A 115,343-nucleotide genomic window follows, 5' to 3' on the forward strand; every position below is an offset into this window, starting at 1 on the left:
CTTGCCGCGGTAGGCGCGGTCGTCGCCGCCGTGCTTACACCCGCGACCGCGAACGCCGTATCGATGACCGTGGTGGCCCAGGGACTTGACAACCCGCGCGGCCTCGCGTTCGCGCAGGACGGTGCGCTGTACGTCACCGAGGCCGGCAGAGGAGGGGAAGGGCCCTGCTTCCCCGGCCCGGAAGGCGACGAAGTGTGCTTCGGCGATTCCGGCGCCATCACGAAAGTCGCTCACGACAAGCAGAGCCGGGCGATCAGCGGTCTGCCCTCGCTCGCCGCGCCGGACGGCTCCGGCGCGCTCGGCCCGAGCGACGTGACCCCGGACGGGCTCGGCGGGCTGTTCTTCACCGTCGGCCTGGGCGCCGACCCCGCCCTGCGCGACGAGCTGCCGCCACTCGGCCGGAACGCGTCCGCCTGGCTGCTGGACGGGCGCCGCGGCACCTGGGAGCAGGTGGCCGACATCGGCGCGTACGAGGCGGAGGTGAACCCGGACGGCGGCGAGCCGGACACCAACCCCAACTCGGTGGTCGGCTCGCCGATCTTCCAGGTCGTCGTCGACGCCGGCGGCAACTCCCTGCTGAAGACCACGCGCCACGGGATCTCGACGCTCGCGGTCTTCGACACCCGGGAGATCGACGGCCAGCCGTACCAGGCCGTGCCGACCTCGGTCGTGCGCGGCAAGGACAACGCCTACTACGTCGGTGAGCTCACCGGCTTCCCCTTCCCGCCGGGCAAGGCACGCGTGCACCGCGTCGTGCCGGGGCACGCGCCCACGGTGTTCGCCGAAGGGTTCACCAACATCATCGACGTCGGCTTCGACGCCAAGGACAGGCTCTACGTGCTGGAGATCTCGCACAACGGGCTGCTCTCGGGCGACCCGACCGGCGCGCTGATCCGGGTCGACCACGACGGCTCGCGCACGATCATCGCCTCGGAAGGGCTGATCATGCCCGGTGGCCTCGCGATCCGCGGCGACTCGGCCTACGTGTCCAACTGCGGCGTGTGCCCCGGAGGCGGCACGGTCGTCCGCATCCCGCTCCATTGACGGGTCCCGGTTGGCCGCGCGATCGGCGCGGCCAACCGCCGTCGCCTGTCATCCAATCGAGCGAACACCGGCGACATGCTCAGTTCGGGGATCGGTAGACGGCCAAGGCCGCCGGCCGGGCGCGGAACTCGAACGTGGACCCGGTGGGGCCGACCTCGCCGTCCGTCGCGATCGCCACCGCGCCGTCGAGCAGCCGCACGTCCAGCCACCGCGTTTCCAGGTGCCGGTACGTGCGACTGCGGTGCAGGGAGCCGAGCAGGGCGCCGACGAAGAACCGCGCCCGCGAGAACCGGGTGTCGGCGCGGATGTACCGGACGTCCATCAGCCCCGCGTCCAGGGCGGGCCGCATGGTCGGCGCGAAGCCCTTCGGCCGGTACGGGCCGTTGCCGACGAACAGCATCCACACCAGCTGCGGCTCGCCGTTCAGCTCCACCCGCAACGGGCGCGACGTGCGCAGCACCCGGGCCAGCGCGATCGCCGCCGCCGGCCACTTGCCCCACTTGTCCTGCAACTTCTCCCGCAGCCGCACCATGTCGGGGTAGCCGCCGAGGCTCGCCGTGTTGACGAACCAGCGCGGCGGCGCGCCGTCCACGGTCACGGCGGCCAGGTCCACCAGCACACCGTCACCGTCCGCGACGGCCCGCGCGGTCTCGTGCAGCCCGTGCACGCCGACGTCCCGGGCGAAGTGGTTCAACGTCCCGGCCGGGATCAGCGCCAACGGCAGCCTGTTCGCCGCGGCCAGCGCCGCGACCGCGGCCACCGAGCCGTCACCGCCCGCCACACCCAATGCGCGCGGAGCGTGATCGGCGATCACCGTGTCGAGATCCTCGATTCCCACGATCGTGGCTTTCGGCCATTCCTGCGTCAGAGCGTCCGTCGGGTCCACCCCGCCCAGGCCCGCGCTCGGGTTCACCACGACGACCAGACCCTCGCCGTCGACCAGCGCCTCCAACTCCTGGTGCTCGCGCGCCGACGCGGCCTCGGTCCGCCCCAGCGGCCACCAACGCCTGGTCAGCAGGGCCGCGCCGACCCCGATCGCGGTGCCGGCGGCCACGTCCGACGGCCAGTGCACGCCCGTGTGCACCCGCGAATAGGCCACCGCCGCCGCGACCGGCGCGACCGCCGCCGCCAACCCGGGCGACTCCATCGCCACCGCCGTGGTGAACGCCGCCGCCGACGCCGCGTGCCCGGACGGGAACGACGAGGACGTGGGCCGCCTGGTCAGCCTGCGCGGCACCAGCAGCAGGTCGGCGGCAGGCCTGCGGCGCGGGAACAACCGCTTCGCCACCAGGCTCGAACTGAAGCTCGCGCCCGCGATCGCGGCCACCCCGCGCAGCGCCGCACGCCTGGTCACGCCCTTGCGCACGGCCAGCACGCCGGCCACGGCGAGCCACAAGACGCTGTGGTTAGCGGCTCGTGACAATCTCTTCATTCCGTGATCGACACGCGAGGGGCGCAAGGCGCCGGAACGCCTCATCAGGGCCAGGTCCAGGCGGTTCACTCGTCGAAGCACACAAGAACGTTATCCGCGAAATCGGTGCGACGCCCGATTGGATCACTGAGGAAAGTGCCGAATGCGCCTACTGTTGAGGGATGCAGCGGCGGATCTTCGGCATTGAGACTGAGTTCGGGGTGACCTGCACCTTCCACGGGCAGCGCAGGCTGTCCCCGGATGAGGTCGCGCGTTATCTGTTCCGCCGGGTCGTCTCGTGGGGACGCTCGTCGAACGTCTTCCTGCGCAACGGCTCTCGGCTCTACCTGGACGTGGGCTCGCACCCGGAGTACGCGACCGCGGAATGCGACGACCTCGCCCAGCTCGTGACGCATGACAAGGCTGGTGAGCGGATCCTCGAGGACCTGCTCGTCGACGCCGAGCGCAGGCTCGCCGACGAGGGCATCGGGGGAGACATCTTCCTGTTCAAGAACAACACCGACTCCGCGGGCAACTCCTACGGTTGCCACGAGAACTACCTGGTCGCGCGGGCGGGGGAGTTCTCCCGCATCGCCGACGTCCTGCTGCCGTTCCTGGTGACCCGGCAGCTCATCTGCGGCGCGGGCAAGGTGCTCCAGACGCCGCGCGGGGCGGTCTACTGCCTGTCGCAGCGGGCCGAGCACATCTGGGAGGGCGTGTCCAGCGCGACCACCCGGTCCAGGCCGATCATCAACACCCGGGACGAGCCGCACGCCGACGCGGAGCGCTACCGCAGGCTGCACGTCATCGTGGGCGACTCGAACATGTCCGAGGTGACCACGCTGCTCAAGGTGGGCAGCGCGAACCTGGTGCTCGAGATGATCGAGCAGGGCGTCCAGTTCCGCGACTTCAGCCTGGACAACCCGATCCGCGCCATCCGCGAGATCAGCCACGACCTGACCGGCAGGCGCACCGTGCGGCTGGCGGGCGGCAAGGAGGCCTCGGCGCTGGACATCCAGCGCGAGTACTACGAGCGCGCGGTGGAGCACGTGGCCAAGCGGGCGCCGGACCCGATGGCCGAACGGGTGCTGGAGCTGTGGGGCCGCACGCTGGACGCGGTCGAGGCCGAGGACCTGTCCAAGATCGACCGGGAGATCGACTGGGCCATCAAGTACCGGCTGATGGAGCGCTACCAGGCCAAGCACGACATGGACCTGTCCAACCCGCGCATCGCCCAGCTCGACCTCGCCTACCACGACATCCGCCGCGGTCGGGGCATCTTCGACCTGCTCCAGCGCAAGGACCAGGTGGAACGGGTCACCGACGACGGTGAGATCGAGGCCGCCAAGGACACCCCGCCGCAGACCACGCGGGCCAAGCTGCGCGGTGACTTCATCGCCGCCGCGCAGGCCGCGGGCCGTGACTTCACCGTGGACTGGGTGCACCTGAAGCTGAACGACCAGGCACAGCGGACCGTGTTGTGCAAGGACCCGTTCCGAGCAGTGGACGAACGCGTTGAGCGGTTGATCTCGTCTCTCTAGCGGTATGCACGGGGAAGGATCTTCGTGAGAGTCACACCTCATGAAGATCCTTCTCCTGGCGACGGCCACCGCGGCGTCGCTGTTGGCCGCACCTCAAGCCCAGGCGCACGACGCGTCCTGGGAGCTGCGCCCCACCGGTGTCGACATGAAGCTGCGGGCCGTGTCCGCGGTGAATTCGCACGTCGCGTGGACCAGCGGCGGTCGCGAGGTGCTGCGCACCACCGACGGCGGCCGGTCGTGGCAGGCCGTCGCACCTCCGGACACGGCGGACCTGGACTTCCGGGACGTCGAGGCGTTCGACGCGTGGAACGCGTTCGTGATGGCCATCGGCCCGGCGGACACCTCCCGCATCTACCGCACCAGTGACGGCGGCAGGACCTGGGCGTTGAGCTTCAAGAACGACGACCCGGCCGCGTTCTACGACTGCATGGCGTTCTTCGACCGGTTCCGCGGGCTCGCCCTGAGCGACTCGGTGGACGGCAAGTTCCGGGTGAGCTCCACCATCGACGGCGGCCGGTCGTGGCAGCGGGTGCCGGAGGAGAACTTCCCGCCCGCGATCGCCGGTGAGTTCTCCTTCGCCGCGAGCGGCCAGTGCGTGAGCACCGCCGGGCCGCGTGACGCGTGGATCGCCACCGGCGGCGGCGCGACCGCCCGCGTCCTGCACTCCGGTGACGGCGGCAGGCACTGGACGGTGTCCGACACGCCGTTGCCGGGCTCGGCGACCACCGGTGCCATGTCGGTGGCGTTCCGGAATGCCCGGCAGGGCGTGGTCGTCGGTGGTGACTACAAGAACCCGGCGTCGCGGATCGCGGGCCTGGCGTGGAGCGGTGACGGCGGCGCGACGTGGGAGGGGCCCGCGCAGTCGCCGTTCGGCTACCGGCCCGGTGCGGCCTGGTGGGGCGACTCGGTGATCGTGGTGGGGCCGACCGGCAGTGACCTCAGCCGGGACGGCGGCCGGACCTGGCGGTCCCTCGACACCGGCAGCTTCGAGACCATCGACTGCGCCGCGGTGTGCTGGGCGGCGGGCGAGCATGGTCGCGCAGGGGTGCTGAGCAGGCGTTAAGAGCTGGGCAGAGCTGGGGCGACAACTGGGGACGACGACCCCGGGCCGGGTGGCTCGGGGTCTTCTTCGGCCCCATTGACAAAACAGATTTTTACGTACAAGATTATTTTTGCGATGAGAGACGTCCTGTACCTGGAGCAGATCGAGCAGGCCGAGGCGCTGCTCAAGCCGCAGCGCATCGAGGTGCTGCGGCAACTGGCCGAGCCGCGGTCGTGCACCGAGGTGGCGGCGGCGCTGGACCAGACCCCGCAGCGGGTCTACTACCACGTGAAACGCCTGGTCGAAGCCGGTCTGGTGACCCAGGTGAGCGAACGCCGGGTGCGCGGCATCAACGAGGGCGTGTACCAGGCCAGCGCGCGCTCGTACTGGCTGTCGCCGGGGCTGGTCGGCCGCCTCGGGCTGCGCCGGGCGCAGGACGAGTTGAGCCTGGGATACCTGCTGGACCTCGTGGAGCAGGTCCAGGCGGACATCGCGGGCCTCGATCGGACGCGGCCCGAACTGCCGTCGCTGGGCGTGTCCGGCGAGATCCGGGTGCGGCCCGACCAGCGGCAGCAGTTCTTCGACGACCTCAAGACGACTTTGCAGGACCTGTTCAGCCGCTACGGCGGCGCGGAAGGGGACGCCTTCCGCCTTGCCGTGGCGTGCTACCCGAAGGAGGAGACCGATGAGTGAGACCGTGGTCCTTCGCGTCCGCACCACCGCGCCCGCCGACCGCGTGCGGCAGGCGTTCACCGACGCGGACGAGCTGAGCACCTGGCTGGCCGAGCACGCCGCCGTCGAACCACCCGACCGGTTCGAGTTCTGGGGCAGGTACACGCCGGAGGGCGACGTGCCGCACCAGACGCTGCGGCACCTGGACGACCGGTCGCTGCGGTTCGACTGGCGGGTCGGCGGCGAGGGCACCACCGTCGAGATCGGCTGGGCCGCCGGGGAAGGCGACACCGAGGACGGCGGCGACACGATCGTCACGCTCTCGCAGAGCCACTTCCCGGGCTGGCAGGCGGCCGTGGCGGAGAGCAGCGTGCTCGGCTACCTGTACACCTACTGGGCGTTGTCGCTGGCGAACCTGGTCGACCACGTCGAAGGCCGTCCGCTCACCCAGAAGGTCGATTTCAGCACGACCGAGATGCGCGGCGAGGTGCTGATCGGCGCGCCCGTCGAGGCGGTGGCCCGGTCGCTGGTCGACGCGGAGGAGTACTCGCGGTGGTTCGGCGCGAAGATCGACATCGAGGCGTGGGAGGGCGGTCGGGTCGCCATGGGCGGCTTCGACATGAACCCGGAGCCCGCGAAGGTGGTCGACTTCGAGCCCGGCAGGCGGATGGGCATCGACTGGGGCGGCATGGTGTCGACCTGGGAACTCGCCGAGTCCGGCGGCGGCACGCGGCTGACGTTCGTGCAGAGCGGGTTCGACACCGGTCAGCCGCCGTACGGCGCGTGGGCGGGCTGGCTGTCGGGCGTGGCGGAGCTGCGCCGGTACCACGAGCTGGCCGACTGGCGGCCGATCTGGCTCCAGCCGGACGTGCCCGGACTGCCCGAGGGCATGCTCACCGAGGGCTGAGGCGGTTGATCGTCCGCCGTCCCGGGTAGGTGGGACGGGTGGCCGACTTCACGCTGAGCAGGATCGACACGGGCGACGCGGAACTGCGGGTGAGCCACGGCGGTTCCGGGCCGCCCGTGCTGCTGCTGCACGGCCACCCGCGCACCCACACCACGTGGCGGCACGTCGCGCCGCTGCTCGCCGCGGACCACACCGTCGTGTGCCCCGACCTGCGCGGCTACGGCGAGTCGTCCAAGCCGGAGACGACGCCCGACCACGCGCCGTACTCGAAACGGGCGATGGCGCGCGATCTCGTCGCCCTCATGCGCTCGTTGGGGCATGGGCGGTTCGCCGTGGTCGGGCACGACCGCGGCGGGTACGTCGCCACCCGGCTCGCGCTGGACCACCCGGACCTGGTCACGCACCTCGTCGCGCTGGACGTCGTGCCGATCGGGTCGGCGCTGGCCCGCTGCGGCGCGGAGTTCGCCCGGAGCTGGTGGCACTGGTTCTTCCTGGCCCAGCCCGAGGTGCCGGAACGGGTCATCTGCGCCGACCCCGACGCCTGGTACCGCACCGACCGCAGGCCGGTGGACGACGACACCCTGCGCGCCATGCACGACCCGGCGACCGTGCACGCCATGGTCGAGGACTACCGCGCCGGCCTCGGCGTCGACCGCGCGCACGACGACGCGGACCTCGCCGCCGGCCGGCGCGTCCGGTGCCCGGTGCTGGTCCTGTGGGCGGAGGGTGATGATCTGCCGACCCTCTACGGCGACGTGCTGGGCGTCTGGCGGGACTGGGCGGACGACCTGCGTGGCCACGGCATGAAGTCCGGGCACCACCTGGCGGAGGACGTGCCGCGGGAATTGGCGGCGGAGTTGCGCGGGTTCCTGCGGGCGGCCGGCTGAGCGGTCTGTGCGGGCTGTGCGGTGTGGGCGTCACGTGGCGGAGGGCGTTTCGTGGGAACCAGGCCGCCGAACTGCGGTTGTCCGTCTCGGCAATCGGCTGAACGGACCATTCATCCGCGTTGCGGGCGGGGATGGCGTCACCGGGCGTTCGTCCGGGGTTAGGGTTCCCGTGTGGCCATCGCACGTGCCGAACGGCTCGTCAACCTGGTGCTCTGCCTGCTCTCGACCCGGCAGTACCTGACCGCCGAGCGCATCCGCGCCATCGTCCCCGGCTATGCCGACGCCGCGACGGACGAGGCGTTCTTCCGCATGTTCGAACGCGACAAGACAGAGCTGCGCGATCTCGGCGTGCCGCTGGAGACAGGCCGCAGCGCGGGCTTCGACGCGATCGACGGGTACCGCATCGCCCGCCGGGACTACGAACTCGGCGACATCGACCTGGAGCCGGACGAGGCCGCCGCCGTCGCGCTGGCCGCCCGGCTGTGGGACTCGCCGCAGTTCACCGGTGCCGCGCACGGCGCCCTGATCAAGCTCCGCGCCGCGGGCGTGGACGTCGACCAGGACGTCCACGTGCCGGTCGAGCCGAAGGTCCGCACCAGCGAACCCGCGTTCCCGCCGCTGCTGGCGGCCGTCCAGGAGGGGCGCGTGGTCGAGTTCGACTACCGCCGCCCGGTGCCGGTCGAGGTGCGCACCCGCACCGTAGAGCCGTGGGGCGTCGTCGCCTGGCGCGGCCGGTGGTACCTCGTCGGCCACGACCGCGACCGGAACGCGCCGCGCTGCTTCCGGCTGTCCCGGATCGTCGGCGACGTCCGCGTCGTCGGCAAGCCCGGCGCGGTGCAGCGGCCGGACGAGATCGACCTGCTGTCGTTCGTGGCCCGCACCCAGCCCGTCACCGACCAGGGCGTGGCCACCGCCAAGCTGTGGGTGGCCAGGGGGCGTGCGCAGGGCGTGCGCAGGCGGGCGACGGTCGTCGGCACGCAGGAGTTCGACGGCGAGCCGGGCGACGTGCTGGAGATCGAGCTCCGGTTCCCCGACTCGGCGGCGGGGTGGATCGCCGGGTTCGGCCCGGACGTGGTGGTGTTGGAGCCCGAAGTGCTGGCCAAGACGGTGCGGGAGAAGCTGCTGGGCGCGCTGCGCGGTGCGGGGGTGCGCGCGTGAACGCCGCCACCGACCGGCTGCCCCGGCTGCTCGCCCTCGTGCCGTACCTGCTCGCCCGGCCGGGCATCCCGATCGACGAGGTCGCGGCCGATTTCGAGGTGACACCGAAGCAGGTTCGCAAGGACCTCGAACTGCTGTGGATGTGCGGACTGCCCGGCTACGGCCCCGGTGACCTGATCGACCTGTCGTTCGAGGGCGACACGGTCACCGTCACGTTCGACGCGGGCATGAGCAGGCCACTGCGGCTGACCGCGGCGGAGGCGACGTCGCTGCTGGTGGCGCTGCGGGCGCTGGCCGAGACGCCCGGCGTCGCCGACCAGGCCGCCGTGCAGCGGGCGGTGGCGAAGATCGAGGCCGCGGTGGGGCAGGCGCAGCCCGCCGGGGTGGCAGTCGGCCTGGCCGTGCGGGAGGCGCCGGAGACGGCACGCGTGCGTGACGCGGTGTCGGACGGCGTCCTGCGTGGGCGCGCGCTGCACCTGCGCTACTACACGCCGTCGCGGGACGAGATCACCGACCGCGTGGTCGACCCGATGCGGATGCTGCTCGTGGAAGGCCGAAGTTACCTGGAGGCGTGGTGCCGCGCGGCGGACGGCGTGCGGCTGTTCCGGCTCGACCGGATCGACGCCGTGCGGGTGCTGGGCGAGCCCGCCGCACCGCCGCCGCACGCCACACCCACCGACACATCGGAGGGGTTGTTCCAGCCGGACCCGTCGCAGCGGACGGCCGTGCTGGTGCTCGAACCGGACGGCCGCTGGGTGGCCGAGTACTACCCGACCGACGGGCTGGTGGAGTTGCCCGAAGGCCGGGCCAGGGTGCTCATGCGGTACGCCGACACCGCCTGGATGGTGCGGTTGCTGCTCGGATTGGGCGGCGAGGTGCACGTCGAGCAACCGCCCGAACTCGTGGCCGAGGTCGCCCGACAGGCGGAGGCGGCGTTGCGCCGGGCGGATCACCTCCCGGCAACCTGAGCCAAGTACCGTAATGCCGTGCCGTACTTGCCGATCCTGGTGCTGATCCTGCTCGGGGTGGTCGTGCTCGTCGTGACCGGAATCCGAGTCATCGGATCGTTGCGTCGATTCCGCGCCGCAAGCACTCTGGTGGGTGACAGGGTCGGCGACGGTGTCGGTCTGCTGCGGGCGCGGTTCGCCGCGCTCGAGGTGGCCTTCGCCGAACGGCGTCCGGACCAGGCCCGTCAGGGCGAACCCCGCGTACCATCGGTGGACCGGGGGAGACAGGAGGATCACCGTGGGTAACCTCGGAGCTACTGAGCTGATCATCATCGCCGTGGTGATCATCTTGCTGTTCGGGGCGAAGAAGCTGCCCGACATGGCGCGTTCGCTCGGCCGCTCGGCCAAGATCCTGAAGGCCGAGACCAAGGGCCTGCGCGACGAGGACGACCAGTCGCAGGCGAACCAGCAGGGCACCACCGCGCAGCAGGTCCAGGCGCCGCAGCAGCTGCCGCCGGCCCAGCCGCAGGTCGCCCAGCCGCAGGTCGTCCAGCAGCCGGTCGCGCAGCCTCAGCCGGCGCAGCCGCAGGTCGCCCCGCCCATCGAGCAGTCCGGGCAGAACCTCCAGAACAAGCAGAACAGCAACTGACGAGCCAACGCACCAACTAGAGCCGAAGGACGGTCCGCACGGTGGGGGCAAGTCCGGTCCGGTGGTGGTCCCAGCGCAGGGAGCGCCGCAAGGTCACGAGTCGTCGGAGCAACCCCGACGGCACCATGTCGTTGAAGGATCACCTCTACGACCTCCGGCACCGCCTCGGGCTGGCGCTGCTGTTCATCGCGTTCGGTGCGATCTTCGGCTTCTTCTGGTGGGGCTGGCACATCTTCGGGACGCCCAGTCTCGGCGACATCGTCATCTCGCCGTACTGCGGCATCCCGGTGGCCGACCGGTTCAGCCAGAACGGCGAGTGTCAGCTGTTGCAGACCAAGCCGTTCGAGGCCTTCATGATCCAGCTGAAGGTCGGCGCGGCGGCCGGCATGGTGATCACCGGCCCGCTGTGGCTGTACCAGGTCTGGCGCTTCATCGCGCCGGGCCTGTACGCCAAGGAACGCCGGTTCGCGGTCGTCTTCGTGGCCTGCGCGTCGGTGCTGTTCCTGCTCGGTGGGGCGCTCGCGTTCTACGTCGTGCCGCAGGGCCTGACGGTGCTGGTCGGCTTCGGCGCAGGCCAGTTCCTCACCGCGCTCTCCGGCGGTGACTACATCGACTTCGTGCTCACGCTGCTGCTGATCTTCGGCGTGAGCTTCGAGCTGCCGCTGATCGTGGTGATGCTCAACCAGGTCGGCATCCTCACCTACGACAAGCTCAGTCGTTGGCGGCGCGGCATCCTGTTCGGGTTGTTCATCTTCGCCGCGCTCGCGACACCGGGCACCGACCCGGTTTCGATGGTCGCGTTGGCGGTGGCGCTCACCCTGCTGTTCGAACTGGCCATCCAGATAGCCCGCATCCACGACCGGCGGGCCGCGCGCAAGCGCAAGGACGAGGGCTTGGATGCCCTGTCCGACGACGAGGCCGCGCCGTTCGAGTACACGCCTTCCTCGATCGACGACCCGGAGTCGAAGGACACGACCACGCCGGAGCCGGTGCCCGCACCGGAGCCGCCCGGACGTGTCCGCTACGACGACGCGACCTGAGCGACGGAATCCGAGCGACGCGACCTGACGCGTCGGCGGCCTTTGTAGGCTGCCCGACCATGGCGACGTCAACGCGGGCGGCCCTGCTGGTGTGTCCCGCCTCGGGCAAGGGCAGGGCGGCGCGCGTGGCGGGCACCGTCGCGGCACGGCTGCGCGACGTGGTCGACCGCCTCGACCTGCACGTGGCGTCCTCGGCGGAGGGCACGGCGGAGTCGGCGCGCCGGGCGGTGGCCGAGGGCGTGGACGTCCTGGTCGTCCTCGGCGGTGACGGCGGCGCGCACCTGGCCGTGCAGGCCTGCGCCCGGTCCGCGACCGCGCTGGCCGTGGTGCCCGCGGGCACCGGCAACGACCTGGCCAACGCGCTCGGCACGACCTCGGTGGACGACGTGGTGACCGCGTTGCGCGAAGGCACCCGCCGCACGTTCGACCTGGGACGTGTCGAGAACGGCCCCTGGTTCGCCACCGTGCTGTGCGCGGGGTTCGACTCGGCGGTCAACGAGCGGGCGAACGCGATGCGCCGGCCCGCCGGTCCTCGGCGCTACGACCTGGCGATCCTGGCCGAACTGGCGGCGCTGCGGCCCGAGCGGCTGGTGGTCGGGACCGAGGACGGCGTGGTGGAGATGGACGCGCTGCTGGTCGCGGTCGGCAACACGACCAGCTACGGCGGCGGCATCCCGGTGTGCCCGGACGCGTCGCCTGCCGACGGCCTGTTCGACCTGACCGTGGTGGCGGCCGCACCACGGCGCACCCTGCTGCGGATGCTCCCCACGCTGCGCACCGGGCGGCACGTGGACCACCCGGCGGTGCGCACGTTCCGGGCGCGGTCCGTGCGGCTGTCCGGGCCGTCCTGGGTCGCCTACGCGGACGGTGAGCGGCTGGGCGCGGTGCCGTTGACCGCCACGTGCGTGCCCGGCGCGCTGACCGCCGTCACGGGTGCCGTCGAGCCCGTCGGCGTTGCCCCCGAGCCGGTCAGCGGTGCCGGCTGAGCACGTCGCGCTTGCGCCACGAGGCGTGCGGCTCGGTCGTGCCCCGGTCGAACAGCCACCCGGCGACGGTCAGCACCCCGTTGGCCGCGTCCAACGGCGTGTCGTGCGCCGATTCGACGGTCTCGATCTCGTGCCTGCCGCAGTCCCGGATGGCGTCGCAGCGGACCGAGATCTCACCCTCCACCTGCCACGGAGGTGGAGGCGTGAGCACGTGGCGGTGCGGGTCGCGGGGCGGCGCCACGTGGACGTGGAAGGCCACCTCCTCGATCTCGGCGAGGCCGGAGAGACCCGCGTAGGGTGCGCCGGGCAGGTGGTCGAAGACCAGCCCGGTGCCCGGTCTGCCCAGGTGGTCGGCCAGCCGCTCGACCCGTGCCGCGGCCAGTCGCAGCACGTCGAGCACCGGGTCCACGTCGACCAGGTCGGGGAACACCCACCGGAGGTCGCCCTCCGCCAACGGAATCGCCTCCACGGTTGACGAGTGTGCCGCATGACCTGTACCGATGGTCTTTATAGCTTCAGTGTTGATTAAAGAAGACGTTCCGCGGTCCGTCGCGGATCTGAAGCGATTTTGTCGGTGGGTTATGACAGCCTGGACAGGTGTCAAGCACTTCGCGGTCTCCGGCCGACTCGTACGCGGATTTCCGGCGTCGTTCCTCCTGGCCCAAGCTGACCGACTTCCTCGGGGTCATCTCGTTCGAACTCGACCCGTTCCAGCAACGCGCGTGCGAGGCGCTGGAGGACGGGCACGGTGTGCTGGTGTGCGCGCCCACCGGCGCGGGCAAGACCGTCGTCGGCGAGTTCGCCGTGCACCTCGCCCTGTCCGAGGGCAGCAAGTGCTTCTACACGACGCCGATCAAGGCGCTGTCGAACCAGAAGTACGCCGACCTGGTCGCCCGCTACGGCCCCAAGAAGGTCGGCCTGCTCACCGGCGACACGTCGGTCAACGGCGACGCGCCGATCGTGGTGATGACCACCGAGGTGCTGCGCAACATGCTGTACGCGGGCTCCTCGACGCTGCGCAGCCTGGCCTACGTGGTGATGGACGAGATCCACTACCTGGCCGACCGGTTCCGCGGCCCGGTGTGGGAGGAAGTGATCCTGCACCTGCCCGAGTCGGTGCGGCTGGTCGGCCTGTCCGCCACGGTCAGCAACGCCGAGGAGTTCGGCGAGTGGCTGGTCGAGGTGCGCGGCGACACGACGGTCGTGGTGGACGAGCACCGGCCCGTCCCGCTGTGGCAGCACATGATGGCGGGCGGCCGGATGCTGGACCTGTTCGCGGGCGACACGCCCGACGGGCACACCCGGATCAACCCCCAACTGCTGCGCCACACCGACGACCTGTCCCGCTTCCACGTGCCGTGGAGCCGGAACCGCAACAACCGGGACCAACGCGGCCGGCCGCCGCGCGGGTCGGGGTTCAAGCCGCCGTCACGGGTCGACATCGTGCAGCGGCTGGACGGCGCGGGCCTGCTGCCCGCGATCGACTTCGTGTTCAGCCGGGCGGGCTGCGACGCGGCGGTGACGCAGTGCGTGCGGGCCGGGCTGCGGCTCAACTCGAACGACGAGGTCGAGCAGATCCGCGCGGTCATCGAGGAGAAGACCAAGGACCTGCCGCAGGGCGACCTGATGGTGCTGGGCTACTGGGAGTGGCGGGAGGCGCTGGAGCGCGGTATCGCCAGCCACCACGCCGGTCTGCTGCCCGCGTTCAAGGAGACCGTGGAGGAGCTGTTCGTCCGCGGTCTGGTGAAGGTCGTGTTCGCCACCGAGACGTTGGCGCTGGGCATCAACATGCCGGCGCGGACGGTCGTGCTGGAGAAGCTGGTCAAGTACAACGGCGAGGCGCACGTCGACCTGACCCCCGGTGAGTACACGCAGCTCACCGGCCGGGCCGGGCGGCGCGGTATCGACGTCGAGGGCCACGCGGTGGTGGTGTGGCAGCCGGGCGTCGACCCGAAGGCGGTGGGTGGCCTGGCGTCCACCCGCACGTACCCGCTGCGGTCGTCGTTCCGGCCGGGCTACAACATGGCCGTCAACCTGGTGAACCAGCTGGGCGCGGCGTCGGCGCGGGAGATCCTGGAGCAGTCGTTCGCGCAGTTCCAGGCGGACCGGTCGGTGGTGGGCCTGGCGCGGCGCATCGAGCGCAACCGGGAGGCCTTGGGTGGTTACTCCGAGGCGATGACGTGCCACCTGGGTGACTTCACCGAGTACGCGTCGCTGCGCCGCCGGGTCGCCGAGCGGGAGAAGGCGTTGTCGCGGCAGAACACCTCGGCGAAGCGGGCCGAGGCGGCGGCGTCGTTGGAGCGGCTGCGCAAGGGTGACGTGATCGCGGTGCCGTCCGGGCGTCGGTCCGGGCTGGCCGTGGTGATCGACCCCGGTCTGGAGCCGCTGGGCGAGGCGCGCCCGTTCGTGGTGACCGAGGACCGGTGGGCGGGTCGGCTGACGTCGGCGGACTTCCCGATGCCGGTCGAGGTGCTGGGCAAGATGCGGCTGCCGAAGCAGGTGGACACGCGGTCGCCGAAGTCGCGGCGCGACCTGGCGGCGTCGTTGCGGGCCACCGGGATCGTGGCGCCCGCGATGCGCAAGCGGCGGTCCACCGCGGACGACGACGCGGAGCTGGCGACGTTGCGGCGGGCGTTGCGGGCACATCCGTGCCACGGCTGCGAGAAGCGCGAGGACCACGCCCGGTGGGGCGAGCGGTACCACCGGCTGCTGGCCGAGACGGAGCAGTTGGAGCGCAAGGTCGCGGCGACCACGCACTCGTTGGCGCGGGAGTTCGACCGGATCCGCGGGCTGCTGCGGGAACGCGGTTACCTGCACGCGGAGGAGACCGGGCCGGGCGAGGAGGTCACCGAGCACGGCAAGCGGCTGACCAGGCTCTACAGCGAGTCTGACCTGTTGGCGGCGGAGTGCCTGCGGCACGGCGTGTGGCGCGATCTCGATCCGGCCGAGCTGGCCGCCGTGGTGTCGGCGTTGGTGTACGAGGCGCGTCGGGACGGTCCGCTGGAGGCGCGGTTGCCACCGGGGAAGGTGTCGGACGCGTTGACCGCGACCGCCCGGTTGTGGGCGGAGCTGGAGGACGACGAGCGCAGGCACCGGCTCGACCGGACCCGGCAGCCCGACCCCGGTTTCGCGTGGGCGGTGTACCGGTGGGCGCGCGGCGAGTCGTTGGAGAAGGTGTTGTCGGCGGCCGAGGAGAACGGCGCGGAGCTGGGCGCGGGCGATTTCGTCCGGTGGTGCCGGCAGGTGATCGACTTCCTGGACCAGATCCGGGACGTGGTCGGTGGCGGTGATCCGGTGGGTGCCGCCGCCCGGAAGGCGGTGGACGCGTTGCGCCGCGGGGTGGTGGCCATGGCCACCGTTTGACAAAGCTTTGCGGGGTGGGTGGGTACCGCTCGCACACCTGTGGTTTGATCGCGCCCGCAAGGCTTGAACGGCTTTGTGGCATTTGTGCAGACCGCTGTTCAGACCAACACTGTTCCAGACCGACCGTCGGAGGCCGAGCATGACCAGTCCGTACGGACCGTCCGGAGGGAACGACCCGCAGCCGCAGTGGGGCCAGCAACAACAGCCCTACGGTGGTGGGTACCCCGGCACGCCGTCGGGTGGTTTCCCCGCTCAGCAGCCCAACCCCTACGGGCAGCCGGATCCGTCACAGCAGCAGCAGTGGGGCCAGCAGCCCCAGCAGCAGCCGTACACGCAGCAGTACCCGGCCGGGTACGACCCGAACAACCCGCAGTCGAACCCGTACGGGCAGCCGCAGCAGGGTCAGTTCGGGCAGCCCGGCCAGCCTGGTCAGTTCGGTCAGCCGGGCCAGTACGGGCAGCAGCCCGGCCAGTACGGTCAGCCGGGTCAGTACGGCCAGCAGCAGCCGCCGCCGAAGAAGTCCGGCGCGGTCGTGTGGGTCGTCGTGGCGCTGGTCGTGCTGCTGTTCGGTGCGGTCAGCATCCTCGGGTTCGTCACGCCGGGCTGGTTCACGACGAAGGTCTTCGACCAGGCGTCCGTGCAGCAGGGTGTCGTTGGCATCCTGAAGGACGTCTACAAGCTCCCCGACGTGGAGAGCGCCACCTGCCCGGCCGACCAGGAGGTCAAGCCGAACACGACCTTCGAGTGCACCGCGAAGGTCGGCGGCAAGGACAAGACGGTCAAGATCACGGTCAAGACCGAGGACGGCGAGTACGAGGTCGGCCAGCCCGCCGGCTGATCCGCGTGTCGTACGTGTCGTACGTGTCGTGCCCGAGGCCATTCCCGCTGTCGTTCGCGGGGGTGGCCTCGGTTTCGTCTGCGCGTTCGTCTGCGCGTGAATCGCGTTAGCGGTTCACACGATCCCGCCGGCACCATGCGGTGGTGACTGATCACGACATCCGCGTTCTGGACGATTCCCAGTACCGGGCCGCGCACGCGTTGTTCCGCGGCACCCTGCACCGCGCGCCCACGCCGGACGACCAGTGGAAGTACGTGCAGGAGTCGTACGAACCGGGGCGTGCGCTGGGGGCGTTCGCCGACGGGGAGATGATCGGGACGGTCCAGTCGTTCCCGTCGACGATGGCCGTGCCGGGTGGTGCGGTCGTGCCGCACGCGGCGGTGAGCCGGGTCGGGGTGCGGGCGGACTGGACGCGTCGGGGTGTGTTGAGCGCGTTGCAGCGGGAGCAGCTGCGGGCCATGCGGTCGGCGGGTGACGTGGTGGCGTCGCTGCGGGCGTCGGAGACGGTGATCTACGGGCGGTACGGGTACGGAGTGGCGTCCCGGTACCGGTCCCTGCGGATCGACCGGCATCACGCGGCGCCGCGGACGCGCCCGGCGGGTCGGGTGCGGCTGGTCGAGGGCGAGGCGGGGGAGCGGATTGCTCGGGAGCTGTTCGAGGAGCTGTCGCCGGGGCGCACGGGCACGATCTCGCGGTGGCCCGCGTGGTGGGGGCTGAACGTCCGGCGCAGGATGGCCGACGAGAACATGAAGATCGCGGTGCGGTCGGGTGCTTCGGGTGACGACGGCTACCTGGTGTACAAGGTGGAGCCCGGCGAGCACGATCCGGGTGACGAGAAGCCGACCACGTTGGCGGTGCTCGACCTGTGGGCGCGGGACGCGGAGGCGTGGGCCGATCTGTGGTTGTTCGTGCTCGGGATCGACCTGGTGGTCGAGGTGACCGCGTCCGGCCGGCCGGTGGACGAGCCGCTGCAGTGGCTGCTGGGCGACCGGCGGGCGTGCCGGATGACGGACGAGTACGACGAGACGTGGTTGCGGCTGCTCGACGTGCCGGCCGCGTTGGCGGCACGCACCTACCGCGAGGGCGAGCCGGTGGTGATCGGGGTTCGTGACGTGTACCTGCCGGAGAACTCGGGGACGTACCGGGTCGCGGCGGGCGGTGTCACGCGGGTGGAGGATGGGGCCGAGCTGGTGCTGGACGTGGACGTGCTGGCGGCGGCGTACCTGGGTGACGTGTCGTTCTCGACCCTTGCTGCCACGCGTCGGCTGGACGTGGTGGAGGCCGGCGCGCTCCGGCGTGCCGATGCGCTGTTCGCGGTGGACGAGGTGCCGTGGTGCGGTTCGTACTTCTAGCCCACACGATCGGGTGATCATGGCCTGACGACCTACGGAAAACGCTGTTATTCTCAAGTTGAAACGTCGGTTGAAACAACGAGGCCCGCGACCGACCACCCGACCACCCTCCGACCCGACCACCCTCCGACAGGTGCGGGCTTGCGGGCTGGTGTTCGGCTTCCGGCCCGCGCGGGCCGGCCGTGGCCGGCGAGCGCTGCGGGAGGGCCGCGGCCTAGCGGCGTTCCATGGCGGACAGGAGCCTGGGCAGTGAGCTGCCGAGGCCCCAGCGCCGGGTCAGTTCGGCGACGCGGTCCGGGTCGGCTGGTGCGGTGGGGACCGTGTCCGGGCGGTCCATGACGATTTTTGCGTCGGTTGCCACGTTGACCACGGTCGGGGCTACTGCGAGGTAGTCCTGGGCGTTGAGGAGCGCGGTGCGGGCGCGGGTGGTGAGTTTGCGGTCGCGGCCGTCGTGCACCGCGTCCAGCACGGCTTGCAGGGAGCCGAACTCGCTGATCAGCTTTGCCGCCGTCTTCTCGCCGATGCCGGTCACGCCGGGCAGGCCGTCGGACGGGTCGCCGCGCAGCACCGCCATCCCGGCGTACGCGCGCCCGGCGTCGTGCACGGGCAGGGCGTACTTCGCGGCCAGTTCCTGCGGCCCGAGCAGCTCCGCCTTCGCCCACCCGCGCCCGAGGTACAGCACGCGCACCGGGGTCGGCTCCTCGCGCACGACCTGGAACAGGTCGCGGTCGCCGGTGATCACCTCGACCGGGTCGGTGGTCTCGCGGGCGGCAAGGGTGCCGATCACGTCGTCGGCCTCGTAGCCGTCGGCCTCGGCGGTCGCGATGCCGACCGCGTCGAGCACGTCGAGGATGATCGGGATCTGCGGCGTGAGGGTGTCCGGCACTTCCTCCTCGCCCTCGACCGCGCCCTCGGCGACCCGGTGCGCCTTGTACGACGGGAGCGCGGCGACCCGGAACGCCGGCCGCCAGTCCGCGTCCAGGCACGCCACCAGCCGACCGGCCTTCCGGTCGGTGATGACCTTGGCGATCGTGTCGACGAACCCGCGCACCGCGTTCACCGGTGTGCCGTCCGGCGCGGTCATCGACTCGGGCAGTGCGTAGAACGCCCGGAAGTACAGGCTGGCGGCGTCCATCAGGACCAGCGGGTTGCTCACCCCGGACAGCTTGCCAGAGACCATCGACGACCACCGACGACCATCGACATCACCGACCCGGACGACGTGCGGCCGGGTCGGGCGACGTGCGACCGGTCCGGACGACGGGCGGCCGGGAGGAGCCCGGGTGCCCGCCTGCGCCGGCTGGTGCCGTAGTCGTCGCCGGCCGGACCCAGGTGGCGGGGAGAGCGCGGCACACGGGTGGGCGCGGCGGCGTGTTGGCGTGCGACGGGCCGCGCACCACTAGGCTGCCCGTCATGTCGACCAAAGTTGGGCCCGTCGACGTGGACGCCCTGCGCGCGCGCCTCGACCGGGCCACCGCCGCGGCCTCCATCGCGGGCGTGGACGCGTTGCTGATCACGCCCGGTTCCGACCTCCGCTACCTCATCGGCGCGGGCGGGTCGTCGTTCGAGCGGTTGACGTGTCTGGTGCTGCCGGTCGGTGGCTCGCCCGTGCTGGTCGTGCCGAAGCTGGAGCAGCCCGGTTACGCCGGCGTCCCGCTCGACGAACTCGGCGTCGACGTCGCCACCTGGGTCGACGGCGAGGACCCGTACGCCCTGGTCAAGCGGGCGTTGAAGGGTGCCCGGACCGCGGTCTCGGACATGATGCCCGCTCTGCACACCCTGCGGTTGCGGGACGTCGTCGGCACGGATCAGGTGCTCGCCGGCCCCGTGCTGCGGGAGCTGCGGATGCGCAAGGACGCCGCCGAGGTGGCTGCGCTGCGCAAGGCGGGCGCGGCGATCGACCGGGTCCACGCGCGCATGGCCGAGTGGCTGCGCCCCGGCCGCACCGAAGCCGAGGTGGGCGCCGACATCGCCGTCGCGATCGTCGCCGAGGGCCACACGGAGGCCGATTTCGTCATCGTCGGCTCCGGCCCGAACGGCGCGTCACCGCACCACGACGTGTCCGACCGGGTGATCGAGGCCGGTGACGTGGTCGTGGTCGACATCGGCGGCCCGATCGCCGAGGGCTACAACTCCGACTCCACCCGCAACTACGTGCTGGGCGAGCCGCGTGATGCCGACGTGTGGGAGACCTACGCGGTCCTCCAGGCGGCGCAGAAGGCGGCCGTCGAGGCGGTCCGGCCCGGCGTCACGTGCGAGGCGGTCGACGCCGCCGCACGCCAGATCATCGCGGACGCGGGTTTCGGCGAGTACTTCGTGCACCGCACCGGCCACGGCATCGGCCTGGACGTGCACGAGGAGCCGTACATCGTCAGCGGCAACGACCTGCCGCTGGAGCCGGGCATGGCGTTCAGCGTCGAGCCCGGCATCTACCTGCCCGGCCGGTGGGGCGCGCGGATCGAGGACATCGTGGTGGCCACCGCCGACGGCGTGGAGAGCGTCAACAACCAACCGCACGAGCTGGTGGTGTTGCCCGCGTGACGAACCTGGAGCCGATCGACCGGGCGATCCTGCGCGAACTCGCCGCCGACGGGCGGTGCAGCTTCACCGACCTCGCCGAGCGGGTCGGGTTGAGCGTGTCGGCCGTGCACCAGCGGGTGAGGCGGCTGGAGCAGCGGGGTGTGGTGCGCGGTTACGCCGCGCGGCTGGACGGCGACGAGATCGGCCTCCCGCTGACCGCGTTCATCTCGCTCACCCCGATCGACCCGGCGGCTCCGGACGACTACCCGAAACGGGTGGAGCACCTGCCGCAGATCGAGGCCTGCTACTCGGTCGCCGGTGACGCGTCGTACGTGCTGCGCGTCCGGGTGGCGTCCCCGACGGCGTTGGAGGAGCTGCTGAGGCAGATCCGCGAGGCGGCGAACGTGTCCACCCGGACCACGGTGGTGCTGTCCACGCCGTACGAGGACCGCCCGCCCGCCGTGTGACGCGCGGCCGTCAGAACAAACGGCCCCAGGTGTTCGCGAAGCGGGCGAGCACGTCGCGGTCACGCCGGTCGGGCGCCCGCGGGAGCAGGCGCCTGACCTCGTCGTCGGTCGCGGGCCGCACCGAGAGCACGAACTCGCGCACGGCCTCCACGTCCGCCCGATCGGAGACCACGGCCACCGCCTCGACGTCGCCCATCCGCCGCACGAACACGTGGTCGGTGGGGTCCGGCCGGTACACCAACTCGGTGGTCTCCACCGTCGCCGGCAGCACGACCAGGCGCGGGAACGCGTGCAGCTTCCCGTTGGCGCCGTTCGGGCCGTAGTTCGGGCTGTAGTCCAGGTTGGCGCGGCCTTCGGCGATGGTCAGCCGGGGGAAGTCGTAGCCCTCGGGCGTCGCGATCAGCAGCACGCCGCCGGGCAGCTTCGCGTGCGCGATCCGGGACGCGGCGTCGTCGGTCGGCATCGTGCCGGGCAGCCAGATGCCGAACGCCACCGCCGCGACGGTCACGCCCACCGCGACCAGCCGCACCGCCCAACCGTGCGCGAGCATGGCCGCGACCAGCGCGAACGGCACGCCGATGCCCGCGATGGACAGCCACGACGGCGGTTTCGCCGGTTCGCTCGCCTCCAGCACCGACGTGTAGAACACCGCTCCGACCAGGCCGAACACCGTCACCAGCGCGGCCCACCCGATGCGGCGCGGCGCGGTGGCCGTCAACGGGCTGCCACCGGCGGTGAACGTGCCGATCAGGAAGACCACCGCGAACGGGCCGACCATGCCGATCGCCACGAGGGCCGCGCTCTCGACGAAGAACCCGAACAGCACCAGCCAGCCGACCACGACCGCCGACAACGCCATGACCAGCCACACCACGGCGATCTGCACGGGAACCCTGAAGTCGATCACACCGCACACGGTCCCGCGCGGCCGTCCGGCGGGGCATCGGTGGATCTACTCAACCGGCGCGGCTACTCGAACGGGTCGGCGGGGATCGCGTCGTAGGCGGCCTGCACGCGGGCCATGGCCGCAGCGTCCACCGCGAACTCGACGTCGTCGATCCGCGACACCGCGACCACCCCGACGGAGTTGGTCAGGAACGCGCCGCGATAGCGGCCGACGTCCGCCAGCCGCACCACCTCCCGGCGTGACGGCAACTCCCGTTCCAACAACTGCATGGTGATGCCGTGCAGCCAGTCGGCCTGCGCCCACACCAGGTCGTCGCTGTCGTCCAGGAACGCGATGTTCGCGATCGCGCCCTCCACCACCACCCCGTCGGAGGTGAGCAGCGCGTCGTCGAAACCGGCCCGCTCGGCGCGGTTGCCGTGGTGGATCTGGCCGAACCCGCCGAGGTGCTTCACGTGCGGCAGCGGGCGGGCGTAGTCCACCGACATCAGGCGCTGCGGCGTCGCCGGGGGAGTGGACGGCGGCCGCACCGCGACCATGACCGACGGCACGCCGATACCGAACACGACGACCCGCACGGCCGCGTCACGCACGTCGTCGCCCAGCGCGTGGGAGATCAGGGTGCGGACGCGGTCGCCGGACAGGCCCGTGCCGTACAGCTCGCGGGTGCCCTGGTCGAGCCGGCGCAGGTGCAGGTCGAGGCCCTTGGTGCGGCGGTCCCGGACCTGCATGGCGGTGAAGTGCCCGTAGTTGCTCAGCAGGCCGAACGCCAGCCGCTCGCTGGTCGGCGGCTCGCCGTCGATCTCGATCCTCAGCACGGACGCGACCGTAGCGTGGCAGGAATCGAGGGTCATCGGTCGTTGCCGCCGCGCCGGGCGGTGGAGAGGGTGGACGGTGTGGAACGCGAGGTGCTGGTCGTCGGGTACGAGGGGGCGACGCTGACCGATATCGCCGGCCCGGTGGACGTCTTCGACGGCGCGAACCGGGCGGGCGCCGCCTACCGGGTGCGGCTGGCGGCGGTCGGCGGCGGGTTCGCGGTGGGCGGCGGGCTGCGGATGGAGGCCGAGGACCTGCGGGACGTGTCCGGAGGGGTGGACACGGTCGTGGTGGCCGGCGGCTTCGGGTTCGCCGACGTGGCCCGTGACGCGGAACTGCTGCACCACCTGCGGCGGGTCGCGGCCGACGCGCGGCGGGTGACGAGCGTGTGCACGGGCGCGTTCCTGCTTGCTGCGGCCGGGCTGCTGGACGGTGCCCGCGCCACCACGCACTGGGCGTACTGCGACCGGCTCGCCACCGACCACCCGTCGGTGGAGGTGGTGCCGGACGCGATCTACGTGCGGGACGGGCGGCTGGCCACGTCCGCCGGCGTCACCGCGGGCATCGACCTGGCGTTGGCGCTGGTGGAACGCGACCACGACGCCGCGCTGGCCAGGCTGGTCGCCCGCTGGATGGTGGTGTTCCTGCAACGGCCCGGCGGCCAGTCGCAGTTCAGCGTGCGTGCCCGCGTGCCGCCCGTGCGCGAACCGGGCCTGCGGGCGGTGCTCGACGCCGTCGCCGACGACCCGGCGGCCGGCTGGACGGTCGAGGAGATGGCCCGGCGCGCCGCGATGAGCCCGCGGCACTTCGCCCGCGTGTTCCCGAGCCGGGTCGGCGTGCCGCCCGCCCGGTACGTGGAACGCGTCCGGGTCGAGGCGGCGGCCGGGGTGTTGGAGTCGGGCGACGAGGGGCTGGACGTCGTGGCTCGACGCAGTGGTTTCGGCACGGCGGAGACGATGCGCCGGGCCTTCCTGCGGGTGCTCGGCGTGACGCCGGGCGGTTACCGCCACAGGTTCCGCACCTCCGGTGTGGCCTGAACGACAGCGTTGACAACGAGGGGGAAGCGATGGACGTGGCTTTCGTGCTCTACCCGGACATGACCGCGTTGGACCTGGTCGGGCCGTACGAGGTGCTGGGGCACCAGCCGGAGGTGACCGCGCACTTCGTGGCCGCGTCACTCGACCCGGTGCGCACCGACGCCGGGCTGACGATCATGCCGACGACCACGTTCGACGTGCTGGACCGCGCCGACGTGATCGTGGTGCCCGGCGGCGCGGCCTGGGCCGAGGTGCTGGAGGAAGGCGTGGTCGCGGCGTGGCTGCGCAAGGTGCACCCGACCGCGACCTGGACCACCTCCGTGTGCTCAGGGTCGACGTTGCTGGCGCAGGCGGGCATCCTCGACGGCCGCCCCGCGACCACGCACTGGGCGTTGCGCGACGAGTTGGCCGCCCGCGGCGCGGTGGTGAGCACCGACCGGGTGGTGGTCGACGGGTCCGTGGTCACCGGCGCCGGGGTGGCCGCCGGGATCGACATGGCGCTCACCCTGGCGGGCCGGATCTGGGGTGACGACCGGGCCGAGTTCACCCAGCTCGTCATCGAGTACGACCCCCGGCCGCCCTACCGGGCCGGGTCCCCCGAGACCGCGTCCGCCGAACTCGTCGCCTTCGTCCGTGGCGTGATCGTCGGCAGCTGACCCGGTCGACCCGGTCGACCGGGTCACCGCGACCAGCACGGCGGGCTGCCCGCCGTGCTGGCGCAGGACTTCCAGCGGCAACCCGGCCAACGCCAGCACCGAGCCCTCCGGGAACAGCTCGCCGTCCAGGTCCAGCTCGCCGCTGAGCACGATCACCAGCGCGTCCCGCCACTCCCGTTCGTCGTAGGGGCGGGAACCCGCGACGGTGACCACGCGGACGTCGAACCGCACAGCGTCGAAGCTCACAGCGTCGCGGGCAGGCCGAAGAGCGGGAACCGGTCCGACGGGAACGTGATGACCTCGGTGATCTCGCCGTCCTCGACGCGCAGCACGTCCAGCGCAACCGGCTTGAAGTGCTCCTCGCCGGGCTCGCGGACGTAGTTGGCGATGGCCGGCTGCCGGTTCGCCCTGGTCTCCAGCACCTTCCACTCGCCGAACGCCTTCGGGCCGACCATGACCTCGGCCCAAAAGCCGATCAGCACGTCCCGGCCGCGGTGCCACTCGGGCTGCGGCGGCATGGTCCACGTGGCGTCCTCGCGCAGTGCGGCGGCCAGCATCTCCATGTCGCAGCGCTCGGTGGCCTCCACGAACCTCCGGACCACCGCCTTCTCCTTCGGGTTCGGCTCACCCGACCAGTCGGCACGCCGTTCCGGCAGGTGCTTGCGCATGGTGACGCGGGCGCGTTGCAGCGCGCTGTTCACCGCCGGCACGGTTTCCTCCAGCAACGCCGCCGTCTCGGTCGCCGGCCAGCCCAGCACGTCCCGCAGCACCAGCACCGCTCGCTGTTTCGCCGGCAGGTGCTGCACCGCGGCCAGGAACGCCAGCTCGATCGTCTCCCGCGCCACCACCTCCGCGTCCGGTTCGGCGTCCAGCAGGGAGTCCGGGAACGGCTGGAGCCACGGCACGTCGGCCGCCGGCATCTCGTCGGTCGTGGTGTGCGGGGGACGTCGGTTGATCACGTCGAGGCACGCGTTCGTGGCGATCCGGTACAGCCAGGCGCGGAACGACGAACGTCCCTCGAACGTGTCCCTGGCGCGCCACGCCTTGAGGAACGTCTCCTGCACCAGGTCCTCGGCCTCGTCGAACGAACCGAGCAGCCGGTAGCAGTGCACCCGCAGCTCGTGCCGGTACCGCTCGGCCTCTCGCGTGAAGTCAACCGTCATCGCCGCAACCTCGCTCATGGTCACCCTCCGGGCTTGTACGGTGGCGTGCCGGTCGCACGCCGCACAACATGTGACTCAGCCGGCCCGGGAAACTCATCGGTCACGCATCGGTCATTGGTCACCGGTCACGCATCGGTCATCGGTCACGTCGGATCGGGGGAGCTGTTGGGCGGGGGCACGGGGTTCCGCGCGGTGTTCGCGGTGCCGGAGTTCCGGGTGCTGTGGTCGGCGGCCGTGCTGTCGACCGTCGGCGACCAGCTGGCCCGGGTGGCGCTGTCCGTGCTGGTGTTCCAGCGCACCGGGTCCGCGGCGTGGACCGCGCTGACCTACGCGTTGACGATGCTGCCCGCGCTCGTGTCCGGCGTGCTGCTGACCGGCCTGGCCGACCGGTACCCCCGGCGGACCGTGATGGTGGTCGCGGACGTCGTGCGGGCCGTGCTGCTGGCCGTGATGGCGGTGCCCGGCGTGCCGCTGCCGCTGGTGGCGGCGTTGCTCGTGGTCGCGCAGCTCGCGGAGCCGCCGTTCGCCGCCGCGCAGGGCGCGCTGCTGCCGTCCGTGCTGGGGGACCGGTACGAGGCCGGGCAGTCGGTGCACCTGATCACCCACCAGGCGGGGCTGCTGCTGGGGTTCGTCGGCGGCGGTCTCGTGGTGGCGTGGCTGGGCACGTCCGGGGCGTTGCTGGCGGACGCGGTGACGTTCGCGCTGTCGGCTCTGCTGCTGCGGTTCGGTCTGCGTCAACGGCCCGCTCCCGCGTTCGTGCCCGCCGTCCACGTGCGGATTCGCGCCGGTGCGGCGTTGGTGTGGCGGGACCGGAGGCTGCGGCTGCTGGTCGGGTTGGGGTGGCTGGCCCTGTTCACCGTGGTGCCGGAGGGGCTGGCCGCGCCGTTCTCGGCGGAGGTCGGCGCCGGCGCGGCGGGCGTCGGCCTGCTGCTGGCCGCCGACCCGGCCGGGATGGTGCTGGGGACGGTCCTGCTGCGCTTCCTGCCCGCGTCGGTGCGCGTGCGGCTGCTCGGGCTGCTCGCCGTCGCCACGGCGCTGCCCCTGGTCGGCTACCTGCTCGCGCCGAACCTCGTCGGGGCGGCGGCGTTGCTCGCGTTGAGCGGCGTGTTCAGCGCGTACCAGGTGACGGCGGGGGCCACGTTCGTCCGCCTCGTGCCGGACGAGCAGCGCGGCCAGGCGTTGGGCTTCGCCCGCAGTGGCCTGGTGGCCGCGCAGGGGATCGGCGTGGCCGCGGGCGGGCTGCTGGCCACCGTCGCCGGCTCGGCGACCACCGCCATCGCCGTGGCGGGCATCGCGGGCACCGTCCTGGCCCTTGCCGCCACCTCCGCTTGGTCGCGGGTCGCGCCTGCCGCGGTGAACTGACGGGATTGCGGGTTGGTCGGCGGTCCTCGTTGTTTCAACCGACGTTTCAACCCAAAGATTACAGCGTTTTCTTAGGTCGTCGGGGCATGATCACCCGATCGTGTCGCGTGGGACGTGTGCTGCGCGGTGCGCCGGCCGCGGGAGTCGGAGGCTCGCCGCGGCCCGCGCCTGGCTCCGGGGGGCATCGTTCACGGTCGTCTGCGGAACTCCGCATCACCAGATCTTGTCGCGCATGGCGGCGCACCTCCCCTCGGCAATGGCGGCGGTCGGAACCGGGTCGGTAGGGGGATCACCAGATCTTGTCGCGCACAACCGCACCTCCGTCCGTCTCGACAGGACTCGACAGGCCCTCGAAAGGGCTGCTGACCAGCGGTTTCACCAGATCTTGTCGCGCACCGCAATCACCTCCAGCGGGTTGCGTCACCCCGGTAGCGGCTGACATCCGCGCAGGTCACCATTACTGTGACCCTCCGTCCGGATACCATGACAGTCCGGGATAGACAGTCGTGAGGAATCATGGGCACAGCGCGTTCGACGTCGTCGGGCGATCGACGCTGGTCACTATGGTCCCTGCCCAGGCAGGCCCTGGTGTACGTGCTGTCGGTGGATCTGCTCGCCACCGTCGCGATCGCCGCCACCACCGCCTGGCCGGTGCCCACCGACTCCTGGACCACGTTCGCCGTCCTGCTCGGCTGCGCCGCGCTGCACCTGCACTGCTCCCGCTGGATCGAACGCATCCGCCGCGACCACAGCCACCTGCCGCACGTCGACCTGTGCAGCATCTGGATCCTGGCCGGCGCGCTGGTGCTGCCGCCGACGCTCGCGGTCGCGCTCGTCGTGATCATGTACGCGCACCGCTGGTGGGTCGTCGGCCGCTGGGACGCGTCACGTCCACCGCACCGGTGCGTGTTCACCACGGCGATGATGGTGCTGGCCACGCTCGCCGCGAGCACCGTGGCGGGTGTCACCGGCCTGCGCGACCACCTCCAGGCCGGGCAGCCCGGAGGCGCGCTCGACCTCGTCGGACTGGTCGGCGCTGGCACCGCCCAGTGGCTGGTCAACACCGCCCTGGTCGCCGCGGTGATCCTGCTGACCGTCCGGCCCCGCTCGGTGAAGGACTCGCTCGGCAGCGCCGCGGACAACCTCCTCGAAGCCGGTCAGCTCGCGATGGGCGGGTTCGTCGCCCTCGGCGTGGCGTGGTGGCCCGGGTTCGCGGTGCCGATGGTCGTCGCGGCCGTCGCCCTGCACCGCACCGTGCTCATCCACCAGCTGGAGCTGGCCGCCCGCACCGACACCAAGACCGGCCTGCTCAACGCCGAGGCGTGGCACCTGCAGGCCACGCTGGAGCTGCAGCGCACCCGCCAGCAGCCGCCGGGCGCGAGCGTCGGCCTGTTCATGATCGACGTCGACCACTTCAAGGACATCAACGACACCCACGGCCACCAGACCGGCGACCTGGTGCTGCGGCGGATCGCGGCGGCGCTGGAGTCCGCGGTGCGGCGCGGTGACGCGGTGGGCCGCTTCGGCGGCGAGGAGTTCGCCGTGCTGCTGCCGGGCGTGGAGCACGAGGAGGCGATCGCGATCGCCGAGCGGATGCGCTCGGAGGTGCACCGGGTGATCGTGGACGACGGCAACGGCGGCATGGTGGCGGGGCTCACGGTCAGCATCGGCATCGCGGTGTGGCCGGACGTCGCCGAGGACACCGTGGAAGGACTGCTCGCGGCGGCCGATTCCGCGCTGTACGAGGCGAAGCGGCTCGGCCGGGACCAGGTGCAGGCAGCGGGCAGGCGGCGCCGTTCACCGTGGACGCCGGCGGCGAGATCGGAACGGCCCGGCGTGTAAGAAGCGCGACTACCCGCCGAATCTCCTACAGGTCGGGCCTCGGGTGGCGTAGTTTCTGCCCGCCACCACCCACACGGTGGATCATTCGCTTGCAAGGGTCGTGAGCCAGTGGATCTCGGTGCCCCGCACGGAATTCGTTTCCGCTTCGAGGCGGGGCTGCTGCGTGCCGTCCTGCTCGACGTGCACCGCAAACCGCCGGTCGACGCCGGTGAGGAGCTGACCGCCGAGGCGGGCGCGCGCGACCTGCTGGTCGACGAGACCCGCGACGGTCACGTGCGCGCGGTGCTGCGGCAGCGCTTCGACCTGCCCGCGCCCGCACGCTGGCGGCTCGCCGTCGACGCGCCCGCCACCGAGACCGGCGACGGGGTGGCGTTCGCCCTGCCGGACTCGGTGTCGCTGCTGGTCTCCGGCTCGGAGCCGTGCACGGTCGAGGACGGCGGTGTGTCCGTGGAGCTGCCCGCCGGCGAGTCGGAGCTGAGCGTCACGGTGACCAGCGAGCCGGTGTTCGAGGTCGGTGACACGGCCGTGGTGTGCCGCCCGGACCAGGTGCGCGAGGCCGCGGTCGTGGTGTCCTGCCTGCCCGCCGACCGCGTCACACCCGTCCTCGCGCTGAGACCCGGGGACGAGTCATCGCACCGGCACGACGGGCTGGTGACCGAGCTGCTCACCGCGATGGGCGTGCGCCGTGCGGTGTTCCTCGACGAGCCGGACACCGAGCTGTTCCCCGACCTGCCCGAACGCCTCCACCTGCCGTGCGAGGACCCCGTCGGCCTGACCGGCAAGGCGTGGGAGCTGCTGCGCGGCGGCGGTGAGCCCGAACGCACGCTGGACGTCGCGCCCGACGCCGACTTCGTCGCCGCCCTGTTCACCGCCCTGCGCACCGGTTCGGCGCTGCGCGTGGACGACGGCGCGCCGCCCGTGCCGTTCGCCGAGCACAACCCGGACGGCGGCGACGAGGCCGTGCTGGTCGAGCGCACCGGCGAGGTCGACGACCTGACCGCCGCCCTCTACGCGCACCACCGCGGCGCCCGGCTGGTGATCACGCCGAAGCCGGACCTGACCGAGGTGTGCGCCGTGGTGGCCGAGGAGCAGGACCGGGTCACCGCGGCGGCCGGCGCGATCGGCGACGCGGTCAAGGGCATCGGGTTCGTCGAGGCGCTGTGGCGGTACCTGTCGACCGGCGGGCACGACCCGTACGCGACGGTCGAGGCCGTGGTCACCGCGCAGGTGCCGGCCGAGGTCGTGGCGGAGGTCGGGGACCGCACGCTGACCGCGTTCACCACCGGCCTGCCCTACTCGTTCGTGCACACCGAGACGGTGAACTGGGCGCGCAAACCGATCGGGCACGTGGTGGCCGACCCGGCGCTGGTGGTGCTCACCGAGCTGCACCGCGCCGGCGTGGCACGGGAGCCCGGCGCGTTCAGCCTGGTGTTCGACTCCGGGGCGTTCCTCGAGGTGCCGGAGACCACTGCGTCCCTGGGGCACCACACTCACCCGATCGTGCTGTCCGGTCAGGACGCGTCACCGGACGCGCTGCGCCACCTGGTCGAGGACCTGCCCGTCGAGCTGGTGTTCTTCAACAGCCACGACGCCGACGACGCGATCCTGCTCGGCGGCCACGAGCTGCCGGACGCGGACATCCCGGTGACCCTGCGGCACCGCCCGATCGTGTTCAACAACTCCTGCCGGTCGTGGACGGCGCTGGGGCGCGAGTTCGTGCGGGCCGGCGCGCGCGGCTACATCGGCACGCTGTGGACCATCCCGGCGAACCTGGCGGCGGGGTTCGCCCGCACCGTCGTGCGGCGGCTCACCGCCGAGGAGACGCCCGCCGCGCGCGCCATCGTCAACACCGGCACCCCCGGCGGCATCGAGCGGTCCTACCTGTACGTGGGCACGGTCAACGGCAGGCTGGACGAGTGGCGCGACCGGTCCACCACCGACGCCGAGGCGGCGCTGACCGGGTGCGAGCTGCTGGCCGCCGCATCCCGCGACTGCGCCGCACCCCTGTCGTCGGTGCTGCACCGGGAGATCTCCGCGCTGCGCGAGGTCGCCGAGCGGGGCGGCGTGACCGACACCCCGTCGTACGCCGACGTGCTGCTGGCCGAGCTGCGGCTGGAGGACGACGACGAGCGGGCCGCCGCGCTGGTCGAGCGGATCGACGCGCTGCTGCCCGATCTCGACCTGCCCGACGACGAGGTCGAGCCCCTGTGGGCGACCAGGTTCGAGGTCACCGGTGCGCGATTCGAGCGGCGCGGGGAATACGCGGCGGCGCTGGCGGACTTCGAACGGTGTGTGGGCTTGGGCGACGCGTGCCGCGACCGAGCGGCCGTCCTGCTGCGGATGGCGAGGCTGCTGATGCACGAAGGCAGAACCGACGAGGCCGGACAAGCGGCGCGGCTGGCGTACGAAGAACACCTCGCGCGCGAGAACAGGGCCGGGCGGCTGGAGGCGATCACCGTGCTCGACGGCATCGGCGACGCGGACTCCCGGACCGCCCTCCGCTACGCCGTGGAGGGCCACGACCTGGCCGAGGAGCTGGGCGACCGCGCCCGGCAGGCCGCGTTCAAGCTCGCCGAGTGCGACCGGCACCGGGAGAACGGCGACCTGGCCGAGGCGATCGAGGCCGGGTCCCGTGCCGTGGAGCTGTTCCGCGCCGAGGGTGACGACCGGCAGGAGTTGGCCGCGTTGCGCCGGCTCGGCGCGTGCCACCGCGACCGGGGCGACCTGGAGACCGCGCAGCACTACGCCGTCGTCGGCCTCGCCCGCGCCGAACAGGTGGGCGCGGCGGCCGAGGTGGCGTCGTTCCACGACGACCTGGGCGGCGTGCTGGCCGCGCGCGGTGAGCACGGCAAGGCGTTGGAGCACTACCGGCACGCGGTGGAGAAGCTGGTCGCGACCGGCGCGTGGGAGCGCGGCGCGGAACTGCTGCCGCACCTGGCCGTCGGCGCGGTCCGGGCGGGCGACCCGGAGGCGCTGTGGACCGCGGCCCTGTGCGGCGGCCTGATCTGCGAGGTCGCGCCGCGCGAGGTGTGGGCGTCGGTCGTGCCGCTGGTGGTGGACTCGATGAAGCGGGCGATCGAGACCGGGCCGCTGGAGCTGACCGAACGCGGCATGACCGACTTCGCCAGCGCGGTGACCACCGGCAAGCGCGAGGACATGCCGTTCCAGGTGGGTCTGCTCGCGGACGTCGTGGTCGTGCTGCTGGCGTGGCTGATGGACCGCACCGACCCCGACATCCTCGGGTTCGCCCGCGAACTGGACCGCACCAGCGGCGGCGTGCTCGACCTCGTCGGCTACGTGTCGGTGCCGTACGCCGAACGCGCCCGCAACCCCGGGGTCGGCCGGTCGCGGCCTACCAGTGGCGGCCCACGCTGAGGTCGTCCAGTTCGGGGCGCGAGAGGTGCAGCACGCGGTAGCGGATGTCCTCGTCGGTCGCGGGCACCGTGCTCCACAGCGTGAAGTGCAGCAGTTCCCAGTGCCTCGGGTCGATCGCCAACGCGGTGGCGTGCACCTCGGGGTTGTCCTTGCGCTGCTTGAGCTCTTCCAGGGCCCGTTCGATCGCCTCGGTCGGGTCCGCGTCGGCTCCGATGTGCTCGGTGCGCTTGGTGGCGGCGGTGGGCGTTGTCGCTGTGCCCTTCTCGAACGCGAGGCCGACCCAGTGCTGCACGGTCGGGCGGCCGAAGTCGGCGCTCAGCCCCCGGAAGCCCGGACCCCACAGGAAGCTGTTCATGCCCTCGGCGGTGCGCCACAGGTAGAACGGGGCGTACTGGTTGACCAGCGAGCCGTCGACGCCGCGTTCCCGCAGGCAGTACGCCTTCAGACCCAGGCCCGGGAAGTCGTCCAGCGCGGAGCCCCGGGTGGCGACGCGGGTGCGGATGATCCCCATGTCGTAGTCGGCGGGCAGGGTGATCTCGTAGTGCATGGCGTGCATGGTTCAGTTCCCCCGGTACGTGGCTGCGGTGCGCGGGTACAGCTCGCGGTAGGCCGCGAGGTGGCCCCAGGGTGTGGTGATCGACTCCGCCCGGAGCAGGCCGTGCACCAGTGCTCGGGCGAAGACTTCCCGTGCCGCCGTGAGCACTTGTGCCGCGTCGGCGTCGTGGGTGCCGGTCGAGGCGGCGAAGACCGTGTCGCCGTCGGTGAGGCCGTGTGCCGGGCGGACGGCGATGGCGAGGCCGTCCTGGGCGGCGTTGGCCAGGGCGAACAGGTGCGGCAGGCGGGCGTTGGTGGCGACGACGCCGATCACCGTGTTGAACGGCTGGGCGTGGCCGGTGCTCGCGGCGCGGGCGGCGTCGAGGTCGTCGCCCTGGTACGCGGGGAACTCGCCCGGCAGGCCCAGGTGCGTGGCGAACGGCAGGCCGGTGTCGAGGTCGACCGACGGGCCGACCGCGTTGAGAGCGGCGATCGCGCCGACCACCACGCCGCCGGGCAGTTCGACGCTCGCCGTGCCCAGGCCGCCTTTCAGGGTGGCGTTGAGCGCGCCCGTGCCCGCGCCGACGTTGCCCTGCACGACCTCGATGCCCGCGTTGCGCACGGCCTCCGCGCCGTCGTCCGGCCCGGGGTGGGCGTGGAAGTCACCGCCCCGGCCGAGGTCGAACAGCGCGGCGGCGGGCACGAACGACCCCAGCTCCCGCGCCGCACCGTCGGCCGCCGCGAGCCCGTACGCGCTCCCGCCCGTCAACACGACGCCGCGCACCTCCCGGCCGCCGTAGCGGGGATCGAGCGCGGCCGTGTCCCGAGTGGCCGGAGCCCCGCCGCGAACGTCCACAGTGGACAGCGTGGCGGGTGGGAACAGCACGGCCGTGGTGCCGGTCAGCGCACCGTCCCCGATCCGCGTGGCGTGCCCGACCAGCACACCGGGCACGTCGGTGATCGAGTTCCGCACATCCCGATGCTACGGAACAGACGACCGCGCTACACCATCCGGTGATCACCGCTACGGTGCGCGTAACACCGGTGAGGAAACAGGCGAAGGTCGGTCAAGGGGCGGATCCGGGTGGAGGGATAGCTGGTGTGGGCGCGACGCGCACTGTCCATCGGGGTGACCGGGTTCGAGCGGCACGAACGCCTCGACTTCGCGCCCGACCGGGTCCGGCGGCTGGGCAAGGCCCTGGCCGACTTGGGCTACGACGTGCGGGAGGTCGCGCCGGAGACCCTGCCGAGCGGCGAACTGGGCGCCCTGGTGACCGAGACCCTGACCAGCGCGAGCAGCGACGACCTCGCGATCGTGCACCTGGTCTCGCACGGTGAGCCGGCCGACGGTGGCGCCACCCTGTTCGCCCTGGGCAGCGACGGCCTGCCGCACCCGGACACGAGCATCGCGCACTGGCTGACCGTGCAGCAGGCCACCGAGCAGCCGTTGACGCTGTTCCTGCTCGACCTGTGCTCGGCGGGTACGTCCGCCCGGTTGCCGTGGCAGGTGCGGCTGGAACGGCCGATGCGCGGCTGGGTCGTGGCCGCGTGCGGGCCGGCGGAGTCCGCCTACGACGGCCGGTTCACCGAAGCCGTGATCACCGTGCTGGAGGCGGTGCGCGCCGGCGAGCTGGACATCGACCCGAGCATGTCGCACGTGCCGCTGAGCACGGTCGCCCGCGCCATCCGGCAGGAGGTCAACCGGCTCGCCGAGGCCGACGACGCGTTCCCCCAACAGGTCACCGCGAGCCTGGTGGACATCAGCGCGGACGTCGACCCGGCCTTCTTCCCCAACCCCGCCTACGACCCCGCTCCCCGGCCCAGGCTGCGGGCCGCGGTCGACCCCGGCGTGCTGCCGTTCCTGGACGACCTCGACGAAGGCCTGGACGCCCGGCACTTCCTGGAACGGGCCACCGGCCTCGGTCGGCTGACCGACACCAACTCCGGCCTGGTCGGCTGCTTCACCGGCCGCGACCGGGAGCTGAAGCAGATCTCGCCCTGGCTCAACGGGGTCGGCGACGAGCCGCTGTGCGTGGTCACCGGCAGTCCGGGCGCGGGCAAGTCCGCGTTGCTCGGCGTGCTGGTCTGCGCGGCCAACCCGCTGCTGCGCGAGACCACCAGACCCATCTGGAACCGGGTCGCCCAAGCGCCGCTGCCGATCCGCGAACTGGCCGCGGTGCACGCCCGGCAGCGCGGCCTGGCCACCGTCGTGGCGTCGATCGCCCGCCAGCTCGGCCTGCCGGAGAACTCGTCGGCGGCCGAGCTGACCACTGCGTTGCGTGGCCGGTCGGCCCGGCCGGTGCTCGTACTGGACGCGTTGGACGAGGCCGACGACCCGGACAGCCTGATGACCGAACTGCTGCTGCCGCTGACCGACCCGGACGCGCCGGGCACACCGGTCCGCCTGCTGGTGGGAGTGCGCCACTACGAGAACTTCGCGCCGCTGTTCGAACGGGCGTGGCTGGTGGACCTGGACGACGTCGAGCAGGCCGTCTTGGAGGACAACCTCTTCGACTACGTGAAGAGCCTGCTGCGCACCACCGCCGAGTACCGCAGGCAAGGCGGGGTGACCGGTGCGTTCGCCCACTCCGTGGCGAGCGTGCTCGCCGAGCCGGACGCCGACGGGCGGCGCCGGTGGGGCCCGTTCCTGGTGGCCGGGCTGTACACCAGGCACTTCATCACCGCCAACGCCGAGAAGGTGGTCACCGACCCGGTGCTGGCGGCCGAACTCGGCGAGCGGGTCCCGGCCGACCTTCGCGGCGTGCTGGAACTCGACCTGGAATCAGAGCGCGACCAGTTCTGGCTGCGCCCGGTGATGACCGCGCTGGCACACGCGCGCGGTGCCGGGATGCCGGTCTCCGTGCTGGCGCGGATCGCACCTGCGTTCGTCGACCCGGGCGCACAACCGGCACTACAACCGGCGCCACAGCCGACCGCCGCACACATCCGCTCCGTGCTGTTCATCGCCAAGTTCTACCTGCGCCAGTCGATGGACTCCGACCGCAGCAACCTCTACCGCCTGTTCCACCAAGGCTTGGCGGACACGCTGGCCGAGCCGTCGCCGCAGGTGGCGAGCGCGGTGCTGGACGCCATGCTGTCGTCGCTCGGCGCGCCGGACAGCCGGGACTGGGACGCCGCCGAGCCGTACCTGTTCCGCCACGTCGCCGCACACGCCGCGGACGCCGGCCGGTCATCGGAGATCGAGACCGATCCGGGCTTGTTCCTGCACCCCGATTCGTCGCTCGCGCTCACCGCGGCGGCCGACGACTCGCACGCGGCGGAGTCGGTGGCGAACAGCGCACGCCTCTACGCCGGCATCACGTCCCCGGAGGAACTCGCCCTCGCCGCCGCCCGAGCCGGTGACATCGAGCTGGCGAGACGTGCCGCGAACGTGGCCGGTCGGCCACCGTTGACCTGGCAACCCCGCTGGACCGTCGGCTCGCCGGTGGCGGTGGACGGGGTCCGGCAGGAGGTGCCGTCACCGGGGCAGGACGAGCCCGACAGGTTCGAGTCCACCGCCATCTCCGCCGACGGCTCGCTTGTGGCCGCGGTCGGTGTGGACGGCCTGGTTTCCTGGTCCTGGAAGAAGGGCGTGGAGCCGTCCCACCCGGAGGCTTCCCTCGATGTTCCGGGGTACCTGGTGCTGATGTCGATGGACGGCGATGAGCTCATCGTGGGCATTCCCGGCACCTTGGTCAGCATGCGCGATGGAGCGAGCTGCGTGTTCACCGCGATCACGGTGGCAAGAGTGAGGGCGGCAATCCCATTGGGTGGGCCGGAGTACCTGTGCGTGAGCGTCGACGGGGAGATCGCGCGGTACGACATCCAGGGCGGGACGTACGAGATCCTGCAACGGACCGGCCATCGCGGTGACTCCTGGGCGGTCGCGCACGGAAACGGCAGCCCAGTGGCGGTGTCCCTGGACACCGGCCGCCAGCTGGTGTTGTTCAAGGACGGGCACACCTGGAACAACCTCTACCCGGTGCACCAGCCCGTCAGCGCCTTCGCGATCAGCCCGGACGGCAGCTGGCTGGCCGCGGGCACCGAGGACGGCTGGGTCGGCCTGGAGGATCGCCACAACAACGTCAGCTGGAAGTACACCAACGTGCTGGGCGACGCGGTGACGGCCCTGGCTTTCGCGCCGCACGGCAGCTTGGTCGCCGCGGGCTGCCGCGACGGCAGCGTGTCCGTCGTGCGGTTGGACGGCAAAGTCGACGGTTCGGCCCGGCTGTCCGACCGGCCGATCACCGCGGTCGCGATCAGCGATCGGTTCAGCCGGGTCGTCGCCCTGGACAGCGGCGGCCGTGCCCATTGCTTCGATCCCGTCAGGGGTACGACGTCCCGCCTCCGCGCTCCGCACACCTCGGTCATGGAGGACGAGCCTGCGAGCGAGGCTCGTCAGTGGGAGGTGCCGGTCGTCACCGCGTTCATGACCACGGAGGGTGACACCCTGGCCGGCTACGCGGACGGGTCCTTCGTCCGGGTGGACACCGTCACCGGCGACGTGCACACCGGGATCGAGCTGGATGCGCCCGCGCGCGACCTCGTGGTGGTCGACATCGGTGGCCGGCCGGGGCTGTTGGCCGCCACACCCAAGGGGTATTGGTTGGCCCACCGCGATGTGGGCGATGGCGGTCCGACCTATCTCGGTTACGGCGACTGGGCCGCGGGAAGGTTCCGGTCCAGGGCTGCGGCATCGCACATCGGGCTGGACGGGCGCCTGGTCGAGGTGGTGCACAGCGGCGACATGCTGTCGATCAAGAAGGTGAGCGGCGGCGGGTTCCTGCCGGAGCCACTGGGTGAACACCCCGGCTGCCAGGTTGTGCACTGCGCCTACTTCGGGCACCGTCCGCTGGCGTTCACCGGTGGCGCCGACGGGTGCGTGCGTGTGTGGGACCTCGGCATCCGCCAACTGGTCGACACGCTCGACATCGGTCAACCGGTCTGGCGGATCGACACCGTCGAAGGGCGGCACCTGTTGATCGGCGCGGGCGGCGAACTGGTCGCTTTCGAACATTTCACCGGGAGTAGGGCGTGACCGCGGTTCTGGGTGTGCACGGGATCGGCAACTACAAGTACTTCCGGAAGGGCGGGTCGGCCGAGGAGGCCGCCGCGTTGTTGGCGGGGGAGTGGCGTGCGGCCCTCGGGCATGAGCACATCGACGTCGCCTACTACGCCCACCACCTGCACCGTGGCACCGCGCAGGGTGCCCAGGACGATCCGTCCACGTTGGAGCCGGGCGCGCAGGATCTGCTGGTCGACTGGACGGAGTTGCTGCGTCCAGGCCTGAGCATCCCGCAGGGGCCGCGCACCGCCCGCGCCCGCCAGGCGGCGGACTGGATCACCCGCAACTTCGGCGCCGCCGCACGGCTGTTCGCCATCGCGTTCTGCCGCGAGGTGCACACCTACCTGTCCGAGCCGGACTCGCCACGCCGGGCCGCCGTCCGCCGGACCGTCGCCGACGCCGTCGCCGAACGCCGCCCGGACGTGATCGTCGCGCACTCGCTCGGCAGCGTCGTCACCTACGAGACCCTGTGGGCGCACCAGGACCACGACGTGGAGCTGCTCGTCACCATCGGCAGCCCGCTGGCCATGCCGGGCATCGTGTCGCCCCGCCTGCACCCCGCCGCGAGCGCCGGCGGCACGCCACCACGGGTCCGCCGCTGGGTGAACGTCGCGGACGTCGGCGACATCGTGGCCATCCCGCGGACGGGTCTGCGGGACCACTTCGACGGCGTGGAGCGCGACATCACGGTGGTGATCGGCGAGTGGGACTTCCACACCGCGACCGCCTACCTGCGCAACCCCGAGGTGGCCGCGCTGCTCGCCTAGCACCTTGGTCGCCGGAATCCGGGCAGGCACGTACGGCAGGCGCCTCGTCCGTGGTCGAATGATCTCGTGGCAGTCGTGCGTCGTCTCGGGGTCTTGCCGGCGTTGGTGGCATCGCTGTGCGTCGCGTGCGGGGAGACCGCGGAGCCGACGGGGCGCAACCCCGCACTGCTCGACGCCGTGAAGGGCTTCATGGATTCCGAACCGCCGCGTACGTCCGCAAGGGGTACACCTGCTGGCTCCACGACGACGACTTCGAGCACTTCCCGCTCTGATCGGGCGAGTGGTCGCTAGCCGCCCGACGTGAGCAGGCGGGCGCCTATTTCGCGGATCACGGAGGCCAGGAGGTCGACGTCCTCCTCCGTGGTCCGCCAGTTCACGATCGCCGGGCGCAGGGCGACCACGCCCCGGTACACGGTGGTGCCCGCGTACACCCGGCCGTCCTCGATCAGCGCCTCGCCCAACCTGCGGTTGAGGGCGTCCAGGTCTTCGGCGGGCACGCCCGGCGGCCGGTAGCGGAAGCAGACGACGAACAGGTTGATCGGGGCCAGGAGTTCGAGGTCCGGGGCCTCCTCGATCCGGCGACCCAGGCGCAGCGCGAGGTCCTGGTGGCGTTCCACCATCGCCCGGTGCCCGTCCCGGCCGTAGGCGCGCAGCGTCGCCCAGATCGGGAACGCCCGCGCCCGGCGCGAGGACTCCGGGCCCAGGTTGTTGTAGTTGATGAACTCCTCGTCCGGATCGGGCAGGTACGGCGCGTTCCAACTGCCGAACGCGCGCCCCATCAACGACCGGTCCCGCACGAACGCGACACCGCTCTCGTACGGCACGTTGAGCCACTTGTGCCCGTCCGCCGCCACCGAATCGGCCCGCTCCACACCGCGCACCAGCCCGGCCGTGCGCGGGGAGAGGGCGGCGAACAGGCCGAACGCGCCGTCCACGTGCAGCCACGCACCGTGTCGTTCGGCCAGGTCCGCCATCTCGTCGATCGGGTCGTAGTCGCCGCCGTTGACCTCGCCCGCGTTGCCGATCACCACCGCCGGGCCGGAGGACGCCAGCGCCTCGTCGAGCGCGTCCACGTCGAGCCTGCCCGCGTCGTCACGGGTCAGCGTCCGCACGGTGTCGCGGCCCAGACCCAGCAGTTGCAGCGCCTTCCGGCTGCTCGGGTGCACGTACCCGCTGGAGAACACCGGCATCCGCGGCAGGCCGACCAGCCCGTCCACGGTCACGTCCGCACCGTGTTGCTCCGCCCACCAGTACCGCGCGCACGCCAACCCGGTCAGGTTCGCGAACGTCGCGCTCGGCGTGAGCACCCCGCCGTACGACGCGGGCAGGCCGAACAGCTCCTTCAGCCACCGCAGCACCACCGTCTCCGCCTGGGCGGCGAACGGCGAGGCCAACCACAGCCCGCTGACCTGGTCCAACAGGGACGTCACCCAGTCCGCCGCCTGCGCGGCCGGCGTCGCGCCACCGACCACGAAGTGGAAGAACCGCGGCCCGGACGAGTGCGTGGCCGCCCGCGTGCCGATGCGCAGCAGGTCCGCGACCGCGGCGATGGTCCCGTCACCGGCCTCCGGCAGCGGGCCGTCGAGGTCCTTGAGCAGGTGGGCGTGCGTGGCGTCGCGCACCGGCAGGTGCGGCAGCGCGTCGAGGTAAGGCCCGGCAGCCCGCGCGACCATGCCCAACGCCTCGGCTGCGTCATCTCGAGCGTTCAGCGGATCACCCATTGTGGAAGGGTAGATGGGATGACACGGCGTGGGCAGTTCAGAGGCCGGGCGGTCGGCGCCGGAGTGGACGCTTTTCTGGGTATCCGGTACGCGGAGCCGCCGTTCGGGGCGCGCCGGTTCGGTGCGCCCGTGCCCACCGAGTCCACGGGTGACTGCCTGGAGTTCGGGCCGATCGCGCCGCAGTCCGCGCGGTTGCCCGGTGCGCCGGTGTGGCGTCCGGGGGACGAGGACGTGCTGAGCCTCAACGTCTGGGCACCATCCACATCGGATGGTCCGTGGCCGGTGCTGTTCTACGTGCACGGTGGCGCTTACACGTTCGGTTCGTCCGCGCAGCCCGACTACGACGGCGCCGCGTTGGCGCGTGCGGGCCTGGTTGTGGTGACGTGCAACTACCGGCTGGGGTTCGAGGGGTTCGGGCACGTGCCCGGCCGGCCGGACAACCGGGGGCTGCTCGACCAGCGGGCCGCGCTGCGGTGGGTGCGGGACAACATCGCGGTGTTCGGGGGCGACCCGGGCAACATCACCGTGGGCGGGCAGTCGGCGGGTGCGGCTTCGGCGTTGTTCCTGGCGTCGTGGGAGCCGGTGCGGCGGGTTATCGCGCACAGTGCGCCGAACCGGTTCTACACGCAGGGGTTCGCGCGGCGGGTCGCGGAGTGGATCGACATCGGGACGCCCGAGTCGGCTGTGGCCTCCGCCGACGCGCTCGCCGCCGCACAGCGCAGCGGGCCGTTGAGCTACGACCCCGTGCTGTTCGGACCGGTGGCCGACGGGTTGCCCGCGTTGCCGGCGGACGTCGACGCCCTGCTCTGCCACACGGATGTCGAGTACCGGCTGTTCGAGGCGGTCGGCACGTTCCACCCGCCGGCCGACCTGCGGGCGTTCGGCCGGGCGTGGGGCATCCCGGACCACGTCGTGGCGGCGTACGAGCACTTCGAGGACGCGCACGTGCGGCTCGCCGGCGACTTCGAGTTCGCCGAACCCACCACCAGGCTCGCCGAGGCGCACGGCCGGGCGTTCCTGGCGAGGTTCACCCGACCGCCCGCCTGGCACACCGCGGACGTGCCGTTCTCGTTCGGCAACCTCGGCGGTGCGGAATTCCTCATCGGGGGGCCGGTCGGCGACGACGAGCGCGCGCTGTCCCGTCACATGCTCCGGGCGTGGGTGGACTTCTGCGCGACCGGCGACCCCGGCTGGACGGGTGTGCGGTACTGGGGCGAGGAGGTCGAGGCCCGGCGCGAGCCGTGGCGGGGCGTGGACCTCTCCGCGCCCGTCGACTACCCCGTCGACCCCGTGCCGCAGGTCCAGCGCGTCACCTGAACCGGCGTCCGCCGCCTCGACCGGCACCGTGATCCTGTTCTCCGGCGTCGCCTGCCGCCACGGGTGCGCGGTGTTCCTCCGACGCGGATCCGTGGTGGATCACCGTGCCGCGACGGCCTCGCGAACCGCCGGGACGATCTCGTTCGCCCACGTCCCGAGCGCGACGTCCGTCAACGGCTCGCGGACGGGGAAGAGCACGAAACCGGACGCGTCGTGCTCCAGCACCGCGCCGGTCAGTTCCTCCACCCACTGCTCGACCGAGCCGCCGATCCACCGGCCCTCGTCGTCACGGGTCGCGGCCAGCGGGGTGGGCGAAATGACGCCGGGCAGGTTGTAGACCGTGGCGATGCCGCGCGGGTCCCGGCCCGCGGCCGTCGCCGCCTCGTCGATGACCGGGCGGGACGTCCGGTAACGCTCGCTGAGCCAGTCCGCGGCGTGCCCGGGGATCCACCCGTCGGCCAGCCTGCCGGTGACGGCCAGCGATTTCGGGCCGACGGAGCCCGTCCACACCGGAGCCGCCGGCACCGGAGCCGGTTCCAGGGCGGTGACCTGGTAGAACTCGCCGTCGAACGTCACCGGCTCACCACCGCCGGACAGCGCCCGCACCAGCGTGATCGCCTCTTCCAACGCGCGGATGGCGGCTCCGGGCGTGCGCCGTGGAGCACCGAGCCTGGCGATGTCGTCCCACAGCCCGCCCGCGCCCATCCCCAGCACGATCCGGCCCCCCGACAGGGCGGACAGCGAGGTGACCGTGCGGGCCAGCATGGGCGCGGGACGGCTCGGCAGGTTGGTCACGCTCACCAGCCCCGCGATGTCCGTGGTCCGGCCGAGCGCGACGCCCACGATGGTGTAAGCGTCCAGTCGACCGCCGAAGTAGGGGTGGTCGGACACCGTGAACAGGTCGAGCCCGGCGCGATCCGCCTCGACGGCGAGCCGCAGGGTTTCCCGCGCCTCACCGACGGCGGTGCTGACGCCGACTCCGAACACCGGCTTGCGTGTCGACATGCGTGTTCCTTCCCGAGCATTGGGTGGTGGATTAGTTCGTGGCCCGAACCAGGTGGCGTATCGTGGCCGCATGGCCAAGGCCGTTGGTGAGCAGATGGGTGTCGTCACTGCGCTGGTTCGGTCCACATTCCTGGTGAACACCGTGTACGCGGAAGCGGCCAGGGAGTACGGGCTGACGCAGCAGCAGGGGCAATTGCTCTGCGTGCTGATGGCGCACCCGTACGGCATGGGCGAGTTGGGCGAGGTGCTGCGCCTGGCGAAGTCGAGCCTCAGCGGTCTGGTGGACCGGACCGCACGGCTCGGCCTGGTCCGCCGCGAGTCGGACCCGTCGGACAACCGCGCGGTCCGGGTCGGGCTCACCCCGGAGGGCAGTCGGCTCGCGGACGAGTTCTACGCCGAGACCTGCCGACGGATCGAGCAGCTGCCCTCGGGGCTCGACGACACCGAGCGCGACACCCTCGCGGAGCTGCTCGCCCGGGTGGTGCGGGACAACGAGGTGCCGCCGGTCTTCATGGTGTTGAACGAGCAGGGCTGAGGCCGAACAGCTCCACGGTCACGTGCTCGTCCGGTCACGTGTTTTTCGGTCACGTGGTTTTCGGCCACACGGCCTTGATCTGGCCGGACAGCTTTGTGCGTGGCGCGCAGCCGGTCCAACGCCTTGGCGTCGGTGGCGCCCCCGTACCCGCCACCGACGACCACGACAGTGCTACCCATCGGACACTCCCCAGAGATCTGTCAGTTCGTCCTACGAACCATACTAGTTCGTAGGGCGAACTGACAATTAATGAGGTCGATGAGGAGTCAGCGCGGGTCGTCGCGCTCCCGTCGCACGGTGACCTTGCGGCCCTTGATGGTGGCGCCCCGCAGTGACGCGATGACCTGCTGCGCCGCCGCCTCCGGCACCTCCACCAGCGAGAACCGGTCCGCGATCTCGATCGCGCCGATGTCCCGGCCGTTCAGCCGGGCCTCACCCGCGATCGCGCCGACCAGGTCCTGCGGCCGGATGCCCGAACTGCGGCCCGCGCCGACGAACAGCCTCGTCATGCCCGCGGACGGCCGGCGCGGCTTGCGCGGCTCACGGCGGTCGCCGCCGGCCTCGCGGCCACGGCGCTCACCGGACGGCCCGGACCGCGGCACGTACTCGGGGATCTCCTCCTCGTCGGCCGCCGCGCCGGTGGCCTCGTGCGCGAGCTTGACCGCCGCGAGAGCCACCTCCATCACGTCGAACTGGTCGGTCAGCGTCTCCACCACGACCCGGAAGTGCTCCAGGTCGTCCTCCAGCAGGCTCTCGTGCAGCGCGGCCCTGGTCAGCTCCAACTTGCGGGCCCGCAGGTCGGCGATGGTCGGGACCTTCTCCATGTGGATGCGCTGCTTGGTGACGCGCTCGATGGTCTTGAGCATCCCGTGCTCACGCGGCTCGGCCAGGGTGATCGCCACACCCTCGCGGCCCGCCCGACCGATCCGGCCGATGCGGTGCACGTACGACTCCGGCGCGGACGGCACGTTGTAGTTGACGACGTGCGTCAGCTGCTCGATGTCCAGCCCGCGGGCCGCCACGTCCGTGGCCACCAGCAGGTCCGCCGTGCCGTTGCGCAGCCGTGCCATCACGCGGTCGCGCTGCTCCTGGCTGATGCCGCCGTGCAGCGACTCCGCCCGGTAGCCGCGCCCGTTCAACGTCTCGGTGAGCTGGTCGACCTCGTCACGGGTCCGGCAGAACACGATCGCCGCGGTCGGCGCCTCGACGTCCAGCACCCGGCCCAGCGCGGCCGGCTTGTGGGCGCGCGGCACGACGTACGCGCTCTGCCGCACGCGCGGCGCCTCGCCCGGCTCGGCCTGCTCACGGCCGATGGTGATGCGCACCGGGTCCTTGAGGTGCTGGCGGGCCAGCCGGTCGATGCGTCCCGGCATGGTCGCGGAGAACAGCACGGTCTGCCGCTCGGAGGGCGTCTCGGCCAGGATCGTGTCCAGGTCCTCGGCGAAGCCCATGTCCAGCATCTCGTCGGCCTCGTCGAGCACGACGACTTCCAGGTTCTCCAGCTTCAGCGTGCCCCGGTTGAGGTGGTCCACCGCGCGGCCCGGCGTGGCCACCACGACGTCCACGCCCTGCTCCAGCACCCGCAACTGCCGCCCGATGGGCTGGCCGCCGTAGATCGGCAGCACCCGGGCGCCCAACTCCCGGCCGTACCGGTGCACCGCTTCGGAGACCTGCACCGCCAGTTCCCGGGTCGGCACGAGCACGAGCGCGAACGGCGCCCTCGAGTTCCGCTCACCGCCGGCCATGCGTTCCAACACGGGCAGCGCGAACGCGGCGGTCTTGCCGGTGCCGGTGGCGGCCTGTCCGAGCAGGTCGCGGCCTTCGGTCAACGGCGGGATGGCCTCGCGCTGGATGGGGGTGGGCTCCTCGTAGCCGAGGCCGGTGAGCGCCCGGAGGAGTTCGGGGCGCAACCCGAGGTCGGCGAAGCTGGTCCGGTCGTCGGGCTCGTCGTTCATACCCTCAAGTCTCGCTGATCGCCCCTGAACCGCTCGGTGAGGGGGGTACGCCCAGGATGTGGTCCTGCAGTTCGGCGTGCCGGAACTCCGTCGGCGGGCCCGGTGTGGAGGCTTGCCGTCTTCACACCGGGCCCTGGGAATTCGCCGAGCGCGGGGGACTACCTGGCGGAGCAGGTTGGGGTCATTCCCGAGCCGGTGCCGGTGGCCTGGTAGCCGAATTCGGTCGACTGGCCGGCGGCGATGGAGCCGTTGAAGCTGACGTTGGTGAAGTCGACCGTGCCGCTGTTGCCGCTGCGGTTGGCGTTCCAGGCGTTGGTGATGCCTGCGCCCGACGGCAGGGTCATGGAGACGGTCCAGCCGTTGACCGGCGCCGAGCCGGCGGTGACCTTGACCGTGGCGACGAAACCACCCGTCCACTGGTTGATCGACACCGACGCCGTGCAGCCGCTACCGGTCGGCGGAGTGGTGGTCGTGCTGGTGGTGGTGGTCGTCGTGGAGGTGGTGGAAGTGGTCGAGGTGGTGGACGTCGGGCCGTCCGAGAGGGTCGGGGTCGTCCAGGTCCTCCACTCGGACAGGTTGCCGGTCGCCCTGCTCGACATCCTGATCGTGCCGGGAGCGTTGCCCGTCTTCAGCAGGAACTTCTGGATGTTCTGCTGCAACGGGGTCCGCCATTCGGCCCTGGACGCGCAGTGGCTGCCGTCCTGGACGTCGGACCAGTAGGTGATGTTGTCCCCCGCGCCGAGCGCCTTGTAGACCTCCGCTCCGCCCAACGCCGCCACGCTCGCGGACTTGGGGCCGAGGTTGGTGATGTGGGGGTTGTCCATGATGAACAGTCCGCGCGGCGCGACCATGGCCACCACTTCGTGCGTGTCCACCGGCAGGTTCGCCGGGTTGCTCGTGAAGGAGCCGAACGCGTCGCCCAGCCACGGCTGTTCACCGTAGGCACTGCTCAGGCTCTGGGCGCCTTCCCCGGGAATGCCGCGGAAGACGGGCACACCGGCGCTGCCGGACTCGATCGGCATGGTCAACGCGATGCGCTGGTCGAGCACACCGATCGCGAAGGCGCCCTTCCCGTACCGCGAGCATCCCGTGACGCCCATCGCGTCCGCTTTGAGAACGCTGCCGCCCGACTGCTCGATGACGTCGATGATCCGGCTCACGCCCCAGCCCCAGGCGGCCAGCAGCCCGGTGCTGCTCGTGGCGCCGTAGATGCTGTAGAACGCGCCTTGCTTGTTGTTGCGCGGCGTGCCTTCTCGTCCGACCGCGAGGGGGTCGTAGTTGATGACGGCGGCACCGGCGGCTTTGATCGTGGCCGTGTCCGCTCCGAACCCTCCCACGACGACAACGGCGGGGAACGGGCCGGAACCGCTGGGCAGTTCGACCCTCGCCGAGAAGCTGGAGCTCCTGCCGTTGTGCGTCACGTTCACGGTGATGTTGGTGTTCGAGACCGTTCCCGTGACGCTTGAGGGCTTTCCGGGCTTCTCGCCGTAGACGTACCGCTCCGCCAGCTTCTTGATCTCCGCCCGTCGGCACCGCCAGTCGGACTTGGTGGAGATGCGCGTGCCGTTCAGCTTCTGGAAGGGATCGGGAAGCTTGGCATCGGCCGTTAACGAGCCGGGCAGGGTCACCGGGCAGTCGGCACCCTCGTCTTCGACGCCCGCGGCGACCGCGAGACTGCCGGTGGCCGTGGTTCTCGCTACCGCCGTCAACGCTCCAGCGAGCGCGAGCGCCGCTACCGCCAGCATGACGACCGTCGAACGGATCCTGGAGCGGCCTGAGCTGATGATCACCAGAGCTCTCCTTCCGGGTGGGTGGAGGCGAAGGCGGCGGTCCTTGATCGCGGATGCGAATAACCTAAAGTTTCGAGCAGGTTATCGAAACATGTCAATGTGACCTGACCTGCGCAAACTTTTCGTGGTCTCACTTGGCGATCGCCGAACGTGGCGAGCGCGTCCCGACGTGATCAGGTAAGGGGGTTCGCCGCCCTGAACTCCGCGAGCCACCGCCTCACCTCACCGGCCGACCGCAGCCGCACCCACGGCACGCCGGTCCGCGCAAACCGGTCCGGGTACTCCGCCTGGTGCCTGCGGTGCGCGTGGAACGCCCACGACAGCACCGAATTCGGCCCGATCAGCGCGCCCGGCCCTTCCCGGTTGCCGTTCCACAGCTCGGTCCGGCGCACGATCCGGATCGTGGTGCGGCGCAACAACCGCAGCATGATCACCCGCAACGGCAGGTCGAGCCACACCACGAGGTCGGCGCGGTGCCACAGGACTTCCGCGGTCTGGTTGATGTAGTTGCCGTCGACCACCCAGGCGGGCCCCTCGGTGGCCGCCGCGAGCCGCGCCCGGAACTCCTCCACCGGCGGTGGCGTCCAATCCGGGCCGTGTTGGATCGCGTCCAGCTCGACGTGCACGCCGTCGACCAGCGGCGCCAACGCGCCCGCCAGCGTCGACTTGCCCACACCGCTGACGCCCAGGACCACAATGCGACGCGGAACCATGCCGAAGCCTCCCGGGTGAGTGAACCGGTGCAGGCTTACCAGCTCGCCGTGACCCGAGGCCACCCGATTGATCACAGAGTCCACATCGGACCGTTTTGCCCACCCGGCCTGGTCCTGATCGTCATCGGCCGAGTCGATCTGACGAAGTGGGGCCGAAATTTTGCCGAAGTCGGCACGGCATCACCGATCTGTTGGCGCTCGGTCACAGCGGGCCGAAAGCATTGACCTCGACGATCAGGACGGCGCTCGAAGAGGCCGGGCGTTCAAGCCGCTTTGTCCTATGTGGAGGGCAACTTTGACTGACATCCTTTTACGTGCGGTGCACGTGGTCGCCGTCCTGGCGGTGGTGTTGGTCGCCGCGTACCTGGGACGGCTCGTGGCACGTGCGCTGAGGCAGCCCGAGGTCATCGGCGAGATCCTGGCAGGCATCCTGGTGGTGCCGGCGGTGCTCGCGGTCGGTGGCGCGTCGACCCTGGCGGCGGTGTTGCCGACCGATGTGGTGAGCCCGCTGAAGGTCGTCGGGCAGGTCGGCCTGGTGCTGTTCCTGGTCGGCGTGGCGCACGAACTCCGGCACGGCGGCTCGGGCCTGGGCGCCCGTGCGGTCGGCTGGGTTACCGCCGGTTCGTTCCTGCCCGCCCTGCTCACCGGCCTGGTGATGGCCGCGTGGGTGGTCTGGGTGGCCGATCCGGAACTGCGCGGCGACGCGCCCACACCGGCGCTGGTGCTGATGATCGCGGTGGCGTTGAGCGTGACGGCCGTGCCCGTGCTGGCCCGCGTGCTGGAGGACCGGGGCATGGTGGAGAGCCCGGCGGGCAGGCTCGCCATGGCCGCCGCCGTGGTCACCGACTCGGCGGCGTGGGTGCTGCTCGTGGTGGCCGTCGGCATCTCCGGTGGGCTCGTGGTGTCCCTGGTCCTGCTCGTCCTCGGCGTCACGGTGACCGTCATCGGCCGCATCCTGCTGCGCGGCCGGGTGCCGATGTCGTGCGCCGAACGTTCCCCCCGTGCCACCGCCGCGGCCGTCTCCGCGTTGGCGCTGCTGGTGGCGTTCCAGTTCGAGCACTGGGGCCTGACCGCCGTGTTCGGCGCGTTCGCGGTCGGCCTCGCGATCCCCGGCGGGCCGTGGGCCAAGGCGGTGCGGCCGGTGATGTCGTCCGGACGCCTGCTGGTGCCGGTGTTCTTCGTGGTGGCGGGCATGGGTGTGGCGAACGCGCCGCGCGGCTCGGTGCCGTGGAGCGCCATCGCCATCGCGCTGGTGCTGGCCATCGTCGGCAAGATCGGCGGCGGCTACCTCGGCGGTCGGCTGGCAGGCCGGGACCGCCGGACGGCGTTGACGGTCGGAGTGCTGGTGAACACCCGCGGCCTGACCGAGATCGTGGTGCTGCAGGCCGGGTACAGCGCCGGTCTGCTCTCCGTGCAGCTGTTCCTGGCCCTCGTGGTGATGGCGCTGGTGACCACTGCCATGACCGGACCGCTGCTCTCCCTCATCGAACGCCGGGTCGCACCGAAGCGGGTACCGGTCCCCGGGCTGCCCCCGAACAGGCCATGACCCGGACGCCGCTCTCCCCGCCAGGCGGGACTCCTGGTGGGGAGAGCGGACCGGTCACCGCTCTCAGTCGACGCAGCCGTCGTCCGGGTTCCGGGAGGTCGGGACGGGGGACGCGATGGGCTGGGTGGGCTGGTCGGCGAAGAACTCCGCCGCGAACGCCTTGGCGTCCGCCGGGTCGATGGCGAATGCCGGGTTGGTCCGGGTCTCGATGAGATCCGGGTTGACCGGGATCGTCGCGGTGCGGGCGTTCGGGGTGAGTTGCCCGGCGAACTCCAGCAGGTTCCAGTCCGGGTCGGTGCGCACGGCGGAACGTGCCGTCTCCACCAGTCGGGCGAGTTTCGCGGGGTCGTCGAGGCCGGCCACCTCGGCGGCCAGCGACCGGAGGAACGCCTGGTGCCGCCTGACCCGGTCCAGGTCGCCGTTGCGCAGCCCGACGCGCTGCCGCAGGAACGCCAGCGCCTGCTCGCCGTTCAACGACTGCCGACCCGCGGGCAGGTCGATGCCGGAGTAGCTCTCACGGGCCGCCGCCTTGAGGCAGACGTCCACGCCACCGACCGCGTCCGCCAGCGAGGCGAAGCGCGCCATGTCGACGGCCGCGTAGTGGTCGATCTCCATGCCCACCAGCGCTGCGACGGTCTGAACGAGCGCCTGCGCGCCGGCCGTGTCGCCGTCCTGCCCCTCGGCCTGCGCGGCCGCGTGAGCCTCGGGGTACGCCGAGTTCAGCCTCCCCATGCCCCGGCCGGGGATGTCGACCCACAAGTCGCGCGGCAGCGACGCCGCGCTGACCGTGCCGTCCGCGCCGACCCGTGCGAGCACGATGGCGTCGGTGTTGGTTTCCCCGTCCAGACCGATCAGCAGCACGGTCTGCGGGGTCGCCGGCGGCGCGGCCGGGTCGACCGGCGGTGGCGACGCGTTCCGGCCCATGCTGAGCGGCACGATCACCGCGACGGCCGCGGCCACCACGGTCAGCGTGGCGGCGGCGATCAACGCCATCGGCCGCCGCCGGGACCGCTTGCCGTGCAGGTTCGCGAGGACGGCGCGGTAGTCGACCGCCTGGTCCGCCTCGGCCGCGATCGCCTCGCGGATGAGGGCCTCCTGTTCGGTCATCGCAGCACCTCCGACGGGGTGTTCTCGTTGATCCGCAGCTTCTGGAGCGCGCGGGAGATGTGGCTGCGCACGGTGCCTTCCGCGCAGCCCAGGATCTGGGCGATCTCGGCGTCGGTGCTGTCCTCGTAGTAGCGCAGCACGAGTGCCGCACGCTGCTTGCGCGGCAGCACGGCGATCCGGGCGCGCATCGCGTCCCGTTCCGCGTGCCGCACCGCCGGGTCGGCGACCACCGGCGCCAGTTCGTCGAGCGCGCTGTGCGTCGACGAGACGTCCCGGGCCGCCCGGCGGCGTCGCCACGACAGGTACTCGTTGGTCACCATCCGCTTGACGTAGAGGTAGGGCACGTCCACCGCCCCGATCCGCGCCCACCGTTGCCTGGCGCGCAGCAGCACGTCCTGGACGATGTCCTGGGCCAGGTACTTGTCGCACGTCAACGCCGTGGCGTAGCGCAAGAGTCGATCAAGACGTTCGGTGACGAACTGGTCGTAGTCGTCGTCCGGCACGTCGCCCCCTTCTGCCGCTGTCAGGTCCGTTGCGGTCGGGAAACCCCTTGGAGGACGCGCCACGTTGAACCACTCGGGTGTGACCTGCGACACGTGTTGTCTATAACCCTATCTGGGGGTATACATGGGGTTACACATTCCCTGGAGGGGGAACGTCGTGCCGAAGATCAACGTGTACCTGCCGGACGAGCTGGCCGAGCAGGTCAAAGAGGTAGGGGTGCCGGTGTCGGCCGTGTGCCAGCGTGCCCTGGAGCAGGCCGTGCGGCGGATCGGGTCGATCCGGGCGATCAGGCTGGACGACCCGGCGTCGCAGGACGCGGCGGCGCGCCAGTCCAGGTTCACCGACCGGGTGCGCACCGTGCTGCGGCTGGCCGCCGACCGGGCCCGCGCGGACGGTTCGGCGACCGTCGGCACGGAACACCTGCTGGTCGGCGTGCTGGAGGAGGGTGGCAACCTCGCCTTGCGGGTGTTGCGGGCGATGGAGGTCGACCCGGACCGCATCACGTTGCCCGAGCAGCCCGCGGGCGACGCCACGCCCACGGCGTTCAGCCCTTCGGCGGCCGTCGCGCTGGAACTGGGCGTCACGGAGGCGATCACGCTGGGCCACAACTACGTCGGCTGTGAACACCTGTTGATCGGCCTGGCCGCCGAACCCGACGGCACGGCCGGCAACGTCCTGCGCGCCCTGGGCGTCGACCCGCGTTCCGCCCGTCAGGCCGTGGTGGCGGCGTTGAGCGGCTTCGCGCACTTCCAAGCCGCCTCCACACCGGCCGACCCGACCGCCGTGATCACCGCCGTGGTCCGCAAGGAACTCCAGCCGGTCGTCGAGCGGATCGAACGCCTGGAACGCCGGGCGTGAGACGGCCACCTGGATAGCCGACCCGGTAACGGGTAGCTTCCCGTCGTCCGCGCACCACGACGGGGAGCACATGCGATTCCTCTTCCGCCCACCCGCCGCCGAGGCCGGTGGCCTGCTCGCCCTCCCGTGGGCCCAGCCGCTGGAGGAGTGGGACGAACGGCTGCTGCTGACCGTCCCACAGCGGGGCATCTCGCGGCACGTCGTGCGGTTCGTGGCCAGTGAAGGCCACGTGTACGCGCTCAAGGAGATCGCCGAATCCCTCGCCCGGCACGAGTACGCCGTGCTCGGCGACCTGGAAGGCGAGGGGATGCCCTCGGTATCGGTGCTCGGGCTGTGCGTCGACCGCCCGGACGACCAGCAGGCCATCCTGGTCACCCGCTACCTCGAACACTCCATGTCCTACCGCTACCTGTTCTCCAGCCCGCGCGCCGAGCACTCGGCCGAGCGCCTCGTGGACGTGCTGGTCGAACTGCTCGTGCGGCTGCACCTGTCGGGCACGTTCTGGGGCGACTGCTCGCTGTCGAACACCCTGTTCCGGCTCGACGCGGGCAACCTGGCCGCGTACCTGGTCGACGCCGAGACCGTCGAACGCCACCCCGAGCTGTCCACGGGCCAGCGCACCTACGACGTGGACCTGGCGCGGGAGCGCATCGGCGGTGAGCTGATGGACCTCGAAGCCGGCGGCCTGCTGCCGCCCGACATCGACCCGGTCGAGGTGGCCGACAGCGTGCCCCGGCGTTACGCCGCCCTGTGGGACGAGGTGACCCGCGAGGAGTTCTTCCGGCTCGACGAGCAGCGCTACCGGGTCGCCGAACGTTTGCGCAGGCTCAACGACCTCGGCTTCGACGTCGGCGAGGTGGAGCTGGTCACCTCCGACAGCGGCGCCCGGCTGCGGGTGGACATCCGGGTCGCCGAGATCGGCCAGCACCGCCGCGAGCTGTTCAAGCTCACCGGACTGGAAGTGCAGGAGGGCCAGGCCCGCCGCCTGCTCAACGACCTCCGCTCGTTCCGCGCGTACCTGGAACAGCGCGACGGCGCACCGGTCCCGGAGACCACCGCCGGTCACCTGTGGCGCAACGAGGTCTACGACCCGGTGGTCGCCGCCGTCCCGCCCGACCTGCTCGGCGTGCTGGCGCCGGCGGAGCTGTTCCACGAGGTCCTGGTCCACCGCTGGTACCTGTCCGAGCACGCGGGCCGGGACGTCGGCACCACCGCCGCCCTCCGGTCCTACCTCGCCACCGTGCTGCCGGATCGGGACGCGGAGGCCGAGAGCCAGGTCGAGGTCGAGGAGATCGACTGACCGTGCGGTGACGATCACCAGCCAGCCAGCCAGCCAGCCGGGCGCGGCCGTGCGGCAGGCGTTGGAGGGGGCGCGGCATCGAGGCGTACCCGCAGCGGAGGCGGGCGGGGTCGAACGGGTGGCGGGTCGTCACCGCGGCAGCCGCTCGCCTACATTTGCCCGCATGATCTTCGGGGTCGCGGCGCTGGTGCCCGCCACGTTCTTCGTCATCGGTGTGATCCGCGACCGGCGGCGGCTCGGCAATGCGGTGTGGCTCGGCGCGACGCTCGTGTTCCTCCTGCTCTGGCTGCTCTTCCGGGCCTCGATGAGCGACGGGTGGCTCGCGGTGGCGGTCGGGTACGGGTTCGTGGCCGTGCTGCTCGGGTTGGGGTTGGTGCTGCCGATCGCGCTGATCGCGAACGGCGTGCTGATGTTGCGCCGGGAAGGCTTCCGCCTGGCGAACCTGCTCTCGCTCCTGGCCGGGCTCGCGGTCTTCGGCGTCGTCGCCGCCTTCGGGTTCGCCACCGCGTACACCGGCCCGCTGGTCGACGCCCTGATCGGGGCACTGCTGATCGTCGCGGCCTACGTCGCGTTCCTGTTCGTCAGCCTGCTGCTGTACTCGATCGTCTACGGCAGCGTCGGCCGCCGGTCCGGGTTCGACGCGGTCATCGTGCTCGGCGCGGGCCTGATCGGCGACCGGGTGCCGCCGTTGCTGGCCGGCAGGTTGGACCGCGGCCTGCACCTGTACCGCCGCGAGGTCGACGCCGGCCGTGCGCCCCTGATGGTCGTCTCGGGCGGGCAGGGCCCGGACGAGGTGGTCTCCGAGGCGGCGGCCATGCGCGACTACCTGCTCCGCCGCGAGGTCCCCGACGAGCTGATCGTGCTGGAGGACCGGTCCACCACCACCGAGCAGAACCTGAAGTACAGCGCGAACGTGCTCGCCGAACGCGGCTGGACCGGCCGCGCGGTGGCGGTGACCAACAACTTCCACGTGTTCCGCGCCGCCGTCCTGGCGCGCCGGCTGAAGCTGCGCATGCAGATCATCGGCGCGCCCACGGCGTGGTACTTCCTGCCCAGCGCGTTCCTGCGCGAGTTCGCCGCGCTGCTCACGCACAACCCGGTCGCGCACACCGTCACGTGCGGCCTGCTGGTGGCCCTGCACGTGGTGTTCACCCTCGCCTGAATCACACCGTCACGGTGAGCGAGGCGGTGTAACCGGCGTTCACGTCGCCGGTGACGTCGGCCATCTGCTCGTCGTGCCCGTCGCTGAACACCATGTCGTCCGACAGGGACGTCCGCGCCATGTTGCGCACGCTCTGCACGTACCCGGTGGTGCCGTAGACGGTCTTGCAGATCTGCTCGGGCAGCGCCAGCTGGGACGTGGTGATCTCGGTGCCCGCCTTGGTCGCCTCGGCCAGGCTCGGGTAGACCTCGAAGTGGATGTGCGGCCACCGCCCCGAGTAGGCGCCGGGGAAGATGCTGGTGAACGCGAGCTTGCCGGACGAGTCGGCCTCCTGCACGCCGCGCAGGTAGTTCTCGTTCGTCACACCCGACGAGTACAGCGAGTACTTGCCGTCGATGTCGCAGTGCCACAGGTACACCGCCGCGCCCGCGTACGGCGCGCACCCCGACCCGTTGTCCAGGATGGTCAGCTCGATGCGCAGCGGCACGCCCTCGGCGGTGCGGGAGCCGGTGCCGAAGCTGGTGCGGATGTCGCTGCGCACGATGCCGGACTGGGTGAGCACGTTCGGGCCGTTGGAACCGTCACCGGGGTACGGCCCGGCGGTCTCCTGCGGGATCACGTCACCGCACTCGGCCGCCGCGGCGGTGCTCGTGGTGCTGCCGGTGGTGGAAGTGGTGGTGGACGTCGACTGACCGCCTCCGGTGGCGCACGCCGTCAGCGAGGCGAGCCCCACGCCACCGAAGAGCGTGAGGGCCCGCCTCCGGGTCAGCGTGGCGAGGTCGAAGGCGAGTCCGCGGTCGTGGATGGGCGTCATGTGGACAACCTTGACGCCTGTTCCTGTGTGTTGCCTGTGGAGTTCCTGTTCAATCCTTAGCAGAGGTGGTCGGCGAACCAGGAGACGATCAGGTCCACGGTCTCGGCCAGGCCGGCCCGGTTCCAGCCGTGCCCGACGCCGGGGTGCATCACCAGCCGTGCCGGTTTGCCCAGCTCACGCAGCCTCCGGTACATCAGCTCGGACGCCTCCGGGTTCACGTTGGCATCGTTCTCGCCGTGCATGATGAGCACCGGGGCGCGAAGCCGGTGGGCGTTTTCGAGCGGGCTGCGTTCCGTGAGCACCGCCACGTCGGCCGGGTCGTCCGGGTTGCCGATCCAGTCGTTCGCCCGCTTGCGCCACGTCGGCGGGAACGACCGGATGTCGTTGAGCAGGTCCGACGGCCCGCACTCGCTCACACCGGCCCGCCACAGGTGCGGCAGCCCGGTCAGGCACGCCAGCGCGGCGAACCCGCCGTACGACGCTCCGTGCACGCCGAGCCGCGTTCCGTCGGCCCAAGGCACGGTGTCGAGCAGTCCCGCCGCGGCCTCCAGGTCCAGCAGGTCACCGCCGCCCCAGTCGCGGTAGATCAGCCGCTGGTAACGCATCCCGTAGCCGGAGGAGCCGCGGATGTTCGGCGCCAGCACGCCGATCCCGCGCGCCAACAAGGACTGCACCAGCGGGTCGAACGCCGGGCGCGCCTGCCACTCCGGTCCACCGTGGACGGTCACGACGACCGGCACGGGCGTCTCCGCGCTCGCCGGCGGCGGCCGGTAGAGCAGGCACGGCACGGTGAGCCCGTCGGCGCTGATCGCGTGCACGACCGTCGGCGGTACGATCCCGACGGGCAGCCCGGCGCCGCAGTCGGTGAGCTGCCGGGCTCTCTGCGGTGCCCGTTCCCCTCGGGCAGGCAGGTCCACCAGGAACAGGTCGGTGGCCGCGTCCGGCCGGCCGAGCTGCACCAGGAGTTCACCGGACGTCGTGAACCGCAGGGCGTGTCCGTCCAAACCGAACTCGGCGACCGCGACACCGCGCGGCAGTCCGGTCACGTCGGTGGGGGAGCCCCCCACCTCCGCCCACCTCAGCCGCGTGTACCCGTCTTCGTTGAGCCCCCACGCCAGCCGCGTGCCGTCCGGTGACAGCGCCGCACCCTCCACATCGGACTCCGGCGTGTCGATCCAGGTCAGCTCACCGGTCAGGGACAGCACGGCCGGTCCCAGGAAGTCACGCCCCTGGGTCGTGCACAGGTACACGCCGGACGAGTCGGGCAGCCACGCGACCGGCTGGTACTTCGCCGGGCCGTCGTGCGGGGTGAGCAGCCGGACGGTCCCGTCGGCGAGGTCGCACACGAACAGGTCCTGCTCGGTGTTCTGGTGCAGCCGCAGCACCAGCAGCAGGCGTGAGTCGGGGGAGAAGCCCATCGGCAGGTAGCGGTCGTCGCCGTGCAGCACGATCCGCTCCTCGCCGGTGCGCAGGTCGCGCACCAGCACGTCGAACACCTCGCGGTCACGGGCGTTGCAGGCGTACGCGAGCAGCGTCCCGTCCGGGCTGTACGGTCGGCCGGTGCTGCCGTACGGCACGCCGATCTCGCACCGCACGCCGTCCTCGGCCACCAGCCATTCCACCGTGCCTGCCCGCGCTGGATCGGACACCGTGGGGTCGACCTCGGCGAGCCGGTGGTTCTCGCCGCCGTCGGGATCGGTGAGCACGAGCAGCCGCGCGCCGTCCGGCCGCCACACGCACCGGCCGACCGACCCGGCCACCTCCACGTGCCGCGCGGGTCCGCCGGCCAACGGCAGCACCCACGGCTGCGGACGCCCGGAGACGTCGCTCAGGTACACCACGCTCTTGCCGTCGGGGCTGGGTTCCGCGCCGGTGAGCCATTCGAAGTCGGTCCAGCTCATCGTCCTGCCTCCGCGATCGCGTAGTGCACGGTGGCCGCCGCGATGATCCCGCGGCGGAACCAGTCCGGTTCGAGGTTTTCGTCGGGGGCATGGTTGGCCTCGTCCACGTTGGCCGGCGGCACGCCGTAGCACGCACGTTCACCCGTCCCGCGTCCGTGCCCATTCCCCGACTTGCCTCGCCAACCGGTCCACCGCGCCCCCAAGTGATTTCATCTTATGCAATCGATGTCAGTGAATCAAACCACTGTCCGGCGCGGCAAGAGCGCGTGGGTTAGCCTCTGCGGCGTGCCGGCCCTGCCCGATCACCCCGCCCGCGACGCCACGGTCGAGGAGTTGAAGGCGCTCGCGCACCCGTTGCGCTGGCGCATCCTGCGGTTGTGCCTGGACCGGGCGTTGACCAACAAGGAGCTGTCCGAACGGCTGGACGTCGCGCCCGCGACCGTGCTGCGGCACGTGCGGGCGCTGGTGAAGACCGATTTCCTGGCCGCCGAACCCGTGCGCACCGGGACGCGCGGCGCGCTGGAACGCCCGTACCGGGCAACCGGCCGGACGTGGCGGCTCGGTTTGGTCGACGTCGAGGGCGAGGGCCTGGCCCGACGGGTCGAGCTGGCACTGCTGGCCGCGCACCGCGCCGAGGTCCTGGAGGCCGGCCCGGACGCCAACCGCGAGACCGCCAGGGGAGTGCTGCGCCTGGGCGCGGCGTCACAGGCTGAGCTGAAGGCCCGGATGGCCGCGCTGATCACCGAGTTCGTCGAACGCGACGAACCCGACGGCGAAGCCCTCAGCTACCTGTGGTCCCTAGTGGCCCGCGGGTGAGCGCGGCCGACGGGCCGCGGTGGAGACGGGCGTGCCGGTCGTGCTGGTGGCCGACGCCGTCGAGTTCGACGACCTGCCCACCGCGGTGGAGTGCGGGGCGGGACCGGTCGACCTCGCCGACATCGGCCCGATCGTGGACATGTTCACCGGCACCAGGGTCGACATGACCTTCGAAAGGGCCCTGGCCGTCGCGCGCGAGCAGCGGCCCGACCTGTTCGTCTCCGAGCACACCGACTTCGTCGGCCCGCTGGTCGCGGCTGCTCTGGGCGTGCCGTGGGTGTCGTTCGGCATCACGACGGCGCTGAACCCCTTGTTGGACAAGGGTTTCCGTGACGGGTTCCACCGTCGGCTGCGACGAACCGGGCGGACCCGCGTTCGCACCGCGGTTCCCGGGGCGTGAGCACCTGCCCACCGTCCTGCTCACGCTCGGGACCGTCGTCGACGACGAGGGTCTGTTGGCGACCATGCTGGAGCAGGTCCTCCGGCGGGACGTGAACGTGGTGGTCACGGTCGGACCGGCGACCGGCGGGTCTGGTCGGCCACTTGGAGGGGGATGGGGTCGTGGTGGTGTCGGAGGAGGAACGCGACCGGTCGCACGCGGTCGCCTACGCGGTTCGCTGCGGTCTGATCTGACCGGGGCTCAGTCGCCGACGGGCAGTGCGATGCCGTTCAGCTCGTGGTGCCACAAGAGATCGCTCATGCGGTCCACCGCCGACACCAGGTGTCGGCGGTAGGTGCTGAACGGGATGCCGAGGCTGCGTGCCACGGCCTCCTGGGTGGGGGAGCCGTTGAAGTAGGTGGCGGTCACGGCGCGGTGGCGTTTGTGCCCGCCCCTGTCCTTCAGGAGCAGGTCGGCGGCGCCCGCCAGCACGTCGGCCAGGTTCCGGCCGCTCCCCACCACCAACCGGCTGCGGGTGAGCGGGTTGCCCGCCGGCCCCCTGCGGCGACTGCAGGGCGCGCAGCGCGTCACGGACGGCCACGTCGAACTCCGGGCGGGACATCGCGACCACGCCGTCCTGGCCCGCGGCGGGTCCGAGGCCTGCCGGGGAGCCCGACAGCATCACGTTGGACTTCTCCCGCAACCAAGGCACCACGGGTTGCGCCCGCCAGTCGTGGCCGAAGAGCGCGTGCCGGTGACCACCGACGACCGGCCGGTCCTCGATCGGCACCATGTTGATGTCACCCAGGTGGGCGTCCCAGAAACCGTCGTCGCGCATGACGACGTACGACCACGTGAGCCGGTCGGCCACGATCATCTCCCCGGTGGCACGCCACTGGGTGAGGGTCATGGACGCCGACGGCCGCTGGTGGGCCGGCGGGTAGACGGAGAAGCGGGCCAGCGCGAGGTGCTCGCCGGGCTTCGGGGCCCCGGTAGCGCGCGCGTGTTCCCAGGCCGCCGCCACGACCGGGTCGACCTCCACCCCCTCCGGGTCGAACAGCCGCAACCACGTCGAGAAAGCCACGATGCCGCCCGTTTCCGTGGACCGGTAGACCCGGAACGCCTCGGGTTGGCGGTCGAGCCAGAACTCGGCGATGAACGCGGATTCGGCCCCCTCGGCCTCGTCGACCAGGTCCAGCACGCGCTGCCGGTGGGCCGGCGCGTACGGCTGGTCCTCCACCAGCCCCGCCTCGCGCCAGTTGTTGAACTCCGAGATCCGGCGGTCGGTGCGGTAGAGGTAGATCAGCGCGCCGGTCGCCGGCACGAGCAGGTTCCCGGGCGCCGAGCGGAGCTGGTCCAGCAGGTGCTCGAGCATGTTCCGGTGCATCTCGGCGAAGCCGTCCGGATCACGCCACTTCAGGTCGGCTTCGAGGACCTCTCGCACGGCGTCGTGCGGGAACACCCCGGACGGGGCGGACTCCACGAACGGCTGGGCGCGCAGCCAGGCGAACAGCTCCGGCGCGTCGTCCCCCATGAGGGCGCGCAGCATCGATTCCGAGGTGATGTGGGCGTGGGCGCAGATCTCCAGGGCCCGGCGGTGCCGGGGGCTCGGGGTGTCCCCGACGAGTTTGGGCACGAGCGTGCCGATGACGTGGTGGCCGGGCGTCCAACCGGAGGTGTCACCTCGAAGGGCGACGGCGGCGGCCAGCGCGAGTGCGAGGGGGTTGCCGCCGGTGAACGAGAGCACCGTGTCCCGCGCGTCCGGTGCGACTCCGCGCGCGTCCACCAGTGGCCCAGTCCGTCGAGGCGGCGGGTACGGGCGCCGAGGCGGGCGGCCACGTGGTCGGAGGCCGCCTGGTCGTCGTACGGGTCGAGCGACGGCTGGAGCACCAGTCCGGGTGCGGTGGTGGGCGTGGACCGTGCGGCCGCCCAGTGGGTGTGCGGGTTGGGTGTCGCCGAGCGGTACAGGTCCAGGACGCACTGCGCCATGGTGGCGTCGAACTCGGCGCCCATCCACCCGGCGTCCGCGGCGGGGACGCCGGCCGCGGTGAGCTGTCCCGCGGGGGTGTGCCCGACCAGGTCGACCGGCCCTCGGAGCCCGTGCAGTTCGTGCAGTTCGCGCACCAGCCACTCGACGTAGTCGTCCATCGTCGCGCCGAACCCGTCGGGGCGAGGCACGCCGAACCCCGGTAGTCCCAGCGCGATCGACCCGGGCGGGAGGCCTGCGCGCAGCCGGTCCCACAGCCGGCCGGTCTCGGGCACTCCGTGGACGAACACAGCGGTCATGGCATTCCTCCGGCTACGAGGATCGATGGGCTCAGTCGCGGGTGAGGGCGGACAACAACTCGGCGCGGGTGGGGCCGGGATCGGGGTAGCGGGGTGCGCCGGCGCCCAGTTCGAGGATCTTCTCCAGCGGCCCCGGCTTGGCCAGGGCCTCCTCCGTCGTGGTGAGCATGCAGGCCACGTCGGCGAGAGCACGCAGGACGTCCGGGGCGTGCCGGCGCGCGGTGTCGAGGGCGATCTGGAGGTTCCAGGCGGGGTCGTCGGTCGTGTAGACCTCGCCACGCATCTCGGCGTCGATCTCGGCGAAGCGGTGCCCGTCCCACGCGGCGAAGCTCGTCCACACGGGAGAGAGGTTGTGCTCGGTGGCGGCGTGGAACCGCACGGCGAACTCGACGGGGTCCTCGACGCCGACCATGCGCAGCGTGTTGCGCAGCAGCGCGGCGTGCCGGAAGCCCATCGTCATGCCCGTGCCGAACTGCGGGTTGATCGTTGCCCACGCGTCGCCGAGCGCGACGATGCCGGTGGCCACGGGCCGGCCGTCCACCACGAAGCTGCGGTACCGGCTCTCCGTCCCGCCCATCGCGGTCACGTTCGTGATCGGCTCGCCGTCGCCCCAGTGCGCGGCAGCCGGGTACAGCGCCAGCGCGCGCTGCCACGCGTCGTTGTGCCCCAGGCCCCGCAGTTCCTGGTCACGACCGGAGGTCGCCAACGTCACCGACCACGTGCCGGAGTCACCCGGAGCGGTGAGCACGGTGAGGCTGTCGTGGTGCTGGTTCGGCCACGGCAGCCGGCGCGGCAGCACACCGTCGGCCGAGCGGAAGAACCTCGTGTAGTAACGGAACCCGACCTCCGCGCGCTGCTCGTGGGGCTCGGCGCCGATCGCGGCGAGCATCGCGGTCACCTGCGAGTTGCGGCCGGACGCGTCGACCACGAGGTCCGCCGCCAGCTCACCGTCCCCCGTGCGCACACCGGTCACGTGGGGCTGCCCGGCGGTCCCCGCCTCGGTCAGCAAACCGATCACCCGCACACCGCGCCGCAGCGTGACACCGGCGGTCTGCTCGGCCTCGGCCAGCACAGCCGCCTCCAGCAGGGGCCGCCGCACGGCCACCGTCCCGAACCGGTCGTCCTCCGGCTCCCGGCCGCCGACCTGCCCGACACCCCACGCGCCACCGATCATGTTGTGCCGGCGTCCACCCAGCCCGATCAGCCGGTCCACGATCGCGGGAACCTCGGCGGCCAGCATGTGCAGACCACCGGGCAGCAGGCAGTGCGTGTGGTGGAACTGGTTGACGCCCGGTCGTTTCCAGCCGCTCCACACCACACCCGCGTCCCCGTCGGGCGGCGAGGCGTCGCGGTCGAGCACGGTGACCCGATGTCCTTCCGCGGCCAACAACATCGCCGCCATCAAGCCCGTCGGTCCGGCCCCTAGTACCACTGCGCGCACCGTGATCTCCTTCTCTTGCGGTAGGAGACCCATGGTCGGCCGAAGAACTGCTCAGTTCCCAGATCGATTACCTGACCGGCACTGCTCACCGCTGATCGGCATCCGAGGTGCATGGAAACGGCTGCCCCTGACGGACCGGCGCCGTGTTGAACCTCAGGCCCCGCGCCGTCCCGACGCCGTGCCGGACACGGCGAGAACGGAGACCAGGACGAGCGCGCAGGCCGGGCCGAGCACGGTCCACGGCGCCAGTTCCAGGTACGGCTGGTTCTCCGAGAGCAGGCGGCCCCACTCCGGCGTGGGCGGCTGCTCGCCCAGGCCGAGGAACCCGAGGGATGCCAGCACGAGGACCGTGGTGGGCAGGCGCAGGACGGCGTTGCGCAGCACGGCGGGCAGCACCGCGGGCAGCAGGTGGTGGCGCAGCAGGTGCGCCGAGTCGGCTCCACACGAGATCGACGCCAGTATGTGACCGGTCGCCCGTTCCTGTTCGAGCAGCGCCGCGGCCTGGGCGGCGTAAGGGGTCCAGCCGACCAGGCACACCGCGCACGCGGCGCCCCACACCGACGGCCCGGTCACCGCGGTCGTCAGCAGTCCGACCAGGACGGCCGGCAGCGTCGACATGACTTCCGTCAGGCCCGCGCTCACCTGTCCCGCCATGCCGAGCAGCAGCCCGGTGACGATGCTGACCGCCGTCACCGCCAGGGCCAGGCCCGCCGTGCGCAGCGCTCCGTGCCCCAGCCGGGCCAGCAGATCACGGCCGAGGGCGTCCGTGCCCAACGGGTGCGCGGCCGAGGGCGGCAGCAGGCGGGCCGCCGTGTCCACGTGCAGGGGATCGCGCAGCAGCCCGGCCACGACCAGCGTGACCAGGGCGAGCGCGCAGAACACGGCCACCCGGCGGGTGGAGCGCCGGCGCGGGAGGGCCGGCGGGTGCGGTGCGGACAGGGCGCCGTCACGCAGGGCGGGGCCGAGGAGAGCGCGGCGCAGGGCCTGGATGAGCAGACCGGCGACGACACCGAGCAGGACGAGGGCCAGTGTCGCGGTCTGCAGCGGTGGGAAGTCCTGGGCGATGGCGGCGTCCAGGGCGAGCCGGCCGAGCCCCGGGATGTTGAAGATCTTCTCCACCGCGACCGCGCCGCCGACCAGGGCGACGACGGTCGGCAGGAGCTGCGGGAGCAGCCCGGCCAGCACGCCCCGCAGCGCGTGCAGGCCGATGTGGCCGGGCGAGAGCCCGCAGGCGTGCCAGGTCCTCACCCACGGCTCGTGGAAGGTGGCGGGCAGGGACTGGTCGAGCAGGCCGCCGATCACCGCCCCGGACGGCACGCCGAGGGCGAGTGCGGGCAGCACCATCGACCCCGGTCCCGCCCAGCCGCTGGACGGGAACCAGCCCAGCCACACCCCGAACACGGTGGCGAGCAGCGAGGCGAGCAGGAACTTCGGCAGCGCGGCGAGGAAGGCGGCCCCGGTGCCCGCCCGCCGCTGTCCCAGCGCCCGCCGCGATCCGAGGTACAGGGTGCGTGCGCTGATCAGCGCGGCCACGGCGATCGTGACGACGAGCGCGCCGAGCATCATCGTGACGGAGACCGCGAACGCACTCGTCACCTCGGGCAGGACCGGTTCGCCCGACACCCACGAGGTGCCCGCGTCGCCGCGCGGCAGTCCGCCGAGCCAGCGCGCGAGGTGCGTGAACGGCCCCTCGTCCAAGCCCAGTTGCTCACGCACGGCGGCCAGCTGCGCGGGGGTGGGGTCCTGGTCGGCGGACCGCGCCCGCAGCACCGTCAGCGCGGGATCCGTCCCGGACAGCCAGGGCAGCAGGGCGACGGCCGTCAGCAGAGTGGTCCCGGCGACGACGCGGCCGGCGCCCGCGCGCCACCGGACCGTGCGGGCGTCGGCCGAATCGTCGGACGTGACGCTGCTCATCCGCCGTTACTTCAGGTGGGTGTCGACATTGACCAGAGAGCGCTCGCGCGGGTCGAGGAGCACACCTTCGACATCGGTGCTGATGCCCTGCACGACCTTCTCGTGGACCAGCGGGACGATGGCGCCGGTGCGCAGGATCTCCGCCTCGGCCCGCATGATCTTCTGCTGCCGCTGCGCGGTGTCGCCTTCCTCGGCGGCGGACGTGATGGCCTGGTCGACCCCGGAGTCCTTCACACCGGCGATGTTGTAGACGCCGCTGCTCGTGAAGTCGCTCGCGAGGTACGCGACCGCGTCGCCGGTGTCGAGGAGCGTCACCCGGGAGAAGACGAGCGCGTCGTACCTGCCCGCGAGCAGGTCGGCTTCCATCTGCGTGTACTCGCGCACGTCCTGCTGCACGGTGAACCCGGCCTTCTCCAGCTGCTGCTGCAGCACGGTCGCGGCCTCGGGCAGTTCGGCGCGGTTGGTGTAGGTGGCCAGGCGCAGCGTCGTGCCCTGGGTCTTCGACTTGACCTGGTCGGTGGTCGCGGCCGTCGCGCGGCCGGTCACCTCGACCCGCTTGTCGGCCGCCCAGGGGACGGCGGGCCCGAACAGGCCCTGCGCGGGGTCGGCGTACCCGCCGAAGACCGAGTCGACGAGGGCGGAACCGTCCACCGCCTCGCGTGCGGCCGCGCGCAGCGACTCGTCGGCGAAGATGCCGCCGGCGGTGTTGAGGACCAGGCTGTCGGTCCGCACGGAGGGCACCTCATGACGGGTGTCCTGGTCCAGCAGCTCCGCCTGGGCGGTGGGGATCCACTCGGCGATGTGGACTTCGCCTGCGCGCAGGGCGTTGGCACGGGCGGTGCCGTCGGCGATCCAGGTCACGTCGATGCCGGATGCCTTGGCCTTGCCGCCCCAGTAGTCGTCGAAGCGGTCCAGGGCCGCCTTGGTCTTCCCGGTGAGGTCGGTGATCTTGAAGGGGCCGGTTCCGGTGCCGACCGGACTCACGGTGCCGTCCTGCGCGTACGCCTTCGCGGCGAGGATGCCCAGCGCGGGGCTGGCGAGCCGCAGCGGGAGCACCGGGTCGGCGGTCTTCGTGCTGATCGTGACGGTGTCGGCGTCCTCCGCCTTCGCGGTCAGCGTCACGTCGCTGAGCACGCGGGGCTTGGTCTTGGCCGCGTTGGCGTGGTCGAGCGCGTTGACGACGGACTCGGCGGTGACCTCGGTGCCGTCGTGGAACTTGGCCTTGCGCAGCTCGAAGACCCAGGTGGTGACGTCCTTCCGGGTCCAGGACTCCGCCAGCGCGGGCGCCGCGGCTCCGTCCTGGTCCAGCGCCGTGAGTCCTTCGGCCACGGAGAGCTTGCTCAGCACGGTGGCGTCATTGCTGTACGGGGACAGGGCCTGTGCCGGCGGCACCGCGAGGGCGATCCCCAGACGACCGGACGACGCGGCGTTCGCATCCGTGTTCGAGTCGCCCTCGCCCGGCACGAAACAGCCGGCCAAAAACGGGGTGAGAGCGAGCGCGGCGGCGAGGCCACGGCAGGTGGGGCGCATAGTGGGTCCTGTCGTGCAAGCGGGTCGGTCACGCCCCGGCTCGCTGGATGCGGCGAGGGGCGACGCCACCCTATAAAGCAAGCCTTACCAAACTTGCTCAAGGTGAGTGACATCTCAACCAAGCCCTCTGCGCCTCCAGGGGCTACTCGAGGTCCGGGGGACTGATGGCCGTGGGGCCGGTGCTGTGTCGCGCCGGCCCCACTGTCCCCGGCCCGCCTCGCACTGGTTGCCGGCGCTGTTACACGCCGGTGGGTGCGCGGGTGTTGAGCAGCGCGGCCTGTTCGCCGCGGATGTCTTGCGTCAGAACGCGTCCTTGTGCTCCGTCACCCACTGCTGGAAGGTCTGCAGCCGCGGGTTCAACTCGCGCACGGCATTCAGGTCGCGGGCGGCGTTGAACTGAGGCACCTCCGCGTAGAACTGGAACATGTTGCCCATCTCGACCGCGCTCGGGAACGGTTGCGCCCGCAGCACGTCGAAGGGCACGGGCACGTACTGCACCTCTTCACCGATGACCGCGCCGAGCTGCTCGGCGATCTGCGCGCCGGTCAGGTGCTCACCGGCGATGCTGACGGTCCGGCCGACGAGGTCGGTGCCGCGGGTGAAGATGCCGTAGGCGGTCCTGCCGATGTCCTCGGTCGCGATGCCGGCGAGCTCGCTGTCGCCCATCGCCAGGGCCAGCACGAGCCGGCCGTCCTCGCCCCGCTGCGGCGCCAACGGGCCGAGGAGGTTCTCCCAGTAGAACGTGGTCCGCAGGAAGGTGGTCGGCACCCCCGCGTCGGTGAAGAACCCGTCGGCCTCGGCCTTGGCGTCGAAGTGCGGCACCTTGTAGCTGCCCAGCAACGTCGGCATCCGCTCGTCGTCGAGCGGGATGTGCTCGCGGGTGTCCTCCAGCGTCGACCAGACCACATGGGTCAGGCCGGTGGTCTTCGCGGCCCGCGCCATGGTCGCGGCGTCCTGCTTCTCACGCTCGGGCGACATGTGCTCCCAGAAGCTGGTCAGCAGGAACGCCCCGTACGCCCCGTCGAACGCCTTCGTCAGGCTCGTCTCGTCGCTGACGTCGGCCTCGACCACCTCGGCACCCTGCGCGGCCAACTGCCGCGCCGCGTCCGAGTCCGGGTTGCGGGTCAACGCGCGCACCGCGAACTCACCATCGGCGTCGGCCAGGATCGCCCTGGCCAACCCGCCGCCCTGCTGACCGGTCGCACCGACGATCGCGATCACTTTCTTCTCCGCCATGACCCTCGTCCTCCATTCGTATGACACGTCATCTACTTGCTTCCGAACGTACATGACATGTCAAGTGGTTGGTGGACCGGTCTCGATGAACGACGCGACCCAGTGGCTCGGCCCGGCGGAACAGCACGCCTGGCGCACTCCAAGCTGTCCGGCGCCGCCAAGGTGACGCTACGGGCGTGTTCAGGCTCTTGACGGGGCGGCGGTCATACCAATCACCTGCGACGATGCCGGCGAGCGGCCATCGGGAGACACCGTGACGACTCGGTAGATCGGCCCCGGGTGACAGCTTCCGGCCAGACCGGGCAAGCCCGCGGCCGCGAGATCTAACGTTCGTCGCGGCAACATCCGCACCGTGGGCGGGGACATGCAACCACCACTCGGGAATCTCGTGAGCACCCATCCGGTCGCCAACGGCCGGCGATGGATCGCCGGCATCGGGGCATTGCTGATCGCCGCCGCGGTGGGAGTCCTGCTGGCGTGGCTGATCACCAATCCCGGACCGGGTCGGAGCTACGGCGGGGCGCTCGCCCTGGTGATGATCGTGATCGTCGCGGCGCTGCCCGTTGTGGGGACGCAGTTGGGCAAGGCGGTGCGCGGTGGCTTCGCCGAGTCGTTCGAGCTCTACGACAACGGCATCGCGCACATCGCCCACGGCCGGCGGCGCGGTTGGACGTGGGAGCAGGTCGAGGCGGTCGCCGCGGCCGAGAAAGGTGAACGGCTCGGTCTCGGCTGGGACTTCGGCTGCGCGGTCCTCTTCCACGACGGCAAGCGCCTGCAGTTCAACAGCCTCACCCGCGACGCGCGGACGATCGCCGCGGCGCTGGTCCGCCATTGCCCCCAGGCGGTCGGCCGGTCGACCACGAGCGAGTGGGTGGAAGAGCTCCCATTCCGGCTCGCACCGCCGCTGTTGATCGGGTTCGGCGGCGCGCTGTGGTGGGCGGTGAGCTACACCGTGGACCACAACGACGAACTGACCGGCGCCGCGGTCGGCGGCTTCGCCGCACTCATGATCTTCTGCGTGGCGGGCATCGCCGTCTCCGCGATCTTCACCGTCCTGCTGATCATGGACCGCTTCTTCTGACCATCCCCGTGACCGCTTGACGCGCACCCTGCTCGAACACGCCGCCGGGCGGACCGGAGTGGTGTCCGAGACCCGCAAGTCGGAGTCGGTCCGATCCTGCTCCGCCTCGATCACGACTCCGGCCCCGGCGGCTCCGCGCAGTGGCGCCCCGCCGGCCGGTGCGCGGACGCTGACGTCGAGCCCAACCCTATGGCTGGGCCTCCTGATCCGCTGCCGCTTCGCATGACGGCGGTGGGGTGGTGATGACGAAGAGGGTGAAGTCTTCGCGGGCCTTCGCGTCGATGGACATGGGCAGGCGGATGCGCCCGGAATCGACCATGCCTCTCACGGCGGATCGACTCAGGCCGAACCCGGCCGTGAGCAGCTTCTCGACCCGGATGGGCGCCGGGAGCTCGAATCTGACGACGACCTCGAGTGGCACCGGATCCTCGCGCCCGAGTTCGTAGAACGGCATGTCGGTTTCCAGCTCCCACGTGCCGCTCCAGTCGAGCCGGTATGCGGCCTTGCCGGCCAGCGCCGCGTCCATGACCAGATGTCGCACCATGGCGGGATCGTTGTTCTCGAACATCAGCAGCCGCTCGTGCTCGAGCGCCTGCACATGGATGCGCTCGTGGACGGGGATCTTCGACGTGCGGCCGCACAGCTCGCAGCAGATCAGCATCCAGACGTCGAGGAGCTTGCCGTTCGCGTTCACGCGGAACTTGCCGGTGGGGTGGTGACGCGTGGACCTGCACGACACGCATGCTTTGACGATGGCGGGCAGACCGAGCTCTCCGACCACCCACAGCGCTTTCCGGTCGATGCCGGATCCGCCACCTTCAGCGGGCACACGGGTACTGCGAAAATCGTTCATGGCTTCGGCGAACTCCAAGGCTTTGCGGAGGAGGCGTCAGGCAGCGCTTTGCCGCGCCGTGAATTCCTCCCGGATCCAGTGGCGTACGGCCGGCGCCTGAAAGCGGAGCACGCCGGCCGGCGCGACGTCGCACATCACGTCGCGTGAAGGAAACCCGCACTGATCACACGGTGCGGGCTTCGAGCGGCACGTCGGAGAAAGACGGGGAGTGACTCGAACCCGTCTTCATTCCGCACGTGCTCCACCACTGCTTACAGATCCATGATCGCCATGATGTTCAACCAGCGGGCTTCAGGCAACAGATTTTCCAGGAGGCCACGGTCGGTCACCCAGGAGCTGTCTGACTACCTCTCTGCACGCAGCACCGGGCACATCGGCTCACTGATGACGCTGACGGCCGGCGGGAGGCGCTGCCGGTGGACAGCCGGGAGGTGATCGCCACGGCGCTCGACCGGGTCCCGCAGCCCTGCCGACTCTCCGCCCCGGCGGGGGTGATCAGAAGCGGCTGGCGAAACCGCGGAACGTCTTGCCCGCTCACCGAAAACATTTCGGAGGATTGCCGGTCACGGGCCCATTGCCCTAGCGTTCCCGAGGTCCGGCGGAAATGCCGGCACCGGCTGTCGCACTGGGTGGGAGTCGCAATGTTCGCCACGCCCCTTCGGGTTTCCGCGTCGTCGCGTACGCGCAGATCAGCCGTCCTGGCCGCGATTGTCGCGTTAGGACTGTCGGTGATCGCCCCGGCGCCCGCCGCGGCGGCGCAGACGATCGGCTACCCGACCTTTTCCGGCCCGGACGTCCCGCCGCCGCCGGTCGGCTACACCACCGGCGACATGATGCGTGCGATGTACGACCGGGAGAAGCGGGGAACGGACTTCTGGATGGACCGGCTGCTGGCCCGGCGCGGCGCAGACCCGGCGGGCGACTGGCTGATGACCCGCGGCCGTGCGGTGTTCATGAAGTCCCACGACCCGTCCGTGATCGGGTTCGGCGGCGACATCGCTTACTGGGAGAGCATCGACGGCCGCGACGCCTATTCGGTCGAACTGAGTCCGGGCACGTTCACGGAGAAAGTCGACGAACGGCTGCAGACGCCGAGCTACTGGCAGGGCACCTACACCAGCGGCTCCCTGCGGCTGACCGTGCGCAAGTTCATCACCGACAACAACTCCGCGGTCGCCGACCTGACGCTGACCAACGACGGGGACGCGTCGCAGTCGGTGCGGTTGCGGGCGAGTTCGCCCTACACCACGACACCGGACGGCAACGAGCTCACCGGGGTCGTGGACGCCAAGAACAAGCTCACCACGGTCTTCCCCCGGCTGAGTGGGGACGGGTTCACCGCGGAGGGCACGGACCTGGTCCGGTCGGTGTCCGTCGCGGCGGGGCAGAGCGTGCGGACCAAGGTGGTGATGGGGTTCCTCACCGACGAGATCCCGGCGTCGGCGGCGGACTACCGCTCCTACCGCGCCGCCACACCGCAGGACGCCTTCGGCACCCACGTGCGCGCCTACAACCGGTGGTGGGCCGACAACGTGCCCTACATCGACGTGCCGGACCCGGCGATCAAGAAGAGCGTCTACTACCGCTGGTGGCTGATGCGCTTCAACTACCTGGACGCGAACATCCCCGGCAACGACTTCCAGTTCCCCACCTCGGTCGAGGGCGCGCTGGGCTACAACAACGCGATCGCGCTCACCGTGCCGATGTTCATCGACGACCTGAAGTACCTGCGCAACCCGGTGTACTCGTACGGGCCGTGGGTCTCGGTCGGCGAGGTGTCCGGGAACGGCCGCTACACCGACAACCCCGGCGACCCGGAGAACTGGAGCAACAGCTACACCCAGTACATCTCCGAGGCGGCCTGGCGCAGCTACCAGGTCCACGGCGGCCAGCCGGCCATCGCGGGCAACCTGGCCCACTACGCCGAGCAGGACGTCAAGGGACAACTGGACTTCTACGACCGCGACCGCAACAACCTGATCGAGTACGACTGGGGCGCGCTGACCGGCAACGACGCCGACGCGGTCTCGTTCCACTGGAAGCCCGGACGGCTGGACCGCACCGAGTCCGCGTACGTCTACAGCAACGCGCTCGCCGCGGCACAGGCCTACGAGACGGTCGGCGACACCGCGAAGGCGGCCGAGATGCGGACCATCGCCGGCAACGTCCAGAGGGCGGTCGTGGACGTGTTGTGGGACCCGCAGTCGAAAGTCCTGGAACACCGCCACGTCGAGTCGAACACGCTCGTGCCGTGGAAGGAGATCAACAACTTCTACCCGTACTCGGTCGGGCTGATGCCGAACACCGCGGACCACCGCGAGGCGTTGCGGCTGTTCGCCGACGAGACCGAGTACCCGCTCTTCCCGTTCTACACGGCCAACCAGAAGGACAAGGCCGCCGCCGCGGAGCAGGGCAAGCCGGGCACGAACAACTTCTCCCAGATCAACTCCACGGTGCAGTTCCGGCTGTTCTCCTCGGCGCTGCGCAACTACCCGAGCCCGTACATCACCGCGGAGATGTACAAGAAGCTGCTGTACTGGAACGCCTGGTCGCAGTACATCGGCGGCGACACCCGGTGGCCCGACGCCAACGAGTTCTGGGCGGACTGGAACCCGGTGGACCAGAGCATCGACTACCGGTCCTGGATCCACCACACCATCCTGGGCAGCAGCAACTGGACCGTCGTCGAGGACGTGGCGGGCCTGCGGCCGCGCAACGACGACAATGTGGAACTCTCCCCGATCGACATCGGGTGGTCCCACTTCACGGTCAACAACCTCCGGTACCGCGACTCGGACCTGACCATCGTGTGGGACGACCCGGCCGACGGCGTCACCCGCTATCCCGGTGTGCCGCAGGGGTATTCGGTCTACGTCGACGGGAAGCGGGCATTCACCCTCGACCGGCTGACCGCGGTGGTCTGGGACCCGGCCACCGGCGCGATGAGCTTCCCCGGCGAGCGCGCGACCGTGAAGTACAACCGGCCGGCCTGGGGGATGAAGGCGCCCAGCCAGGTGGTGCACCGCGATCCCCGCATGGTCGACCTGTTCGCCAAGGCCGGTGTCAACCTCACCTCCGGCGGCGCCGACCTGGCCTCGGGCGCGACCGCCTCGGCCTCGTACACCGCACCGGGGACGAGCGCGGCGGCGGCCGTGGACGGCTTCACCATCAACAAGCCGTTCTGGGGCAGCAAGGGCTCACCCGACGCGCAGGACTCCTATGAGCTGGATCTGGGGTCCGCCAAGACGTTCGACGACATCCGGGTGCACTTCCGCAGCGACCGGGCCGTCGGCGGTTACGCGGAGCCTGCGATGTACCAGGTCCAATACTTCGAAGACGGCGCCTGGATCACGATCCCGCGGCAGGCGAAAACACCCGCTGCGCCCACGGCCAACCACAACCGGATCCGGTTCCCGGCGGTCACCGCGCAACGGGTGCGGCTGGTGATGACCCATCAGCCCGGGTTCCACACCGGACTGACCGAGGTGAAGGTCTTCCGCACCGGCGGGTGGCAGGCATCGAGGAACACGGCCCCCTCCGTCCTCGCCCGCGTCGACAAGGCGTTCAACCAGCCAGGCCAACTGCGGCTGGTGGGCAGGGTGAAGGACGACGCGCTGCCGTCCGGCACGCTGACCAGCACCTGGACCGCGGTCAGCGGCCCCGGCGAGGTCACCTTCGCCGCTCCCGGCGCCGTCAGCACGCAGGCGTCGTTCGGCAAGCCCGGCGTCTACGTGGTCCGGCTCACCGCGAACGACGGCGCGGCGTCGGCCTCGTCGGACGTGACGGTGACGGTCACCGATCCCGGTGGCGCGTTCAACGTCGCGCCGTCCGCCACCGCGTCAGCCTCGTACACCTCCGGGTGGGAGAACGTCGAGGCGATCAACGACGGGATCGAGCCCACCGGTTCGGCCGACAGCCCCCGGTGGGGCACCTGGCCGGAGACCGGGCAGCAGTGGGCCGAACTCACGTGGGCGACGCCGCAGCGGCTCGACGGGGCCGGGCTCTACTTCTTCGACGACGGCGGCGGAGTGCGGGTGCCGAGCGCTTGGAAGCTCCAGTACTGGGACGGCAGCACCTACGCCGACCTGCCCGGCACGTACCCCGTGGCGGTAGACCAGTTCAACAACACGTCCTTCCCCAGCGTGAGCACGACGCGGCTGCGCGCGGTGCTCACGTCCGGAGTGGCTTCCGTCGGTCTCGTCGAGTTCAAGGCGTTCGCCGAGACACCGTCGTCGGTCCGGGCCGTCCACCAGCCCACGCCCGCCGGGCGCGTGCCCACGCTGCCCGCCACGGTCACCAGGGTCTACGCCGACGGCACCCGGCTCGAAGCGCCGGTGACGTGGCAGCCGATCGAGGCGTCCCAGGTCGCGACCGGCGGCAAGAACTTCACGGTGCGCGGAATCGTCGACGGCACCGGCCTCCCGGCGGTCGCGACGGTCTGGGTGCGCGCCACGGACCAGGTCGCCATCACGTACCTCGATCCGGAGACCGTGGTCACCAGGGTCGGGGTGCCACCCGCGCTGCCGCCCACGGCGACCGCCACCTTCAACGACGGATCACGCGACAACGTGGGCACGACGGTGACCTGGGCCGAGGTCGACCCGGCGAGCTACGCACAGCCCGGCACGTTCACCGTCACCGGGCAGGTGCCCGGCACATCACTGACCGTGCAGGCCACCGTGGAGGTGAAGCCCGGCGGCTGAACCTCCTTCGACCGGCCTCCGGCCTGTTGCACGGCTGCCTCGAACGGCCCGCACATTCCAGGGAACAGTCTGTCCTGGGCGTGCAACGTGGCCGGGCCGTCGTCGCCGATCGATCACGGAGTACAGGTCATCCGTCCTCCCGTCCTCCCGTCGTCCTGTCGTCCCGTCGTCACGCCGGGAGCAAGCGGGACGGCCACGGGCCGGCCCGGCTGGACCGGTATGTGTCGCCCTCGTACCTGTCGACCGCACGGTTGCCGGCTCGATCCTTCGAGGGCGTGCGGGGACGTGTCTGGCCCGCGCCTGTCGCAGCGGCGTCAGACGGCGGTGAGCAGGGCGGTGAGCGGTTGCGGCATCCGGTCGAGGGCGATCGCCTCGGTCAGCAGGCGGGCGTAGCGGAGCTTGCGCTGCGAGCCCGCGCCGAAAAAGCGCCGCAACTGCGCCGCCTCGTCCCTTCCCCGCCATGCGGGTTGCTGCTGGATGGTGCGGAACGCGCCGAGATCGCCGTGTGCGGCGAGGACCTCCGTCACCTGTGCGGGTCCGGCGGCGCGGATGAGTTCGTCCTCCAGGTCCTCGACGCAGACGAAGAAGCCCAGTCGCCCCAGTTCGGCGCGCGAGCCGGGCGCCCCGACGCCGGCCGCGGCCAGACCCCGCTGGACGATGTGCGCCTCGCCGGCGTCGCAGAGCCCGGCCAGCCGTGCACCGGTCCCCTCGGGGCCGAACCGCCGCAGGTGGCGGGCGACGCCGTGAGCGCCGCCGACGGGCAGGACCACGATGTGCTCGGCCTGCAGGTCGCGGCCACGCCGTGCGGCGAGGGTCTCGACGGCGATCTGGTCGCTGACTCCCTCGACGAGCACGACAACGCGGGCGCTTTCCGCCCGCGCCAGCGCCACGGCGGTCGCCTCGGTCGCGGCCGCCGGCCCTGTCACGTAACCCGCGAGGAGATCCTCGCCGTCGTCCGCCCGCACAGGTCCACTGTCGACCATGTCCGCCGGCAGGCGCCACCCGGTTTCATCGGGAGCCTCATCGGCATGTGCGGACGTCAGGCGGCGTGATCAATTGGCACGTTCGACCAGCGGCACGAGCGAGCGTTCGACCGGGGCCTAGGGGTGTCCCAGGCGTGGAGAAAGTCCCGTTTGTGGGTCGAACAACCCTCACCGACCCCCGAAATCGTCTCTGACGTCGTCGGCGAACACAGCGGGATCGCGCGTTGGCCCGGCTGCGGCGGTTGAGGAGTGGGGTCTCGGCTGGGCAGGCCATGAGGAAGGGTTCTTGTGTTCGGGAACGATCTCAACCGGATTCTGGATCTCGGGGATCCGGAGGAGATGGCGCGGCGGCTCGACGAGTTGGACCGCAGGATGACGCAGGCCGCCGAGGGTTACGAGCAGCTTGAGCGGGTCGCGGAGGGTATGCGGATCTCCGAGGTCGACCCGGCCGGTGTGACGGCCACGGTGGATGTCGACGGGCAGTTGGTGGAACTGGTCACCACCCCCGCGATCGCGAAGCTTCCACCCGAGCGGATCGGGCCGACGGTGTTGGCGTGCATTCGGCGGGCGCAGTCCCGCATCGCGGACAAGTACCGCGAGGCCGCCGAGCAGACCGGCGGCGACGACGAGTTGACGCGGCACGTCGTGGACTCCTACCGGCGACGTTATCCCGCTCAGGAGCCCGAGCCCGGCGTGGGCGGCCCGACGACCGGGAGCGGTCCGAAGACGTTGGCGCTCGGCCAGTTCGAGGACGACTGACCAGAAAAGGCGGGCGCTGCCACAGCACACCAGATGGGGGGAGTCATGACCGACCGGTACGAGGTCGCCGTCGAGGCGTTGACCAAGCACGCGCGCAGCCTGGAGGACCGGGCTGCCGCCGCGTCGGAGGCGTTGCAGGCGGCGATGTCGGTGAGTGTGTCCGACGACGCGTACGGCGTGATCTGCCAGTTCCTTCCGCCGCACATCGATCCGGTGGAGAACGAGGGCGTCAACGCGTTGAAGGCGGCGGTCGAGTGCTTGCAGGAGGACGCGCACGACATCCGGGCGACCGCCTCCGCCTATCGGAGCAGTGACGGCACCAACGCCGCCGGATTCACCGAGGGGATGGCGCGGTGACGGAGAAGTCCCTGGTCGCGAAGCCCGTCGACGAGACCGAGTGGTACAGCGGCATCTCCCAGGTCGAGGACGCGAAGGCCGTGTCCGAGGCCGTCAAGCGTGGCGACTGGATCGAGGCCGGAATCGCCGGGGCGCCGTTGGGCATGGACCTCGCGATGTGCGCCACCGACCCGACGGCGGCGCTGGGCATCGTGGTCCAGGCCGGCGTCGGCTGGCTGCTGGAGCACGTCGAGCCGCTGCGGGACGCCCTGGACAAACTCGCGGGCAACCCGGCGGTGGTCAAGTCCTTCGGCCAGACCTGGCAGAACGTCGCCGAGCGGATGACCGGGATCGCCGAGGACTGCGCGGCCGACGTCAAGGCCGACCTGTCGGAGTGGACGGGCACCGCCGCCGACGCCTACCGGAAGGCCTCGGCCGAGCGAGTGGACGCCCTGCGCGCGACAGCGGAGATCTGTTCCGCCGTGTCCTCGGCGGTGACCAAGGCCGGTGAGCTGGTCACCATGGTGCGCATCCTGGTGCGCGACATGATCGCCGCCCTGGTCTCGGCGCTGATCGAGGCGGTGCTCCCGCCGCTGGTGCTGGTCCGCGCCCACCGCTCGGACTACCGGGTGGGCCGTTGGTTCGGGCCGTCGTGGGCGTCGACGCTGGACCAGCGGATCGAGGTCACCCGGGACGCGGTGCACTTCGCGGCCGAGGACGGCATGCTGTTGCGGTACCCGGTGCCTGCCGGTACCGCGGTGCTGCCGGTGCAGGGAACGCCGTGGCCGTTGGCACGCACCGAGAGCGGCGGGTTCACCATCACCGACCCCGTGCTCGGGCGGACTCTGCACTTCGAGGCGTCCACGGGGAGCGCGTGGCCGATCAGCGCGGTGGTCGACCGCAACGGCAACCGGATCGACTTCGAGCGCGACGGCGACGGTGTGCCGACCGGTATCAGGCATTCCGGTGGTTACCACATCGTCGTGGACACCGCAGGCGAGCGGGTCACCGGCCTGCGCCTGATCGGCGCTACCGCGGAGATCGTCCTGACCGACTACCGCTACGACGAAGCGGGCAGGCTCACCGAAGTGCTCAACTCGTCCAACGCCGCGATGCGCTTCGACTACGACGAAGCGGGCCGGATCACACGCTGGGAAGACCGGAACGGCATGTGGTACCGCTTCACGTACGACGAGGAAGGTCGGTGCACCGGCGGCGAGGGCAGGGACGGACACCTCAGCTACCGGTTCGAATACGACCGGGTGAACCGGGTGACCAGGTCGACCGACTCACTCGGCCACACCACGACACACCACCTGAACGAACAACTCCAGATCGTTCGCGAGGTCGACCCCCTGGGCAACACCACATCGAGGGAGTGGGACCGCCATCACCGGTTGCTGACGTGCACGGACGCCTTGGGCCGCGTTACCCGGTACACCTACGACAACGGCGGCAACCTCACGTCGATCACGCGGCCGGACGGAAGCCTCGTGCGGGCCGAGTACGACGAATCCGGATTCCCTACGACCATCGTGCAACCGGACGGCGCGGTGTGGCGGCAGGAGCACGACAGCCGCGGGAACCTGGTCGCGGTGACGGACCCGACAGGTGCCATCACGACCTACACCTACGACTCGCGCGGCCACGTCACCGAGCACACCGACGCGCTGGGCAACACCCGCCGGATCCGGGCGAACGCGGCGGGTCTGCCGGTCGCCGTCACGGATGCTCTGGGTGCCACCACCGACTACGCCAGGGACGACTCCGGCCGGATCACCGCCGTGACCGACCCCGCGGGCGGGGTGACCCGGTTCGGCTGGACGATCGAGGGCAACCCCCTGTGGCGCAGGCTGCCCGACGGTGCGACCGAGCGGTGGCGCTACGACGGCGAGGGCAACGAGGTCGAGTACGTGGACGCCCTCGGCCAGACCACGCGCATCGACATGGGCCACTTCGACATGCCGACGGCGGAAACGGGTCCCGACGGCGCCCGGACGCGGTTCGAGTACGACACCGAGATACGCCTCACCAGGGTGGTCAACCCCCAAGGACTGGTCTGGCGCTACGAGTACGACGCCGCCGGCAACCTCGTTCGGGAGACCGATTTCAACAGCCGGGTGCTCGAGTACCGGTTCGACGCGGCGAACCAGCTCGTCGAACGCGTCAACGCGGTGGGCGATGTCGTCCACTTCACCAGGGACGCGCACGGCCGGGTGGTGGAGCAGAGGGCGGGCGACGTGGTCGCGCGGTTCGAGTACGACCCGGTCGGCAGGATGATCCGGGCGACCAACACCGACGCCACCCTGGAGTGGCGCCGCGACCCGCTCGGCCGGGTGCTCGCCGAGATCTGCAACGGCCGAGTGGTGGCCTCGACCTACGACGCGGCGGGACGTCGCACTGTGACCGCGGACCGGGGATTCGGCCGGGGACCGGTGGTTCTGCAACGGCGTTCGTACAACTACCGGGCGGACGGGCACGTCACCGCCATCGTCGACCTGCTGTCGGGCTCCCGGGAGTTCGCTCTCGACCCGGTCGGGCGAGCCACCGAGGTGCGCGGTCCGGGGCCGGGCGAGCGCTACGCCTACGATCCGTCCGGGAACATCACCCACGCGGTGCGGTCCGAACCCGACCTCGACGGTGCACGCGTGCACGACGGCACACTGGTGCGCCAGGCGGGGAAGGTCCGGTACGAGTACGACGCACAGGGGCGGGTGGTGTCGCGCAGGCAGAAGCGGCTGTCGTCCGGCCCGCTGGTCTGGCGCTACACCTGGGACGCGGACGACCGCTTGGTCGCTGTGACGACAGCGGACGGTCAGCACTGGCGTTACCGGTACGACCCGCTCGGCCGGCGCATCGCCAAGCAGCACCTGCGGGACTCCGCCGTGGTGGAGCAGGTCGACTTCACCTGGGACGGCGCGGTGCTCGCGGAGGAGTCGGCCCGAGGCCGCGCCACGGTGTGGGAGTGGCATCCGGACGGCGTCCGGCCGTTGTCGCAAACCGAACGCGTCCCAGTGGCCGATGCCCCTCAGGAGTGGGTCGACGAGCGGTTCTTCGCAATCGTCACCGACCTGTCGGGAAGAACCAGTGAGCTGATCGACCCGGCGGGCGAGGTCGCCTGGCACACCCGGACGACGTTGTGGGGTTTCGGACTTGATCACCAGGGCCGCCGGTTCGCGGGTGACGTTCGACTGGACGACCGGATCGGCGGCGACCACGGCCCACCTGGCGCGGATCGACGGCAAGTACTTCGTCGTCCAGTTCTTCAAGGACGGGCCGAGAGCAGGGGAAGTGGCCACCGCGTTCGCCCCGAGGAACGCGCAACTGGGAGCGATGCTGCGAGCGGCGGGAGTGGGATGACATGACTGCGAAGAACGGGCGGGCACCCCGCTCGCCGCTGGTGCAACCGGCTTTCTACTTCGCGCGGCGGGGGACGGAAGAGGTGTTCTTCGCCGTCGTGGACCACCTGATCGACCGGGGTGGGCGAGTGGTCGACGTGGTGCTGGGTGAGGTGGGGGCGGTGGACGCCCTCGCCGACCCGGTGCACGACCGGATCGACCGGGTGGCGGTTCGCGGTCGGGCCGAGCTCGACTCCGTGCGGGCGTCCACCGGGCGCGTGATCGCGGGGGTCGGGCTTGCCGATGTGGGCGCCGGTTCCTCGGGACGTGACGTCCAGGTGCGGGTGCTGCCGATCCCCGAGGCCGCGGTCGGGCGGGACCACCACCCGATCGCGATCTGGTGTGACGGGCGCGCGTTCGAGCCGGGAGCGGGCTCGACGCGGAAACGCGCCGCCGCCGGGGTGCTCGACCTGTTCACCTCCGTGGTGGTTGCCCTGTCGCCGTCGTACGGCGCCATCCTGGTGGAGTGGCCGCTGCCGTGCCCGTACGAGGTCGGAGAACGACCAGACGGGTTCGAGTTCGCGGACTTCTACCTGGCCACCGACTACGTCGGCCGCGAGAAGCTGGACAAGATCGCGGCCTTGGCTAGCGACAGGTGCACCACCCTGCCCGAAGGCACGCTGTTCCTCACCAGCGGCCTGTTCGGCGCGAGAGCGGAATCCGTCGAAGACATAGGGACATGGGCGGCGTTGGCCGTCGTGGCGGCAGATCGGGCGTAGGGCAGACGCCTCAGAGCACGGGGGTAGTGCAGTCATCGAGACCAGCCGCCAACCACGATGAAAAAGATTCAATGATCAACATGCAGGAAAGTGATCACCTTCGATTCAATACTTCGCCGATGGCCATGGGTGGTGATGCCCCCGTGTTCCCTGGACGCGAGAACACATGTGAGTGACGTCGACCAAGATCGATGTGACTTCCGGAAGCGAGTCCTCCCCGGTCGAGTTGTCGATTCGCTCGCGTCGGTGATATGAGTTGTGCTGACCGGCGGTCAGTGGTTGTCCACGCTACCGTGGACGGAAGGAATCTCTTCCGGAAGACCACGATCTTGTCAGGAGCTGCGATGGCCGCTTTGACTTGACATCGCGGCAGCGGTGAAGCGCGACGGCTCGGTTGGGTGGCATCCCGCCGTCCCTCCTCGAAGGATCCCTGCATTGTCGGGTAACCGGGTGGCGAGATCGTCGTAACGGATTTCGAGAATCACATATTCGGTCGAGTGGTGTTTGAGATCGCGTTACCGGTGGAGGATCGAGTCGTACGCCCGGGGTCAACATTTTTCGCGATAGGCGCATGATGGGCGGAGTGGCATTTGCGTGGCATTTGCAGCCGGCATGATGTGACCTCGCGACGAAGTTTTCCGATTCGGCGGCATCGGCGGCATCGACGGCTGGGGATATTACAACTCCCAGTCCGGCGCCCCGGCGCCCCTTGGGGGCGGGTCCAAAAGATCGCCCGTGCGCCCGGCAGCCGGAATGTGTTCCATCACTGATGGGCGCGCCCGCTGTGGTGGGCGCGGCCCTGCCGGTGTCGGCCGTGACATATGCCTATGGAAAAGCTAAGGAGAGAATCGATGTCGGTTGACATTGCGACACAGGTCGGTGACTGGCTCCCGACCAATCAGGCGTACTTGGCCCGGTGGCTCGACGAGTTCATCGAGCAGGTCGAGGAGGACAAGCGGGTCGCGAGGGGGCCTCGCGAGCTGGCGGACCCGCTCAAGAACTTCCGTGAGTTCGTCTATGACAACCCCGAGATCTACGTCCTGTTCACGGATATGTTCGAGCAGCTGTCCCTGAAGGTGACCCCGACTGGATATCCCCAGGTCAAGTCCTTCGAGCACATGTTGGAGCTCATTGACAAGGTGATCAAGACGGTCCCGACGTACAACGAATCAGGGCTCGTTGGATTCCCGATCAACGTGATCCTGAACTGGGCCATGGGAACGCAGGCCGGATTCGCGGCGTTCTTGAACAAGGAGGTGAACACGCAGCTCAAACCTGTGCTGGACGAGTGGGCGACGTACTTGAAGTCGTTCGAGTCGGCGAAGGCGATGGAGGCCGGCGGATGGTTGTCGCCGAAGGCCCTCGAAGCCATGACGGACCCAGGAATGAAGTTCGATGACCTCTTCCAGTGCAATCCGAGAGAGCTGTACTACGGCTTCACGTCGTGGAACCACTTCTTCACCCGAAACTTTAAGAACCCGGAAAAGGACCGGCCCGTCGCCAAGGGCGACGATGTCGTCGTGAGCGCGTGCGAGGCTTCCCCCTATCGTGTGAGCAGGAAAGTGAAGCTCCACGATCATTTCTCCGTCAAAGGGCAGCCGTATTCACTCGCGCACTTGCTCGACACCGCCCACAAGGGGGTCGGGGAGCCCGATGCGGAGGAATTCGTCGGCGGCACGGTGTATCAGGGGTTCCTCAAGGCGCTCAACTACCACCAGTGGCACAGTCCGGTCAAAGGGAAGGTTGTCGCGTGCCGCAAGATCCCGGGTTCGTACTATTCGGAGGCACCCTCGGCGCTGTGCGATGCCGCAGCACCGGACATCTCCCAGGGGTACATCTCCCACGTCGCCACCCGGGCATTGATCTTCATCGCGGCCGACAACAAGAAGATCGGCACCCTGTGCTTCGTCGGCATCGGTATGGCCGAGGTCTCCTCCTGTAACCTCACGGTCGAGCCCGGCGATTCAGTGGTCAAAGGCCAGAAGCTGGGCGAGTTCCAGTACGGCGGCTCGTCGCACTGCCTCGTTTTCAAGCCCGGAGTCGAGCTCGACTTCATCGACGATGTCAAGAACATCAACCGTGACAACCCCAAGACTGTCCGGGTCAACGCCGAGCTGGCGAAGGTCAAGCAGTAAGCGGCGAATGCCCGCAAGACCGTTTCTCATCCCGGCGGAGCCGGAGGACTTTCTCATGGAACATGTCGTGCCACATAGTCGAGGGCGTCAGGTCGGCGTGGGGATCGACCACGCCCGGCGGCATCGAGGTGACCTGGGACGTCCTGGTCGCCTGGAACGGCTATCTGGAATTGGTCGGGTACTGGTGGCCTGAGGGGTCCGTCGTCGGACACGCCCTCCGCCGGCCGGGTGAAGGGCGGGCTGGAGCGGTGCAGTGCCTTCATCGCCGCGGACCGCCTGCGGACATCTCGATCTCGACGACGCTTTCCCGTGCCGATCAGCTTCACGTCCGGCTTCATCCCCGCCGACTTGCAGCCGCGCCAGCATGCGGATCAGCGCCACGGAGGCGTCCGGGACCGGCCCGCCGAACGCACCGCTGTGCACCGGCCGCTCCAGTGTGCTGACCCGTACCTCGACGTCCACTACGCCGCGCAGCGAGGTGGTGAAGGTCGGCTTGCCCAGCTGGTAGTCCCCGGTGTCGGCGACAACGATGACATCGGCCTGGAACAGCTCGGGGTTGTCCAGGACATGCTGTTCGATCCGGTCGCCGGACTCCTCCTCGCCCTCCACCACCACCACCTTCAGGTGCACCGGCACTTCAGCTCGACGTCCTTCATACCGGCCCCGGTCAGCAGCTTCCTGACCTCGCCCGCCGCCTCGCGGAGCTCGGGGCTGTTCTTCGCGCGGTACCGCGGTACACCGACTGGATGGGCACCAGCTACAGGTCGTCGGTGATGCCCTTCATGAGCTTCTTGACCTTGGCGGGCAGGTCCTCCTGGCCGCCGGTAGCCCCCCGACCATGCAGTTCACACTGGGATACCGGCACACCACCGCATCGAGCACGGCTGTCACGCCAGGTCGTCAGCACAAGCTCCGGGGCACCGCTGTGCCCGGACTCGTTCCGGATCGCCGTGCTGCAGGTGGTATCGCCTGCTCCACTCGGCGGAGGTCATCGGCCGGACACCGGTTTCCGGCAGCGCCATAAGTGCTTCCCTGCGGTGAAGGGCGGGTCGTGGTAAACCCGTTGACGCCGATGTGCGAGCACGGCGGCGGTGGGATGCGCTACGTCGCTACCGGCTTCACCGAATAGGATGGGAAATCGCAGCCGCTGGCTTTGCGTCGCCGGTACTTATTTATGTGCGGTGGTGATGGCCGCGGTCTTCGCGCCCGTTGTGGAGCTGGTGGCTTTGTTGATCGCTTCTGCGTACTTTTGGGCGGTGCAGTCTTCCTTCTTTGGCTGGCACTTTTGTATCTCGTCGTAGTTCCAGATGAACCCGCCGGAGATTTTGGCTCCAGCCTTGCGCAATGTGCTGAGATTGTCTTGCACCTGTGTGGGTGTGCAGCCCTTGTTGCAGTTATTGCCGTGCAGGCTCGGCAGGCCGGGCTCAAGAGACATGCCTTTCATCGCCTCGGACCACTCGTCAAGGCACGCTTTTGTGCAGTTGTCAGAGCCGCCGTTGTAGCATTGCAGGTAGACACGGTCCACTCTCGAGCCGAGCTTGTCTTTGACCGCCCTCCAGTAGTCTTTCCTGTTGAATGGCGCAAAGGTGAAGTTCTGACACGCGATCTTTTTCGTCTTGTCGGCCTTCCTGATCTTCTCGATCATGTTGGCGAATTTCACGGTCGAGGCTTCGTCGTAACAATCCTCGTCGTCGCTGTTGATCGCATCTGCGCCGATTGTCTCCAGCAATGCCTTGAAATTGCGGTACAGGATGGAGGTGTCACTGTCGCCGTCTTTCGCGTTGATCAGCTCCTTGATCTTTTCCCAGTCCGCTTTCTCGTTCGGAGGTGTGTATGAACCGATCGAGATCTCGACGCGCTTGATCTTCGTGGTGTCCGTCCCTGTCGGTGTTTTCAACTGCTTCACCAGCTTGGGCCATTCTTTGTTCCCGACGTACGTCCCGTCGGAGACGATGCGGATGTCGTTGTAGATCAGGTCGTTCTTCTTGATGCCGTTCGTCTCGTCTTTGTCGGCGATGTGGATGGTCCAGAGGATGACGGTGGTGAATCCTGACTGCTGCAGGTCTTTTAGGACTTTCTTGGCGTTGGCGAGGTTGTCTGTGCCGTCCTTGCGCTCTGGGTAGATGGGGCCGCCGATGAAGACGGCCGAGCGGCCGGCGGTCGCGGCTCCCGGCCGTGTCGCTGTGTGGTCCATGATGGGGCTCCTTGTCTTCGTTTTTCGGTCTGTCGGCCTGTCGTCCGTTGTCTACCCCTCAACAGCGCTGATAGTGCTGGAGGATGCTGCGCCAACCGATCGAGTCGCCGGCAAGCGTCGTCCTGCCGCGTTCGGGTCGATGTGCGACACAGGGTCATCGTGGGGCCCGGTGCCGGGACAGCTCGCTGTGCCACAGTGGGGTTGGGCCTGATGTGGCCGTGTGCGGAGTGTGTCGATCACAACCTGGGCGCGATCTCGGGGACGTCGTTGTGCCTGGTCTCCTGCTATCGGTGACGGTGCTATTGCTGGGGGTAGGTAGGGGTGTAGGCGGTTGAGGAGTTGGTATTCGAGGTCCTCGGGATCATGGACATGCCGGCGTGAAGCTGCTGACCGGGACCACGTTGAGCCGCCCTCAGACGGGCTACTACCGGCTCTGCTTCACCGCGACCGACCGGGAGCGGATGGTCGAGGCAGTGGAGCGGATGTTCCGGTACCTGTACGGGCGAAAGGCCGCCGCCTGACGACCTCGTGCGACCGTCGGAAACAGTCGGCGTGGTGTTCGCCGGGCCCGGCAACACCTAGGCCATGACCGCGGCGTGCATCCTGCTCGACGCCTGCGAGCGGGCGTACATCGACATCCGCTTCGGTCGCCGTGGCCGGAACCGGCCAGGGGGCCCCGCGCGCCAAGGTGCGGCCTCATGCTCCCGATGACGAGTCGATCTCAGGGGGTGGACGTGGACGGGCTGCTGCCTTCCGTGGCCAACACGGGATACCTGCGGTTGGCCGAGGAGTTCCGCAGGATCCGGAGGTGCGCGCGAAGAGCCGGGCGACCGCCTGGTCGGACGACGGGCTGGTCGAGGCGACGGTCGACGCGGGCGACCGCCTGGTCGGCCTGCGCCTGGATCCGCGAGTCCACCGCAACCCCGACTCGGCCGCGCTGGCGCGGACCGTCCTGGACACCGTGCACGCGGCGAACCGGGAGGCCACCCGGACCGCGTTCGAGGACGCGGCCACGGCCTGGTCGAGCGCCGCCGCGACCATCGGCAGCCTGGAGGGCCAACTGGGCCGGGGCGTTCTCGGCCAGGCGTTCATGGGCAGGTACCGCGCCGGCGCCGAACAGGTCGCGCGTGAGGTCGGCCGGCGCCTGGCCGCGCCGGGAGAGCTGGCGGGCGCGGGGCTGGCGAGCGCCGCCGAGTACACGCAAGCCGACACCACCGGCCGCGGCCGGTTCGAGGGGCTGTCATGACCATCCCCGAACCGAGTGGTCCACTGTGGACGGAGGTCAAGGCGCGCTACGACCCTTGGCCGCCGGACGACGAGGTGGTGGCGCAGCAGCTCGGCACGGCCTGGCGCGGAGCGGCGGGCGCCGTCAACGACGCCAGCGCACAGGTGACCACCTCGGGTCAGGCCGCGCACGCGTCCTGGCAGGACACCGGCGGGGACGCCATGGGGGCCGGGGCGGCGGCGATCGGCACGACGTTCGAGCAGCTCGGACAGCAGCAGCTCCAGCAGGCGGCGTTGGCCGAGGACTACGCCACCAGCCTGATCCGGGCCAAGCAGGGCATCCACGACGTGATCGCCGAGTACTCGACCGGTCTGCACCTCAACGGCACGATCAACCAGCCCAGCGCCGAGGACCCGTTGATCGACCTGGAAGCGCAGGCCGGTGTGCAGGTCACCGGCCCGAAGCTGGAACAGCCGCTCGGACCGGTCACCATCTCCGCCCAGCCCGAGTTCTACGTCGGTCCGGGCGCCAAGTTCTCGTTCGACCCGAACTACGAGAACGGCAAGTTCAGCCTGGGCCTGAAGATCGGTGCCTCCCCGTTCATCGGCGGTGGGTTGAACGGCGGGGTCACGCTCGACTTCCCGGAGATCTACCGGAGCCTCTTCCCCTCCTGACCCGCAAGGACCGGAACGGACCGACTCGACCCGAACGGAGTGACCCGTGCGCGGAGAACTGTCGCTGCCCATCGCGTTCCGGCTTCCGCCGGGTTGGCTGCCGGTGCCGCCCGACGAGGTCGGCGCCGGAGGGGCGGCGTTCGTCGCCATCGACACCGCCACCCACGGCTCCGGTTTCACCGCCACCATCGTCATCGACGAACTCGACGCGGGGTGGACGCCCGCCGAGCCGGCCGACCTGTCCGCAGCCGCCCTGCCGACCGCGACCGTCACCGACCGCGTCGAGCGGATCGGTCCCCACGGTCCGCGGCTCACCCAGTCGCTGAGCCTCACGACCACCGCCGGGCAGGAGGTCGTCCGGGTCGAGGAGTACCTGTCCCTGCCCGACCCGGCGAACCCCGACCGCCGCGGTGTGGTGCGGTTGAGGTGCACGGCCACCCGTGACCAGGCCGACGACGGAGCCGCCGACCTGGCCGAACTGGTGACCGGCCTGCGTCCGACCGAGCCCCGCTGAGGCCGGTGTCACGTCGTCCCGGGCTCGGACTCGGGCGCCGCTCCACCCCCGGTGCGGTCGCGTAGGCCCGAGGTGCACGACGACGAGTTCGGCGGTCCGGTGATGAAGGATCAGGGTTGGGTGACCTGTGGTCGCTCCGGTGCCCCGCTGTGTGCCTGATGGGGCTCCGCGCGGCGGAGTGGTGCGGGCCGTGGCGGACGACGGCGCGAAAGGCATCGATCAATGACGTCGCAGTGCTTCCTGCTGTACCGAGCCGCTGGACTGCCGGACCCGGGCTTGCTCATGCGGTTTCCGGTGCGACGGCTGCGGCGTCTCCACCACCCGGATCCAGGCGTGATCGCACACACGCCTGACGCAGTGGCCGACTTGGACCGGCTCACCGGACGTCGGCCGAAAGCGAGTTGCGGCCGACCGAGGGCGGTTGCTGCACTGTGCGGGTGATCGAGGTCCGGTGGGAGAGACAGTTGCACCAGGCCGGCTCCGACACCGGTCTCGCGGTGGCCGCCAACGGCCAGGTGGTGGTCCACGAGCGGCACACCAGGCTGGTGTGCCTGGATCCGGTGGACGGGTCGGTGCGATGGGACATCCCCGTCGGGAAGTGGCTGCGAGCCCTCGTCGCCACCGGGCGACGGTGTCTGGTGCTGCCGCAGGACACCGACCGGTTGCTGTGCGTGGATCTCGATACCGGGGAGCGCGTTTGGAGTGCCGATCTCCGTGGGTGGACCGGGCACGTGGTGGTCGCGGGCGACACGGTCCTGGTGGGTGGCTGGCGCGGTTACACGCCACTTCGCGCGCTGGACCTCGCCACAGGCCAGGTTCTGTGGGAGACGGCCGACTGCACGCACACCGTGCGCCCGGCGGCGGTCGAGGGCAGATTCCTGATCGGCGAGCCGGCCGGCTCGTCGGCGCGGTTGATCGACGCCCGTGAGCCGCGGGAATCGTCGGCCTGGCTCTTGCCACAGCCGCTTGTCGATCCCGACTACCGGGCGGCGTTCACGGCGGCGGGCCGTGACCGCTTCCTCATGCGGTGTGGTGATCACGCCGTGGCGGAGATCGTGCCCTCGACCGGGACCGTGCGGGAATTCGTCCTGCCCGGAAGCGATCTCACGCAGGCGGCGCCGGAGTACGTCGACGGCAGGCTCTGGGTGTCGGAACGTCGAGCGGGCTATGTCGTCGTGGATCTCGCCGATGGTCGTGTCCTGCACAGGATCGACGTCCGGCAACCCCTGGCCGGTCGTGCCGTCCCCATCGGTTCCGGGGTCGTGATCGCCGGCACCGCGGGAACCCTGTTCCGCCTCGGCGCCGACGGGCAGGTCGTCGAGCGCGCCGCAGTGGCCCGCCGGATCCGCGCACTGCATGCTCTGGGCCCGGCCCACGTGCTCGCCGTGACCAAGGGGACATTGCTTGCCGCAGCGGTCGGGAACCGGGAATGACATTGCCGAACCGGCACCGGGCCGGTGGCCGAGCGCTCGGCCACGGTCGAGTCGTGGATTCTGTGCTGTGCCTCGGAGAACCGTTCGAGCCGACGCCGGGTTCGCACCGCGAGCCGTCGAGTCGCGGCCGACCTCGTCCTGTCCGCCGGTGAACAATCCCCACTCGCCACACCGTTGGAGGCTAGGGAACCGCGCCGTCCCAGTCGTCCAACCACGGGTGTATGTCACCTACCGCGTAGGTTGACCCGACTCGACGTTCCAAGGCGATGGGCTGGTCAAGGCCTCGGGTTTACGCTCATGCGGTGTTCGGCAAGGCCGGGCAAACATGGGGCAGCCCGGTGTCAAAGGACTTCCGGGCAACAGGCGCCGACGGCTACGCCCGAGGTGCCCGCCGCCGACCTGGTCGACCACGACTTCGTCCGCGACGCACCGAATCAGCTCTGGATCCCCGACGTCACCGAACACCGCACTCGTGAGGGCAAGGTCTACTGCGCGGTGGTGTTGGACGCCTTCTCCCGCAAGGTGGTGGGCTGGTCGATCGACAGCCGCCAGGACGCCGCGCTGGTGACCAACGCGCTCGGCATGGCCCTGCGCAACCGCGAGGCCGCAGCGGGCACGGTGATCCACTCCGACCACGGTGTCCAGCTCGGGTTCAACCGGTCGTCGCCGGTTGAGTGGGGGTCGTGCCGGATCGGCCGTCGCGTGCTGGTCGACGCTCCGGACTTTCGTGGGGCTACGACAGCACAGGCATACCCCCGGGGGCATGCGTGCTACCGTTGGAACAGATACCCCAGGGGGTATCCTGACTTCAGGAGCTGATGTGACGCCCGAGATCGACCAGAACGGTTTCGCCGCCCGCCTCGCCGAGGGAAACGCCTTCGTGCTCGACGTCCGCGAGGCCCGTGAGTACCGCCCCGGCCACGTCCCGGGCGCCCGGAACGTGCCGCTGAGCGTGCTGCCCGCCCGCGTGGCGGAGCTGCCCAAGGACCGACCCGTCTACGTCATCTGCCAGACGGGCGGTCGCAGCGCCCAGGCCACCGGCCTCCTGCGCGCCGTGGGGATCGACGCCGTCGACGTCCTCGGCGGCACCGGCGCGTGGATCGACTCCGGCCGTCCCGTCGAGACCGCGAAGGCATGAGGGGAGCGAACCGATGATCACCGTCCTGCCCATCGACACGCCAGGACTCGGCGACCGCACCTACCTGGCCCACGACGGCGCGGTGGCCCTGGTGGTCGACCCGCAGCGCGACTACGACCGGGTGCTCGGCCTGGCGCGGGCCGCGGGCGTGCGCATCACCCACGTCTTCGAGTCCCACATCCACAACGACTACGTGACCGGTGGCTACGAACTCGCCCGTGAGGAGGGTGCGCAGTACCTGCTCAACGCCGACGACCCGGTCTCCTTCGAACGGGTCGGCGTGCGCGACGGCGACGTGGTCGAGGTCGGCGACCGGATGCGGGTGGAGGTCCTGCACACCCCCGGCCACACCCACACCCACCTGTCCTTCGCCCTGTCGGAAGGCGGTGAACCGGTCGCGGTCTTCACCGGCGGCTCACTGCTCTACGGCTCCACCGGCCGCCCGGACCTGCTGGGCCCGGACCACACCGACGCGCTGGCGCACGCCCAGTGGCACTCGGCCCGCCGGTTGGCAGGCGTTCTGCCCGACGCCACCGCCGTCTACCCGACGCACGGTTTCGGCAGCTTCTGCTCGGCCACCCAGTCCGAGGCCACCACCGGCACCATCGGCCAGGAGAAGCTGTCCAACCCGGCGCTGACCCGGGAACTGGACAGCTACGTCGAGGAACTGCTCGCCGGGCTCGACGCATACCCGGCGTACTACGCGCACATGGCCGCCGCGAACTCCGCCGGACCGGGCCGGCCGGACCTCTCACCGCCCGCCGAGGCCGATCCGGTCGAACTGCGGCGCCGCATCGCGGCCCACGAGTGGGTCGTCGACCTGCGCAGCCGGACCGCGTTCGCGGCCGGGCACGTCGCGGGCACGGTGAACTTCGGCCTCGACGGCCCGTTCGTCACCTACCTCGGCTGGCTCATCCCCTGGGGCACGCCCGTGACGCTGCTGGGCGAAACCGTCGAGGACGTCGCGGAGGCGCAGCGCGAACTGGTCCGCATCGGCATCGACCGCCCGGCCGCGATGGCCACCGGCAGGCCCGAGGACTGGGCGGGCGGCGAGCCGCTGCGCCACGGCCACCTTCGCCGACCTCGCCGCCGAGTCGGCCCGGGACCCGAGGACCGTCGTCCTCGACGTGCGCCGGAACCAGGAGCGCGCCGAACAGCACATCGCCGGCTCCACGCACATCCCGATCCACGAAGTGCTCGACCGCCTCGACGAGATCCCGGCAGGCCCGATCCGGGTGCACTGCGACGGCGGCTACCTCGCCGGCGTGGTGGCCGCACTGCTCGACGCCCACGGGGTCGACGTCGTGGCGATCGACGACACCTTCGACAACGCAGGCCCTGCCGGTCTGCCCCTCGCCTCCGCCCCGGAACACCAGGAGATCCACGCATGACGCGGCACCTCGGCACCGTCGACGGCCCATCGCTCCAGCAACGCCTCGACGACGCCACCAGCCCCGCCCCGCGCCTGATCGACGTCCGCACGGCCGCGGAGTTCGAGGCCGGGCACATCCCCGGCGCGGTCAACGTGCCGCTGGACGTGCTCAAGGAGCGGTTGGACGACCTGTGTCCCCTGCTGCGCGGCCAGGACATCGTCCTGGTCTGCCGATCGGGGCAGCGCGCCGGCCAGGCTCAGGAGGCGCTGGCCGGCGCCGGCCTCGGCGACAGCCAGGTGCTCGCCGGCGGCATCGCAGACTGGGAGAGGACCGGCGGCGAACTCGACCGCGGCCGACAGGTGTGGGAGCTGGAACGCCAGATCCGCTTCGTGGCCGGCGCAGTGGTCCTCGCGGCCGTGCTCGCCAGCGTCGTCGTGCCGCAGGCGAAGTGGCTGGCGGCTCTCATCGGCGGCGGGCTGGTCGTCGCCGCCTTGTCGAACACCTGCGCTTTGGGCATGGCACTGGCTCGGATGCCGTGGAACCGCCGCCGCGGCGAGTCGCCGATCGACCGGCTCACCGCGGACCGGCTCACCGCGGACCGGTGACCCGATGCTGACGCTGACCGTCGCGCTCGCCGTCGTCGTCGGGATCACCTTGGGCCTCCTCGGCGGCGGCGGGTCGATCCTCATGGTGCCGCTGCTGGTCTACGTGGCCGGCATGGACACCAAGGAGGCCATCGCCGCCTCCCTGGTGGTCGTCGGCGTGACATCGGCGGTCGGCGTCCTCGGGCACGCCCGCGCCGGACGGGTCCGCCTGCGCACCGGCCTGCTGTTCGGTCTCGCGGGCATGGCCGGCGCCTTCGTGGGCGGACTGGTCGGTGGCCACCTGCCCGGCCGGCTGCTGATGGCCGCGTTCGCGGTCATGATGGTCGCCACCGCCGTGGGCATGCTGCGCGGTCGCAGGCACGTCGCCGCCTCGTCCGCGCACCCCGACCTGCCGGTGGGCCGGGTGCTCCTGGACGGGACCGTCGTCGGCCTGGTCACCGGTCTGGTCGGCGCGGGCGGCGGTTTCCTCGTGGTCCCCGCCCTGGCGCTGCTCGGCGGCCTGCCCATGTCCGTCGCCGTCGGCACTTCGCTGCTGGTGATCGCCATGAAGTCGGTCGCGGGTCTGACCGGCTACCTGGCCGCGGTGCCGATCGACTGGGCCCTCACCGGTGCGATCACCGCCGCCGCGGTCGTCGGCAGCCTCATCGGCAACCTGCTGGTGCCCCGTATCCCGGCGGACGCGCTGCGCCGGGGGTTCGGCTGGTTCGTGCTGGCAACGGGAGCGTTCGTGCTGGCCCAGCAAGCCCCGGACCAGCTGCGCGTCCCCGCGCTCCTCGCCGTCGCCGGCATCGGCGTCGCCGTGGGCACCTGCCTGGGGTTCGTGCCCCGCTGCCCGCTGCGGCACATCGGTGCCACCGGATCCCGTGCGACGGCCGGGACGTGAGCCGGACGCCGCGCGGGCCCGGAATGTCCACGGCCCGCGCGGCGCTGCACCATTGCAGTACCCACCGGGGTATCCAACCCCGGTGGTGAGGAGAGGATGAGCGGCATGCAACTGGAGAACGCCCAGGTCGTCGGCGACGTCATCAAGCGACTGCGCCGCGCCGAGGGCCAACTGGCCGGTGTGATCCGGATGCTGGAGGCCGGCCGGGACTGCGAGGACGTGGTCACCCAGCTCGCCGCCGTCTCCCGCGCCCTGGACAAGGCCGGCTTCGCGATCATCGCCACCGGCCTGGAGCAGTGCATCACCGCCGGCGAGAACGGCAACAGCCTCGACCGGGCAAAACTGGAAAAGCTCTTCCTCTCCCTGGCCTGAGGTGTCCCGACACCGCAGGTGGTGCAGGCTCGCCGTGGGCCTCGCGGCAGGACTTCATGCGGAGGCGGGCCGGTGGGCCTGCGGGCTGACGGGCTGACGGGCTGTAACGCTTGGGCGATCCAGCCGATCAAAGACACTGCGCCGCCCCGCCTTTGCTATGTTGTTCTGCTCGCCCCAGCGTGGTGAGAGCAGGAGCGGCAACCTGCCCACCCCTCGGATACCCGCGGCCTTACCCGGTTGACCAGCGTCGATGGCGTTTGTCGATGGTGTTTGGCGATGGCGTTTCGGCGTGCACGCGGTGCCGAGCAGTTCGGTTCGGAGAGCCCTGATGGCAAACGGCGACGCGACGCGCGGTCGTTTCTCACCGGTACGGCCGTTATTGGCCGGCGATGTCCTCGACGGCGACCGGGTGGCGGGTTTCGCCTGGCGGCCGGGTGACGGCGGAAAACCGTCGACGCACTTGGACGACAAGTTGCTCCTCGCCGGCGACGAGCACCTCGCCACGCCCCCGGAGCGCGTGGTGCCGCAGACGTCGGAAGGGGCCGTCGAGTGCGCGCCGATGCCGCCCGCCGATCTCGGCGACGGCGCTGTGCGGCCCGGCGCGTCGGTCGACCCGACGGTGCCGCACCGCGTGGACGCGCTGCTGGACCTGCCCGGCGCGCCGTGGCAGCCCGTCGCGCGGCTGCTGTTCGCCTCGGTGCACGCCACGGGCCACCGGGCGTGGTTGTCCGGCGGTGTGGTGCGTGACGTCGTCAGCGGCGTGGGGGAGCGGCGCATCAACGACCTCGACCTGTCCGGCACCGTCCCCGCGGGGCGGTTCACCGACATCCTCTACCAGTCGCTGCGTGCGTCGCGCATGTCGGAGTTCCACACGACCGTGACGCCGGATTCGCTGGTGTGCGCGGTGACGCCTCCCGGCTCGCGCGACCGGCTCATCGAGTACCGGGGCCTGTCGGCGACGGGTTTCCGGTTCCCGGCCGTCGGCAGCAGCCTGACCGAGGACGTGCGGCAGCGCGACTTCACGTTCAACGCCCTCTTCTACGACGTCCTCGACCACGAGCTGTTCGACCCGAGTGGCAGCGGTGTGGCCGACCTGACCGCCGACAAGCGGAAGTTCGTGCCGCTCAAGGAGACCGACGACCCGTACGCGCGGGCCGAGGTCGTGATCCGGGCGTTGAAGTTCGCCCTGCGCTGGGGCGATGCCGCGGAACCCGACCTCACGGGTCTCAACGCGTGGCTCACCCGCCTCGACCCGGACCTGTGCCGGGCGTTCACCGCGGGCCAGTGGCGCAGGCTGACCCGCGCCTACGAGCGCGCCGTGAAAGCCGACAAGGCCGAACAGCGCGCTTTCGCCGCACGCCTCGCGCAACCCGGCCGCGAGCTGCTGGAAACCTTGATCGGGGGCGCGAAGTGACCGCCGCGCACCGACCGCTCAGCGCCTGGGTCTCCCACTTCGACGGCACCACCCTGGACCCCGTCAACGACGGGGACGACCGCTCCGACGCCCGTGCTTTCGCGCACTTCGCGACGGGTTGGGCGCGCACCACCACGCCGTGGGGCGACACCTTCGCACTCGCCCTCACCGACGGCAGCGCGACGGTCGTGGAGCTCGACGACTACGGCCGCCCCATCCCCGTCACCCCCGAGATCGTCCGTGCCGTCGAACGCGTCGAACGCGACTGGCCCGACGCCCTCCCCGACACCGGAGACCTGGCCGACGCGCCGCTGCCGCTGCGCTACTGGCTCCTGCGACGCCTCGCCGCGGAAGGCGACCCGCCGGACGAGGTGTTCGCCCTGCTGCCGTGGGACCTGCTCGACCGCGCCGTGACGTCCCTGCTCACCACGCTCGACGACCCGGCCGCGCCGGGCGAGCTGGTCGAGATGCGGCACTGGCTCACACCCGCCGTGCGCGGTCTGACCGGCCCGCTGGAGCAGCTCGACCACGGTCTGCGCACCGACGACCCGCGCGTCGCCCGCCTCGGCGCGTCCGGCCTGCTGGACAACCTGCGGCACATCCCGTTGTCCCGCGTGCCCGCCACGTCCCTCGCCCGACTCGTGCCGCTGGTGCGGCGCCTGGGCGCGGCCGACCCGCTGTACCGGCACACCGCACGTGTCGTCGAGGCCCGGCTCGTCGGCGAGTCCGCGCCCCGCATGAGCGTGCGGCTGAACTCCGCGCTGGACGCGGCGGCCAACGACGAGGACGTGCGCGAGCACACGGAGGCCGTCGCCGACGAGGCGTTCAGCGTCCGCTTCGACGAGACCCAGGCCGGCTGGGTGCGCGTCCTGGTGCAGGTGCCGAAGCCGACGGGCGGCCTGTTCGGCGACCGCGCGGACGTCTTCGCGCCGATCCGGGTCGCGCCGCGCGACGAGTCGCCCGAGCAGCGCTACTGGGTCGCCCTCTACCCGGAGGGCGACAAGCTGGTCGGCGTCGTCTCGTTCGCCCTGCCGCGGGGCTGGTCGGAGGTCGACTGCGACGCCGTGCCCGCGAGCGCGGACGACCTGGCCGCGGAGCACCCGGACGTGCTGCTGCCGTCGCTGCACGCCAGCATCCCGCCCAGCGCCCGGCAGTGGCTGGAGATCGCCGACGACCTGCCCGCCGGCCACCCGGCGCGCATCGCGGCGCAGCGGTTCGAGGAGTCCCTGTGACCGGATCCGGTGCGACCGAACTGGGCCACGAGGACCTGCTGGCAGACGACGACGTCTCCACGGAGGCCACGACGACGCGTGGCGTGCAGCTGGTCGATGCCCGCCAGAGGTACCTCGCCATCGTCAAGGACCGCGTGGCGGCGGGCGACCGGGAGACGTTGGCGGCGTTCGTCCAGGGCCGGCGCGCGGTGCACAAGGTGCTGGGCGCCAACAGCTCCAACCACCGCGTCCCGGGCCTGACCGGCGAGCCGTTCGTCAAGCGCGACGAACTGCTCGTCCACAGTGGACGCGCGCTCGCCTCGCTCGGGCTGGCCCTGGTCGACGATCCGGGAGCGGCGAGCGGGCACGTCGAGGTCTTCCGCCGCTGGGTGGACCACGCCGGGCTGCGCGTGCCGAGCGGCCTCGTCCGCGAGGTGGACGACGGTATCCGCCCCGTCCACCGCGCGGTGCTCGACCACTTGGCCGCCCGCGACGAACTCGACCCCCTCACGCTGACGTGGCTGCTGGAACTCGACGGCTGGCTGCACCCCGCCCAAGGCAGGCGACGGCTGCGCACCGGCCCCGGCGTCCAAGTGCTGCTCGACCTCGGCACCGCGGGCCGGCGCGCCGAACTCCGCCTGTCCTGGACCCGCGACCTGCCGCACGGCCTCATCCCGGACCCGGCCACCATGACCCTCACCTCGGCCGACGAGGCGTTCCACAACGCGCTCTCCGCGGCCTGGGAACTGGCCGGCGGCCCGCGCTCGCACGCCGTCCTCTGGTCCCTGGCCGACCGGGGCGGTCCGATTCGCCGCGTGGGCGGCCCGTCTCTCGGCGCGGCGTTCACCGTGCTGTTGGACGAGCACAACCGCCTCAGCCGCCGCGTCCGGGGCCCGCTCACCGTCCGCCGCCTGCAGGCCGGCAACGCCATCGTGGGCGCGGTCGACGTGAGCAAGCCGGACGCCATCGTGTCGGTCTCCGGCTACGAGGCGAAACTTCGCGTCGTCACCGACAACATGCGCATCATCCTGCCCAGCGAGGACCGACCGGCCGCGCTGGAAGCCGACCGATCGGGCTTCGCCGACCTCGACCCGGTCGACACGTGGCCCGAGGCCGCCAAATCGGCCCGCCGCATGGCCACCCGACGACTCCTGACCATCGCCGCGTCCGTCCTCGGTGTGCTGGCCCTGGCCGCGGGCATCCTGTACGGCTTCACCGCCGCCGGCCGTGAAGCCGACCAACTCCGCGCCCAATCGGCCACGCTCGCCGCACAGGCCATCGGCCTGCGCAACACCGACCCCGCGTTGGCGGCGAAGGTCGCCTTGGCCGCACACCGCATCGACCCGACCAACGCCCGTGCCGTGGACGCCCTGCGGGACCTGCTGGGCGACCGGCGCAACGTCGCCCACGCCTGGCAGGCCGATCCCTCGCGGCTGGACGCGATCGCCGTCAGCGAGACGCTGTCGAGAGTGGTGACGTCCGGCAGCGACCGGCTCACCAAGGTGTGGGCGCTGGACGGCTCGTTCGTCGGCCAGATCGGGCAGCACAGCCGCGAACTCGTCACCGCCGACACCCAGGCGTTCGCCGCCGCCCTCCTCGACGACGGCATCGGCCTCTACGACATCGGCGGCGACGTCCCGACCGAACTGGCGGTGCTGCCCGAGCCGACATGTGCCGCCGAGTACACCACCGAGGTCGCCGACCTGGCGTTCGTCGGCCACGACTCGGCGCTCGTTGCCGTCTGGGACGACGGCTCGATCAGCACCTACGACGTGGTGACCCGTGAGGAGACGTCGTGCCTGCCGTCCGGCGAGGTGCTCGCCCCGCTCACGTTCCAGCCGGCGCTCCCGGTGCGGAAGGTCCTGGACGCGGACGTGATCGGGCAGTCCGGCGACGAGCTGGTGGTCGTGCTCCTGCTCACCTCCAACGATGTCGTGACCGTCCACAAGCCCGGCGCGAGGGCCGCGATCACCGTGCCGGCCAAGGAGATCTCCGGCGAACCGACGCTCGTCGCCGCGTCGGCGGAGGCCGTCGGCGTGGCCACCGACCGGGGCGTGGCCGTGTGGTCGCGCACCGACCGGGCGCTGCTCGCCAACCCGGCGGGCGGCCTGAGCACCGAGCCGCGCACGATCGAGTTCTCCGAAGGCCACCTGTTGATCGGCGGCGAGGAAGGCACGGCCGTCGTGCGGATCGGCAACCCCGCGTGGCAGATGGCGGACAGCCTGGGCGACCTCAACGGCGGTGACGCCACCGTCGCCGCGATCGACGGGCGCAGCGTGGTGGCCGGTGGACCCGCCGGCCGGGTGTGGGTGATCGCCGACGCCACCAGCGGACTGCTGCTCGACCAGGAGACGTTCGCCACGGACGTGGACTTCCTCCCCGACGGCCGCATGGTCAGCTCGGCCGTGCCCGGCACATCCGGCCTGCGCGGCGAGTCGGACGGCACGGTGAGCGATGCGCTCGTCCTGCTCGACCCCAAGCGGTCGCCGGAGACCGTGGCGGGCAAGAGCAACGTCGACGCCCGCTACACCTACGGCGACGACAACCGCTTCTTCGCCAACGAGATCGCCGCCGTGCCCGGTTTCGCGGCCGCCGCGGGCCAGGTGAACAACACCGGCACCGTCCTGGCGTGGAAGGACGACCGCAAGGACTCCCCGCGCCAACTGACGCTCCCGGAGCCCGACGACGCGAAGGCCGACCGCACGGCGCACATCATCGCGTCGGTCGGCCTCACCCCCGACGGCGCGCTGCTCGTCGCGCGGCACGTCACCGGGAAGCTCGGCATCTGGTCCACCGCGACGTGGGACCGGGTCGCCGAACTCGACTTCGAGCCCGGCAACACCCGGATCGTCGTCCGGCCGGACCGGGTGCTGCTGATCAGCGGTTCGGGCGCGGCCACCGACCTCGTCCGGGTCGACCTGCCGTCCGGCAGCGTCAGCCGCCGCGTGCCCGCACCCAAGGTCGAACACCTCACGGCGAGCGCCGACGGGACCACCGTCGTCACGATGACCGAGGACGGCGTGGTGCAGCGGCGCGACGCCGACCTCCAGGCAGTCGGGGAGCCGTGGCGGCCCTCCACGTCCGGCGAACCGGTCGGCACCGTCGCCGCCGATCCCGCCGGGCAGCGCGTCGCCATCGGTCAGGGCGCCGAGATCCTGGTCTACGACCTCACCACCCACCTGCTCGCACTGCCGGAACTCGCGGCCGACGACAGCACGATCGTCAACGTCACCTGGTCGCCCGACGGGCAGGTCCTCGCCGGTGTGTCCATGCCACCGCAGCGCGGCGGGAAGCAGGTCAACCCGCTGCGGGTGTGGCAGGTGGGCGACCTCGACTGGGGCGACCAGGTCTGCGGTTGGGCGGGCGGTGGCTTCACGCCCGACGAGTGGGCCCGCTACGCGGGCGAGGACTCCACGTACATCGACATTTGCGGAGAGGACCGTTGATGCGCACTTCACGTTCCCTGACGGTCTTCATGGCGGCGGTGGTGCTCACGTCGTGCACCGCAACGGGCGGCGAGCCCGCACCCGCGCCGACCGGGCCGTCGTTCGACTCGACCGAGGCCGTCGTGGCGTTCCGCCAGGCGGACCGGGTGCGGTTCGCCAACGCCGCCGGGCGCGTCTGGGGCGACGTCCCGGTGAAGTCCCCGGACTGGGCGTGGTCGGCCGACGCCGGGCACTTCGCCCTGCTGGACGAGAACCGGCTGCACATCGTGGACTCCGAGACCGGCGAGGACGCGTCGCAACCGTGTCCCTGCCACGGCTTGGGCGTGCTGGGTGACAGGTTCGCCACGATCAGCTCCGACGGCGCCGCCCTGCTGTTGTTCGCACCCGGCGCGGAAGCCGAGCGCGTGCCGCTGCAACGCCCGCTGACCGCAGCCGAACTCGTCGCGGGTGGCCGGGAGCGGGTGGCCGTCGCCGAACCGATCCCCGAGGAGTTGGCCGACTACCGGGGCCAGAGCGCCCTCTTCACCGTGGACGCCACGGGCGCGCTGACGCCGTTGATCGAGGGCAAGTCGGCCGTGTCGATCTGGGACGGCACCACGTCGCCCGACGGGACGAGGCTCGCCACTGTCGAGTCGCCCAGCGGCGGCGCGTGCCACACGCAGCCGGGCGTCTTCTCGTTGCGGTACGACGAGACCAACCCCGTGCAGGAACGCGCCGTGCCCTCCGACCCCGCGTTCACCCGGGCCGTGCTCGGCGAGGTGCGCATGACGACCGGTCTGCGGTGGGCGGGCGACGACCTGGTGGTGACGTTCGGGCCCAACCCCGGCTGCCAGAACCTCCTGGCACCCCGTTACCTCACCTACCGGCTGGACGACGGCAAGTGGGAGCAGCTGGCGGTCGGCGTCCTGGAGCTCGGTTTCGGCGCGGACGGCCGCTCGTACGCCGTCGAACTGCCCGACGTCGTGGAGGCCGGGGAGAGCAGCGTTCTCGGGGCCGGGAAGTTCGTGGTCACCAATGCCGACGGCACCCGGAAGGAAGTCGGCGACAACGTCCAGGGCTTCGCCCTCACCCCGGCCGAGGAAGCCGCCGGCGAGCCGAAAGCCCGCCCACTGCCCGAACCCGAGCCCATCGCGGGCACCACCGACCGGGGCGCACCCCTCGACACCGAGTACCGCGACCTCGCGGAGCGCATCGCCGACGCGGCCGAGTCCGGAGACCTGAAGGCCCTGGAATCGTTGTGCGGCAAGTGCGACGCGCCGACCCGCGAGCTGATCGGCACGCCGGAGGGACGTGAGGCGATCCGCCGCGCTCTGCGCACCCACCCGGCCGTGGACGACCGCTCCGCCACCTACCCGGGTCTGGCCGTCAAGCGGTGCGTGGACGAACCGGTGCACGCGGAGGCGTGCACCGCGCAGCAGATCGGCGACATCGGTCTGCTGGGCCTGGAACCCGACTTCGACATCCGGGACGGACTTGAGGACATCTTCCGGGCACCCGTCACGGGATCGGTCCGCCTGGAGGTGGACGAGCGGGGCGACGCGCACTGGGCGGGCCGTTCGAGCTCCGCCGAGCCGTACAAGGTGAAAACGGCCGTCGAAGGCATGCCCGAGTCGTACTTCTTCATGCCGCCCGAAGGCGACTACTACTGCGGAATTTTCGACGAGATGGCCGGCTGCCAGGGCCGGACCCAGCCGATCCCGCCACGCCCGGAGTCGTGCGGTGAAGGGCCGTCATGGGGCGGCGGGATGTTCGTGGACTCGTCGGGCAAGGTCGACTTCCTGTGCGCCGGTGGCGTGATGTTCTACTGGGGCGACAAGAGCGAACCGGGACCGGAGGACCGGTTGGCCGTCGGGCAGACCGTGTCGGCGCTGGGGTACACGTGCACGGCGGGAGAGCAGGACATGCGGTGCGTCCACGACGCCTCCGGCCACGGGTTCCGGATGGCGCCGGACTCCAACGACCAGTTCTGATCCCGGCCTGACGAGTGGAAGAAGATCTTCGGTGATCGGATGACCAGGCCATGAGCAATCCCGTCGACTCGAACGGCATCCGGGGCGTTCCGCCACGGGCGATCCACGAACGGCAACTCGACCACGACATGCTGCGCCTTCAGCGCGCCGCGTCGGCAAGCCACCAGCGTGGTCAACTCGTCGAGGCGGTCCGGGGCGTCGCAGCGGCTCTGCTCGCGGTCGCCGGCATCCTGGTCACGATCCTCGGCCACGGTCGACCGGCCGTGGCCATCACCGGCTTCTTCTGGTTCCTCGTCTCCGCGTTCCTGCTCAAGCGCCTGGCCGGGACAACGGCCCGACAGGGAGCCCTGCTCCAGGAGATGTTCGACACCGGCCTGTTCCACCTGCCCTGGCGCTCCACGGTCGCGGGCGACCCGATCCCCGAGCCCGACGTCAACCGACTCGCCCGCCAACTCACGCGGGGGAGCGCCAAGGACCAGCGCATCACCGGAGGCTGGTACGACCCCACCTCCGACGTCCACCACCCCTACGACGTGCTCATCGCCCAGGAGCAGAACCTCGCCTGGGACGCCCGCCTCCGCCGCCGCTACAGCTACTTCATCGTCGCCGCCGCCGTCCTCTGGACCGCGATCGGTCTGGCTGTCGGCCTGGCGATCGCCAACGCGACCCTCCCCGACACGCTCCTCAGCTTCTTCGTCCCGTCACTGGCCGCCTACCAGATCGCCATCGAGATCTGGGCGGGCCAGCAGAAGGTCGCCGACGAGCGAGAACGACTCACCAAGATCGTCAACAGTGAGCTGCGCGACGGTCGTCCCGGGCCGGTGCCCGAACGCGAGTGGCACCGGCTCCGTGACGTTGCCCGCGATGTGCAGGACGGCATCCTGCGCACCCGCCTGGACCCCACCCGAGTGCCGGAGTGGTTCTACAAGCGATTCCGCGACGGCGACGAACGCGATTTCGCCGACACCGCCGAGGGCCACCGCCTCCGCCTCGCCGCGCACACGGCGCCGCCCGCATAACACGGCATTCGGGCCTCTGGAGGCGCCCTCGTGCGCGGGCATCCGATGTCGGAGTGCGACCGGTAGGCGCTGCGGTTCCTTGCGGCGTACGATACCTAACAGTACTATGCATCGTACATCTAGGGCTTGGGGTGGGTGGAGGTCTCGTGAAAGTCACCAAGGATCTTGTGGCCGCCTCGGCGACACCGATGGTGTTGGGCATCCTGGCCGAGGCGGACAGCTACGGCTACGCCATCCTCAGGCGGATCAACGAGCTGTCCGGCGGGGAGCTGGACTGGACCGAGGGACTGCTCTACCCGCTGCTGCACCGGCTCGAGCGCCTCGGACACGTGGAGTCCAGCTGGCAGTCGGTCGCCGGTGAACGGCGGCGCAAGTACTACCGCATCACCCCCAGCGGTCTGGCCGAGCTCGCCGAGCAACGCCGCCAGTGGGACACGGTGGTGGGCGCGCTCAAGGAGATCTGGCGCGGCGCCGGCGATTCCAGGCCGTTGATCGCGATCCCGCTGGAGGGTCAGGCATGACGGACCGTCAGGACGACCTGGAAGCCCAGTTCGCTCAGTGGCGTCAGTACGTGCAGCGCCGCCGAGAGATGCGGCAGTCCGACGCCGAAGAACTCGAAGACCACCTCCGGGGTTCCGTCGACGAGCTCGTCGCCGCCGGCCTCCACGCCGACGAGGCGTTCCTGGTCGCGGTCAAGCGCATGGGCAGCTTGGACGAGTTGTCCCGCGAGTTCGCCCGGGAGCATTCGGAACGGCTGTGGAAGCAATTGGTGCTGACCGGCGGGACCGACAGCCCGGCAGCGGACACCCGGTCCCGGCGCGACCTGCTCACGATGGCCCTCTGCGCGGCGGGCGCGGCAGCCTCGATCAAGGTGCCGGAACTGTTCGGCATGAGCCTCGAAGAGGACGGCGCGTTCTACGGGCCCAACGTCGGCCTGTTCGTGCTGCCCTGGCTGGCGGCCTTCCTCGCCTGGCGCCGTCATGCCACGAAAGCGCTGATCGGCGTACTGCTGGCGTTGTTCGCGCTCGGCGCCGTGGCGGCCAACGCCTACCCGCTCGCGGACGACTCCCAATCGGTGGTCCTGACCGGCATCCACCTCCCCATCGCCCTGTGGTTCGTGGTCGGCTTGGCCTACGTGGCCGACGATGTGCGCGCGCCACGCCGACGCATGGACTTCATCCGCTTCACCGGCGAGTGGTTCGTCTACTACGTCCTCATCGCCCTCGGCGGCGGCGTGCTGATCGCCTTCGTGTTCGGGACCTTCGAGGCCATCGGGATCTCCCCGGAAGGCTTCATAGCGCAGTGGGTGCTTCCCTGCGGCGCCGCGGCCGCGGTCGTGGTGGCAGGGTGGCTCGTCGAGGCCAAGCAGAGCGTCGTGGAGAACATCGCCCCGGTGCTCACGCGACTGTTCACGCCGCTGTTCACCGCGGCACTGCTGGCCTTCCTCGTCACCCTCGGCGTGACCAGCGGCGGCATCGACGTCGAGCGGGAAGCGCTGATCCTGTTCGACCTCCTGCTGGTCGTGGTGCTGGCGTTGCTGCTCTACTCGATCTCGGCCCGCGATCCGCTGGCCCCGCCCGGCTTGTTCGACAAGCTCCAGCTCGCTCTGGTGGTCAGCGCACTGGTCATCGATGTGTTGGTGCTGCTGGAGATCACCGGGCGCATCACCGAGTACGGCACCACGCCCAACAAGGCGGCGGCACTCGGGGAGAACGTCATCCTGCTGGCCAATCTCGCCTGGTCGGCCTGGCTGCTGCTGGGGCTTGTCCGCCGACGCACGCCGTTCGCGGTGCTCGAGCGCTGGCAGACCGCCTACCTCCCGGTGTACGCCACGTGGGCCTGGATCGTGGTCCTGGTCTTCCCCCCGTTGTTCAACTACCTCTGACCGTTCAGGGCGGCGGCGGTCACCGTTCGACGGGCGCGCCGGCCCGGCGCCAGGCGGTGTCGCGCAGCAGGCGGAGCCCGTTGAGCCCGACGATGACCGTCGAGCCTTCGTGCCCGAGGACGCCCAGGGGCAGCGGCAGGGTGCCGATCAGGTCCCACAGGACCAGTCCGGAGATGAACACCCCGGCGATGACGAGGTTCTGCACCACCAGGCGGCGGGCCGTTCGCGAGAGCGCGATGACGGTGGGGACGGTGGCGAGTTCGTCGCGGACGATGACCGCGTCGGCGGTCTCCAACGCGAGGTCGGACCCGGCGCGGCCCATGGCGATGCCGGTGTGGGCGGCGGCCAGGGCGGGGGCGTCGTTGACGCCGTCGCCGATCACGAGCACCTTGCGCCCGTCCTTCTCCTGTTCCCGCACCGCGGCGACCTTGTCCTGCGGCAGCAGTCCGGCGCGGACGTCGGTGATGCCGACCTCGGTGGCGAGGCGGGCGGCGGCACGCGGGTTGTCGCCGGTCAGCAGCATCGGGGGACGGCCGGTCAACGCCGTGAGGGCGGCGACGGTGGCTGCCGCGTCGGGGCGCAGCCGGTCGGCGATGCCGAGCACGCCGACCGGACTCCCGTCGCGCCGGACGAGGACCGCGGTGCGGCCACCGGTCTCCAGCTCCTCGGCCACCGCCGCGACCCTGGTCGACGCCGCGTCACCGAGACCGTCGAGCAGGCGGGCGGGTGCGCCGACGGCGATCGCGTGGCCGTCGACGGTGGCGGTCACCCCGATGCCGGGGGTGGAGGTGAAGTCCCGCACGTCGGGTACGGCGAGGCCGCGGTTGCGGGCGGCGTCGACGATGGCGCGGGCCAGGGGGTGTTCGCTGGGGCGCTCGGCCCCGGCGGCCAAGGCCAGCAGGGCGTTCTCGTCCAGGCCGCTGCCGGCGAAGGTGCGGATGTCGGTGACGCGGGGAGTGCCCTCGGTGAGGGTGCCGGTCTTGTCCAGCGCGACCGCGTCGACCTGCCCGAGGCGCTCCATGACCACGGCGGACTTCACCAGCACACCGTGACGTCCGGCGTTCGCGATGGCCGAGAGCAGCGGTGGCATCGTGGCCAGCACCACCGCGCACGGCGAGGCGACGATCATGAACGTCATCGCGCGCAGCAGCGCACCGGTCAGATCGTCGCCGAAGCCCAGCGGGATGAGGAACACGGCCAGGGTGGCGAAGACCATGCCCAGGGAGTACCGCTGCTCGACCTTCTCGATGAACAACTGGGTCGGGGCCTTGGTCTCGGAGGCTTCCTCGACCATGGCCACGATCCGGGCGATCACGGAGTCCGAAGCGTCGCGCTCGACCCGCACGCGCAGGGCGCCGGTGCCGTTGAGGGTGCCGGCGAACACCTCGTCGCCCGGCTCTTTGGCCACGGGCAGCGGTTCGCCGGTGATGGTGGCCTGGTCGACCTCGCTGGCCCCGTCCAGCACGCGCCCGTCGGCGCCGACGCGCTCGCCGGGCCGGACCAGGATCGTGTCCCCGACGGCGAGTTCGGCGGTGGCGACGGTCTCCTCGTCCCCGTCGTCGGTCAGCCTGGTGGCGGTGGTGGGAGCGAGATCGAGCAGCCCGCGGACCGCGTCCTGGGTCCGCGCGGTGGCCAACGCCTCCAGGGCGCCGGAGGTGGCGAAGATGACGATCAGCAGCGCGCCGTCCATCACCTGCCCGATCGCCGCCGCACCGAGCGCGGCGACGATCATCAGCAGGTCCACGTCCAGGGTCTTCTCCCGCAGCGCCTGCAAGCCCGCCCAGCCGGGTTCCCAGCCGCCGGTGACGTAGGCGATCGCGTACAGCGGACCCCACGCCCAGGCCGAGAGGCCGGTGAGTTGCAACGGCAGCGCGATCAGGAACGCGATCGTGGCCGCGCCGGCCCAGCGTGCCTCGGCGAGCGCGAACACGCGGGTCCGCCGCTTCGGGGCGACGGGCTCACGTGTGGCGCGGGCCGGGCGCTCGGTGAGGGTCGAAGACATGGCGACGGTGATCCTTCGCGTAGGCGGCCGGGCGACTCACGACAGTACAGGAACACATGAAGAGGTATTCATTCGTTCCTGCGCATAGGATGGTCGCATGGGCCATGGAGTCGTCCGGACCACCGACAACGCCGTACCGCGCACCCGCCTGGACGCGGCCGGTGCGGCGAAGGTGGCCACCACCCTCCAGGCCCTCGCCACGCCGTCGCGGTTGCTGATCCTCGCCCGGCTGCGGGAAGGGCCGCTGCCGGCGACCGAGCTGGCCGCCGAGGTCGGCATGGAGCAGTCCGCCTGCTCCCACCAACTGCGCCTGCTGCGCAACCTCGGCCTGGTCGTGGGCGAACGCCGCGGGCGTTCGGTGGTCTACGCCCTCTACGACCACCACGTCGCCGAACTGCTCGACCAGGCCGTCTACCACGTCGAACACCTCCGCCTCGGCCTCAGCGACGCCCCACAAGACCTCGCCGACAGCGACTGAGCGGCGGCAACTCCTCTGACGATGAGGAATAGCGGAAGATCACGCGCGGGATGAACTGCCGCGCTACCGCGAACGGGGTTCGGGGGTGGACGGCTGAGCGTCCACCCCCTTCCGCCGTGAAGGGTGGTCAGGTCGTAACGCGGAACGTGGCGTCGTTGCGGCCTACCGCGGTGGTGATCGGTTCGAGCTTGAGCTGATAGGCGTAGTGGCGGATGTAGCGGTCGGGGACGTTGTAGGACTGGAAGGAACTCCACGACGACGACGCCAAGCCCGTGACCTGCCGGAACGTCGCGTCACCCTGGAACGTCGTGCTGCCGTCGTAGGGCGCGAGCACGAAGTCGTAGTTCACGTGCCGCAGGTAGTAGCCGGGGAAGTTGACCGACTGGAACGACACGGCCGACGGGTCGGCGAGGCCGGGCATGATCCGGAACTGGGAGTCCTGGACGGGGCTGACGTTCGGGTCGATGCGCACGTCGAAGTCGGCGTGGCGCACGAACCGGTCCTGGAAGTTGAAGGACTGGACCCGGTTGACCGGCCTGCTGACGCCGTACTTGCCCAGCACGCGGCTCTCCTCGGCGGCGGTCAGGCTCATGATGCCGCCGTGGCGCTTGCGGTTGGCGCCGAGCGCGTAGTCCGACACCGTGCGGAAGTTGTTCGTGCTGCCGAGGTTGGTCGACGTGATCGGCATGTACCCGCGGCCGGTGGCGTACTGGTCCAGCCACAGGCCCCACTCGTTGCGGTCGTTGAACGGCATCCACATCGGGCCTTCGACCACGTTGCCGCCGGTCGCGCCGTTGGAGATGCCCATGTGGGACAGGTCGCCGATCCGCGTCCACGAGCCGAGGATCGAGTTGCTGCCCTCGATGGTGATCTGCCCGTCGGCGGACGCGCGGTAGTAGCGGAAGCCGCCGACGCTGGTGGGCGACTCCACGATCTGGGTGTCGATGATGCCCTGGCCCGCGCCCCGGTCGATGTAGAGGGTCGGCGCGCTGACCGTGCGGAAGTCACGGGTCCGCGTGTAGTAGATGCGGTGCTTCTTGACGCCGTTGAGGGTCGCGTTCGTCGCCCAGTAGATGACGTAGTCACCGGTCGCCGGGTCGAAGATCGCCTCGGGCGCCCACGCGTCACCCGCGCCGGAGATCGCGCCGGCGACGTTCAGCAGGCGCGGCGCGGACCAGTTCACCAGGTCCGTGGACTCCCACACGACGAGCTGGGTGCTGCCGCGGTTGGCCGCGTCGCTCCACGACGTGCCGCTCGCGATGCGCAGGTCGGTCGCGATGATCCAGTACCGGTCGCCCGCGGGGGAGCGGACGAGTGCGGGGTCGCGCACACCGCGGGTGCCCACGGTGGACAGCAGGACGGGAGCGCGGTCGTTCAGGTCGGTCCAGTGCAGGCCGTCCTTGCTGTGGGCGAAGTAGATCTGCTCGCCGATCGCGCTCTCCCCGGTGAAGTGCGCCATCAGGTAGCCGGTGAACGGGTCCGCGGCGGACGCGCGGTCCACGGCGAACAGGACCTGGGCGCTGATCAGCATGACCATCGCACCCAGCATCGCGCCGATCCGCGACAGTGTTCGTTGCACGGGTTCTTCTCCTCGGATCAGAGGGTGGGGACGATCGGGGCGATGGTGCCGTCGGCGTTGAACGTCATGCGGTCGACGGTGACCTCGCGGTTGGTGCCGTTGCCCCCGGGCACGGCGAACCGGTGGTAGGCGATGTACCAGGTGTCGGTGCCGGGCGCCTGCACCACCGAGTGGTGGCCGGGCCCCTTGATGCCCAGCTCCAGCCGCTTCTGCAGTACGACACCGCGTTTGGTCCACGGTCCGAGCGGCGACGGGCCGGTCGCGTAGGCGACCTGGTAGTTCTCGTCACGGGTGTCGTTCTCGGACCACATGAAGTAGTAGGTGCCGTTGCGCTTGAGCACGAACGACGCCTCGCGGTACCCCGTCGTGGTGATCGTGCGCACCGCCGCGGGGTCGAACGAGACCATGTCGGCGTTCAGCGGCACGACGTGCGCCGACCCGTTGCCCCAGTACAGGTAGGACTGCCCGTTGTCGTCGGTGAACACCATCGGGTCGATGGCCTGCCCCGGGTACGCGCCCGCCCGGATCAGCGGCTTGCCGAGCGCGTCGCGGAACGGCCCGGTGGGGGAGTCGGACACGGCGACGCCGAGGTGCTTGGCCGTGTCGCCGGACGCCGCCCCGCCGCTGAAGTACAGGTAGTAGCGCCCGTTCTTGGCGACCACCGCCGGCGCCCACGCCGAGTTGTCCGCCCAGGACACGTCCGGCCCGTGGTCCAGGATCACGCCGTGGTCGGTCCAGTTGACCAGATCGGTCGAGGAGAACGCCTTGTAGTAGGGCGCGGACCAGCTCGCGTAACCGTCGGTCGTCGGGTACAGGTAGTACCGGCCGTTGAAGTTGGTGATGTGCGGGTCGGCGAACAGGCCGGGGATGACCGGTCCCTTGTTGGTCTTCGGGGTCCACGGGGCGGTCAGCCGGAACGAGCTGTCGGCGCGGAACTGCGCGGTGTCCTGGTTCGCGTCCACCCACAGCTCGAAGTTGCGGTGCCGCAGCCGCCGGTCCGGGAAGTTGAACGACACCAGCGACACCGAGCCGGTCACCGAACCGGTGACCGCGCAGAACGTCGCGTCCCCGCGGAACGTCGGTGTGCCCGTGTTGGCTTCCAGGAGCACGCGGTAGTCCCGGTGCCGCAGGAACATCCCGTTGGCCGCTTGGAACGAGTAGCACGACGGCGACGCCAGGCCGGAGACGACGGTGAACGTGGCGTCCGACTTGGTCTGCGCCGAACTGCCGGAGGTCACGGCGGCGAGCCCGCCCAGGTAGTCGGCGTGCCGGACGAACCGACCCGGGTAGTTCACGGATTCCAGCGACCGCGCTCCGGTGGGCAGCGTGTCCGCGGACGCCGGGGTGACGGGCAGGGTGAGTGTCGAGGCGATGACGAGGGACGACACCACAAGAGCGCGTGCTCGTCGGTTCATGGTCTGCTCCGATCTGCGTTGGTCGGGGCGAGGCAGGGGATGCGCGCAGGGACGTCAGCAACCGATCACAATTGTTGGAAGGTGAGCGCTAACATCATTTAACAAACGGGCTTCACCGTGGCGGCAGGAAGACTGCTGTGCCATGTAACGGACTCCTCGCGTCGCTGCGGGCAGCAAGGAGTATGTGTGTTGTCGGGCGTTGGCAGCAAGGGTCTACCGATGATGATCAGCGGATGTTGACGCCTCGCCTGGCCGGTCCTATGTTATCGCTAACTTCGAGCAGTGACGCTGACGTCAGGGAGCCTGGAATGCCCCAGGTCCCCGGCGACGTCGGTTCCTCACCGCGATCCTCGTGGTCGTCTCCCTCACGGCGACGTCCCTGCTCGCGTCGGCGGCACGTGGTGAGGCGGCGATCGACCAGGGGCCGGCCGACGCCGTACTTCCTGTGGAACCTGGGCAACAGCACGAACAACGTCGGCGACGGCTACCTGTTCGCGACCGGCGACACCTACCGGGCCGCCATCGCGTCGGGCAACTGGTCGACCGAGCAGACCGCCGACAGCAAGCGTGCGCTGACCCGCGGCGCGTGGGGCGGGTCGTGGTCATCGAATCTCCTGTCGCGGGACAAGGCCGCGCCGGAATTCGAGCAGGCCCTAGTCCCTGGTCGGGGTGATCAACGCGAGGGTCGCCTGTCGCTTCTCGGCGAGCAGTCGCAGGCCCTCGCGGGCGGTGGCGCCGACGTCCTCGGGGCTCGCCGTTTCCGGTCCGAGCAGGGCGGTCACCGCCGCGCCCATGACCTTGTCCGGGGAGTCGACCTCGATGTTCGGCAGGATGTCCGCGTTGGCGCTCGCCCGGACGAACCCGTGGATGAACCCGTCGATGAGCGCGCACAACGCGTAGGCCTGTTCCTCCAGCGGCCAGTCGGTGCGGGCCAGCCCGTGCCGGCGCAACACCGGCAGCACCTCGTACGCCAGGGCGGCCGGGCCCAACGTGTTGAGCAGTTCCTTGCTGCGCGGGTCGTTGGCGAGCACGCCGAGCAGGTCGACGTCGGCGGTCAGCACCGCGCGGACGAACGGGTGGTCGAGCGTGGTGCGGACCGCCTTCGGGAACAGCCGGTGGGGGCGGGCCAGGTCCGAGTCGGCGGTCAGGGCCGCTTCGTATTCGTCCACAGTGGCCAGGAAGTCCCGGGCGAACAGCCCGACGAACAGGTCTTCCTTGGTCTCCCAGTACTGGTAGGCGGTGCCCTTGCCGACGTGTGCCTTCTCGGCGATCTCGGCCACCGTGACGCCCTTGACGCCGCGCCGCAGCACGAGTTCGCCCGCGACGGCGAGGATCCGGGCCGCCTTCTCGGACTCGTGTTCGGGCAGCAGCGTCATCGTCGTTCTCCAGTCTGGGCAAGCCGGTCAGACCCCGGCGGGGAGCTCGTCCATCATGCCCGAGTGATGTCGGCTCCGTTCATCCGAGCCGCCTTGTTGTGCGCGCTCCACCACCGGAAGGGAGCTCCCACCACACGCCTGCCGTTCAGCACGGTCAGCGCCCGGCGCATCCCGACCTGGAACCGGTTGTCCGGCGTGAAGAACGTCTGTTTCTTGATCCCGTCCTTCTGGTAGTAGTCGATGTAGGGCCGCAGCCCGGCCTCCCATTCGGTGAGGGCGCGCTCCAGGTCGTCGGGGTGACGCGCCAGCATCGTGCCCAGCAGTTGCGCGCCGGCCAGGCCCGACGATGCCCCCATTCCGGCGTACAGCGTCACGCACCACGCCGCGTCGCCCACCAGGACCACGCGACCGCGGTGCCAGCTGTCCATGCGCACCTGCTCGACCGAGTCGAACAGCAGCTCGTCGGTGGACTCCATGGCCGCGACCACGTCGTCGAGGGTGCGCCCGAGCGGTTCGGGGCCGTACCTCGCGCGGATCCGCTCGGCCGGCGACGCGGTGAACTCGGCGTCCACGTCGTCGGTGCGGTAGGACAGCAGCACGGTCGGGTCGTGGTCGGAGAACGGGAACACCCACATCGACCGACCGGGCTCCAGCAACGTCGCCCCGTCCCCCTTCTCCAGTCCGGCGGGCACACCGGTGAACTCGAAGGCGGCGATCATGAAGTTCAGCCGGTGCAGGTACTTCTCGTGCGGTCCGAACACCAGCGACCGGACCGTGGAGCGGAGTCCGTCCGTGCCGACGACCAGGTCGAACCGCTCGGTGGCCACGGTGCCGTCCGCGGAGTTCGTCAGCGTGACGTCCACCCCGTCGGCGTCCTGCTCGATCTTCGTCGGCACGGTCGAGTAGCGGACCTCGACCTCCGGCGGAAGCTTGGCGAAGGCCGCCCGCTCGACGTCGCCGCGCAGCATCAGCCACACGTCACCCGGGAAGTCCTTGAAGCTCAGCCCCTGCCGTCGGTTGCCGTCGCGGTCGATGTCGAAGTGGGTGCCCGGTGTGGTGCGGTCGTGCACCCCGTCCAGCAGCCCCAACCGCTCGGCGGCGGTCTTGCCCGCGCCGAACAGGCCGATGAAGTAGCCCCCGGACCGCCGTGCCGGCGCCTTCTCCACGACGACCGGGGTCCACCCGATGCCGTGCAACCGCAGCGCCGTGGCGATCCCGCTGATCCCCAGCCCGACCACCAACACCCGGCGCGCCCTGTTCTCGATCAAGTCCATACGACCACCGTAGACCGACTGACCATATTCGTCATTCAGTCAGTTCAGTGACGAGGGTCACTGGGGAAGTCATGGTTCGCCACGTGCCCGGTCGTGGGTGGTCGGCGGCCGTGTGGCGCCTCGCCACCGCCATACCAACCTTCCGGTTGGTATGGTTGCCCGGTGACGAATTCTCGCGCGCACATCCTGGACAGCGCGTTGGCGCTGCTCCGGTCGGGCGGCACGGTGTCGCTGGAGTCCGCGGCCCAGCGCTCAGGACTGACCAAACCCGGCCTGATGCACCACTTCCGCACGAAAGAGGCGTTGATGGTCGCGCTGGTCGACCACGTGGTGGACCGGTGGGAGCGCGAACTGGCGGACCGCCTGCCCACGCCGCCGACCGAGGCGTCGGCCCGTGACCGGGTGCTGGCCTACCTGGACTGGGCGCTGTCGGGCGAGTTCGACAACGCCGACCTGGTCATGCTGGCCGACCCGCGCCTGCGCGACCGGCTGACCACCCGTTGGGGGCAGCGGCTCGCGCCGTGGATCGACCTGCCCGCCGACCTGCCCACCGAAGTGCGCGCCCGGCTGGCGGCGGTGCGGATGCTGGCCGACGGCGTGTGGCTGGCCGACGCGATCGAGGTGTTCCCGCTGGCCGCCGACGAACGCCACCGGGTGCGCGCCGCGGCGCTGCGACTGCTCGACGACCCGACCGACGACCCGACCGACGGCACACCCGCCGACGAAGGCCGAACGATGGGAATCGAACGATGAGGAAATGGTTGTTCCTGGCCGGCGCGATCGCCGGCGAGGTGACCGGCTCGCTGTCGCTGAAGGCCGCACTGGACCACCCCGGCTGGTACGCGCTGGTCGCCGCGGGCTACCTGGCCTCGTTCGCGTTCCTGACCGCGGTGCTGCGCGCCGGGGTGCCGCTGGGCGCGGCCTACGGCATCTGGGCCGCCTCCGGTGTCGCGCTGACCGCCATCGCGAGCAAGTTCCTGTTCAAGGAACCACTCACCCGCCTCATGGGCCTGGGCATCGGCTGCATCGCCGCCGGCGTCCTGCTCGTCGAATTCGGCGCAGGCCACTGACGCCGGAACGTGAGCGGCCACTTCGGGCAGCGGATGCGGTCGGTCGTCTTCGTTGACCGTCGCCGTCCATTGATTCTCATCCGGCAGTGCGCGTGCGCAGCCCATTTTAATTCTCTGTGATCGGTGGAGGCCGGTCGGAGGCGTGCGCGATACCAAGATGAGAACGGTGTCGATTAGCATCGTGCGAGGAATCTTCCAGAAAGGTTTCGACGATGTGGTGGTGGTTCTGGTGGCGCGGCCGGTCGTCGTCGCGGCGCGCCTACGACCGGCCTGCCGTGAACCGAAGGTCGGCGCGCATTTTCCGAAAAATCGGGAGAAAGAGTGGATGATCGGACGGTAGACGCCTACCTGGAGCGCATCGGGGCCAAGCGGCCTGATCGCCTCGATCTGGCCGCGCTGCGTGAACTGCACGAACGGCACTTGTTGAGCGTGCCGTACGAGAACGTTTACGCGGTCGAGCAACGTGCGTTCGAGCTTGTCGAGGCCGAACTCGTGGAGAAGATCGTGCACCGGCGGCGCGGGGGGTTCTGCTACGAACTCAACGGCGCATTCGGTCTGCTGCTCCGCGCGCTCGGTTTCGAGGTGACCGTGTATGCGGGCCGCGTCCTGCTCGGTACGCCGTCGGGTCCGGCGGAATGGGACCACCTGTGCCTTCGGGTCGACCTCGACGAGCCTTACCTGGTCGACATCGGGCTCGGCTGGTTCAGCCGGTACCCGCTCCGGCTGGATTCAGTCGAGGTGCAGACGGATCAAGCCGGCGAGTTCCGCATCGAACCGGTTTCGGACGACGAGCGGATCATCCACCACAACGGAACCCCGCTGTACCGCCTGTGGTTGCGCCCGCGCGAGCTGGACGATTTCAGGGAGAGTTGGTGGTGGCACCAGACATCGCCCGAATCGCACTTCGCCCAGGAGTTCATCTGCTGGCTGCCCACCGAGGACGGGCGGTTGCTCATGCTCGGCAACCAACTGGTCCGGCAGAAGGGCGATCAGTGGACCGACGAATTCTTTAATGACGACGAGAGCCTGCTCGCCGCCTACCGGGAGCACTTCGGTCTGGATCTCGACCGGGTCCCGCCGCCCGCCGCCCAGCGTTGACCTGGGCCGCCACGCCCACTCCACGGCGCTGCGCCGACCGCAGCCCGACCAACACGACCGGAGGTCGCGCAACCATGACCAACGCCGACACGAGCTTTGTGTACGACCCGTCGGTCGAGTCGATGACCGTGCACACCCTGTTCGACCCGGTGGTGACCGACCGGCTCACCCGGGATCACCTGGTCCGCCTGGCGGCCGGTGTGGCCGCGGTGATCCGGGTGCGGAACTTCCTGCCGGTCGATGCGTGCGCCGAGATCATGGCGAACCTCGAACGGCACAAGATGGGCAGGTACGACTTCACGCCGCCGATGGCGAAGCTCGGTTCGGCCGCCTACGACCACTACAAGACCGGCGAACTCGGCCCGGAGTACTTCGAGCAGGCCGAGGCGGACGTCGCGGCCCGCCGGTCGCTGCTGGCCGGTGCGGACCCGCTCGACCTCGTGCTGGACAAGCTCGCCGCGGCGTGGGGAGACGCTGTCGTCCCCGCGACCTCGCAGGGGAGGCCCTTGTTCGCGGGCATCATCCGGGAGATCAACAACGGTGCCCGCCTGCACTTCGACGAAATCGCCCGCGAGTGTCCGACCGCGCTGGACATCCCCCCGGTGAGCCAGTTCGCGTTCAACTGCCACCTCGCGATGCCGCCCACCGGTGGTGAGGCCGTGGTGGTCCGCAGGCGGTGGCGCCCCAGCGACGAGCAGCACCGGGACGGCTACGGCTACCAGGCCCACCTCGCCGACGGCGAGCCGACCGTGGCGATCAGGCCCGAGGTTGGCGACGCCATCCTGTTCGATCCCCGCAACTTCCACCGGGTGGAGCCGATCAGCGAGGGCCGGCGCGTGTCGCTGTCGTTCTTCCTCGGGGTGACCGGTGCGGGCCCGCTCATCGCGTGGTCCTGATCGCGTGTTCGCCGACAGGCCGGGCGGACCACCGCCCGGCCTGTCGCGCGTCACGCGGCGACGTAGACCGAGATGCTGCGCCCCTTCTCGGTGTAGGGCGCGCGGTCCCAGGCCGAGTAGCGGTGCAACAGGGACAGTCCCGCGAGGGCGGCCATCGAGTCCAGTTGGTCGACGTCGAAGTACCGGAAGCGCACCGGGTACAACTGGATGCCGTGGTTGGAGATCATGATGCTCTGCTGGCTGATCACCTGCTCGCCCGGGTCGAGCTGCGCCGCGGAGAGCACGACGTAGTTCGCGTCGAGCAGCGACGTCTCGACGTACTGGTTGTCGACGAACCGTTCCGGCTCGGGCTCCCACGACTCCAGCACCAGCCGGCCGCCCGGCCGCAACTGGCCGACCACGCGACGCAGGTACTCCACCTGTTCCTTCTCCGACAGCAGGTTGCCCAGGCCGTTCTGGAGCAGGTAGACGAGGTCGTACCGCAGTGGCGGCTCGGCGGTGAGCATGTCGCCGACGAGGACCTCCACCAGGTCGCCGCCCGGCTTGCTCCGCAGCTGTTCGGCCATCGCGGTGCTCACTTCGATCCCGTGCACCGTGTACCCGGCCCGCGCTAGGGGGATGGCGATGCGCCCGGTGCCCACGCAGGGTTCGAGAATGTACTTCCCGCCCGCTTCGGCGGAAAGGAAGTCCACGGTGCGCTCGTTTTCCTCCGCGTCGGCGTTGAGGAAGTCGAACACCCCTGCCATCGTGTCGCCGTAGCTGCTCGGAGTGTAATTCTCCATGGCAACTCCCTCTCCTGGCTCCAGAAAATTCGAGTGGCGTCCGGTGTGTGCCGTGTGGCAGCGTAACAACGGACACTCTTAATCCGGTATCCATTCGGAATGAGATGTGCGCGTTCGGCTTGCCGGTTCATCACCCGCGTCGGTATGAAGAGTCCGTGCGGAAAACCCTGATCACGTTCGCCTCGGTCGCCGTCCTCGTCGCGAGTGGCTTCGCGCCGACGCGCGCCGGAACCGCCGGAACCGCCGGAACCGCCGGAACGAACGTCGAGGCTTCCGGCGGGTACGCGGAAGCGGTGCGCGAACTGGTGCACGTCGAGACGCCGGTCGACACCGACCTCGACGGCGTGCGCGATCGCGTCGCCGCGTACGTGATCCGCCCGCGAAGCACCGAACACGGCCACCGAGTACCGGTGATCATCGAGACCGACCCGTACTGGGCGGGACTGGTGGACGTCGCACCGCACCCGGCGGACGTGCGGTCGGTCCCGGAGTTGGCCCCCTGGGAGCCACCGCCCTCCGGTGCGCCGAGCGACTACTCCGGCGGCTACTACGACAACTACTTCGTGCCGCGCGGCTACGGGGTGGTCGAGATGGCCTCGCTGGGCACCGGCGACTCGGGCGGTTGCCCCGGCACCGGGAGCAAGGCCGAAGCGGAGGCCGTGAAGGCCGTCGCGGGGTGGCTGACCGGGCAGGGGACCGCGTGGCGCACGGACGGCACGCCGGTCGCCGCGAGTTGGTCGACCGGCGCGTCGGCCCTGGTGGGACTTTCCTACGGGGGTTCGCTCGCGCTGAGCGGCGCCGTCGCCGGGGCGCCCGGTGTGCGGGCGGTGGTGGCGAGCGCCGCCGTGACCGACTGGTACCGCTACTACCGCGCC

Annotated in this window: 97 protein-coding genes and 1 pseudogene (1 of these 98 only partly in view); 65 read left to right on the plus strand and 33 right to left on the minus strand. The window is 70.8% G+C overall.

The window, feature by feature from the left end; translation table 11 throughout:
- The first annotated feature begins 63 nt into the window (after positions 1–63).
- Positions 64–1,044, plus strand: a complete 981-nt coding sequence (locus FM051_RS08120; RefSeq protein WP_238412224.1) for a ScyD/ScyE family protein — start codon at positions 64–66, stop codon at positions 1,042–1,044.
- 79 nt (positions 1,045–1,123) lie between these two features.
- Here the strand turns inward: FM051_RS08120 and FM051_RS08125 are convergent, their stop codons facing one another.
- On the minus strand, positions 1,124–2,521 hold the full coding sequence (locus tag FM051_RS08125) for a bifunctional phosphatase PAP2/diacylglycerol kinase family protein (RefSeq protein WP_158842389.1): 1,398 nt from the start codon (positions 2,519–2,521) through the stop codon (positions 1,124–1,126).
- A gap of 116 nt (positions 2,522–2,637) precedes the next feature.
- Between FM051_RS08125 and pafA the strand changes: the two genes are divergently transcribed.
- From pafA to FM051_RS08180, 11 genes are all read left to right on the plus strand, one after another.
- The gene (gene pafA, locus FM051_RS08130; RefSeq protein ID WP_077009127.1) at positions 2,638–3,996 is read left to right on the plus strand and encodes a Pup--protein ligase; all 1,359 of its coding nucleotides are present in this window, start codon (positions 2,638–2,640) and stop codon (positions 3,994–3,996) included.
- Between the two features lie 40 nt (positions 3,997–4,036).
- Entirely contained in the window at positions 4,037–5,059 is a 1,023-nt protein-coding gene (locus FM051_RS08135) for a WD40/YVTN/BNR-like repeat-containing protein (protein ID WP_158842280.1), read from the plus strand.
- Positions 5,060–5,173: 114 nt separating this feature from the next.
- Positions 5,174–5,731, plus strand: coding sequence for an ArsR/SmtB family transcription factor (locus FM051_RS08140; protein WP_158842281.1), 558 nt, complete (start codon positions 5,174–5,176; stop codon positions 5,729–5,731).
- Positions 5,724–6,617: an SRPBCC family protein gene (locus FM051_RS08145; protein ID WP_158842282.1), complete on the plus strand. Its 894-nt coding sequence runs from the start codon at positions 5,724–5,726 to the stop codon at positions 6,615–6,617. The genes FM051_RS08140 and FM051_RS08145 overlap by 8 nt, the downstream gene beginning before the upstream one ends.
- Before the next feature lie 38 nt (positions 6,618–6,655).
- Positions 6,656–7,504: an alpha/beta fold hydrolase gene (locus tag FM051_RS08150; protein WP_158842283.1), complete on the plus strand. Its 849-nt coding sequence runs from the start codon at positions 6,656–6,658 to the stop codon at positions 7,502–7,504.
- A gap of 171 nt (positions 7,505–7,675) precedes the next feature.
- On the plus strand, positions 7,676–8,662 hold the full coding sequence (locus FM051_RS08155; protein WP_158842284.1) for a helix-turn-helix transcriptional regulator: 987 nt from the start codon (positions 7,676–7,678) through the stop codon (positions 8,660–8,662).
- A complete protein-coding gene (locus FM051_RS08160) occupies positions 8,659–9,630 on the plus strand; it encodes a helix-turn-helix transcriptional regulator (RefSeq protein ID WP_158842285.1) in 972 nt (323 codons plus the stop codon). The genes FM051_RS08155 and FM051_RS08160 overlap by 4 nt, the downstream gene beginning before the upstream one ends.
- 27 nt (positions 9,631–9,657) lie before the next feature.
- Complete coding sequence (locus tag FM051_RS08165; protein ID WP_420803575.1) at positions 9,658–9,915, plus strand: bacteriophage holin; 258 nt, start codon at positions 9,658–9,660, stop codon at positions 9,913–9,915.
- Positions 9,908–10,258 carry a Sec-independent protein translocase subunit TatA gene (gene tatA, locus FM051_RS08170; RefSeq protein WP_158842287.1) on the plus strand — a complete coding sequence of 117 codons (351 nt, stop codon included), beginning with the start codon at positions 9,908–9,910 and terminating at the stop codon, positions 10,256–10,258. Before FM051_RS08165 ends, tatA begins: the two co-directional genes overlap by 8 nt.
- 125 nt (positions 10,259–10,383) lie before the next feature.
- Positions 10,384–11,298 carry a twin-arginine translocase subunit TatC gene (gene tatC, locus FM051_RS08175; RefSeq protein ID WP_158842288.1) on the plus strand — a complete coding sequence of 305 codons (915 nt, stop codon included), beginning with the start codon at positions 10,384–10,386 and terminating at the stop codon, positions 11,296–11,298.
- Positions 11,299–11,357: 59 nt separating this feature from the next.
- Positions 11,358–12,284 carry a diacylglycerol/lipid kinase family protein gene (locus tag FM051_RS08180; protein WP_158842289.1) on the plus strand — a complete coding sequence of 309 codons (927 nt, stop codon included), beginning with the start codon at positions 11,358–11,360 and terminating at the stop codon, positions 12,282–12,284.
- Here the strand turns inward: FM051_RS08180 and FM051_RS08185 are convergent.
- Positions 12,268–12,753 (minus strand): hypothetical protein, encoded by a 486-nt coding sequence (locus FM051_RS08185; protein WP_158842290.1) that lies wholly within the window; start codon positions 12,751–12,753, stop codon positions 12,268–12,270. The two genes, FM051_RS08180 and FM051_RS08185, sit on opposite strands and share 17 nt — an antisense overlap.
- A 128-nt stretch (positions 12,754–12,881) precedes the next feature.
- On the opposite strand from FM051_RS08185, the gene FM051_RS08190 reads away from it, so the two are divergent.
- The 3 genes from FM051_RS08190 to FM051_RS08200 all read left to right on the plus strand — a co-directional run bounded on the left by FM051_RS08190 (position 12,882) and on the right by FM051_RS08200 (position 17,837).
- Complete coding sequence (locus FM051_RS08190) at positions 12,882–15,647, plus strand: DEAD/DEAH box helicase (protein ID WP_158842291.1); 2,766 nt, start codon at positions 12,882–12,884, stop codon at positions 15,645–15,647.
- A gap of 139 nt (positions 15,648–15,786) precedes the next feature.
- Positions 15,787–16,485, plus strand: a complete 699-nt coding sequence (locus tag FM051_RS08195) for a DUF4333 domain-containing protein (RefSeq protein WP_158842292.1) — start codon at positions 15,787–15,789, stop codon at positions 16,483–16,485.
- Between the two features lie 143 nt (positions 16,486–16,628).
- Positions 16,629–17,837 carry a GNAT family N-acetyltransferase gene (locus tag FM051_RS08200; RefSeq protein WP_158842293.1) on the plus strand — a complete coding sequence of 403 codons (1,209 nt, stop codon included), beginning with the start codon at positions 16,629–16,631 and terminating at the stop codon, positions 17,835–17,837.
- Positions 17,838–18,051: 214 nt separating this feature from the next.
- Here FM051_RS08200 and FM051_RS08205 read toward each other — a convergent pair whose 3' ends face one another.
- Positions 18,052–18,993 carry a 5'-3' exonuclease gene (locus tag FM051_RS08205; protein ID WP_158842390.1) on the minus strand — a complete coding sequence of 314 codons (942 nt, stop codon included), beginning with the start codon at positions 18,991–18,993 and terminating at the stop codon, positions 18,052–18,054.
- A 257-nt stretch (positions 18,994–19,250) separates the two neighbouring features.
- Here FM051_RS08205 and FM051_RS08210 point away from each other — a divergent pair, with 257 nt between their 5' ends.
- Positions 19,251–20,378 (plus strand): M24 family metallopeptidase, encoded by a 1,128-nt coding sequence (locus FM051_RS08210; protein WP_158842294.1) that lies wholly within the window; start codon positions 19,251–19,253, stop codon positions 20,376–20,378.
- On the plus strand, positions 20,375–20,824 hold the full coding sequence (locus tag FM051_RS08215) for an Lrp/AsnC family transcriptional regulator (protein ID WP_202918734.1): 450 nt from the start codon (positions 20,375–20,377) through the stop codon (positions 20,822–20,824). Before FM051_RS08210 ends, FM051_RS08215 begins: the two co-directional genes overlap by 4 nt.
- Before the next feature lie 10 nt (positions 20,825–20,834).
- Here the strand turns inward: FM051_RS08215 and FM051_RS08220 are convergent, their stop codons facing one another.
- Both FM051_RS08220 and FM051_RS08225 read right to left on the minus strand, forming a co-directional pair.
- The gene (locus FM051_RS08220; protein WP_158842295.1) at positions 20,835–21,731 is read right to left on the minus strand and encodes a hypothetical protein; all 897 of its coding nucleotides are present in this window, start codon (positions 21,729–21,731) and stop codon (positions 20,835–20,837) included.
- A 62-nt stretch (positions 21,732–21,793) separates the two neighbouring features.
- Positions 21,794–22,546: an aminotransferase class IV gene (locus tag FM051_RS08225; protein ID WP_202918735.1), complete on the minus strand. Its 753-nt coding sequence runs from the start codon at positions 22,544–22,546 to the stop codon at positions 21,794–21,796.
- Between the two features lie 78 nt (positions 22,547–22,624).
- On the opposite strand from FM051_RS08225, the gene FM051_RS08230 reads away from it, so the two are divergent.
- On the plus strand, positions 22,625–23,581 hold the full coding sequence (locus tag FM051_RS08230; RefSeq protein WP_158842392.1) for a GlxA family transcriptional regulator: 957 nt from the start codon (positions 22,625–22,627) through the stop codon (positions 23,579–23,581).
- A 29-nt stretch (positions 23,582–23,610) separates the two neighbouring features.
- Positions 23,611–24,237 carry a DJ-1/PfpI family protein gene (locus FM051_RS08235; protein WP_158842297.1) on the plus strand — a complete coding sequence of 209 codons (627 nt, stop codon included), beginning with the start codon at positions 23,611–23,613 and terminating at the stop codon, positions 24,235–24,237.
- Positions 24,238–24,479: 242 nt separating this feature from the next.
- On the opposite strand, the gene FM051_RS08240 is transcribed toward FM051_RS08235, so the two are convergent.
- Positions 24,480–25,424, minus strand: a complete 945-nt coding sequence (locus FM051_RS08240; protein WP_274383517.1) for an RNA polymerase subunit sigma-70 — start codon at positions 25,422–25,424, stop codon at positions 24,480–24,482.
- A 141-nt stretch (positions 25,425–25,565) separates the two neighbouring features.
- On the opposite strand from FM051_RS08240, the gene FM051_RS08245 reads away from it, so the two are divergent.
- From FM051_RS08245 to FM051_RS08255, 3 genes are all read left to right on the plus strand, one after another.
- The gene (locus FM051_RS08245) at positions 25,566–26,762 is read left to right on the plus strand and encodes an MFS transporter (protein WP_158842299.1); all 1,197 of its coding nucleotides are present in this window, start codon (positions 25,566–25,568) and stop codon (positions 26,760–26,762) included.
- 516 nt (positions 26,763–27,278) lie between these two features.
- Positions 27,279–28,604, plus strand: coding sequence for a GGDEF domain-containing protein (locus FM051_RS08250; RefSeq protein WP_158842300.1), 1,326 nt, complete (start codon positions 27,279–27,281; stop codon positions 28,602–28,604).
- 108 nt (positions 28,605–28,712) lie between these two features.
- Positions 28,713–31,979, plus strand: a complete 3,267-nt coding sequence (locus FM051_RS08255; RefSeq protein ID WP_158842301.1) for a tetratricopeptide repeat protein — start codon at positions 28,713–28,715, stop codon at positions 31,977–31,979.
- Here FM051_RS08255 and FM051_RS08260 read toward each other — a convergent pair.
- Both FM051_RS08260 and FM051_RS08265 read right to left on the minus strand, forming a co-directional pair.
- Complete coding sequence (locus FM051_RS08260; RefSeq protein ID WP_238412226.1) at positions 31,957–32,526, minus strand: DUF4865 family protein; 570 nt, start codon at positions 32,524–32,526, stop codon at positions 31,957–31,959. The genes FM051_RS08255 and FM051_RS08260 overlap by 23 nt on opposite strands.
- 12 nt (positions 32,527–32,538) lie before the next feature.
- A complete protein-coding gene (locus FM051_RS08265) occupies positions 32,539–33,486 on the minus strand; it encodes a P1 family peptidase (protein WP_158842303.1) in 948 nt (315 codons plus the stop codon).
- 126 nt (positions 33,487–33,612) lie between these two features.
- On the opposite strand from FM051_RS08265, the gene FM051_RS08270 reads away from it, so the two are divergent.
- Together FM051_RS08270 and FM051_RS08275 are read left to right on the plus strand one after the other, a co-directional pair.
- Entirely contained in the window at positions 33,613–37,551 is a 3,939-nt protein-coding gene (locus FM051_RS08270) for an AAA family ATPase (protein WP_158842304.1), read from the plus strand.
- Entirely contained in the window at positions 37,548–38,345 is a 798-nt protein-coding gene (locus FM051_RS08275; protein ID WP_158842305.1) for a hypothetical protein, read from the plus strand. The genes FM051_RS08270 and FM051_RS08275 overlap by 4 nt, the downstream gene beginning before the upstream one ends.
- 287 nt (positions 38,346–38,632) lie before the next feature.
- Here the strand turns inward: FM051_RS08275 and FM051_RS08280 are convergent, their stop codons facing one another.
- Positions 38,633–40,066 (minus strand): pyridoxal phosphate-dependent decarboxylase family protein, encoded by a 1,434-nt coding sequence (locus FM051_RS08280; RefSeq protein WP_158842306.1) that lies wholly within the window; start codon positions 40,064–40,066, stop codon positions 38,633–38,635.
- An 18-nt stretch (positions 40,067–40,084) separates the two neighbouring features.
- Between FM051_RS08280 and FM051_RS08285 the strand changes: the two genes are divergently transcribed.
- Entirely contained in the window at positions 40,085–41,383 is a 1,299-nt protein-coding gene (locus FM051_RS08285) for a carboxylesterase family protein (protein ID WP_158842307.1), read from the plus strand.
- A gap of 99 nt (positions 41,384–41,482) precedes the next feature.
- Here FM051_RS08285 and FM051_RS08290 read toward each other — a convergent pair whose 3' ends face one another.
- Positions 41,483–42,388, minus strand: a complete 906-nt coding sequence (locus tag FM051_RS08290) for an LLM class flavin-dependent oxidoreductase (RefSeq protein ID WP_158842308.1) — start codon at positions 42,386–42,388, stop codon at positions 41,483–41,485.
- 70 nt (positions 42,389–42,458) lie between these two features.
- Between FM051_RS08290 and FM051_RS08295 the strand changes: the two genes are divergently transcribed.
- Positions 42,459–42,923, plus strand: coding sequence for a MarR family winged helix-turn-helix transcriptional regulator (locus tag FM051_RS08295; RefSeq protein ID WP_202918736.1), 465 nt, complete (start codon positions 42,459–42,461; stop codon positions 42,921–42,923).
- 266 nt (positions 42,924–43,189) lie between these two features.
- On the opposite strand, the gene FM051_RS08300 is transcribed toward FM051_RS08295, so the two are convergent.
- The 3 genes from FM051_RS08300 to FM051_RS08310 form a co-directional block, all read right to left on the minus strand.
- Complete coding sequence (locus FM051_RS08300; RefSeq protein ID WP_158842309.1) at positions 43,190–44,878, minus strand: DEAD/DEAH box helicase; 1,689 nt, start codon at positions 44,876–44,878, stop codon at positions 43,190–43,192.
- Positions 44,879–45,036: 158 nt separating this feature from the next.
- Positions 45,037–46,668, minus strand: a complete 1,632-nt coding sequence (locus FM051_RS08305) for a glucuronyl esterase domain-containing protein (RefSeq protein WP_158842310.1) — start codon at positions 46,666–46,668, stop codon at positions 45,037–45,039.
- A 173-nt stretch (positions 46,669–46,841) separates the two neighbouring features.
- A complete protein-coding gene (locus FM051_RS08310; RefSeq protein ID WP_158842311.1) occupies positions 46,842–47,381 on the minus strand; it encodes a P-loop NTPase family protein in 540 nt (179 codons plus the stop codon).
- Between the two features lie 295 nt (positions 47,382–47,676).
- Here FM051_RS08310 and FM051_RS08315 point away from each other — a divergent pair, with 295 nt between their 5' ends.
- Entirely contained in the window at positions 47,677–48,927 is a 1,251-nt protein-coding gene (locus tag FM051_RS08315) for a cation:proton antiporter (protein ID WP_158842312.1), read from the plus strand.
- Positions 48,928–48,990: 63 nt separating this feature from the next.
- Here the strand turns inward: FM051_RS08315 and FM051_RS08320 are convergent, their stop codons facing one another.
- Both FM051_RS08320 and FM051_RS08325 read right to left on the minus strand, forming a co-directional pair.
- The gene (locus tag FM051_RS08320) at positions 48,991–50,034 is read right to left on the minus strand and encodes an LCP family protein (protein ID WP_158842313.1); all 1,044 of its coding nucleotides are present in this window, start codon (positions 50,032–50,034) and stop codon (positions 48,991–48,993) included.
- The gene (locus tag FM051_RS08325) at positions 50,031–50,537 is read right to left on the minus strand and encodes a SigE family RNA polymerase sigma factor (RefSeq protein WP_202918737.1); all 507 of its coding nucleotides are present in this window, start codon (positions 50,535–50,537) and stop codon (positions 50,031–50,033) included. Before FM051_RS08325 ends, FM051_RS08320 begins: the two co-directional genes overlap by 4 nt.
- 157 nt (positions 50,538–50,694) lie before the next feature.
- Here FM051_RS08325 and FM051_RS08330 point away from each other — a divergent pair, with 157 nt between their 5' ends.
- From FM051_RS08330 to FM051_RS08340, 3 genes are all read left to right on the plus strand, one after another.
- Positions 50,695–51,396, plus strand: coding sequence for a Clp protease N-terminal domain-containing protein (locus tag FM051_RS08330; RefSeq protein WP_158842314.1), 702 nt, complete (start codon positions 50,695–50,697; stop codon positions 51,394–51,396).
- Between the two features lie 70 nt (positions 51,397–51,466).
- The gene (locus tag FM051_RS08335) at positions 51,467–52,696 is read left to right on the plus strand and encodes a DUF4032 domain-containing protein (RefSeq protein WP_158842315.1); all 1,230 of its coding nucleotides are present in this window, start codon (positions 51,467–51,469) and stop codon (positions 52,694–52,696) included.
- Positions 52,697–52,859: 163 nt separating this feature from the next.
- On the plus strand, positions 52,860–53,858 hold the full coding sequence (locus FM051_RS08340) for a YdcF family protein (protein ID WP_158842316.1): 999 nt from the start codon (positions 52,860–52,862) through the stop codon (positions 53,856–53,858).
- Between the two features lies 1 nt (position 53,859).
- Here the strand turns inward: FM051_RS08340 and FM051_RS08345 are convergent, their stop codons facing one another.
- The 3 genes from FM051_RS08345 to FM051_RS53065 are packed head-to-tail and all read right to left on the minus strand — an operon-like array spanning position 53,860 to position 56,695.
- Entirely contained in the window at positions 53,860–54,672 is an 813-nt protein-coding gene (locus FM051_RS08345; protein WP_158842317.1) for an intradiol ring-cleavage dioxygenase, read from the minus strand.
- 56 nt (positions 54,673–54,728) lie between these two features.
- Entirely contained in the window at positions 54,729–56,573 is a 1,845-nt protein-coding gene (locus tag FM051_RS08350; RefSeq protein WP_158842318.1) for a S9 family peptidase, read from the minus strand.
- The gene (locus FM051_RS53065) at positions 56,570–56,695 is read right to left on the minus strand and encodes a hypothetical protein (RefSeq protein WP_274383519.1); all 126 of its coding nucleotides are present in this window, start codon (positions 56,693–56,695) and stop codon (positions 56,570–56,572) included. Before FM051_RS53065 ends, FM051_RS08350 begins: the two co-directional genes overlap by 4 nt.
- A gap of 163 nt (positions 56,696–56,858) precedes the next feature.
- On the opposite strand from FM051_RS53065, the gene FM051_RS08360 reads away from it, so the two are divergent.
- The gene (locus tag FM051_RS08360) at positions 56,859–57,389 is read left to right on the plus strand and encodes an ArsR/SmtB family transcription factor (protein WP_238412227.1); all 531 of its coding nucleotides are present in this window, start codon (positions 56,859–56,861) and stop codon (positions 57,387–57,389) included.
- 31 nt (positions 57,390–57,420) lie between these two features.
- Positions 57,421–57,789: a glycosyltransferase family protein gene (locus FM051_RS08365; RefSeq protein WP_158842320.1), complete on the plus strand. Its 369-nt coding sequence runs from the start codon at positions 57,421–57,423 to the stop codon at positions 57,787–57,789.
- Positions 57,790–57,994: 205 nt separating this feature from the next.
- On the opposite strand, the gene FM051_RS08370 is transcribed toward FM051_RS08365, so the two are convergent.
- The 5 genes from FM051_RS08370 to FM051_RS08390 form a co-directional block, all read right to left on the minus strand.
- Positions 57,995–59,554 (minus strand): hypothetical protein, encoded by a 1,560-nt coding sequence (locus FM051_RS08370; protein WP_158842321.1) that lies wholly within the window; start codon positions 59,552–59,554, stop codon positions 57,995–57,997.
- A gap of 531 nt (positions 59,555–60,085) precedes the next feature.
- Positions 60,086–61,495 carry an NAD(P)/FAD-dependent oxidoreductase gene (locus FM051_RS08375; protein ID WP_158842322.1) on the minus strand — a complete coding sequence of 470 codons (1,410 nt, stop codon included), beginning with the start codon at positions 61,493–61,495 and terminating at the stop codon, positions 60,086–60,088.
- A gap of 153 nt (positions 61,496–61,648) precedes the next feature.
- Positions 61,649–63,409 (minus strand): ABC transporter permease subunit, encoded by a 1,761-nt coding sequence (locus FM051_RS08380; RefSeq protein ID WP_158842323.1) that lies wholly within the window; start codon positions 63,407–63,409, stop codon positions 61,649–61,651.
- A 6-nt stretch (positions 63,410–63,415) separates the two neighbouring features.
- A complete protein-coding gene (locus FM051_RS08385) occupies positions 63,416–64,939 on the minus strand; it encodes an ABC transporter substrate-binding protein (protein WP_158842324.1) in 1,524 nt (507 codons plus the stop codon).
- A 300-nt stretch (positions 64,940–65,239) separates the two neighbouring features.
- A complete protein-coding gene (locus tag FM051_RS08390) occupies positions 65,240–66,175 on the minus strand; it encodes an NmrA/HSCARG family protein (RefSeq protein ID WP_158842325.1) in 936 nt (311 codons plus the stop codon).
- A 388-nt stretch (positions 66,176–66,563) separates the two neighbouring features.
- Between FM051_RS08390 and FM051_RS08395 the strand changes: the two genes are divergently transcribed.
- Entirely contained in the window at positions 66,564–67,256 is a 693-nt protein-coding gene (locus FM051_RS08395; RefSeq protein ID WP_158842326.1) for a hypothetical protein, read from the plus strand.
- Positions 67,257–67,443: 187 nt separating this feature from the next.
- On the opposite strand, the gene FM051_RS08400 is transcribed toward FM051_RS08395, so the two are convergent.
- Positions 67,444–68,127, minus strand: coding sequence for a DUF1062 domain-containing protein (locus FM051_RS08400; RefSeq protein WP_238412228.1), 684 nt, complete (start codon positions 68,125–68,127; stop codon positions 67,444–67,446).
- Between the two features lie 710 nt (positions 68,128–68,837).
- Between FM051_RS08400 and FM051_RS08405 the strand changes: the two genes are divergently transcribed.
- Positions 68,838–72,812 (plus strand): Ig-like domain-containing protein, encoded by a 3,975-nt coding sequence (locus FM051_RS08405; protein WP_238412229.1) that lies wholly within the window; start codon positions 68,838–68,840, stop codon positions 72,810–72,812.
- A 314-nt stretch (positions 72,813–73,126) separates the two neighbouring features.
- On the opposite strand, the gene FM051_RS08410 is transcribed toward FM051_RS08405, so the two are convergent.
- Positions 73,127–73,777: a TOPRIM nucleotidyl transferase/hydrolase domain-containing protein gene (locus FM051_RS08410; RefSeq protein ID WP_202918738.1), complete on the minus strand. Its 651-nt coding sequence runs from the start codon at positions 73,775–73,777 to the stop codon at positions 73,127–73,129.
- A 306-nt stretch (positions 73,778–74,083) separates the two neighbouring features.
- Here FM051_RS08410 and FM051_RS08415 point away from each other — a divergent pair, with 306 nt between their 5' ends.
- The 5 genes from FM051_RS08415 to FM051_RS08435 all read left to right on the plus strand — a co-directional run bounded on the left by FM051_RS08415 (position 74,084) and on the right by FM051_RS08435 (position 81,142).
- Positions 74,084–74,554 (plus strand): hypothetical protein, encoded by a 471-nt coding sequence (locus FM051_RS08415; RefSeq protein ID WP_158842328.1) that lies wholly within the window; start codon positions 74,084–74,086, stop codon positions 74,552–74,554.
- A gap of 45 nt (positions 74,555–74,599) precedes the next feature.
- Positions 74,600–74,911 carry a type VII secretion target gene (locus tag FM051_RS08420; RefSeq protein WP_158842329.1) on the plus strand — a complete coding sequence of 104 codons (312 nt, stop codon included), beginning with the start codon at positions 74,600–74,602 and terminating at the stop codon, positions 74,909–74,911.
- Positions 74,908–78,255: a DUF6531 domain-containing protein gene (locus tag FM051_RS08425; RefSeq protein WP_158842330.1), complete on the plus strand. Its 3,348-nt coding sequence runs from the start codon at positions 74,908–74,910 to the stop codon at positions 78,253–78,255. The genes FM051_RS08420 and FM051_RS08425 overlap by 4 nt, the downstream gene beginning before the upstream one ends.
- On the plus strand, positions 78,252–79,007 hold the full coding sequence (locus FM051_RS08430; RefSeq protein WP_158842331.1) for a hypothetical protein: 756 nt from the start codon (positions 78,252–78,254) through the stop codon (positions 79,005–79,007). The genes FM051_RS08425 and FM051_RS08430 overlap by 4 nt, the downstream gene beginning before the upstream one ends.
- 851 nt (positions 79,008–79,858) lie before the next feature.
- Positions 79,859–81,142 (plus strand): phosphatidylserine decarboxylase family protein, encoded by a 1,284-nt coding sequence (locus tag FM051_RS08435; protein WP_158842332.1) that lies wholly within the window; start codon positions 79,859–79,861, stop codon positions 81,140–81,142.
- 87 nt (positions 81,143–81,229) lie between these two features.
- On the opposite strand, the gene FM051_RS08440 is transcribed toward FM051_RS08435, so the two are convergent.
- Both FM051_RS08440 and FM051_RS08445 read right to left on the minus strand, forming a co-directional pair.
- Positions 81,230–81,778: a hypothetical protein gene (locus FM051_RS08440; RefSeq protein ID WP_158842333.1), complete on the minus strand. Its 549-nt coding sequence runs from the start codon at positions 81,776–81,778 to the stop codon at positions 81,230–81,232.
- A 532-nt stretch (positions 81,779–82,310) separates the two neighbouring features.
- Positions 82,311–83,336 carry a lysyl endopeptidase gene (locus tag FM051_RS08445; RefSeq protein WP_158842334.1) on the minus strand — a complete coding sequence of 342 codons (1,026 nt, stop codon included), beginning with the start codon at positions 83,334–83,336 and terminating at the stop codon, positions 82,311–82,313.
- Between the two features lie 377 nt (positions 83,337–83,713).
- On the opposite strand from FM051_RS08445, the gene FM051_RS08450 reads away from it, so the two are divergent.
- From FM051_RS08450 to FM051_RS08535, 19 genes and pseudogenes are all read left to right on the plus strand, one after another.
- Entirely contained in the window at positions 83,714–83,857 is a 144-nt protein-coding gene (locus FM051_RS08450) for a hypothetical protein (RefSeq protein WP_158842335.1), read from the plus strand.
- A 287-nt stretch (positions 83,858–84,144) separates the two neighbouring features.
- Positions 84,145–84,582, plus strand: coding sequence for a YbaB/EbfC family nucleoid-associated protein (locus tag FM051_RS08455; RefSeq protein ID WP_202918739.1), 438 nt, complete (start codon positions 84,145–84,147; stop codon positions 84,580–84,582).
- Positions 84,579–85,235, plus strand: coding sequence for a WXG100-like domain-containing protein (locus FM051_RS08460; RefSeq protein WP_158842336.1), 657 nt, complete (start codon positions 84,579–84,581; stop codon positions 85,233–85,235). The genes FM051_RS08455 and FM051_RS08460 overlap by 4 nt, the downstream gene beginning before the upstream one ends.
- Before the next feature lie 46 nt (positions 85,236–85,281).
- On the plus strand, positions 85,282–85,749 hold the full coding sequence (locus FM051_RS08465) for a hypothetical protein (RefSeq protein ID WP_158842337.1): 468 nt from the start codon (positions 85,282–85,284) through the stop codon (positions 85,747–85,749).
- Between the two features lie 437 nt (positions 85,750–86,186).
- Complete coding sequence (locus tag FM051_RS08470; RefSeq protein WP_158842338.1) at positions 86,187–87,182, plus strand: outer membrane protein assembly factor BamB family protein; 996 nt, start codon at positions 86,187–86,189, stop codon at positions 87,180–87,182.
- A 384-nt stretch (positions 87,183–87,566) separates the two neighbouring features.
- The gene (locus FM051_RS53940) at positions 87,567–88,001 is read left to right on the plus strand and encodes a DDE-type integrase/transposase/recombinase (protein WP_158842339.1); all 435 of its coding nucleotides are present in this window, start codon (positions 87,567–87,569) and stop codon (positions 87,999–88,001) included.
- A gap of 1 nt (position 88,002) precedes the next feature.
- Positions 88,003–88,320 carry a rhodanese-like domain-containing protein gene (locus tag FM051_RS08480; protein WP_238412231.1) on the plus strand — a complete coding sequence of 106 codons (318 nt, stop codon included), beginning with the start codon at positions 88,003–88,005 and terminating at the stop codon, positions 88,318–88,320.
- A gap of 13 nt (positions 88,321–88,333) precedes the next feature.
- Positions 88,334–88,813: pseudogene (locus FM051_RS54455) on the plus strand (MBL fold metallo-hydrolase); the annotation flags it as partial.
- A gap of 634 nt (positions 88,814–89,447) precedes the next feature.
- Positions 89,448–89,711, plus strand: coding sequence for a rhodanese-like domain-containing protein (locus tag FM051_RS54460; protein ID WP_338019464.1), 264 nt, complete (start codon positions 89,448–89,450; stop codon positions 89,709–89,711).
- Complete coding sequence (locus tag FM051_RS08490) at positions 89,708–90,298, plus strand: rhodanese-like domain-containing protein (protein WP_158842341.1); 591 nt, start codon at positions 89,708–89,710, stop codon at positions 90,296–90,298. The genes FM051_RS54460 and FM051_RS08490 overlap by 4 nt, the downstream gene beginning before the upstream one ends.
- Before the next feature lie 4 nt (positions 90,299–90,302).
- A complete protein-coding gene (locus FM051_RS08495; RefSeq protein WP_158842342.1) occupies positions 90,303–91,181 on the plus strand; it encodes a sulfite exporter TauE/SafE family protein in 879 nt (292 codons plus the stop codon).
- Between the two features lie 105 nt (positions 91,182–91,286).
- Positions 91,287–91,553 carry a metal-sensitive transcriptional regulator gene (locus FM051_RS08500; protein ID WP_158842399.1) on the plus strand — a complete coding sequence of 89 codons (267 nt, stop codon included), beginning with the start codon at positions 91,287–91,289 and terminating at the stop codon, positions 91,551–91,553.
- Between the two features lie 328 nt (positions 91,554–91,881).
- Positions 91,882–92,967, plus strand: coding sequence for a nucleotidyltransferase family protein (locus FM051_RS08505; protein WP_158842343.1), 1,086 nt, complete (start codon positions 91,882–91,884; stop codon positions 92,965–92,967).
- A complete protein-coding gene (locus FM051_RS08510) occupies positions 92,964–94,199 on the plus strand; it encodes a hypothetical protein (RefSeq protein WP_158842344.1) in 1,236 nt (411 codons plus the stop codon). Before FM051_RS08505 ends, FM051_RS08510 begins: the two co-directional genes overlap by 4 nt.
- The gene (locus FM051_RS08515) at positions 94,196–97,624 is read left to right on the plus strand and encodes a WD40 repeat domain-containing protein (protein ID WP_158842345.1); all 3,429 of its coding nucleotides are present in this window, start codon (positions 94,196–94,198) and stop codon (positions 97,622–97,624) included. Before FM051_RS08510 ends, FM051_RS08515 begins: the two co-directional genes overlap by 4 nt.
- The gene (locus FM051_RS08520; protein ID WP_158842346.1) at positions 97,624–99,594 is read left to right on the plus strand and encodes a hypothetical protein; all 1,971 of its coding nucleotides are present in this window, start codon (positions 97,624–97,626) and stop codon (positions 99,592–99,594) included. Before FM051_RS08515 ends, FM051_RS08520 begins: the two co-directional genes overlap by 1 nt.
- Before the next feature lie 50 nt (positions 99,595–99,644).
- A complete protein-coding gene (locus FM051_RS08525) occupies positions 99,645–100,613 on the plus strand; it encodes an S-4TM family putative pore-forming effector (protein ID WP_158842347.1) in 969 nt (322 codons plus the stop codon).
- A gap of 146 nt (positions 100,614–100,759) precedes the next feature.
- Positions 100,760–101,134, plus strand: a complete 375-nt coding sequence (locus FM051_RS08530; protein WP_158842348.1) for a PadR family transcriptional regulator — start codon at positions 100,760–100,762, stop codon at positions 101,132–101,134.
- Positions 101,131–102,498 carry a permease prefix domain 1-containing protein gene (locus tag FM051_RS08535; RefSeq protein WP_158842349.1) on the plus strand — a complete coding sequence of 456 codons (1,368 nt, stop codon included), beginning with the start codon at positions 101,131–101,133 and terminating at the stop codon, positions 102,496–102,498. Before FM051_RS08530 ends, FM051_RS08535 begins: the two co-directional genes overlap by 4 nt.
- A 19-nt stretch (positions 102,499–102,517) precedes the next feature.
- On the opposite strand, the gene FM051_RS08540 is transcribed toward FM051_RS08535, so the two are convergent.
- Complete coding sequence (locus FM051_RS08540) at positions 102,518–104,500, minus strand: heavy metal translocating P-type ATPase (protein WP_158842350.1); 1,983 nt, start codon at positions 104,498–104,500, stop codon at positions 102,518–102,520.
- Positions 104,501–104,597: 97 nt separating this feature from the next.
- Here FM051_RS08540 and FM051_RS08545 point away from each other — a divergent pair, with 97 nt between their 5' ends.
- Positions 104,598–104,978, plus strand: a complete 381-nt coding sequence (locus FM051_RS08545; protein ID WP_158842351.1) for an ArsR/SmtB family transcription factor — start codon at positions 104,598–104,600, stop codon at positions 104,976–104,978.
- Between the two features lie 127 nt (positions 104,979–105,105).
- On the opposite strand, the gene FM051_RS08550 is transcribed toward FM051_RS08545, so the two are convergent.
- From FM051_RS08550 to FM051_RS08565, 4 genes are all read right to left on the minus strand, one after another.
- The gene (locus FM051_RS08550) at positions 105,106–106,557 is read right to left on the minus strand and encodes a glycoside hydrolase family 43 protein (RefSeq protein WP_202918740.1); all 1,452 of its coding nucleotides are present in this window, start codon (positions 106,555–106,557) and stop codon (positions 105,106–105,108) included.
- Positions 106,558–106,574: 17 nt separating this feature from the next.
- Positions 106,575–107,972: a family 43 glycosylhydrolase gene (locus FM051_RS08555; protein ID WP_158842352.1), complete on the minus strand. Its 1,398-nt coding sequence runs from the start codon at positions 107,970–107,972 to the stop codon at positions 106,575–106,577.
- A 653-nt stretch (positions 107,973–108,625) separates the two neighbouring features.
- Positions 108,626–109,348 carry a TetR/AcrR family transcriptional regulator gene (locus FM051_RS08560; protein ID WP_158842353.1) on the minus strand — a complete coding sequence of 241 codons (723 nt, stop codon included), beginning with the start codon at positions 109,346–109,348 and terminating at the stop codon, positions 108,626–108,628.
- Positions 109,349–109,401: 53 nt separating this feature from the next.
- Entirely contained in the window at positions 109,402–110,622 is a 1,221-nt protein-coding gene (locus tag FM051_RS08565) for an FAD-dependent monooxygenase (protein ID WP_158842354.1), read from the minus strand.
- A 162-nt stretch (positions 110,623–110,784) separates the two neighbouring features.
- On the opposite strand from FM051_RS08565, the gene FM051_RS08570 reads away from it, so the two are divergent.
- The 5 genes from FM051_RS08570 to FM051_RS08590 all read left to right on the plus strand — a co-directional run bounded on the left by FM051_RS08570 (position 110,785) and on the right by FM051_RS08590 (position 113,686).
- Positions 110,785–111,375: a TetR/AcrR family transcriptional regulator gene (locus tag FM051_RS08570; RefSeq protein WP_158842355.1), complete on the plus strand. Its 591-nt coding sequence runs from the start codon at positions 110,785–110,787 to the stop codon at positions 111,373–111,375.
- Positions 111,372–111,692 (plus strand): DMT family transporter, encoded by a 321-nt coding sequence (locus FM051_RS08575; protein WP_158842356.1) that lies wholly within the window; start codon positions 111,372–111,374, stop codon positions 111,690–111,692. The genes FM051_RS08570 and FM051_RS08575 overlap by 4 nt, the downstream gene beginning before the upstream one ends.
- Before the next feature lie 142 nt (positions 111,693–111,834).
- The gene (locus FM051_RS08580) at positions 111,835–112,032 is read left to right on the plus strand and encodes a hypothetical protein (protein ID WP_158842357.1); all 198 of its coding nucleotides are present in this window, start codon (positions 111,835–111,837) and stop codon (positions 112,030–112,032) included.
- Entirely contained in the window at positions 112,014–112,790 is a 777-nt protein-coding gene (locus FM051_RS08585) for an arylamine N-acetyltransferase family protein (protein WP_158842358.1), read from the plus strand. The genes FM051_RS08580 and FM051_RS08585 overlap by 19 nt, the downstream gene beginning before the upstream one ends.
- A 74-nt stretch (positions 112,791–112,864) precedes the next feature.
- Entirely contained in the window at positions 112,865–113,686 is an 822-nt protein-coding gene (locus tag FM051_RS08590; RefSeq protein ID WP_158842359.1) for a 2OG-Fe(II) oxygenase, read from the plus strand.
- 50 nt (positions 113,687–113,736) lie between these two features.
- On the opposite strand, the gene FM051_RS08595 is transcribed toward FM051_RS08590, so the two are convergent.
- Entirely contained in the window at positions 113,737–114,468 is a 732-nt protein-coding gene (locus FM051_RS08595; RefSeq protein WP_158842360.1) for a class I SAM-dependent methyltransferase, read from the minus strand.
- 155 nt (positions 114,469–114,623) lie between these two features.
- Here FM051_RS08595 and FM051_RS08600 point away from each other — a divergent pair, with 155 nt between their 5' ends.
- On the plus strand, positions 114,624–115,343 hold the start of the coding sequence (locus FM051_RS08600) for a CocE/NonD family hydrolase (RefSeq protein WP_158842361.1). The gene runs 1,089 nt beyond the window's last position; only the first 720 of its 1,809 coding nucleotides appear in the window; its start codon is at positions 114,624–114,626; the stop codon falls past the right edge of the window.

The sequence above is a fragment of the Saccharothrix deserti genome (genome assembly GCF_009769385.1).
In the GTDB taxonomy this organism is placed as follows: domain Bacteria; phylum Actinomycetota; class Actinomycetes; order Mycobacteriales; family Pseudonocardiaceae; genus Actinosynnema; species Actinosynnema deserti.

Coding starts and splice junctions, on each gene's coding strand:
- FM051_RS08180 (WP_158842289.1), top strand. CDS start 11,358: ATGGCGACGTCAACGCGGGCGGCCCTGCTGGTGTGTCCCGCCTCGGGC.
- FM051_RS08195 (WP_158842292.1), top strand. CDS start 15,787: ATGACCAGTCCGTACGGACCGTCCGGAGGGAACGACCCGCAGCCGCAG.
- FM051_RS08435 (WP_158842332.1), top strand. CDS start 79,859: ATGTCGGTTGACATTGCGACACAGGTCGGTGACTGGCTCCCGACCAAT.
- FM051_RS08235 (WP_158842297.1), top strand. CDS start 23,611: ATGGACGTGGCTTTCGTGCTCTACCCGGACATGACCGCGTTGGACCTG.
- FM051_RS08345 (WP_158842317.1), bottom strand. CDS start 54,672: ATGACGCCCATCCACGACCGCGGACTCGCCTTCGACCTCGCCACGCTG.
- FM051_RS08145 (WP_158842282.1), top strand. CDS start 5,724: ATGAGTGAGACCGTGGTCCTTCGCGTCCGCACCACCGCGCCCGCCGAC.
- FM051_RS08520 (WP_158842346.1), top strand. CDS start 97,624: ATGCGCACTTCACGTTCCCTGACGGTCTTCATGGCGGCGGTGGTGCTC.
- FM051_RS08340 (WP_158842316.1), top strand. CDS start 52,860: ATGATCTTCGGGGTCGCGGCGCTGGTGCCCGCCACGTTCTTCGTCATC.
- tatC (WP_158842288.1), top strand. CDS start 10,384: ATGTCGTTGAAGGATCACCTCTACGACCTCCGGCACCGCCTCGGGCTG.
- FM051_RS08505 (WP_158842343.1), top strand. CDS start 91,882: ATGGCAAACGGCGACGCGACGCGCGGTCGTTTCTCACCGGTACGGCCG.
- FM051_RS08210 (WP_158842294.1), top strand. CDS start 19,251: ATGTCGACCAAAGTTGGGCCCGTCGACGTGGACGCCCTGCGCGCGCGC.
- FM051_RS08525 (WP_158842347.1), top strand. CDS start 99,645: ATGAGCAATCCCGTCGACTCGAACGGCATCCGGGGCGTTCCGCCACGG.
- FM051_RS08260 (WP_238412226.1), bottom strand. CDS start 32,526: ATGCACTACGAGATCACCCTGCCCGCCGACTACGACATGGGGATCATC.
- FM051_RS08285 (WP_158842307.1), top strand. CDS start 40,085: ATGACACGGCGTGGGCAGTTCAGAGGCCGGGCGGTCGGCGCCGGAGTG.
- FM051_RS08500 (WP_158842399.1), top strand. CDS start 91,287: ATGCAACTGGAGAACGCCCAGGTCGTCGGCGACGTCATCAAGCGACTG.
- FM051_RS08140 (WP_158842281.1), top strand. CDS start 5,174: ATGAGAGACGTCCTGTACCTGGAGCAGATCGAGCAGGCCGAGGCGCTG.
- FM051_RS08300 (WP_158842309.1), bottom strand. CDS start 44,878: ATGAACGACGAGCCCGACGACCGGACCAGCTTCGCCGACCTCGGGTTG.
- FM051_RS08280 (WP_158842306.1), bottom strand. CDS start 40,066: ATGGGTGATCCGCTGAACGCTCGAGATGACGCAGCCGAGGCGTTGGGC.
- FM051_RS08420 (WP_158842329.1), top strand. CDS start 74,600: ATGACCGACCGGTACGAGGTCGCCGTCGAGGCGTTGACCAAGCACGCG.
- FM051_RS08350 (WP_158842318.1), bottom strand. CDS start 56,573: ATGAGCTGGACCGACTTCGAATGGCTCACCGGCGCGGAACCCAGCCCC.
- FM051_RS08430 (WP_158842331.1), top strand. CDS start 78,252: ATGACTGCGAAGAACGGGCGGGCACCCCGCTCGCCGCTGGTGCAACCG.
- FM051_RS08495 (WP_158842342.1), top strand. CDS start 90,303: ATGCTGACGCTGACCGTCGCGCTCGCCGTCGTCGTCGGGATCACCTTG.
- FM051_RS08390 (WP_158842325.1), bottom strand. CDS start 66,175: ATGGCGGAGAAGAAAGTGATCGCGATCGTCGGTGCGACCGGTCAGCAG.
- FM051_RS08125 (WP_158842389.1), bottom strand. CDS start 2,521: ATGAGGCGTTCCGGCGCCTTGCGCCCCTCGCGTGTCGATCACGGAATG.
- FM051_RS08560 (WP_158842353.1), bottom strand. CDS start 109,348: ATGACGCTGCTGCCCGAACACGAGTCCGAGAAGGCGGCCCGGATCCTC.
- FM051_RS08490 (WP_158842341.1), top strand. CDS start 89,708: ATGACGCGGCACCTCGGCACCGTCGACGGCCCATCGCTCCAGCAACGC.
- FM051_RS08575 (WP_158842356.1), top strand. CDS start 111,372: ATGAGGAAATGGTTGTTCCTGGCCGGCGCGATCGCCGGCGAGGTGACC.
- FM051_RS08380 (WP_158842323.1), bottom strand. CDS start 63,409: ATGAGCAGCGTCACGTCCGACGATTCGGCCGACGCCCGCACGGTCCGG.
- FM051_RS08590 (WP_158842359.1), top strand. CDS start 112,865: ATGACCAACGCCGACACGAGCTTTGTGTACGACCCGTCGGTCGAGTCG.
- FM051_RS08295 (WP_202918736.1), top strand. CDS start 42,459: ATGGCCAAGGCCGTTGGTGAGCAGATGGGTGTCGTCACTGCGCTGGTT.
- FM051_RS08565 (WP_158842354.1), bottom strand. CDS start 110,622: ATGGACTTGATCGAGAACAGGGCGCGCCGGGTGTTGGTGGTCGGGCTG.
- FM051_RS08555 (WP_158842352.1), bottom strand. CDS start 107,972: ATGAACCGACGAGCACGCGCTCTTGTGGTGTCGTCCCTCGTCATCGCC.
- FM051_RS08135 (WP_158842280.1), top strand. CDS start 4,037: ATGAAGATCCTTCTCCTGGCGACGGCCACCGCGGCGTCGCTGTTGGCC.
- FM051_RS08335 (WP_158842315.1), top strand. CDS start 51,467: ATGCGATTCCTCTTCCGCCCACCCGCCGCCGAGGCCGGTGGCCTGCTC.
- FM051_RS08310 (WP_158842311.1), bottom strand. CDS start 47,381: ATGGTTCCGCGTCGCATTGTGGTCCTGGGCGTCAGCGGTGTGGGCAAG.
- FM051_RS08385 (WP_158842324.1), bottom strand. CDS start 64,939: ATGCGCCCCACCTGCCGTGGCCTCGCCGCCGCGCTCGCTCTCACCCCG.
- FM051_RS08535 (WP_158842349.1), top strand. CDS start 101,131: ATGACGGACCGTCAGGACGACCTGGAAGCCCAGTTCGCTCAGTGGCGT.
- FM051_RS08290 (WP_158842308.1), bottom strand. CDS start 42,388: ATGTCGACACGCAAGCCGGTGTTCGGAGTCGGCGTCAGCACCGCCGTC.
- FM051_RS08540 (WP_158842350.1), bottom strand. CDS start 104,500: ATGTCTTCGACCCTCACCGAGCGCCCGGCCCGCGCCACACGTGAGCCC.
- FM051_RS08460 (WP_158842336.1), top strand. CDS start 84,579: ATGACCATCCCCGAACCGAGTGGTCCACTGTGGACGGAGGTCAAGGCG.
- FM051_RS08250 (WP_158842300.1), top strand. CDS start 27,279: ATGGGCACAGCGCGTTCGACGTCGTCGGGCGATCGACGCTGGTCACTA.
- FM051_RS08595 (WP_158842360.1), bottom strand. CDS start 114,468: ATGGAGAATTACACTCCGAGCAGCTACGGCGACACGATGGCAGGGGTG.
- FM051_RS08320 (WP_158842313.1), bottom strand. CDS start 50,034: ATGACCGAACAGGAGGCCCTCATCCGCGAGGCGATCGCGGCCGAGGCG.
- FM051_RS08445 (WP_158842334.1), bottom strand. CDS start 83,336: ATGGACCACACAGCGACACGGCCGGGAGCCGCGACCGCCGGCCGCTCG.
- FM051_RS08120 (WP_238412224.1), top strand. CDS start 64: ATGACCGTGGTGGCCCAGGGACTTGACAACCCGCGCGGCCTCGCGTTC.
- FM051_RS08545 (WP_158842351.1), top strand. CDS start 104,598: ATGGGCCATGGAGTCGTCCGGACCACCGACAACGCCGTACCGCGCACC.
- pafA (WP_077009127.1), top strand. CDS start 2,638: ATGCAGCGGCGGATCTTCGGCATTGAGACTGAGTTCGGGGTGACCTGC.